Raw genomic sequence first — 115,004 nt, 5'->3', positions numbered from 1 at the left:
ACATGCCCGTCAACTCCACGGGAACCCGCCCTTCGAACTGCTGCAGATCGAGCTCCACGGCTTGAGGAACGCGCGACAGGTTTGCGACGCAAAGAATGACCTCGTCACCATGTTCGCGCAAATAGGCGAGAATCCGTCGGTTGGCCGGCGCCAGGAAGCGCATCGAACCCCGCCCGAAGGCGCTGTTGCGGCGGCGCAGCGCCAGCATTCGCCGTGTCCAGTTCAACAGTGAATGCGCGTCCGATACCTGGGCCTCGACGTTCAATGCCTCGAAGCCATAGAGCGGATCGGCAACCGGCGGCAATACGAGGCGTGCCGGATCTGCACGCGAAAAGCCGCCGTTGCGATCGGGGGACCATTGCATCGGGGTGCGCACGCCGTCCCGGTCGCCGAGATAAATATTGTCTCCCATGCCTATCTCGTCACCGTAATAGACGATGGGCGTTCCCGGCATGGACAGCAGCAGCGCATTCATGAGCTCGATACGGCGGCGGTCGCGTTCCATCAATGGCGCCAGCCGCCGTCGGATGCCAAGGTTGATGCGGGCGCGCTTATCGGAGGCATAGGTCTCCCACAGATAATCGCGTTCAGCATCGGTGACCATTTCGAGCGTCAACTCGTCGTGATTTCTGAGGAAGATCGCCCATTGGCAGATTTCGGGGATTTCCGGCGTTTGACGGATGATATCGGTGATCGGGAAGCGATCCTCCTTGGCAATCGCCATGTACATGCGCGGCATCAGGGGAAAATGAAACGCCATGTGGCATTCGTCGCCGTCGCCGAAATATTCTCGCGTGTCTTCCGGCCACTGGTTTGCCTCGGCAAGAAGAAGTACGCCGGAATGTGTCGCATCGAGCGCCGCACGGATCTGTTTGAGGATCAGATGGGTTTCCGGCAGGTTTTCGTTGTTAGTGCCTTCACGTTCGACAAGATAGGGGATCGCATCGAGCCGGAAGCCGTCGATGCCGGTCTCAAGCCAGAAGCGCATGACATCGATAATCTCCTTCATGACCAGCGGATTATCGAAATTGATATCTGGCTGGTGCGAATAGAAGCGGTGCCAGTAATAGGCGCCCGCCACGGGATCGAATGTCCAGTTCGACTTTTCCGTATCGAGAAAAATGATACGGGTCTCGGGAAATTTCAGGTCTGTATCCGACCAGACGTAGAAGTCTCGCTCGGGGCTTCCGGCAGGCGATTGTCGCGCGCGCTGGAACCAGGGATGCTGGTCCGACGTGTGATTGATGACAAGCTCGATGATGACGCGGATATTATGTTCATGCGCCGCCGCCACGAACTTCCGGAAATCCTCGAGCGTCCCGTAGTCCGGGCTGACGTTGCGATAATCGGAAATATCATAGCCGTCATCGCGCCGGGGCGAGGGAAAGAACGGCAGGAGCCAAATGGCATTGACGCCGAGTGCGGCTATATAGTCGAGCTTCTGGTACAGGCCCTCAAAGTCGCCGATGCCATCGCCATCGGCATCGTAAAACGACTTGATGTGCAGCTGGTAGATGATCGCATCCTTGTACCATAGCGGGTCGTCGGCAAGATTATCGCCCTCGGCCATGTGAACAGTGTCCATCTCAGACCTCCCCTGCCCTGACGCGCCAGATGGCAAACGGCAAATGGGCGGGATCGAGCCTAATCATCTGCCACTTGCCCGTACGGCTGAACCTTTGGCCACTGACGAGATCCTCAAAAGCGAGTGTGCCATCGTCTGCCAGGCCGAACCGCCAGAGCGGAAATTCGACATTGCTTTCCTCTATCGCGTGCGGATTGAGCGTCACGGCCACAAGCAGAACGTTGTGGCGCCCGACGCCTGCCTTCTCGAAAAACATGACGTTGGGGTTCGACGAGGGCAGGAAAGTCAGGCCGAGATGCGAATGCAATGCTGAATTATCCTTGCGAATGCGATTGAGCATCGAGATCTCCGCCTTGATGTTCCCCGGTCGGTCGTAGTCCCAGGCGCGGATCTCGTATTTTTCACTATCGGCATATTCCTTGCGTTTGGCGTCCGGCCGTCCTTCGCAAAGCTCGAAGCCATTATAGACGCCCCAAAGACCGGACAGGGTGGCAGCGAGCGCGGCCCGGATGAGATAGGCAGAGCGCGGCGCGTTCTGCAGGAAGTCCGGGTTGATGTCGTGCGTGTTGACAAAGAAATGCGGGCGAAAGAACTCCCTCACCTCACCTCGAGTAAGCTCGGTCAGATATTCCTCCAGCTCCGCTCTCGTGTCGCGCCAGGTGAAGTAGGTATAGGACTGGGAGAAGCCGACCTTCGCAAGCCGGTACATCACCTTCGGCCTTGTGAAGGCTTCCGAAAGGAACACGACCTTCGGATGACGCGCGCGGATATCGCCGATCATCCACTCCCAGAAGGGAAAAGGCTTGGTATGAGGATTGTCGACGCGGAAGATTTTTACGCCTTTCTCGATCCACATCTCGACAATGTCGCGCAGTTCGGCCCAAAGCGCCGGCACCGCCTCCGGCGCATAGAAATCGACATTGACGATGTCTTCGTATTTTTTCGGCGGATTTTCCGCATAGCGGATCGTGCCGTCGGGCCGCCAGTCGAACCAGCCCGGATGTTCCTTTAGCCACGGGTGGTCGGGGGAGGCTTGAATCGCTAGGTCGAGTGCGATCTCCAATCCGAGCCGGCTGGCTTCCGTAATCAGATGCTCGAAGTCATCGAATCCGCCAAGAAGGGGATGGATCGCCTCATGCCCGCCGTCTTCCGAACCAATCGCGTAAGGACTGCCCGGGTCGGTTGGGGCGGCGATGAGAGAATTGTTGCGGCCCTTGCGGTTGGTGTGGCCGATAGGGTGGATCGGCGGGAAATAAAGCACGTCAAAGCCCATATCCCGGATGGCCGGCAGGCGTGCGATGACGTCTTCGAAAGTTCCGTGGCGATTGGGGTCACCGCTCTGCGAACGTGGAAAGATCTGATACCAGCTCGCAAAGGCCGCCTCGCGGCGCTCCGCTTCCACACCATAAGTTCGCGAGCGCGAGGTAAAGGGGCGGCGGTCGGCGAGCGCCATAAGTTCGTTTGTTCGTGTGGCAAGCAGCAATTCAAGCTTGCCTGGCCCGTCACGCCTTTCGAGCTCGGCAAGCAGCGTCGCGAGTTCCGCCCTGTCCTCGTCCCTCATCGATATGCCGTCATCAGCTGCGGCATCCCGGATCAACTCCTCGCCTTCGATCAGTTCCAACCGCAGATCGAGCCGCGCTTCGCTCTTCTTGAGAAGCTCGTAGCGGAAGATGGCGAAGGGATTTTTCCAGGCCTCGACCTTGAAATCGAAGCGCCCGATGCGATCGAGCAGGAAGGAGCCCCGCCAGCGATCGTTTTCGGAAAGGACCATTCTCGTTCGACGCCACTCAAGCTGGTCGCGGGCGCGGTAAAGAAGGGCAGCCGACAGCAGATCGTGGCCGTCGGCAAAGATGTCCGCCTCGACGATCACGGTATCGCCGACGAGGCGCTTGACCGCAAAGCGTCCATCGTCGACCTGCGGCGTGATATGTTCGATCGCGATGCGCGGAGAGGCCGTCGCTTCAGCGAGGGACAGCTCCCCTTCGTCAGCTGAAACAAGAGGGTGGGTCTCCGTTGCGACAGCTCGCACCTCGCCCGGAGCGATTCTCCGCCTACCAGCCATCGCCTCGATGGGCAGAAAAGGCAAGGCCAAGCGATGCATGATGTCGTCAGGCAGTTCCGCCCCACGACGCAGATCTCTATTGACCGCAACGAGCCGCGTATGCGCTGCCTCCCGCAAGGTGGGCCGATCAGCCTGCGCGATCACTGTGACTTGGCTCGTCGTTTCGCTGTGAAGGGTCGTCCATCGAATAGACGAACGCTGTGCGGAATTCAGGTCGCGTATATCCGCGGAGATATCGTAAGCACCCTCGGCTTTGAGGACACGCAAACCCTCTCCATGACCATACGTCGGATCGAGCGGCAAGGTGGCGCCGAATTCGAATCCCATCGGCACAAGCAATCCGTCGCCGAGTTCGGCTGCAAGATGGAGAGCGCGGCGTGATTTTCGCTCGCGGATTTCCCTGCTTTCCGTGCCATGCGCCAGGCGCTTTCCAAACGGCACTTCCGGAAAGGCAATCTGCTGCCCGAAAGGGAGCTGCAGACGATATTCCTCAAGGAACCAGCTTTCGCGCAGATCCCACCAGGCAAGTGAGGAAAAGGCACCATCGAAGCCGCAGTTCTCTAATGCCAAGCGCAGAGCGAAATCGGTTCCCGGCGTGTAGGCAAAAAACCTCGTTCCCGGCCGTGCCATTTTCGCGCTGGTCGTCAAGCGCCGCCAGCCATCGACCGGCACGCCGGCAAGGTCAAGGACCCGATAACCAGCGATCCCAGATGACGCAAATTCCGCCAGCCGCGCTTCCCACTCGTCGATTGCCGCGGTCGGCGACAGCACTGCGGGCTTAGTAGAAGAGAGAGGCGACCGCCTTGGATCGAGCGGGGTAAGGGCGCCTGCGGTCCCCGCATCATGCGCGGTGACCACAAGGTCCAGCATAAGTTCGATCCCCGATGCCCGGGCGTCTTGCGCCAGCAAGGAGAGTCCCTGTTTTGCATCTCCTTCGATCTCGAGCGCCGGATCCAGATGTTCGTAGCTCTCCGTGGAAAAAAGACCGGCGCCTGCCATTTTGCGAAAAGGCGGGGCCGAGAGCACGATATCGAAGCCGAGCACGCTCGCGTGATCAAATACCTCGCTCCATCGGTCTCTCCCGGCCAGCAGCAACGGATTCACATAGTAGATTCGCGGATGGCTGAGTGCGGCGTCTGACTGAGCTGCGAGCGGCATCAGGTAATTCTCCACGCGTGACGCGGCAATGAACTATTGTTTGAACAATCACCGAGTCTAACCTGCAGGCAGCTTAGTTGTTCCAATCCGAACAACTTGCACTTGAGTGAATAGCTTGCTCTTCGAGACCGCAAAAAGGGTCTGCACTCCGGCGGTAATCAACGCCCGATCTGGAGGCTAGTTCACGCGGCAACAGGTATGGGAACGGCGGAAATGGTGGTCACCGCCAACATATCCGGAAGCAGCGTGTCGATGCCGGCACTTTCGAGATAGACGCGACGTTTGATGCTGATCGCGTATTTCAACGGATTGATCATCGTCGTATATTTCAGGACTTCCGACATGTTGTCGGTGGGCGACATCCGGCCAGAGAGCAGCATGAACGGCATCAGGAAAACGACGCAAAGGATCATCGCCTGCTGTAAGCTCGCGGCGAAAGACGGCAACAAGAGCCCCAAGCCGAGTTTCCTGGAAAGGTTGTCCAAGGCAAAATCAGATCCGTTGATGTGAGGGGATTCGAACGCGCGACCCTGACCTGAGAAAGTCTTCCATCTCAAGTTTTTCAATAGCGTCCATCGGCTTGATCTCGATGGAATGACCGTGGTCGAGGGACGGAATGTCAGCTTGTGAACGCGAACTGTGTGAATAGGATATTCGAACAGTCGATTTTTCAGCAATGCCCTATGGTTCGGCGACATGATCCGCAGATCAACCCCTTTGCACCGCTCCGGACTCCGTTCATATTCGATTCAATCACATCTGAACCCGCTTGGCGATGCCGAGGTCATTATCAGCTAACGCTCAAGCTCGGTAGCAATCCCGGCGCAGAAATCGACAAATGCGCGCACCTTTGCCGGCGGGTGCTTGCGCGATGGATGGAAAGCAAAGAGCGGGAAACGCTCACCGTGCCAGTCGGGGAAGAGGTCAATCAGCGATCCTGCCGCCAAGGCCTGCCCAACTCCCCAGCCGATCACCTGAGCGATGCCGGTTCCGGCGAGGCATTCGTCGAGCATCGTCTTGGGGTCGGTGAACGTCAACGGTCCGCTCGTCGGAACATCGATTGTCTCGTCTCCCCGGATAAACTCCCATTCGAACGGCTTCCCGGTGTAGGGATCGATAAACTGCAGACAGCGATGAACGGAGAGGTCGCGAGGATGCGCCGGACGGCCATGGCGCTCCAGATAGCGAGGCGACGCCACGGTCAGAATTGGTGCCTCTATTAGCTTTCGCGCAATCAGGCTGGCAAAGCGAGGCTGGCCGAACCGGATCGCGAGATCGATACCGTCTGCAACAAGATCTCCGACATGCTCTTTGGTCACGAACTCGATAGAAAGATCCGGATAGCGTTCGCAGAATCCACCAAGCCGGCCTGCGAGCACGAGGGGCAGAAAGAATGGATCGATATCTACTTTCAAGCGACCGCGCACCGCTGTTGCCGAGCCGGACACGACCACAGCAGCGTCTTCGATCGCATTCAAGTGCGGCTTCACCTCTTCATAAAACCGCAGGCCCTCGTCGGTTAGCGTCACCGAGCGCGTCGTTCGATCGAGCAGGCGTACACCGAGGCGCGTCTCAAGACGGCCAATGGCCCGGCTTACACCGGAATCGGTGATGCCGATCAGTTCAGCGCCTTTGACGAAGCTCCCGCCTTCAACGACGGCCGCAAGCACGCTCACCCCCGAGAGAATCCGTCCATCAAAAGGCATGTGCCGACTCCTGATTTTTAGTCAGGAATCATCTGACATAAGCGCACTTAATTCAAGATCATTCCAGAGCGATAACGGTCCTGCGCTTATAAACCTGAGAGGACCCAATCATGAGCAATCTCAACCATCCCCGCACACTTTTCAAAGGCGGCACCATACTGACAATGGACAAGACGGTCGGCAATTTCGCCATCGGCGACCTGCTCGTGGAACACGGCAGAATAGCGGCCATCGGACAGAACCTCGCCGTTACCGATGCAACGGTTATCGGTGCTTCTGACAGCATCGTCATGCCGGGGCTGGTCGACGCCCATCATCACATGTGGCTGGGCGCAATGCGCCGTATGATGCCCGATGTGCACGATCTCTTTGCCTATATCGATGTGGTGGCGGAAACGCTGGGCTGCCATTATCGACCGCTGGATATGTATCTCAGCACCCGGCTCACGGCGCTCGCCTGTCTCGATGCCGGCATCACGACCGTCATCGACGCTTGCCATTCCTCCCGCAGCCCGGAACATACCGACGCCGCGCTCGATGCTCTCGATGGCAGCGGCATCCGCGCCCTGCACATGGTCGGCGCCGCCATGGACAAGAGGGCGTCCTCCGCACACCTACCGGGCGATCTGAAGCGGCTGGCGGACAACTGGAATCGGGGCGACGGTCTTGTCAGGGTCGGCCTGTTCGGCCAGCTTAATCTCGATTGGTGGAAGGTCGCGCGCAGCCTTGATATGCGCATTCTGACCGAGTTTATCGGCGATCTCGCCAAGCTCGGCCCGGAATTTGCCGAAAAGGGCGTGCTCGGCCCGCACAACATCTTCAATCATTGCACCCGCATTCCGCGGGAGACGTGGCGCCTCCTTGCCAATGCCGGCGTGAACATTACCGTCAACCCGCGTTCCGATGCGCTTTTCGGTTTCGATGACGAGAGTTTCGCCTATCAGCAAGCGATCGACCATGGCCTGACGCCGGCTGTCGGCATCGATCTCGACACGGCCTTCGGCAGCGACATGTTCGGCGAGATGCACGCCCTGTTTTTGCAGCAGCGCGCGGCCATGCGTTACCGCAAATTCCGCGGCGAAGATAATGTGCCCTTGCCAATCACCGTCGAGCGCGTTCTGGAAGCGGCAACGGTGAACGGTGCACGCGCCGCGGGACTTGAGAGCGAGATCGGTTCGCTGACACCCGGCAAGCAGGCCGATATCATCATGGTGCGTGCGGACGGGGTCGCCGTCATACCGGTCAATAACGCCGTCGGCACGATCGTCCAGGCCGTCGAGCGCTCGGATGTCGATACGGTCATGGTCGCCGGCGAGATCCGCAAACGCGGCGGAAAGCTGGTCGGCACCGATCTCATCAAGCTGTCATCGGAGATCACCGAGTCGCGCGACTACCTGCTGGAAAAGAGCGGCTATCGCTCGGATCGGTTGGGCGCACCCGCCCCCGAAGAAGCGGCCTGAATTGGTGCCGCCGCTTTTCGGCGACGCTGCTACCCCACGGACTTTTCAGAATGGAGGCTGTCATGTCAGCATCTCTCATCAACGAGACGGCCGAAGCGAAAGCCGCTCCCGCATATCTTTCCCGCCCCGCCCCGGGGATCATCGCCGCGCTCTTTTGTGGCTATCTCGCGGTCGGACTTCCGCTTCCGGTTATTCCGCTCTTCATCCACGACAAGCTCGGCTTCAACAATCTGGTCGTCGGCCTGGCAATTGGCATCCAATTCCTCGCCACCGTGCTCAGTCGTGGCTATGCGGGACGCTTGACCGATCTCAAGGGCGGTCAGCGTTCCGCCCTGCAAGGCGCCGCGATCAGCATGACCGCAGGGCTGCTCTATATGGCGGCGGCCATGCCCATTCTCTCGCCCGATCTCAGCCTTGCAATTCTTGCTGTCGGAAGATTGATAGCCGGGCTAGGAGAGAGCCTCTTCGTTACCGGCTGCGTCTCCTGGTCGATCGCCTCGGTCGGACCGCAGCGCGCAGGCATGTCGATGTCGTTGACCGGCATTGCCATGTTCGCGGCACTGGCCATCGGCGCGCCGGGCGGCATGGCTCTTTATCAGTCTTACGGCCTTGAGACCGCGATGATCGCCTGTATCGTTGCTCCGCTTCTCGCAGTCGCTATCGCATTTCGGTCGACCTCTTATACGAGCCCTGCAGGCCCGCGTCTGCCCTTCCATAAGGTCATCGGCCAAATCTGGCGCGAAGGGGCTGGGCTGATGCTGCAAGGGGTGGGACTGTCGGGTCTTACCGCCTTTGCATCGCTCTACTTCGCAGCCCACCATTGGGACAATGCCGGTTTGGTCATGACGGCCTTCGGCACCGGCTTCATCTTCGTGCGCCTCATCTTCGGCTCGCTACCCGACAGAACGAGCGGCTATCGCGTCGCGTTCTGGTCTCTGGCTACAGAGGCAACCGGTCAGGCGCTGATCTGGATGGCGCCTAATGAATGGACGGCACTTGCCGGCGCCCTGGTCACAGGTCTCGGTTGCGCACTGATCTTTCCCGCTCTCGGCGTCGAAGCGCTGAAGCGGGTGCCTCCGGCCAATCGTGGCAGCGCCATGGGCGCCTTCGTGGCTTTTCTCGACATCGCCTACGGCATTTCCGGCCCGCTCACAGGCATTATCGCCGGACAGTTCGGATATGCGGCCGTCTACCTCTTTGGCGCCGCCTGCGCTCTCGCCGGTGCCGCGCTTGTCCTGACCGTCCGCTCTTCACAATCCTGACCGTTGTTCCACATTGCCTGTGAGATTTGCTCGCTGGCTCCAAAGGAGATTTTCATGTCCCGCATCTTCATTTCCGGCTCGTCCACAGGCCTCGGCATTATGGCGGCTGAACGTCTAACCGCACAAGGCCACCGGGTCGTGCTTCATGCACGCAATCCGGCTCGCGCCGCCGATGCCCGCCGCGCTCTCCCAAAGGCGGAGGCGGTCGTGATCGGCGATCTCGAGACCATCGCCGGTGCGGAAAATGTCGCCGCCGAAGTCAACAGGCTCGGGCGGTGCGACGCGGTGATCCACAATGCCGCCGTCGGCTATCGCGAAGCTCATCGCCTAACCTCTGATGGACTGCCGCATGTCTTCGCCATAAATACACTGTCGGCCTATATCCTGACCGCACTCATCGAACCACCAAAACGACTGGTCTACCTGTCGTCCGGCATGCACCATCATGCAGATGCCAATCTCGATGATATTCTCTGGAAACGTCGCCGATGGAACGGATCAGAGGCCTATGCCGAAAGCAAGCTGCACGATGCAATGCTCGCGTTCGCGATCGCACGACGTTGGAAGGACGTGTTCTCGAATTCATTGGAGCCCGGATGGGTTCCGACCAAGATGGGTGGCCCTGGCGCGCCTGACGACATGGCACAGGCCCATCTGACTCAAGCCTGGTTGGCGGCCGGCGACGAGCCAGGAGCGAATGTCACGGGAGAATACTTCTATCATCTGAAGCGTCGGACCGCGAACCCGCAGGCTCATGATCCGGCGCTTCAAGATCGCTTCATCGCAATCTGCGAGGATATCTCAGGCGTGATTTTGCCAAAATGATTCATCGCTGGTCGGTCCTTTCAGATCGCAGGCATACGGTCAATCTCCATCGACCGGGCAATCAACCCAAGCTCTGAAGCGAACAGCTAGGAGCCGTCATTTGGAGTCAGTTTGCTCTTGAAAAGGATCGAACCAAAGAGCCCTTGTGAAATTTATCTAAGTGGTTTTGTGCGTGCGACCGCCCTTGGCTGCATCCAGTGTCTGAAACAGCGGCCGGGCTCGTCGGACAGGATCGGGGACATGCCGTTGTCGGATAAATCCTCGCGGCCAACCGCGGGGATCTCCTGCGGCGGCGACTAAAGTGCGCCCAGATCGCCGTCGGCGCCGCTCTTGCAGAATAACGCGCGCGAGCCAGAGTGTATGGACACGTCGCGTCCATGTGTATATACAATAATTGTCATTACAACAAGGACGTCGAATGCTCAGCATAAGAGATGAGGAAGTTCGCACCTTGGCGGAAACCGTTATGCGCAAACGCGGTGCCCCCAACCTAACCGCAGCCATCAAGCTGGCATTGCGGCACGAGATTGAGCGTGCTGACGAAGCCGTGCCCTTGAAACAGCACGTCGCAGAGATCCGTGCGCGAGCACTCGCCAAGGCAAAATTTCCGCCTGCTCCACCTTTAACGAAAGACGAACGCGACGCACTCTGGGGCCAATGATGTTCATTGATACCTCAGCATTCGTCGCCATCCTTGCCGGCGAGCCGGAAGGCGACAGCTACTTGGGCGCAGTCGATGGCGCGGCAACGCGGCAAACAGGCGCGCATGTCCGGCTTGAGGCGACCATCAACTTGGCGCGTATTCTTGGGCTAGAAGTCCTTGATGCCCAGGAGATGTTCGATGCTTTTCTTCAAGCGGCCAAAATTACTGTGGTTCCGATCACCGATGCGATCGCCCGGCGCGCTGTGGAAGCCTTTGCCGTTTACGGCAAAGGAAGGGGCCATCCCGCCCAGCTCAACTTCGCCGACTGCCTGTCCTATGCCTGCGCAGACACTCTCAAGATGCCGATCCTGTTCAAAGGGCGCGATTTTTTAGAAACCGATCTTAAGAGCGCTCTATCCAGAGAGTGATAAGCCGCGTCAATCTATCAATAGGCGGGCCAAGGCCTGGACGGAAGATGTCAAGCAACGATAGAGCTGCGAATTTACATCGCGACATTCTCAGCTAAGGGTAGAGATCTCTCCTATCGAGCTGTCCCTTATGGAGAGGATGCAATCGCTTTTACGATGCGGAAGATACATATCAAGCTCTTGAATAAGTTGGAACTGTCGATCCCCTCTCGCTCCCTGATCTAACTGATTGATCTTCAATAGCGGCGAGTAATTGATGTGCCCGAATGGCCGGACCGGAAGCATGTCCGACCCCGGCATACTTCAGTTCGAAGGCCGCGACCTTGAGAGCAATGCTTATCTGACGCACGATCAAATGAGCTATCCCGCCAACGGCCGAACGGCGTGCCTCCACGGGCGACATCGGATTGAGCCAGCCGGGCGAAAGATTCAGGATCCCACTACACCCTGAAACCACGACCAAGCTGAAAACCTGGTCCGTCCGTAGTGCCAGAACCGCCGATCGCATCGGCAAACTTGCGTAGCAGCTCGCGCAGCCCTGGTTGCGAGACTTCGACCGGCGCGGCCGGCAGGGGAACCAAGCCTTCTTTCGCGTCGATTTTTCAGGATAGTCCACCGCGATGCTTGTCACCTCGGCAAGGTGAACCGAGACATGGTAGCGATCCGGCGTGATCCCGCACATCGCGCCCGATGGAAACGTTCGACGCATATCGTTGCGCGCTCGACAGCATGGCTGTTTTCGATTTCTTCCTATCTTTCATATAGTCGCTATACCACTGGACTATCACAGCAGGTCCGTGTTGAGTTCGTTCTTACCAAACGGAGTCCGCCTTGTCGTCAGAAACCGAAGTCAAGCTCGATCTCTCACCCGAATCCCTCGAAGCCATCCTTGGTTCCGATCTCCTGGGCGAGCCCGGAAAGATTGTCCGGCAGCGCGCAATCTACTTCGACACCTCCGATCGTAGACTGTGGAAAAAAGGCTTCACGCTTCGAGTTCGGCAGGTGGGCGCCGCGCGCACCCAGACCGTCAAGGCGGCCGGACCCGGCAGGTCGCTGTTCGCGAGATCCGAGTGGGAGACGCCGGTTGATCGAGACGAACCTGTTCTCGACCACACCTCGCCGCTTCTGGGGGAATTTGGAAGCAGCCTGAAACTGGAGCCGATCTTCGATGTTGTCGTCGAAAGGCGGCTGTGGAATGTGGAGGAGAATGGTTCCCGACTCGAGGTCGTCGTCGACCAGGGCGAAGTGGTTTCGGGCGAACGCTCTTCTCCGATCTGTGAGACCGAAATCGAGCTGAAGGATGGCAGTCCCGGCGATCTCTTCGCTTTTGCCAGGAAAATCGACGGGATTGCCCGCTTCCGGTTCGGGGTGCGTTCGAAGGCGGAGCGAGGTCACGCCCTTGCCGAGGCGCAGAAGAATGCCTTCAAGTCGGAGCCGCTTCATCTCGATCGTGACATGAATGCCGCGGCGGCGTTCAAGTCCATCGCGTCTTCGTGCTTCCGACAGTTCCGCTTGAACGAGGACATCCTTCTTTATCGACGCAATGCCGAGGCTCTCCATCAGGCGCGCGTGGCGCTGCGTCGGCTGCGTTCGGCCTTCTCCATATTCAAATCGGTGCTTCCTGACGAGGAGCCGCGGCGACTGAACAACGAATTGCGATGGCTGGCGGCGGTTCTTGGAGAGGCCCGCAATGTCGACGTCCTGCTCGGGAAAGCCGCCGAACCGGATCTTGTCTTTAAGCTGGAAGCAGCGCGCGAGAAAACTTACCGTGATGCGGTCGATGCCTTATCCTCGCCCCGCGCGCGAGCACTGATGCTCGACCTGCTGCAATGGCTTGAATGTGGAGACTACCATCACGGCAATTCCCCAATGTCGGCGGAAATTCCGGATGCTCTCGCCTTCGCCGGGCGGGCACTTGAGAAGCAGCGCAAGAAGCTCAAGAAGGACGGCGGCGCACTGGCCAAGCTGGACGACGAGCATCGTCACGAGGTTCGCAAGGATGCGAAAAAACTTCGCTACGCCGCCGAGTTCTTCGCATCGCTTTTCGACGACAAGCGCGGCAGGCGCCGGCACGCGAAATTCCTTGCCGCGATGGAGGCCCTTCAGGACGACTTGGGGGCGTTGAACGATCTGGTGTCGGTTCCCGGCGTGCTGGATAAGCACCGGCTGGCGAACCACCCGGCGAGCGACACCGTTCTTTCTCACGCCGAGAAGGATGCCTTGATCGACAGTGCCCAGGCCCATGTCGATGACGTACTCGACGCGAAGCGGTTTTGGAAATGACGGCAGCGGGGCGGTCCCTGCCAGCCTGTAGCCGGCGACTGGGAGCGCCGGCCAACCCGATTCTGGGTCCTTCTACCGTTCTGGACGCGATACCGGCCCGCCATGCCGATGGCATGTCGCCGCGCGGTCACGCGCCTGTGCCGCCTACGAAGCAGAGCGACTTCAATTCCTGCAATCCTGCAAGATATTTGTCCCGCTGCGCTTTCGGCTTTGCGGGCGGCGCAGCGAGGACGACATCCTCGACATGTCATAAATCCAGGGAAGCCAAGGATTGCTGGCAGGAATGCGATCTTCCCAGCCACTGTCGAGCTTGCTTCGCTGTACGATATCCTGCGCCGCCTTGTTCTCGGCCCGTATCAGCAGAGCGCGATTATCGTACCAGAAGGGAGCGATGTCTAGTCAGACACCTTTCGTGTCTGACGTCCGGCCTGATCCGCTGGCGGAAGCGTTTTCGGTCAGGATCGATCGAGCGGGTCCGGCATTTCGGCTCCTCCTTTCGGACCTTCTCGGTCGCCCTGGGTGTTTTTGGCTACCCCTCACTTCTTCCGTGTCTGCGCACCTCGATAGCGGGCTGTCTCCTACCAACCGGAATCCCCCCTCACCCGGAAACGTTTCGCGCTAAAATCGATCGTCCGAATGAGACGGCCGGAATCGGCCCCGACTACCCTGCCCGTATCCGCAATCAAACATGGGCATTCACTCAGTCATCGATCGCCCGTCGGACGCTTATGATGCCCGCTCTCCTGGTTCTGACCAGGGATCATCTGCCGGTCATCCTTATCCACCAACCCAGGCGTTTCACCGCGAATTTTTGCTCCGCCAAGATGCGCTTCCCGTTCCTGTTTTGAATGTTTCAACTCGGCCTCGGCGTTGAAGTCGTCGCCTGCGTTGCTCGTGTTTTCGCGCTTTTCGATGACGCGCACTTGCTGCTCATGGGTCTTTTTGCCAGTCATACCGAATTCCTACTATCGATTTGTGTGTCCCATTTGTTTGGGATTGATTCCACCCTGCGGCGTTACGTCGTTCTCGACATCCCCCTTGAACGTGTTGTCGCCATCAAGGCTTTCGTCTTCATCGAGAATTTCACCGCCCTTGATGGTGCCTTTGGAGGTGCCGACTCCGGGATTTTTCCGTAGATCCTTATCGCTCGGATTTCGCGTCTTTGGATGCTGATTTGACATCGAATTTCTCCTGGTAATACAGATGGATGGCGCGGCGACTGTCTGCGTATCCAGAGATTTGACGCTACGACCTGGCATATGTCAGGTGACGTGCCTCTCAAGAATTTTGAGGATTGCCAATCCGTGACCGCCACTGACGTGCAGCTCGGCCTCGTTTTGGAACTCATGACGAACGCGAAGGTTCCGGAACTATCTCGGTTGTCTCGGATTCAGGGAAGATTGCCGGCGTTTGGCTTACGGGTTTCCGGTTCGCCCCAGCTGTCACGTCCAGGGCGAAACGGACACGTTTGCTGGGAACGCTGAAGACAAGAAAAACATGGGCTTTTTGGTACGTCGACCTCAAGAGTGGTAAGCACGCTGTCCAATATCCTGAGGAGTTTTGGACAGTCGATTGGAGGCTTGCCGGGACAGGGACCTCTATCGGTGTTGTCATATAAGCCTGTCGTCAGTGAACGGGGCGTAGAGATGATGGGATGAAGAATTCAGCCATCAGCTACAGGCGCCACCGTTTCCCGCAACTGATTATCGCCCATGCGGTCTGGTTGTACTTTCGGTTCCCGCTGCGTCTCCGCCTGGTGGAGGAGTTGCTGCTGGAGCGCGGCATCGTCGGATCTCATTCAACCAAACGTCGACGGGACTCGGGAAGCAATCAAACATGCAAATCTGCGTCACCAGCACGCCCGATGGCCAGCCCTTCGCGGTATCAGACGATCACCAGTAACGATTTTTTGCGCGAGGACGTCCCCTTGACGTTCTTCATTAAGGGACCACCTCAAGGGAAGGGTCAGAGCGTCATATATGCGTGTGACGAATATCCTCAAAGGGTCCCGGAGCTCCGGCGAGCGGTGGGTCGCAGAAACAAAGCAACGCAAACAAGGAGATGATCATGAAATGGCACGCACCGAAGTTTATTGAAGTCAGCTGCGGCATGGAAATCAATCGTTACGCTCCGGCGGACGGCGGCGAACCCATTCTGTTCTGAGCCCGCAACGCGTGCGGCACGAGGCTGACAAGTTGCGTTTTCTCGTGCTTGGCGCGGCAGCCGGTGGTGGGTTGCCGCAATGGAATTGCGGCTGCCTTAACTGCAATATGGCGCGGGACCCCAGCGCGGCGTTGCGTCCGCAGACCCAATCGTCCCTCGCTGTCACGCTGGACGGAGAGAGCTGGACGATCATGAATGCCTCTCCCGACATCCGCCAGCAACTTATCGATAACCGTCCACTCTCCCCGAAGAGTTTGCGAGATACGCCGATCGAAAGCGTCATCATCACCAACGGGGACATCGACCATATCGCCGGTCTTCTGGTGCTGAGGGAAAGCCAGGGTTTCAAGCTGTTCACCAGTCCCTCCGTGGCAAACATCTTAGGCGACAATCCTATCTTCCGTGCGCTGAATCCGGCTTTTGTTGCCTTAAGCGCAGCAAATCTGGACCACCCCTTCCAGCCGCTTGCCGGCATGTCGGCGACGCTGTTTGCCGTACCGGGCAAGGTTCCGCTTTTCATGGAGACTGACGATTTGCAGATCGGGATCGAAGACGACCTGACCATCGGTGTCGAAATCGTCGTAGGAGATGCGAGAGCCTACTACATTCCCGGCTGTGCCCAGATCACCGATGCGCTTGCTGCGCGCCTTGATGGTGCGTCGCTGGTATTCTTCGACGGCACGGTTTTCAGCGACGATGAGATGATCGTAACGGGAACCGGTCATAAGACCGGACGGCGCATGGGTCACATTCCGATAAGCGGCGCGGAAGGCAGTCTGGAAATTCTTTCCCGACTGAGCATCCCCCGCAAGATTTACGTTCATATCAATAATACCAATCCGATCTGGCGACATAGCCCGGAACGAGACTTCGTTCTGGAACATGGCTTTGAGATAGCCCGGGATGGCATGGAGGTGACACTTGCCCTCGACCCCTGACAAAGCCGAATTCGAACGCCGCCTGAAGGCAATCGGCGCGGAGCGTTACCACGACAAGCATCCGTTTCACCGAATGCTGCACGGCGGTGAGTGTACCATGACCCAGGTGCGGGCCTGGGTGATCAATCGCTATTATTACCAGAGCCGGATACCGATGAAGGACGCAGCGTTCATGTCTCGTGTCGAAGATCCGGAGCTGCGTCGCATCTGGCGACGACGCATTGAGGATCATGATGGCGGCATCGAAGAAGGCGGCGGGATCCGCCGCTGGCTCAAACTCGCGGAGGCGGTTGGCCTTGACCCCGACTACGTGGCTTCCACCAAGGGCGTTCTCGCCGGAACGCGGTTTGCGGTGGATGCCTATGTTTCCTTCGTTCGTGAAAAGCCGATGCTTGAGGCCGTCGCCTCATCGCTTACGGAAATGTTTGCGCCGGCGATCCATGCGGATCGCATTGCCGGCCTTCTTAAACATTATGGCTTCGCGAACGATGCCGCACTCTCCTATTTCCGCCAGCGACTGAACGAGGCGCCGCAGGAGGTTGCTTTCGGCCTTTCCTATGTGCTGGACAAGGCGGACACGACAGAGAAGCAGGATGCAGCGGCGGCGGCGCTCACCTTCAAGACAGATGTCCTATGGTCGCAGTTGGACGCCCTTTATTCCGCTTATGTAGCGCCGGCGCGGATCCCCCCGGGCGCCTGGGATGGATTTGAAGCGGTGACGCCGGGAACTGTCTCCGACCGAACGGCAGCCTTGGGAGCTGCATCATGACAGGCGACGCGCCGCTTATCGGTCCCTTCTCCGTCGTCAAACTCTCCCGTGGCGTGCGACTACGGGAAGATAACGTCCGAAATCAGATGGTTCTTCTGGCTCCGGAACGCGCAATTGCGTTGGATGAAATCGCGGTAGCGATCGTCCAGGCGCTTGATGGGCATAAAACACTCGACGACATCGCCACCGATTTTGCACAACAGTTCGAGGCTCCGAAGGAGCAGGTGCTTGGCGACATCCTTTCGTTCGTCCGGGAATTTGCCAACCGGCGGATGCTGGAGGCAGTCGAATGAATGCGAATACGCGTCAGCGATTTCCTTTGCCGGAGGCCAGGCGAGCACCGCCTCCGATGGCGATGTTGGCGGAGTTGACGCATCGCTGTCCGCTCGCCTGTCCTTATTGTTCCAATCCGCTGGAGCTGACCAAAGCGAACGATGAGCTATCGACCGACGAGTGGATCGAGACATTCCGTCAGGCAGCCAATATTGGCGTTCTTCATCTGCATTTGTCCGGTGGAGAGCCAGCATCACGTCGCGATCTCGTTGAACTTGCGGCTGCCGCGACCTCGTTCGGGCTTTACACCAACCTGATCACGTCAGGCGTCGGCTTGGCGCGCGAAAGAGTGGAGGCGCTCAGCGCTGCGGGCCTCGATCATATCCAACTGTCGATCCAGGGCGCGACACCCGAGAAAGCCGATCTGCTCGGCGGTTATAAAGGTGGTTATGCGCGGAAGATCGAGGTCGCGGAATGGGTGCGCTCTACGGGCCTGCCCTTGACCGTCAATGCAGTCTGCCACCGACAGAATATGGACGAACTTGAAAGCATGATTTCGCTGGCTGTCGAACTCGGGGCACGACGACTTGAGATCGCGACTGTTCAATTCCATGGATGGGCCGAGCTTAACCGGCAGGCGCTAATGCCAAGTGCAAACCAAGCCTCCAAGGCAAAAGCGGTTGTCGAAAGGGCGCGCGAAAAACTCGAAGGCATTTTGGTGATCGATTACGTGCCTGCCGATTATCATGCGCGGTATCCAAAAGCTTGCATGGGCGGATGGGGCAGAATTGGCCTCAATGTTACGCCCGCAGGTCTTGTCCTGCCCTGCCACGCCGCAGAGACGATTCCTGGCCTGAGCTTTGAGAATATTCGCGAAAAACCTCTTGCTGAGATCTGGTATGATGGCAGCGCTTTTAACGCCTATCGCGGCGATGAATGGATGGAAGAGCCGTGCCGGAGTTGTGACCGCAAACATATCGATTTCGGGGGCTGCCGCTGTCAAGCTATGGCATTGGCAGGCGATGCCAACGCTACCGATCCCGTCTGTGTCTTTTCAACGCTACGCTGGATCATCGACGAAAGGGTAGCCGCGTCGGGGGAAATGGACCTGCAACCGTACCTCTACCGCGGACGGAAGGCTTCCTGATTTCGGAATGTGGCGCAGCGGTCTCACTTGAGCAATCCGCGACCGGCATGAGCCGATCACACCATAGGGCGAACCGTCCATAAATAAACCTTGCTATCGGATACTAAAGCACGTCGCTGCTAACCGGATTCCGGATTCCAGTTTGGCTTGAACTATGCTTCACTTTGCCGATGGCAGGAGATGCACCATGGGCAAGCCGTATCCGATCGAGTTGCGTGAGCGTGTCGTTGCGTTTGCCGGCGGCCGCCAAGGTCGCCGGCCCAGACAATTAATCCTACGTTCAGGGTGGTGCGGCTAGTTAAGCGGCAATCATTGCCCCAGTTACCGTCAACTGGGGCGATGCAACGAAGATCTCAGGCTCCGGGTTCTCGTTTCTGGAACTCTGCATTCGAGAAACGACGAGACAAAAGCGAAAGACACATGTCATCTAAAGATACTGTCAACGATTCTGCTCCAACTCCTCAGATGGCTCATCTGGATCGCGAATTCGGAATTCGCGCCACTCTCTTGTCCAACGATCAGCTGAGAGCGATGGCAGCAAAGTTTGCGGAAACTCGCACGCTTGATCTCCTAAAATTCAGTGGCTTCGATTTCTATCTCCGGCATAAGGAGAACGAAAACGAGATCCTGCGGGTCTATCGCGCCGCCGCCGCGGATGTCGATGCTGGCGAAAGCATCACGCCGGCTGCCGAATGGCTGCTCGACAACCACTACATCGTCGAAGAGGCAATCCAGGAAGTTCGCCGCGACTTTCCGAAAAAATTCTATCGCGAACTGCGCAAGATCAATCTCGACGGCACGGAGGTGCCGCGCACCCTCGCGCTCGCCTGGCTCTACATGGCGCATGCGCACAGCAATATCAGCAACGCCGGCATGACGGCGATCACCGAAGGATTCCAGGACCGCGAAACCTTGCGGATCGGCGAACTCTGGGCACTCCCCTCGCTGGTGCGCTATGTGTTGATCGACAATCTTCGCCGGGTGGCATCGCAGATCGACAAGAGCCGTGAAATGCGCGCGGCGGCCAATGCAGCGGCCACCGAGGCAATTTCGCTCGGTGACGCCAGCGCGGCGCAATACCTGGAAACGTTGGCCGCCAATCTCGACGACACGACCTTCGTCACGCAGCTCCACTATCGTCTTCGCAATGCACTCGAGCCAACAGAAGCTGCGTTGAATTGGTTGGAGGCCAAGCTTTCCGCCAAGGGAACGGATGCCGAAGCCGTCATGTCGGCCGAGCAGACCCGTCTTGGCGCGGCCAATGCGCTGATGGGCAGCATCATCAAGAGCCTGCGCGAGATCAACGACACCGACTGGTCCGAATGGGTCGAAGAGGTCAGCACCATCGACAAGCTGCTCTGGCAGCAGACGGATTATGCAGAGCTTGATGCCGGATCTCGCAACAGCTACCGCCGCCAGATCGAAAAGCTTGCGAAGCGCTCCGACAAGACGGAGATGGATATCGCCGAGGCCGCCGTGCGGCTGACCGACCGTGCAAAGAATGAGAGCAGGGACGGATCTGCAAGCAACGTCGGCTACTATTTCGTCGGCAACGGGCGTCCGGCGCTGGAGGCGGAGATCGGTTTCCGGCCGACGCTCGGCCTGCGGTTCATGCGGGTGGTCCGCAAGCTGAACTGGCTCTCGATCGCCGTTCCCGTGCTTCTCCTGACATTACTGGCGCTCGTCTTGGTCGAATGGGCATTCGTCGATGCGGGAATGCCGCTGTTTGCGACGATCGTCCTGCTGCTGATGTTCGCGCTCCCAGCATCCGAAGGTGCGACCGGCCTCTTCAATTTCTTCGCCACCTTCTTCATCACACCGGATCGTCTCGTCGGCTATGAATTCAAGAAGGGCTTGCCGGCGGACGCCCGCACGCTTGTCACCATTCCTTCCCTGATCGGCAGGCGTGAGCACGTCGATGAGCTCGTCCGCAATCTTGAGGTACATTACCTCGCCAATGCCCGCGGTGAGATCTATTACGCGCTGCTGACCGACTGGCCGGATGCCGAGGAAGAACAAACCGCCCGCGATCTCGAAGTGCTCGATTATGCGCGCGGCAAGATCGCCGAACTGGAATCACGCTACTCCGAAGAAGGCAGGCAGCGCTTCTATCTCCTGCATCGCCGCCGGCAGCATAATCCGGCCGAAGGCGTGTGGATGGGCTGGGAGCGCAAGCGCGGCAAGTTGCACGAGCTCAACATGCTGCTGCGCGGCAGCCAGGACACGAGCTTTATCGCGGGCTTCGATGTCGTGCCTGCCGACGTCAAATATGTCATGACATTGGACAGCGACACGCGGATTGTTCGTGATACCGTCACGAAGCTCGTCGGCAAGATGCACCATCCGATCAATCGCCCGGTTTTCGACGACAAGAAGCAGCGCGTCGTCGATGGCTATGGCGTGCTGCAGCCGCGCGTGACGCCGTCGCTGACGACGGGCAAGGACGCATCGACCTTCCAGCGCGTCTTCTCGGTCAATCGCGGTCTCGACCCTTACGTCTTCGCCGTCTCCGACGTTTATCAGGACATCACCGGCGAGGGTACCTTCACCGGCAAGGGCCTTTATCATGTCGACGCCTTCGAAGCCTCGCTGAAGGGGCGGATCAGCGAGAACTCGATATTGAGCCACGACCTGCTCGAAGGCTCGATGGCGCGATGCGGGCTGGTGACGGACTGCGAGCTGGTTGAGGATTTCCCCATCCGTTACGAAGTGGAGGTCTCGCGCCAGCATCGCTGGGCGCGCGGCGACTGGCAGCTTATTCCGTACATTTTCGACGAGCGCCGTGGCATTACCGCGCTGGGATGCTGGAAGATGCTCGACAATTTGCGTCGCTCGCTGACGCCGATCGCCTGGTTCTTCGCTTCCGTGCTCGGTTGGTACTGGATGGATCCTTTCGGCGCGCTCATCTGGCAGATCCTGCTGATCTTCAGCCTGTTCGTCGCCCCGACATTGTCGCTGATCAATGGCATCATCCCGCGAACCAGCGACATCATCCTGCGGGCGCATCTCCATACCGTCTGGAAAGATATTGAGAATGCCAATGCCCAGGTGGCGCTGCGCATCATCTTCATCGCCGACATCGCCTGCGTCATGGCGGACGCAATCGTGCGCTCGCTCTACCGCATGTTTATCAGCCGCAAGCTGATGTTGCAGTGGCGCACCGCCGCAAGTGCGCAGGCCATGGCGCAGACGACGATCCTCGGCCATTACAAGGTCATGTGGCGCGCGCCCCTCCTGGCCATTGTGGCGCTGGTCTTCGCCGCCTCTTCCGGCGACATCGCCTGGCTGGTCGGACTTCCTTTCGCGTTTCTCTGGGTGCTGTCGCCAGCCATCGCCTGGCTGGTCAGCCAGACGGCGGAAACCGAAGATCGGCTTGTTGTGCCCGATCACGTTCGCAACGAATTGCGCAAGATCGCGAGACGTACCTGGCGCTACTTCGACCACTTCGTCGTTCCCGATCAGCACTTCCTGCCGCCCGATAACGTTCAGCAGACGCCGCATGCCGTGGTCGCCATGCGTACCTCCCCAACCAATATCGGCGTCTATCTGCTGTCGGTCATTTCAGCGCGGCGTTTCGGCTGGATTTCGTTCGAGGACGCGGTCAAGCGCATCGAACAGACGATCGAGACGGTCGAAAAGCTGGAAAAATATCGAGGTCATCTCTTCAACTGGTATCATACCGATACGTTGAAGCCGCTGGGCCGCAAATATGTATCCTCGGTGGATAGCGGAAATTTTGCCGGCCATCTCATCGCCGTTTCATCCGCATGCCGCATCTGGGCCCAGTCTCCTCTTGCCCATATCCACACCGATCTCGACGGCATCGGCGATGTCGCGGCAATTCTGCGCGAGGTGCTTTCGGAGCTTGATGACGATACGCGGTCGAACCGGTCCCTTCATGACCGGCTGGACGGCCGTATCGCCGAGCTTGAAGCGGCGGTTGCGACCGGTAAACGCGAGAAGGAATTCTCGTCAGGCCTCATCGAACGATTTGCCGGGCAGGCTCGGGAAATCCGCGAACTTGCCGGAAGCCTTGACAGAGAAGTCAAGACCACGCGGAGCGAGGAAGTCGTCCATTGGGCGGAGAAGCTGGTCGAAACCTGCGAACTCCATCAGGTCGACAAGGCTTTCGATCCCGCCCAGGCACCTGATATCAGCGAAAGGCTGATCCGGATCGGCAATCGCGCCCGTGAAATCGCCTTCGACATGGATTTCAGCTTCCTCTATCGCCCGGAACGCCGATTGCTGTCGATCGGCTTCCGCGTCGAGACGGAGGAAGTGGATGCCGCCTGCTACGATCTGCTTGCCTCGGAGGCGCGTCTGACGAGCCTCTTCTCGGTCGCCAAGGGTGATCTCCCGACCGAGCACTGGTACAAACTCGGCCGCCATGTCGTGCCCGTCGGCACGCGCGGTGCGCTGGTCTCCTGGTCCGGCTCGATGTTCGAATATCTGATGCCGCCTCTTGTCATGCAGGAACGCAGCGGCGGGATTCTCAACCAGACCAACAATCTGATCGTTCTCGAGCAGATGAACTATGCGCGCAAGCTTGGCACGCCGTGGGGCATCTCGGAAGCGGCCTTCAACGCCCGTGATCACCAGATGAACTATCAGTACAGCAACTTCGGGGTGCCGACGCTCGGCCTGAAACGCGGTCTCGGACAGAACGCTGTCATCGCGCCCTATGCCTCGTTGCTCGCCAGCCAGTACAATCCGGTCGCGGCCCTCGAAAACCTAGAGCGGCTGCGGGCCGTCGGCGCGCTCGGCATGTATGGTTTTCATGATGCCGTCGATTTCACGGCAAGCCGCGTGCCGGAAGGTAAGCAATGCGCGGTGGTTTACAACTACTATGCACACCATCACGGCATGTCGATCGCCGCTGTCGCCAATGTGGCTTTCGACGGTCTGCTGCGCGAACTGTTCCATGCCGATCCTGTGATCGAGGCTGCCGAATTGCTGCTTCAGGAAAAGGCGCCGCGTGACATCCCCGTCATGGCCTCGAAGCACGAAACCGACGCGCCGGCGACCATCCAAGGCGACCTGATGCGTCCGGAAGTTCGGCGCCTGGAAGATCCGGCCTCACGCGAGCGCGAATTGCTGCTGTTGTCAAACGGCCGTTACTCCACAATGCTGACGGCGACCGGCTCCGGCTACAGCCGATGGAAAAATCTCTCCGTCAATCGCTGGCGTGCCGATCCGACCGAGGATCGATGGGGATCGTTCGTCTTTCTGCGCGACACCGCATCGAACGAATGGTGGTCCGCGACGGCGGAGCCGCGCTCGATCGCCAACGAGCATGTTCGCGTAAGCTTTAGCGACGACAAGGCGGAGTTCATCAAGACCGTCGGTGAGCTGACAAGCGAAATGGAAGTTTTCGTCGCAAGCAATTACGATGCCGAAGGCCGCCGTCTGACGATCAGCAACACCGGCATGGAAGATCGAGTGATCGAGGTGACCTCCTACATGGAGCCTGTCGCCACGCTCGATGTCGTCGATACTGGTCACCCCGTCTTTGCCCGCATGTTCCTGAAGACCGAAATCGCCGCGAAAGGTGACGCGATCTTCGTCGAGCGGCAGAAGCGTGGCGTGACGGATCCCGAGGTCGCCGTCGCCCATCTCATCGTCGACACGTCGGGCAAGAGCCTGCAGACACAGTATGAGACGGACCGCATGCGCTTCCTTGGGCGGGGGCGCACGCTGACAGAGGCTGCGGCCTTCGACGCCGGCGCGGAGCTCTCCAATACCAGCGGATTCACGATGGATACCTGTCTGTCGCTGCGCCGGACGCTTCGCGTGCCGGCCGGTGAGAAGGTCAGCGTAACCTTCTGGACCATCGCCGCGGCCGAACGCACCGAACTCGAGGCTGCGGTCGAGCACTATCGCCAGCCGGAAAGCTTTGCCCAGGGTCTCGTTCAGGCATGGACGAGAACGCAGAGCCAGCTGCGCCAGATCGGCGTCAATTCGAAGGAGGCGGCCGCCTACCAGCGCTTTGCCCGCTACATCATATATCCGGACATGGCGCTGCGTGCCGACAATAAGACGGTTCGCGAAGGCCTGAAGTCGCAGTCCGTTCTTTGGGGAGCGACCCTCTCCGGCGATGCACCACTGATGACCTTGCGCATCACCGACGAGCTCGGCACCGATCTCGTTAAGGAACTCCTGCGTGCGCAAGGTCTCTTGCAATCGCGCGGCGTCGAGGTCGATCTTGTCATCTTCAACGAGCGCACCGGCGAGGCGGCTGCCGAAATGCAGCGCACCATCGACCAGCTCTGTGACGCGGCACGTCACGCCAGCGAGGTCGCCGGCATCCAGCGCAATATCTATGTCCTGCGCAAGGATCTGACGACTGCGGAAGCCTATGACGCCATCATTGCCGCCTCGCGGGTCGTGTTGCGTGGTCGCGATGGCAGCCTCATCGATCAGGTGCAGAAGGCCCGTTCCGTTTCCGGTTCGCCCGCGCTGCTTGGTCAGTGGGGCGATTCCACCCTGGTGCCGCGTATGGTTCGCGACACTGTCGGGACGCTCCCGGTCGATGGCAGCGATCTTGTTTTCTGGAACGGCTATGGCGGCTTCGCGGCCGATGGCAGCGAATATGTCGTGCGCCTGTCGGGCGGCGAACAGACGCCGCATCCGTGGGTTAACATCATAGCCAATGAGAGCTTCGGTTTCCACGTCTCGGCGGAAGGCGCTGCCTTCACCTGGAGCCAGAATTCCCGCGATCATCAGCTGACGCCTTGGACCAACGACATGGTCACAAACCGTCCTGGTGAGGCCTTCTATCTGAAGGATCTCGATCGCGGCTCCGTCATCGTGCCCTACGCGTCGCTCGCGCAGCGCTCGGACACGCGCTTCGAAGCCCGGCATGGCCTTGGCTACTCGATCTTTTCGACGGTTCAGGACGAGATTTCCCTGGAGGTCACCCAGACCCTCGACATAGAAAAGCCCGTCAAGCTGACGCAACTGCGTATCCGCAACGACGCGGGAGAAGCACGCAAGCTGCGTCTCTACGGCTATGCCGAATGGATTCTCGGCAACAACCCGACGAAGAGCAAGCCTTTCATCATATCGAGCTTCGACAGCGCGAGCGGAGCTGTCTTTGCCAAAAATCCCTTCAGCGTAAGCTTCGGGACGCGTGTTGCGGCTTTTGCTGCGAGCGAAGCACCATCAAGCGTCTCCACCAGCCGCCGCGAGTTCATCGGCCGGCACGGGACGATCCAGCAACCGCGCACGGTTTCGGCCGGCTCGCGGCTCTCCAATGCCGTCGATCTCGATGGTGATCCGGCGGCCGCCATGGCATTCGACCTGACGATCGAGCCGGGCGAAGTGCGCGACATCTGCTTTTATATGGGTGACGCCGCCTCGCAGGAGGAAGCCGCCGCTCTCATCGCCGACATCCGTTCCATCGGTTTTGCGGAGGTTCTAGGGAAGACGCGTGAGTTCTGGAAGAGCTTCACCGGCAAGACGCATGTCTCGACACCGGACCAGCGGCTCGACTTCATGGTCAACAATTGGCTGCCCTATCAGACCTATGGCTGCCGCATCATGGCCCGCACCGCCTTCTACCAGTCGAGCGGTGCGTGGAACCTGCGCGACCAGCTGCAGGATTCCCTGGCCTTCCTGCTGCATTCGCCTGAGATCGCCCGCAAGCAGATCCTCAATACCGGCCGCCGTCAGTTCCCGGAAGGCGATTTCCAGCACTGGTGGCTGGAAGATAGCGGTGCCGGCGTTCGCACGAACATCTCCGACGATCCGGTCTGGCTCGCCTATGCCCTCGACCAATATTGCACGGTGACCGGCGACGCCTCGATCATGGACGAGATGCTGCCCTTTGTCGAAGGTGCGCAGCTCAGCCCCGGCCAGTACGACGCCTTCCTGCAGCCGCGTGTCTCCGACGAGACCGCATCGCTCTACGAACATGCCGCCCTCGGCCTCGATCTCGCGATCAAGCGCACGGGCGTCAACGGGTTGCCGCTGATGATGAGCGGTGACTGGTGCGACAAGATGGATCGCGTCGGCATCGCCGGCCGCGGCGAGAGCGTGTGGCTGGCATGGTTCCTCGCCGGCGCCTTGCGCCGCTTCATCGCCTATGCGGAAACGCGCGGCGATACGCAACGCGTCAGCCGTTGGTCGGATCATCTTGAAAAACTCAAAGCCGCGATCGAAACGGCCGGCTGGGATGGCGAATATTATCGCCGGGGCTACTACGACAACGGCGTGCCTCTCGGCTCCAGCCAATCGGCGGAAGACAAGATCGACTCGATCGCCCAATCCTGGAGCGTGCTCTCGGGCGAGGGAGATGCCGATCGCAGCAACATGGCCATGAACGCGGTCCTCGATAAGCTGGTCGATGAGGAAGGCAAGCTCATCCGCCTGCTGACGCCACCTTTCGTCAAGCCGGTCAATGATCCCGGTGTGATCAAGGCCTACCCGCCAGGCGTCCGCGAAAACGGCGGCCAATATACGCATGCCGCCACGTGGACGGCTCTTGCCCTTGCCCGGATGGGCCGCGGCGACGACGCCTGGCGCGCGGTCGAAATGCTGAACCCCATCAACCACGCGCTCGACAAATCGTCCGCGGAGACCTATCGCGTCGAGCCCTATGTCATCGCCGGCGACGTTTATGGAGAAGGCGACCTCAGGGGGCGCGGTGGCTGGAGCTGGTACACCGGTTCGGCCGGGTGGTTCTATCGCGTCGCGATAGAAGGCATTCTCGGTATTCGCACCGAAAGCGGGCGGTTGCACATCAAGCCTGTGCTGCCAACCGGATGGGATGGCTATTCGGCTGTGCTGGAGCTGCCCAGCGGTCGATACGAAATTTCCGTTTCGAGAGTTGATCCGACAGGAGGATATGCGGTCACGATCAATGGGGCCGCAATCGATGATCCGCGGGAGGGATATTTGCTCGCGGCATCGTAGGCGAAATTTTGCTGTAATCCAACCAGCCGCCGAATTGTCGAGTATGTATGGATTGGAAATTGGAGGCAGAGCCGATCAGGCTACCTCCAATTCACCAACTCCGCACTCTTGTTTCCTTCGGTGGGAGTTTATCGGATTGAGTCCGCGCGTGAGGCCAGCGGCTGTTTGACATTAGAATACCTCCGGTGTCGGTCGTGCCGGGACCGCGGCCTGCCAGCAGAATGAAGCGCCAGATGTACCGATGCGAAAACCTTGCTGGTCGACGAGCGCCACCACCCGGCAGGAGGCCGGTCTCGGTAGCTGGATATTCGACTAATCCGCGCGAGCCGGTTGTCGCCGCGGGTTGAAAGGCTTTCGCGGGGTGCGACCTCCGCTCGGCGCGGTGTCAGCCACGGCGCGCCAATTGAACCGCAAAGCAGGTGGCCGAGACCGGGAGCGTAGTCACAGGGCAAGACGCCGCGCCTAGCCATTCGCAAAGCCGGGGTGCGCCTCCTCTTCCCGTCCAAGTACTCGTGCGGCCTCAGCCCCATCATATAAGCTCTTTGCCAAGCACAAGCACTGGCGCAGAAAGCTGTGGGGCGCGCGATCTCTTGCGGCGTTTTTTTGCGCGCCAATCCGGCAAAGGCCTAATCACCGTGCCGCCCGCGGTGACGTTAGCGATAGATGCTCACAGGTAGCAATCACCCATCGGCGCTGCTAGTCGCAGCGCCGAATGGTTTTCGTGATCTGGTCGCCGTTTTCATCGGTGCGTGTGACAGTCCTTGTCATGCAGCCGCCGCGATCATTATATCGATCGTAACGGTCACGATCGCGAACCGATCCAATGGCAACGCCCCGATCGGTTAAGGCAACATACGGATGGTGATGGCGATGATGGCGATAGCCTTGATCATACGAAGGCCCATCAATGACGACCTCTTCCGCAACCGCAGCCGCAGGTAAACCAGCACCGATGAAGATGGCCGCACAGGCAATAATTATCTTTCGCATTTGCGTATCCTCCTTGATTTCCCTCATGATCAACTGCCAAAGTGGAATAATGTTCCACGCTGCTCGCCTACTGGCCGAGTATCGTCTAAAAGCCTCTTCACATCCTAACTAGTGCCGTCGTCTTCTCGCCGATGCGATGAAAGGAGCATTCATTGCCTCCATCTAAGCGCCACAGTGGCTATCGTGTTTTCAAAGCCTACGCTCGTTCCTCGTCCTGCCACCTGCGCAGATTCGTTTGGTCGTGATAGCCCATGCGGTCGGGCGTGGTGATGAATTCCACGGTCGTGCCCCATGGCATGCGGCAATAGCAGACCTTGTTTCCAGGACCTTTTTCGGTTGCGTAGGGAATAGCGCGTGGCGTGGTAAGAGACGTGCCGCCGGCCTTTTCGAAGCACTCGACCGATGCGTCGATATCGTCGGTGTAGACACCAAAGTGCGTAATGCCGAAGTCGCTGGCTCGAACCGGCTGGGCTTGTTCGGGGCCATGCATTTCGAAGAGCTCGATGTCCGGTCCGTTTCCGATCTTGACCATCGCCTGCCCACGCACGACCGTTCCAGGGAAAGCGCCAACGGCTCTCTCGAATTCGGGTCCCTGCCGCGGCGGATCCTGCGGCCCGAAGGACTGATAAATCACCTGGCCGCCAAACGCTTCCACCAGGAACGATTTTGCTGCTTCGATGTCAGGCACCGTGATACCGATATGATTGACGCCGCGAATTTTAGGTGCGGTCATGACGTTTTCCTTTCTTGTTTAATCGATCGAAGGCGATAGGTCCGGGCGCAACTCGCCCGCGGTGTCGCGATTCGGCCCACGATGGCTCGGTCGCAGAGTTTCAACTGGTCTTGAGGAAATCGATCAGAGCGGCCGTCACTTCACCCGGTCGCTCGTCCGCGACATAGTGGCTGCACCGCGCAATCGAACCGCCCGTCACATTGCTTGCGAACTCCCTCAGCATCGAAACCATATGCGCACCGAAGCGCTGCTCGCCGCCAAGACCTAGCACTGGTATCTCGAGCGGTTGCCTTTTGTACCCGAGCGCGGCCGCATGGTCGTCGGCGAGGGTACGATACCATTCCATACCGCCGCGCGTGCGGCCAGGAAGGGCCATTGCTTTCGCGTAGATCTCGATGTCCGCTGGATCGAAGGTGCTGTGATCGTAGAACCGCTCCGCCATGAAGGCCGAAACGTAATCATATTCACGGCCATAGATCAGACGCTCGGGTAGATCCCGGTTCATATGGAAGCCGAAGTGCCAGATCCTCGCTGTCATCGCCTCCCATTGCGTCCAACCGGGAAGCGGAACGTCGAGGACGGCCAGGTGGGTAACAGCCTCTCGATAGATGGCGGCCAGCGGCAACGCTACCATTCCGCCAATGTCATGGCCGCACACGGCGTAGCGTTCATGCCCAAGGGCAACCATGACCTCGTGCGCGTCTCGCGCCATCGTCGCCTTGTCGTAGCCGTCGAGCGGGCAATCGGAAAAACCCGCGCCGCGCAGATCCATGGCCACCACGCTGAAATGCTCGGCCAGCAGCGGCATCACATGGTGCCATTCCCACCATGTTTCCGGCCAACCGTGGAGCAGAAGGATTGGTGGACCTGAGCCGCCCGTGACAGCGTTTATCTTGATGCCATTCACCGGCACCAGCTGCTGGGCAAACCCCTTCAAAGTTGCGATCATGATCACTTTCCAGTCAATGTTGACGTTCAAATGGAGCTTGCGGCCAGCGCTTAGTACTGGTCGAAATCGGTGGCGATCGTGATGTCACGCCACGCGTCGATATCGCTGCGGAAGGAAGCCAGCTTTCGCTCAGCGATCGAATGCGCGGCCGGGCCGAGCGGCAGGTGAAGGGGGTGTCATCGGCATCTACCGCCCGCAAAATCACCGCGACCGCCTTGTCGGGATCGCCGCCTGATTGCCGTTGTTGATTTCGCGATAGTGCCTGCGCGAGCTCGCGGCATATTCCGGCATTTCGTTGGCCACCATAGTGGTCGAACGGCCAAGGAAATCGGTGCGAAACGGCCCAGGCTCGACGATCAGCACGCGGATGCCGAACGGCTTCAGTTCGCCGGCGAGCGCTTCGGAAATCCCTTCCACGCCGAACTTGGCCGCATTGTAATATCCGCCACCGGCTTCGCCCGCGATGCCCGCGCCGGACGACATGTTGACGATCGTTCCACCCGAGCGTCGCAGGACGGGCAGCGCTGCTCTGGTGGTTTCGATCAGACCGAACACGTTCACCTCGAACATCGACCGATATTCCTCGGGCGTGCCTTCCTCGATCGCGCCGAACAGTCCGTAGCCGGCATTGTTCACGAGCACGTCAAAACCGCCGCATGTCTCGACCGCCTTTACGACCGCGGCCTTGGCCGCCGCCGCATCCGTCACGTCAAGCGGCAAGGTGATCATGCGGCCGGCGAAAGGCTCAGCCATTTCTCCAATCGTTTTGACATTGCGGGCCGTCGCGATGACCCGATCGCCGCGCTGTGCCGTAGCAAGCGCGAGCCGCTGGCCGAAGCCGCTTGAGCAGCCTGTGATGAGCCAAGTCTTCATTGGTTTGTCTCCGCGTTGGTTTCAGATAGCGCCAAGCTGTCGTCACCTCGAACCGTCATATCCGCCACGATCGACCAATCCTTCTCGCCCAAGCCCGCCAGAACGGCTTTGCTGAGCCCCTCGCGGACAGCTTCGAGCATCGGGAGCGTGCGTGCGATCTCGTTGCTGGCCTCGGTCGCCAGGCGCATGTCCTTGAGGGCGAGCTTGGCCTTGAAACCGGGCTCGAATGATCGTTCCGTGATCTGCGCGCTGTAGCTCTCATAGGCGCGGCCCGAGAACAGGGTGCCCAGGATGAGTTCAAAGAAATCCGCGCGGTCGAGGCCGACGCTCTCGGTCAGCACGACACCCTCCGCCATCGCCTCGATAGCCATGGCGATCATCATGTTGCAGGCGAGCTTCGCCGCATTCGCCCGAGCGGGGTTCTCCCCCAACTTCCAGACCTTTTTGCCGAGGGGAGCGAGCAGCGGCTCGATCGCGGCAATTGCATCGACCTTCCCGGCCGCCAGGATGTTAAGCTGGCCACTCGCCGCTACGTTCGGCCGTCCGAGAACCGGTGCGGACACATAGCCAAGGCCCGCCTCTTCGTGCAGCAGCTCCAGTTCTCGTGCGAAAGCGACCGAGATCGTCGATGTGACAACATGGATCAGCCCTGGTCGCGCGCTTTCGAGCAGGCCGGCATCGAGGATCACCTCGCGAATGGCAGCGTCGTCGGATAGCATCGTAAAGACTGCGTCGGCCTGGAATGCATCCGCCGCGAATTCGACAAGCGTCACCCCGGGGACACTATCCCGGGCGACCTTGCTGCGGTTCCAGGCCCAAACGTCATGGCCTGCCTTTACCAGGTTCAGGGCCATTGCCGAGCCCATGCTGCCGAGACCGATAAATCCGATCTGCATGTTCTATCTCCTGTTGTTCGGATGAGAGCGGGGCGCAGGGTCGGACCCGGCCGACGGCGATCGTCAGACCGAGACCCGCGCCAATGAGTTGGCCGGTCGCAATGCCGAAGCCACGGGAGTGGCTTCGGCGCATGGGTCACGAAACATCCGCAGCCCTGAGCCTGAACGTCAGGGCATCGGCATCATTTGCTCGCCGCTTCCGCGATGACGTCGGCGACTTCGCGCGGGTGCGAGATATAAACCGCATGGCTGGCACCGGGCACCTCGGTGATCTTCGCGCTTGCCCGCTTGTACATGGATCGCTCCGCCTCGGCGGCGACAGCCATGTCCAGCCCGGCCACGATGCCGTAGCTCGGCTTGGTCTTCCAGGCTGCGTGTTGCGTCTTGGTTCCGAGGATCTTCGCTGAAACCGGCACCTGCGAGTTAGTCATGAAATCCGTCTCGGCCTTGGACAGGTCAGCGGCGAATCCCGCCCGGAACTTCGCGGGATCGAACAGCAGAAAGCCATCAGAAGTCGGCTTGAACGCGTCCGCGGTCGGACTCGGCCACTTCTCAAACAGATCGCCTACGCTCTCGCCAACATCCGGGACGATGGCCGCGACATAGACAAGTGCCGAAACGTTTGGGTCGACGCCGGCTTCGGTGATGATCTGACCACCATAGCTGTGGCCAACGAGGACGATCGGCCCATTTTGCTGCTCGATAGCGCGGTGAACCGCCTGAACATCATCGGCCAGCGACGTATTCGGTTCCTGGACGACCGTGACTTTCAAGCCTTTGGCCACCAGGCGCTCATAAACGCCCCTCCAGCCGCTGCCATCGACCAACGCACCATGGACCAAAATCACATTTTGGGCCGGCTGCGCGAAAGCGCACGGCGCGCCGAACACCACTGCAAGAGCCGCGGCACCGAAATAAAGGGACTTGAGAGACATTTGCCGATCCTTCCGAAGGACATGAGGTGATACACGAGAGATGGTCCGATGGCGGGAATCTAGGTTCTTAGATTTGTTCTTTAAGTGACAAAAATGTATTCTCGGCGTTCAGTTTTGTAAGGGTGTCGCGATGGAATGGAGTGACGTCAGAATTTTTCTCGCTGTTGCGCGATCCGGCACGCTCGGCGGCGCCGCGCGTTCTCTTCAGACAAGCCATCCGACCGTCGGCAGGCGCCTGCGCGCACTTGAGCAGGCGATCGGCCACACGCTCTTCCAACGGACTGCGGACGGTCTCGTCCTGACCGAAGAGGGCCACGGGATCATCGCGCTGGCGGAGCAGATGGAAGAAGGCGCGCTGGCGATGGAGCGCCGGCTTGCCGGGCAGGAGCAGAATCTCAAAGGCAGTCTGCGCGTTTCATCAGCGGACTGGTTCGGGGCCTACGTACTGCCTCCCATCCTGGCGGATTTCTCGAACGCCTATCCGAATGTCGATGTCGAGATCCTGACCGGCACGCGCCTGTTCAACCTCGCCCAGCGCGAGGCCGACGTCGCTTTTCGTATCGTCCCGTTCAACACCGCCGATGTCGTTCAGCGGCGCCTCTTCAGGCTCGAATACGGCGTCTACATCGCCGAGGAGTCACCTGATCCTAAACATGGCGACGGGACGGGTTTCCGGCTGATCACCCACGATACGTCCACCGGGCAGTTCCCCGATATCGCTTGGCTCACCGAGAGCTTCCCCAACGCGAGACCGGTCCTGCGATCGAACAACCGTAACGTCCAGGGGCGCATGTGTAGGCAAGGCGTCGGGATCGCCGTGCTGCCTCGCGTCGTCGGCGATCAGATCGCGGGTATCCGCAGACTGGAGCTGCCGACGCCGCCGCCGGCGCGAGATATCTGGATGGGATATCACCGGGACCTACGACGTCTTCAGCGTCTTCGTGCGTTCATCTCGACCGTATCGAGCCATCTCGTAAGCGCGGCCGTATGATGAGCGGTCCGTAGCCCAGCGTCGCGGGCGTAGGCGTTACGAAAATAATCCCAGAACGTATAGATGCGTTCGTCCGGATGCAGATGGTGCAGAGCATCCGTCCATCCTTGCTTGATGAGCTCCTTGTAGGCCTCCCGGACTTCCACGCGAAACAATGCGTCGTCCGTCCAGCGTTCCGGCTTGTAGACGTCGATCTCCGTCGGCATGACATTGTAGTCACCCGCGAGCACAACCGGAACTTCCAGTTCGAGCAGCTCCGCCGCATAGCCATGGAGCCTCTTGAACCAGCGGAGCTTGTAATCGAATTTCGGCCCAGGATACGGATTGCCGTTCGGGAGATAGAGCCCGCCGATGAGATACGTCGACAATGGCCTCGATCTAGCGGCTGTGCGCGTCTTCCTGTTCGCCTGGAAGTCCTTTTCTCGTAAGAAGGGGCTCCCGCCCCTTCGCGAGGATCGCGGCGGCGTTCCAGGACTTCTGTCCCTGCCACACGCCACCATAACCGGCAGCCTCGATAGCTTTGATTGGAAACTTCTCCTGCCCATGGATGAACCCAAAACGTTTTGACTTGACTCCCAAAACGTTTTGGAGAATCTTTCTCGCCGTTCTGGAGGACGATCTTGGCAAATCTCAAGCAGCTCGCGCAGTCGCTCGGACTGTCGATCACCACGGTTTCCCGTGCGCTCGACGGTTACGACGATGTCTCTGCAGCGACCCGCAAGCGGGTGAGAGAGGCCGCGGACATAGCTGGCTATCGCCCCAACGCATCGGCGCGCAGGCTAAGAAAACAACGCGCGGAACTGGTTGCCGTCACGCTGCCGAGCGACCCCGGCCATATTGGTCCGCCGCATTTCCTCGACATGCTCTCCAACTGTGCTGAGCATCTTGCGAGTGCTGGTCTCAATCTCGTCATCGCGCCTGTGCCGCGCGGTGAAAGCGAACTCGACATCTGCCGTCGTTTCGTTGATGGCCGCCGCGTCGACGCCATGCTTCTCGTCCGCACCAGGCGACAGGATGAACGCGTCGAATTTCTCCAGTCGCGCGGCATTCCCTTCGTCACCAACGGCCGCACCGAGAGCCTCGTGCCGCATCCCTATATCGACGGCGACGGCTTTGCCGGGTTCCACGCGGCGACGGTCCGTTTTCAGGCCGCCGGCCACCGCCGCATCGGCCATGTCGCCGGGCCGCAGGAATATTACTTCGCGCATGCACGCCGCACGGGCTGGAAAGCCGCGATGGACGAGGCAGGTCTGAATGCCGATCTCTGCGCCGAAGGCGCGCCCACGGAACAGGGCGGCTATCTCGCCGCACTGGAATTGCTGCGGCAGCCTTCGCGTCCTACCGCGCTCGTTTGCTCCACGGACGAAATGGCAATCGGAGCGCTCAGGGCGCTACGCGAGATCGATGGCGGCGAGGCGATCAGCATTGTCGGCCATGACGATCTGCCGACGGGCGCCTTCACAAGCCCTTCCCTCTCGACCATGCGCATGACCGGCGAAAACCTCGGCGCGAGCTTCGCCTCGCTGCTGTTGCGGGCGATCGCTGGCGAGCCCGCGGAGGAACTGCAGGAGCTTCACGCGATCGAATTCATCGATCGCGACAGCCATCGCCGTCCGATGAAGGCGGCATGAGCAGGCGGTGCATCACAGGCAAGAACAATGAAGGAGGAGAGAATATGAAATCTATCACGTCATTGGGAATTTTGGCTTCCACCGTGCTGGCCTTTGCTTCGCCGGTGCTTGCTCAGACGGTTTTCGTATCCACGCAGCTTCGCCCGATCGAGGAGGCGACCGTGGTGCGGCAGGACCTGCTGAAGGATGCCGGCGAGGTGGATTATGTGGTCGAGGAACCACCGCAGTTCGCCGTACGCATGGAAGCGGAGGCCAAGGCAGGCAAGCATACTGTCAGCCTGGTCGGCGCGCTGCACGGTGAGCTTTCACCGCTCGCCGACAAGGATCAGCTCGAACCGCTTGATAATCTCGCTAAGACGCTCGCCGCCGGCGGCATGCCGCAATCGCTCCTCGATCTCGGCAAGCTCGGCAAATCCAGCCAGCAATACATTCCGTGGATGCAGGCCACCTATGTCATGGCCGCCAGGAAGGAAGCCCTGCAATACTTGCCGAAGGGGGCCGATATCAACGCCATCACCTACGATCAGCTGATCGAGTGGGGCAAGAACATGCAGCAGGCGACGGGCCAGCCGCAGATCGGCTTCCCGGCCGGTCCCAAGGGCCTGATGGCACGTTACTTCCAGGGATATTTCTACCCGTCCTTCACCGGCGGCGTGGTGCGCACCTTCAAGAACGCCGATGCCGTGGCGGGCTGGGAGAAACTCAAGGCGCTCTGGGCCTATGTAAATCCCAACTCGACCAATTACGACTTCATGCAGGAGCCGCTGGCCGCCGGTGAAGTCATGGTCGCCTGGGACCATGTCGCTCGACTGAAGAATGCCATTTCCGCCTCGCCGGACGACTATATCGTATTCCCTCCTCCGGCCGGTCCGAAGGGGCGCGGATACATGCCCGTTCTCGCCGGCCTTTCGATCCCAAAGGGTGCCCCGGATGCGGCGGGTGCGATGAAGATCATCGAAACACTGACGACTGAAAAGATCCAGCTGCTTACCGCGTCCAAGGTCGGCTTCTTCCCGACGCTGAACGTCCAGCTGCCGCCGGATCTCGACGAGGGTGTCGCGCTTCTCGCCGGTGCAGTCACCAGGACCCAGACTGCCAAGGACGCGGTGATCTCGCTTCTCCCAGTCGGCCTCGGCGACAAGGGCGGCGAGTTCAACAAGGTCTATATGGACAGCTTCCAGCTGATCGTGCTGCAAAACCAGCCCATCGGCGACGTGCTCGCCAAGCAGGGTGCCGTCATGGCCAAGCTGATGACGGATACCAAGGCTCCCTGCTGGGCACCGGATGCCAAGAGTGACGGCGCCTGCCCGGTTCAATAACCCTTCCCTGGGGTGCCTGGACGCGAATGTCCGGTCATTCTTTCCGTAACCCTGCTTTTCGAGGCGGGAGCCCATGAGCCAAAACCGACCCTGGATCCCCTATCTGCTGATCCTGCCATCCGTCGTTTTCCTCGGCCTGCTTTTCATCGTGCCGCTGGTGCAGACGATCTGGCTGGCGGTCTCGGATGACGGCAGGCCGTCGCTTGCAAACATGCAGCGCATGGTGACGGACATCAATTTCATCCAATCGGTACGCAACACGTTCCTGCTGACGATCGTGGTCGTACCGGTCCAGATCGCCATTGCGCTCACCATGGGCACGATGGTCGGCAAGATCGGCCGCGGGCGGGAGACGATCCTTTGGATTTGGACGATCCCGCTCGGCATTTCGGATCTCGCTGCCGGCCTCGTCTGGCTGTCGATCCTGCAGAATACCGGTTATTTTAACTCGCTGCTCTTCAGCCTCGGCGTGATCAGCCGCCAGGCAAGTTGGCTCTCCTATCAGACGCCGGTTGCGCTTTTCATCGCCATCGCGGTGGCGGAGATCTGGCGCGGCACCGCGATCGTCATGGTCATCATCGTCGCCGGCCTCAACCAGGTGCCGAAGGAGTTCAGGGAAGCCGCCGAAATATTTGGGGCAGGCCCCTGGACGCGCTTCCGGAAAATAACCCTGCCATTGATCCGCCCGGCGCTGCAATCGGCCCTCATCCTGCGCACCGTGCTCGCCTTCGAGGTCTTCGCGGTCGTATACGCACTGGGCGGCCGAAATTTCCCGGTCCTCGTGGGCGAAGCCTACAACTGGCAGAACCAGAACCAGAATTACAGTGTCGCTGCCGCCTATGCGGTTCTAATCATGGTCATCTCGCTCGCCGCAACCCTCGTCTATCTCAAGGCCTTCAAAGTCGATCCGGAGCGCCTGCCATGAGCACACAAGCCATCAGCTCCGAAGCAACCGCTACCGCTGATCCCGCAAGCTTCGTTTCATCGCGCCGCTGGTTGCTCTGGAGCGGTATCGCCGCGCTTTGCGCCTGGGTTCTGGTGCCGATCTATCTCGTGGCGCTATGCGCGCTCGGCGGACGACAGGGCGTCTACATTTGGCCGAAGACCGGCCTGCCGACCGGCATCTCGCTCGAACCCTTCATGCTCTTCCTGCAGACGGAAGGGGTCGTCCGCTCCTTCCTCAATTCGCTGGGCGCCGCCGGCATCACGGTAGCGCTCTCCATCCTGCTCGGGGCGCCTGCCGGTTATGCGCTTGCCCGCTACAATTTTCCAGGCAAGGACAGCTATCGGCTGCTGGTTCTGCTGACGCGCGCCTTCCCGCTGGCGATCCTGGCGCTGCCGCTCACCGTTTCCTTCATCCGGCTCGGCCTTTACGATACGATTGTCGGGGTCGGCCTGATCCATACGGTCCTGGCGCTCCCCTTCGCGGCTCTAGTGACCCAGGGCATTTTCCTCGGCGTCCCGAAGGAGCTGGAAGAAGCCGCATGGGTCTTCGGCTGCACCCGCATCCAGGCCTTTTTCAAGGTCGTGGCTCCGCTCGCCTTGCCGGGCATCATCGCAACGGCCGTCTTCGCGTTCGTCATTTCGTGGAACGAAGTCTTCGCCGCCTCGGTGCTGACGGTGCGCAATCGCACACTGACGGCCTATCTGCTGACGGTGCTTTCCGAAAGCCCGATGCATTACCGCTTCGCCGGCGGTCTGATGCTCATCCTTCCCTCGGTTGTCTTCATCTTCGCGGTCAGGCGCTACCTTTTCGCGATCTGGGGCATTTCCTCCAAATAACGGGACCAATTCCATGGCCAATATTGTCATCGACCGTGTGCGCAAGAATTTCGGGGCATTCCAGGCCCTGAAAGAGGTCTCGCTGACGATCAACGACGGTGAATTCGTCTCGCTTCTCGGCCCGTCCGGCTGCGGCAAGACAACGCTCCTGCGCATCATCGCCGGTCTCGAAACCGCATCCGGCGGCGATGTCCGTATCGGCGACAAGTCGGTCCTCGGGCTCGCTCCCAAGGACCGCGGGCTCGCGATGGTCTTCCAAAACTACGCTGTCTTCCCGCATATGACGGTCTATGAAAACGTCGCCTTCGGGTTGCGCATGCAGAAGGCGGACGAGGCGCGCGTCAAGGCGCGGGTCGAAAAGGCCGCCGGCCTGCTGCATATCGAGCAATATCTCGACCGTTATCCGAACAAGCTTTCGGGCGGCCAGCGCCAGCGCGTCGCCGTTGCCCGCGCGCTTGCCGTCGAGCCCAAGGTACTCCTCATGGACGAACCGCTCTCCAACCTCGATGCGTTGCTTCGCCTCGAAATGCGCACCGAACTCAAGACGGTGCTGCAGTCGGCCGGCACGACGACGATCTACGTCACGCACGACCAGACGGAGGCGATGGGCCTTTCCGATCGAATCGCCGTCATGCACGGAGGGATCGTGGAGCAGGTCGGCTCGCCGGTCGATGTCTACAATCATCCCGCAACACGCTTCGTCGGCGGGTTCATCGGCAACCCGCCGATGAACTTCATCAAGGTCCCCATCCTGAACGGCCAGGTCGCTGCCGGGATCGAGCAACTGAATGCACCGCGGGAAGCCGGCAAGGAGATCATCCTCGGTCTGCGCGGCGAGGCGGTCGAGCTCGCGGGCTTGCCCGAGGGCCTTGAAATGAAAGTGCGGGTCGCCGAACCGATGGGCTCGCACCTGCTCCTGACCGGCTCAATCCACGATCAGCCCGTTCGCGTCATCCTGCCTGCCTCCGAAACAGTCAGGAGCGGCGATACGATCGGCCTGAAGCTTGATCGCAAGCGCATCACCTGGCTTTCCGCCGAAAGCGGCCAATCCTTTCCGCCCGTGACGGCCTAGGGGCGTCCCTCCCCAATACCGGAGTACCGACATGAACCTCCATATCGATCAAGCCAAGCGCATTCTCGCCGCCAACGACCGCGGCGGCTATACGGTGCCGACGGACCGGCTCTATCCCTTCCAATGGAACTGGGATTCCGCCTTCGTCGCCATGGGCTTCGCGCTCTATGATACGGACCGCGCCTATCGCGAACTGGAGCGGCTGGTCGAGGGCCAGTGGGCGGACGGCATGATCCCGCATATCGTCTTCCACCAGGCGAGCGATACCTATTTTCCAGGCCCGAACGTCTGGCGCACCCGCCACACGATCCCCACCTCCGGCATCACCCAGCCGCCGGTCTTCGCCATCGCGCTGCGCAAGCTGCACCAAGCCACCGGTGACAAGACCCGCACCCTGCCGCTCTACGAAGCGGCCCTGAAATGGCACCGCTGGTGGTATGCGGCCCGCGACCCGCAAGGAACAGGCCTCGTTGCCCTGCTTCATCCCTGGGAAAGCGGCAGTGACAATTCTCCCGCATGGGACGTCGCGCTCGCCCGCGTTCCCACCACCACCGACACGCCGGTCGTGCGCAAGGACACCAGCCACGTGAACGCTTTGATGCGTCCGCGCAACGAGGACTATCAGCGCTTCATCCACCTGGTTGACACCTATGCCGCCTGCGGCTGGGAGCCGGCCAGGCAGTGGGCGAAGGCACCCTTCAAGGTCGCCGAGATCCAGACCACCGCGATCCTGCTCAAGGCCGGCGAGGACCTCGAAGCACTCGCCCACGAATTCGGCCGCATGGAAGACGCGTCCGAGATCGCCGCGCTCAATGAAAAAACTCGTAACGCGATCCTCGCCCAGTGGCGACCCGATCTGTCGCGTTTCGTATCCCGCGATCTCGTTTCGGGCCAGGATATCGTGGCACCGACACAGGCGGGCTTCATCCCGCTTCTGTCGCTCGATCTCGACAAGGCGGTCGTCGGCGCTCTCGTTGATGAGATGAAGGCATGGTCCAAGGGGATGAAAGTCGCCTTCCCCACAGTAAAGCCCGGGATCGACAGCTGGGAGCCGAAACGGTACTGGCGCGGCCCGGCCTGGGCGATCATCAACTGGCTGCTGATCGACGGCCTGAAGCGCAATGGCCGCGTAGATGATGCCGAGAAGCTGCGCAGGTCGATCATCTCGGCGATCGAGGCGGAGGGTTTTGCGGAATATTTCGACCCGGTCACTGGTGAAGGCTGCGGCGGCCTTGGCTTCTCCTGGACGGCGGCAGCGTATATGTGGCTTGTGGCGTCATAAATTTAGGTACCAGTCGCGCCCGCGCATAAATCTCAGGTCATGCATCAGCTTAATAGATTTCGGCCAGAAGCAATCGCAATCTCGGTACTGTTTGCAGCTGAACGGATTCGACCCAGCGACCTATAAATATTTGGTTTCTTCACGCGCCCGGGAACAACGGATCGGTGCCTGCCGGCGCCGCGTTAGCTGTGGGTACGAATAGGCCTGGCGTTGCAACACAGCGCCGTTGGCCAACCTCCGAACCGTAGCGATAGGTTGCTCGCCGGAGGTTACAAAAGCAGTACCATCGTGGCCGCGCATGAGCAAATTCAACCTCTGTTGCTTGGAGTTATTTCGTGCGCCGTCGCCAGTTAAGCAATCGGGTCTCGACAAGTCCAATCGCAACCGGGGTTAGATATCCCAGCACACCGAGCAGGATCCAGTTACCGAGTCCATCCCGACCTGCAACCATCTCACATACGATTGACAGGATGAGGGCCACCGTGAGCCCGAGGCGCATACCAGCGAGAATATCCGGGCTCACCGATGGCAATGCAATCTTGCGGAATGAAGCGGCGGAAGCAGGTTTAAGCTAATTTTTGCCGCTTTTTCGGCTGCTTGACGGGTTCCACGACAGGCTGGGCCAGGCGAAGCGCACGGAGTTTTTCCGTCTTTTTCTCGCGGCTGGCGGTTTCCGCGGCGGTAATTTCCCTCGCCGCTAAATCGGTCGCGGATATCTTATCCTGAGGCGAAACCCTTGCCTGCTTGAAAAGCTTCTCTTTTGTCACGGTCATAACATCTCCTAGCGAGAGGCGGCGAAAAGAATCGGTTAGCGTGAACTTGCGACCGCTTTCTTTTTGCGGACGGAAAGCAGCCCCTCACGCTGGGCTTGCTTGCGGGCGAGCTTGCGGCTCCGGCGGATCGCCTCGGATTTCTCGCGGGCGCGTTTTTCTGACGGCTTTTCATAGGCGCGGCGCGCCCTCATTTCCCGAAACAGGCCTTCGCGCTGCATCTTCTTCTTCAAAACGCGAAGCGCCTGATCGACATTGTTGTCCCTTACATCTACTAGCAAGATTGCTCCTTCGATTAGCTTTTCTTGATACGAATTGCGTGTGAATTGAGCCAGTTGGACGGCTTTCCTTCTCGCGGGGAACTCTTCTCCAGCAGTGAGGGTGGCGATGCGGCGACATCAATGTCGATTTGGAGGATCCGCCGTTCGAAATTCTCGGATTCAAACTGCACGCGATATTGCACACTGCCCTGGGAGTCGGGCAAACCGCAGACAATTCGACCGCGCCCCGATGGGCCGGAAGGTCCAAGAACACCGTGTTTCAATAGGATGGTGTCGCCGATCCGGTATTGCCGGTTTTGCATGTCCCGCTCCGTGAAAAAATAAAAGGCCGGGCGTTACCCCGACCTCTCGGCACCATTCACCCCCAGCTGCCAGTACATCCGTGGTCAGCAAGAGAGAATGACAATATCAAGCAGCCTGAAGATTGTCGGCCGAGCTCTTGCCCGACCTTCGGTCTTGCACGATGTCGTAGCGGATCTTCTGACCATCATTCAGGGAGTTCATTCCAGCCCGTTCAACGGCGGAAATATGCACGAAAACATCCGTGCTGCCATTATCGGGTTGAATAAAACCGAAGCCTTTTGCGGAATTGAACCACTTAACGGTGCCAGTGTTCATAACGATTTCCTTTCGAAGCAATCGTTGTTGTTCCCGCGATACCTTGCGGGATGAGATCGATTAGTTGAGAGGGAATCCGAGGAAGAGCACGAGGCTCTTGAGCGACGTCACAAGCAATGGTCGATAGGGCTAACATAGGCTCTATTTCCGATATAACAAGTCATGGCGGAAAATAATAATCAGGAAGCAGGCAAATGACTTCCGCAGATGGAGGCGTCTGTACAGACTATTCCGACAGTTTCACCATGATGACAAGTCAGGACCAAGCGCGGCTTCTAGCCACCATCAAGGAAGTACCCGGGGAGCAACCGCTTCAATGCGGTTTATTTGGCTCAATCTCAGGGCCGCGGACTCTTCCACTTCGACATGGCATCGTCGCCGTGACCGATGAACGCGAAGACCAATTCGGCCGTTGCCATCCTTCACGAAAATGCGATGGCGCCGCCCGATGCGAATACGGTCGCGCGGGCGTCAAGCTGAGGCCAGGCCGGAGGCATGGGAATTTGATTGCGCATCACCTTTTCTCCTCAGGTTAAGCCGGCAGGCAGGCGATGTCTCGGTTCGTTCTTAGGCTGGCTAAGCGTCGACATCGCCGGAGGTCGGCGACAAGAAGGCTATGGCTGATGCCGTATCAGACAGGCGGGCGCCTCGGCGGGCACGCCGTTGCGAAGGGCGACGGCATACTCTATGGTGTTAAGGAGATCGGAAGCAAAGACAGGCTTCACAAGCACCCCGATGGCGTGAGGATCGGCGGCGACGATTTCCGGATTGGCTGTTGCGAATATAACGGTGACACCGTGCACCTGAGCAAGATCTGCTGCCAGTAACGGACCTGTCTTACCATCGCTGAGATGAACATCGACAAGGGCGATATCGACGTTGGCTCCCACCCGGGACGCATCCTCACGATTGCCGACCGGCCCCGCAACGTCATAGCCGGACGAGCGCAGGATGTATTCCATATCAATGGCGATCAGGGCTTCATCTTCAACCACTAGAATTCGCATGGAGGTCTCAGCGAGGCTCGTTGTGCGGCTTGCCGGATATCATTGGTCCGGCAGGTGACGGCGCTTGTGAGCGTTACAACATCTCATCAATAGAAAGGTTCCGGATGCTAGGCTATGGGGTTGCCCATTCTAAATGGACAATCGCCATGCCCAGCGGGAGACATCATCAATGTTGAAACTTCTGGGCCTGATATTCATTATACAGTGGAAATAATCATGCGGTTCCTCCGATCGATCCAAGGAGTTGAAACGCGGTCAATCGGAGAGACGGAAAGGTGAATTGATTCTCGCAATCTGCGACAGCGCAAGAGAAGGAGAAGCAATTGTCACAGGAACGCAAAGATGCTCATTCGGCAGCCCTGTCCCTATCGGCTGACGCTTGGCTTGCCGCCATCGTCGAAAGCTCCGAGGACGCCATCATCAGCAAATCCGTCGACGGCGTCATCACGAGTTGGAATAAGAGCGCCGAGCGGTTGTTCGGTTTCCTCGCCGCCGACGCAATCGGACAGCCTATCACCATTATCGTGCCATCCGATCGACTGGACGAGGAAGCGGCCATCATCGCCTCAATTCGGGCTGGCAAGCGGATTGAGCATTATGAGACGGTGAGGCGCCGCAAAGATGGAACGCTTGTTGAGATTTCGCTGACGATTTCACCCGTCAGGGACAAGGATGGCGTAATTGTCGGCGCTTCCAAGATTGTCCGGGACATCTCGGAGCGAAAGCGGTTGATTGAGAGGCAAGATCTTCTGTTGCGCGAGATGAGCCACCGGGTGAAGAACCTCTTCGCCATCATGCATTCGCTCGTGTCCCTGAGCGAACGAACAACCACGAACGCTGGCGACCTTGCCAGTGACCTACGCGCGCGTATCAGAGCACTGTCCGCCGCCCACGACCTCGTTTTGGGCAAGGGCGGCGGCGTGGCACACTCCAGCGGTTCGGCCAGCCTCTTTGCGCTCGTTCAAGCCATTTTCGCAGCCCACCGGGACTCGGAGAGCGTACGCATCACTGTCAAAGGCAACGACATTGAGGTCGGTGCGGTTGCACTGACGTCGATCGCCTTGGTTCTTCACGAATTAGTCACGAACTCGATAAAGTACGGCGCGCTGTCGTCACCGGAAGGCCAAGTCAATGTCGAGGTCCGGGACGAAGATGGCCTCGACTTGAATTGGGTGGAAACCGGCGGCCCCCCTGTTCGGGCGCCGAGCGGCACAACTGGTTTCGGCTCGCAATTGGAAAGTGTCGCAGTGGAGGCCCTCAAGGGCTCGATTACACGAGATTGGGTGTCGGAGGGCTTGCGCATCCACTTGAGGATTCCGCAAGAGTCGCTTGGTTGAGGACGGCGTGGCGGAATATGATCTCGCCGCTTTTGACGAGGCCCCTAGCTCAATCGGGCCAGGTTGTCGTTGCCGAGTTCCGGCCAGTCAACATTCAAGCTAGGCATGCGAATGGCGATTAGGAATTTCGACGATGATGCGCAGCCCATCGGAACGCCATTCTCGGTGGATCGATCCCTTCAATGACGCGATTGTCATGCGTTCAAGCTCCGATCCGAAGCCCGCCGAGCCTTCGGGAACCCGCGCCGGCGGTCCATCGACCTCTGTCCACGTCAGCACGACACTATCGTTGCATGTAACCTCAATTTCGACGCGCCCCCGGTTTACCGAAAGTGAACCATATTTTATCGCGTTCGTAGCGAATTCGTGCAGAAGCAGGGCAAACGACGTCAGCATGGCGTTGTTCACGCGAGCATCCTGTCCTTTAACCACTATACGAGCGCCATCTTTGTCCTGATGAGCCGACAAGATCGCGTCGATGAGACCAAAAAGACTTGTTGAAGCATCCTCACCAGAGCCGCCTTCGGATTCTTTCAACACAAAGTTCTGAGCGGCGGCCAATGCCGCGACCCGCGCGCGCAAATCGTCGGCGAGAGATGAACCTGCCATTTCGGCGGACCGTTCGCTGACGGAAATCAACGCACTGACGATGGCGAATAGATTTTTGATGCGATGATGCATTTCCCGCAGCATCAGCCGCTGTCGTTCCGCCATGCGCTTTCGCTCCGAAATATCGCGAGCGATTTTCGAAGCGCCGACAATTACGCCCTCCTTGTCACGGACGGGCGAAATTGTGAGCGAAATATCCAGCAACGTTCCGTTCTTATGCTGTCTCACCGTCTCGAAATGTTCGATCCGTCTGCCGTTGCGAATGTGATCTATGATAGTGTCTTCTTCATGCAGGCGGTCATCTGGAATGATGATACTGATGTGCCGTCCCACCGCCTCCGCGGCGGAAAATCCGAAAAGGCGTTCGGCGCTTCTGTTCCAACTCGTGATAACTCCATTGATCGTCTTGCTTACGATTGCATCGTCGGAATTTTCAACAATTGCTGCGAGCCAAGCTTCGGCGGAAAGGGCCGAAATCCCGGGGTGTTCAGCGAACGTGCTGTTGATCGCCAAAACCGACGACACCTTCTTCCGTTCGTCGGCGGTGAAGGGCGAACCCGCAGGTGCATTTGTCTCTTGTTCCATATTCACGCTCCTCCGTCGGCAGTGGCCTTACTTGAAAGCCGCGCGCGCCGACCGGCTCGGAATGGAAGCAGGTTGGACTTGGGAAACAAGACAGTGCCGTAACCACCGCGCTGTACGATGAATCGAAAATAAATGCCGTCGGTTTATTGCCTCGACGGTGTTCGGTTGTCTTTTGAAGATATGTCCCGGCGTGATCTTTTCAACCGTAAGCCAGGATTCGGGCCTGAATGACTTCTGAAGGACCTAGACGAACGCTCACGAGTTTTCTGGTTCAGCTCACATTCGAACGCTACGCGTTTATCCATCCTAGCCGATGCCACTCTGGTGCCAGCGGAGCGGGAGCCTTCGATCCCAAGCACTGAGCTTGTCGGTGACAAGGGCGTTTTCGTCGACAGGTCTTGCTTGTTCGCCAACCGATGCCTGCCACTCGCTACTTTGGGGTCGTTTCGCGCTTCCACGGGTCGCTGATCCGCTGCGATCAAGAGGAACCACCCGGCGCACCGAAGGGAATCATCTCGGCTGATTTCGCCACATACCGGGCGTTCCTGAAATCGCGGATGAAACTGATCTGATCTCCGACCCATTCGAGCAAAACAAAATAAGTTGGCTTCGGAATGGCGTTGTTCGGGTCGAACACCAGCAGCCCAGGCCGTCCGTCAACAAGTCCTGGCACAAAATGCCAGTCGTGGAGCCCGCTATAGTTATGGAAATACCGAGAGACCTGACCGCGGCCATCCAATCTCGTCTTGGCAACGAAATCGAGCCGAACGTCCTCCGCTAGCATCTCACGCAGCACATCGAAATTGCGATCATTGAAGTGGTCGACATATTTGGCGAGACGGCTCAACTCGACATGGCTCAGTTGTGGGGACACATCCCCATCAGAGGCATCAGCCAGGTCCCGTATCCGGGCCCTTCCCCGATGCAACGCGGCCTTGACCGCCGGAATGGTCATGCCTGTAATATCGACGATCTCTTGCTGAGAATAGCCGAGCACATCCATCAAGATGGTACATGCCCGTTGAGCTACCGGCAGATGCATAAAGGACTTCAAGGCAGCGGCCGCCACGATGCGATCGGCCGCCGACGAAGAGCGGTCGGCGATCATGTCCAGTTCTTCCTCGGAGTGCATGGCCATCTCACGTTGGCGATGGCGGAGAAAATCGATGGAAGCGTTGTGTGCGACGCGAAACAGCCAGTTTTCAACATTACGAATCTCACTGCCTGGGGGGCTCTCCAGTGTTTTGAGAAGTACATCCTGGACGACGTCCTCGCCGTCGATGGCGGAGCCGACCATACGCGCGCAATATCGGTGAAGCTTTGGGCGTAGAGCCTCGATCGCCCTCGCCATGCCATTGCGTTCGTCATCATTGCCGGAAATCTGTTGCGTCATCGGCAGGTCCAGACCTCAATCTACAGCCGAGACATCGCCATACGAGCCGACGACGGCGACCTCCGCGGCTACCGGTCGATCGCGACACCGCTCGCTGATGTTCTTCTGAAAGGTGCGGAACGCCTCGGATTCGGAAAGGGCCGGCGCTCCGTTTTCTTGGCGGAAGAGGTGCAGGAAGGTTCCATCGTCGCGGCGAAGGACCAGGTAAGCAAGTCCCCCGGGCGCGCGTTCATGAAGTTCGGAAAAGACGTCGCTGACCAGACGCGCGTTCTCCTCGGCCCATTCAGGTTTGGTCGTATAGGTCACTAGTATTTGTTTCATCGCGCATTCTCCTTCCGGCGCTGCGCTGCCATCTCATTTGCAAAATCCACGTGACGATTAATGGGGCAGGTATGAGAGAATTACGCCGCCATTCGCGAACCGACGAACATCGGTGAGCTCCAAATCGGGCTGCGCCGCCATGTCTATATCCTCAAAGGCGCGTTTGCCCGAGCCTCCCCGCGTCGGCAGCAGCCAAAGCTTGTATTCGTCGACCAGCCTGCTTTCGAGAAGTGTACGGTCGAGTTGGGTGACGCCATATTTCACGATCGCCCCTCCGCCCTCCTCCTTGAGCTTGCGCAACGTCTCGGCGACATCGCCTTTGATCAACGCCTCGTCGCCTCCAGCCTGGAGGAAGATGGGCGGAAATCCCTTGAGGTCGGCGTAGAGTGGACTTGCAAGAGCATCGTGGGGGTCGCCGTCTCCAAGAAAGTTCGACGCCAGCCACCCCACCACATCTCTGGTGAAGAAGGCGTCTTTCTCACGATTGGTCTCGAAACTCGGCGCGGAGAGGGCCAGCTCGAGCCATCCGGACAAGATCATCACCGCCGCGGGTAGCGGCATGCGATTATTCCGGGCTTGCTGCAGCAGGCCGAACGTCAGGATTGCACCGGCGGAATCACCCGCGACGGCAATGTGCTCAGGAGCGACGCCTTCGGCCAAGAGCCAGCTATACGCGGCAACCGTGGCGTTTAACTGAGCAGGATATTTCTGCGCATATGCGTAAGGGTATTCGAACAGGAGAGCCCGGCTACCCGCTGCCTTCGCCAGGTGTCCCACTATCTTGCGATGGGTATAGATCGAGCCCGAGACAAAGCCGCCGCCGTGCGCATAGAAGATGACGCGATCATCGGCGGCGCCCTTAGGCCGAACCCACATAGCCCGGATACCGCCGGCATCGACTTCGAGATAATCGACACCCCCCGGTTCTGCCGAGAGCGGCGTCCAGCGAATATCGACACGCTCGATCATTGCCTCCGGCGTAAGCGGACCTAGCTCGGCCGCCGCCTCCCAATATGTCTTGTTCGCCAGACTCTGCGCGCTTGCCATCAGTCTCCATCTCCAAATGGGTCGGTCCCGGCGGAAATTCACCCTGTGCGGAAGAGACGTGGGAGACCGGCGAAAGGATTCTCCTGGCGCGAATAATTCGTGGTCGGGCGCATCACCGCTTGTGCAAACGGGCTCAAGTCGATTCGGTCCGCAACTCTGCCTTCTTGCGTTCGATGAGCTCACTTCCTCCGGCTTTCAACTGCCTCGCGAACCGCGCGAGGTCGTCGTCGGCATGGCGGTGCTTGCCACCCCAGGCGCCAAGTTCGATCAGGACTGGCAGCAGATCCATGCCCGCTTCGGTGAGGCGGTAGACCATTTTGAGCTTGTGCGCCGGATCGTCATGGCGGGTGACGATCCCCTCTTCCTGCAGCGTCCGCAGGCGCTCGGAGAGCGTGCGGGACGAAATCCCTTCGTCTGATTGAAGAAGCTGTCTGAAGTGCTTTTTGCCGCCGAATGCAATGTCGCGCACGATCAGGAGCGTCCAGCGGTCGCCAAACAGTTCGAGGGACAGGTTGATCGGGCATCCAGATCGTTCCTTGGTGGACATTGAATGTTTCCATTTGTAAATCGCTTTACTATTGCAATCATAAGGGCGCGGCGTCAATGTATTCACCGCAAGGCTTTACCGTCGGCAGAAAACTGCCCGAGCACGCGAGCCAAATGAGTTCATGTGAACGAGCGCAGGCAGCGGCCGGAACCCGCGAAGAAAGCGGCGGTGAGCGTCGGCGCGAAAAAGACGGTTCGAGTGGAGAGTTCGGCGAAAGGGCAGCGTTCCCCAATGAACCTGCACGGCATCAGGAGACACGCAATGAGAAAACTCGTTCTTCAAATGCAGATGTCAGTCGACGGATTCGTCGGCGGCGATGGCCAACAGGCTTGGCAAATCTGGGATTGGGTGAGCGATTGCCCATGGGATGCAGATTTGAAGAAGGATTTTAACACCTTCTTCGAGGCAGTCGGAACGATTCTACTGAGCCGCAAGATGGCCGAAGAGGGCTATATCAACCATTGGGCAAAGGCTGCCGAGCGCTATCCCCAAGATCCGTTCTACGCGTTCGCAAAGAAGATCACGGACGTCCCAAAGGTGGTTTTGAGCGGCAAGCTTGACTATTCTCGCTGGGAAAGAACGACATTGGTCCATGGCGATCTATCGCGCGAGGCAGGCGCCTTAAAGCGTAGTGGTGATGGCAATATAGCCGTGTTCGGAGGCCATGGATTTGCCTCCGCGCTAATCGCCCATGGCTTGGTTGATGAGTACCAGCTCTTCATCAACCCTGCGGCTCTCGGGACCGGGCAAAATATCTTTCAGCAGTCAGGCTTTCGCGACTTGAGGTTGGCAGGGTCGAAAGCATACGCGTGCGGCATCGTTGTCAACCGCTATGTCCCAACTTCTTCTCGGCCGGCTCCCTCAGAAAATTGAACCTCCTATCGGTCACATCCTCGCGGGCCGTTACGAAAAATCGGCAGGACGTGAATCTTTTGTGAGGTTCGGATCGTCTTCCTAGCTCAATGGCGCGCCGACGCAGGTCGCCAGCAACCGAACGAGTGCCCGTGATCTCCAGGGGGGACACAGAACATGATCGAACACAGTGCACGCCACATTGGAAGAGCTTGCCGGACGAACCCTGTTACGTTCCGAGCAGACGCTCGGCCGGAATATATGACAAATTGTCGACACGGCACGAGGAAAGCTCTGTCGATCGCAGCGCGCACGACGATCGAAAGTCTATGGCACGCTAGATCAGCACCGAGGCGATAACAATGAAACGACTATACACGGGCAGATGCCATTGCGGTGACGTGCACTTCGAGGTGATGGCCGATATCTCGGCTGGAACGCACAAATGCAATTGCTCCATATGCGCCAAAAGCCGATTCTGGTCGGTCGATGCATTACCCTCTGAACTTCGTTTAATCTCTTCGCCCGCAACGATGACGGTATTCAGAGGGCCCAATCCGGCGGCGCAGCATCCATTCTGCAAACGGTGTGCGGATTCCGACGTGAAGCCGGCCGGCATTCCGATCAAAGACCGGCCACCATTCCGATTTGAAGCCGGCCACCGTTCCAATCAAAGACCGGCCAGTTTTCGGCACTGAAGATTACCTCCTGGGTCAGCAACTTTTGGCATCGATACCTCGTGATGAACGAGGGGATTTTGATGCCGGCAAAGAGAAGGCTGACCATGAGACATTTGCGACAAATGCTGCGGCTTGCGGCAAGCGGAACCAGCTCGCGTGAGATTGCCGTCGTATTGGGAATTGCGCGTAGCACGGTGCAGGATAATCTGCAGCGCGCGGCAGCGGTTGGGTTAAACTGGCCCTTGCCTTTGGATCTCACCGACGATGCGCTCGAGAGCAAACTGTTCACTCGTAATGGCATCAAACACGGCACGAGACGACGGGTCGAGCCCAATTGGGCCGATCTTGCCATCGAGCTCAAGAAGCCGGGCGTTACCATGCTCATCCTGTGGGAGGAGTATCGTGGGTCGCACCCCGACGGTTACGGCTATAGCCGCTTTTGTGAACTCCTGCGTGGGTTTCAACAGCGGCTTTCACCGACGATGCGCCAGGAGCATGCTGCTGGCGACAAGGTGTTCGTCGACTATTCCGGCAAGAAGATCCCGATCGTTGATCGCAAGACCGGAGAGATCCGCGAGGCAGAGATCTTTGTGGCGGTGCTCGGTGCATCGAGCTTCACCTATGCTGAGGCGACCTGGACGCAAACGCTCCCTGACTGGATCGGCTCGCATGTCCGGATGTTTCATTTTTTTGGAGGCGTTCCCCGGCTGATCGTTCCCGACAATCTGAAGTCGGGCGTCAACCACGCCAGCTTCTACGATCCCGAGATCAACCGCAGTTACGGCATGATGGCCTCCCACTATGGCGTCGGAGTTCTCCCGGCACGGCCGAAGAAACCGCGGGACAAATCGAAAGTTGAGAACGGAGTCCGTTTTGCTCAGACCTGCATCCTGGGGCGGTTGCGCAAGCTGACTTTCTTCTCGCTGGCTGAGGCCAATGCCGCTATTGGCCAGGCACTCGATCGCATCAACGATCACCTCATGCGTCGATTGGGTGTTACCCGGCGGCAAGTATTTGAAAGTGTCGAACGTGCTGCGCTCGCCAGTCTTCCGGGTGAAGACTACGAATTCGCCGAATGGCGTCTGGTCCGTGTCTCGACCGATTATCACGTCGAGTTCAAAAGCTTCTTTTATTCCGTCCCCCATGCCCTCATTCGCCAGCAGGTCGACCTGAGGGCAACGGCACGCACCATCGAGATCTTCCACCGCGGCAAGCGCATCGCCGTGCATCAGCGTCGGTATGGTGGTCCTCGCCATGGAACCGACCCAGATCACATGCCCAGTTCCCACCGGCGATACGCTGAGTGGACACCAGATCGCTTTCGGCGCTGGGCCGCATCCATCGGGCCACAGACAGAGGGCCTGGTGATCGCAATTCTTGCTAGCCGTCCGCACCCCGAACAGGGCTTTCGAACATGCCTGGGTGTGCTTCGCCTGTTTCGCGACATCGAACGCAATCGGGCCGAAGCCGTATCAGCACGCGCCGTCGAGATCGGTGGCCTGAACTGCAAGAGCATCGCCTCGCTGCTGGCCAACCACAAGGCGGCGCGCCATTCCACCGAACCAACCGCCATTGTCGACCATGCCAATCTGCGTGGCCCTGATTACTTTCATTGAGGAGACATACCAATGCTGACCAATCCCACCATCAACATGCTGCGTGAACTCGGCCTCAATGGCATGGCCACAGCCTTCCAGGAGCTCGACGCACAATCCGAAGCGCGCGGCCTCGAGCATGGAGAATGGCTTGCCATCCTACTCGAACGAGAGGCCACCATGCGCCGCCAGAAGCGCTTCGAAGCCCGCGCCAGGGCTGCCAAACTTCGCCACGATGCGCAGATCGAGAATGCCGACTTTCGTGCCGCACGCGGTCTCGACCGCAATCTGTTCATGACGCTTGCTGGCTGCGATTGGATCCGCAGGCACCACAGCCTTCTCGTCACAGGGCCGGCCGGCGTCGGCAAGAGCTGGCTTGCCTGTGCACTCGGCCATAAAGCATGCCGCGAAGATTTCTCCGTCGCCTACCACCGGGTTCCTCGGCTATTCGCAACACTTGCCCTTGCACGAGGCGATGGGCGATATGGCCGGATCCTCAAATCGCTGGCCAAGACCGATCTGCTTATCCTTGATGATTGGGGACCGGAAAAGCTCAACGATGATCAGCGGCGCGATCTCCTCGAGATCATCGAAGACCGCTACGAGCGCCGATCGACGATCGTCACCAGTCAGGTGCCCCTGGATCGCTGGTGGGAAATAATAGCAAACCCCACGCTCGCCGATGCCATCCTGGATCGCCTCGTTCACAATGCCTATCGCATCGATCTCACCGGTGAAAGCATGCGAAAACAGCGCTCGTCGATAGCGCCTGAAAAACCGCACGCTTGACCTGAAACAAAACCCGATCCAAACATCCAACAGACCCAGGATCAGTCCGACAAATGGCCGCCTTCAAATCGGAACCCCGGCCGGAATGAAATCGGAATGACTGGCCGGCTTCAAATCGGAATCGATGGCCGGCTTCATCGGAATACGCAAACGGTGCGGGATACGCCCGTTCCAGCGCATAGGAATGCCTAACATGACAGGTCATGACTATCTCAATGTGAATATCGCCTGCCTCGAGGCTGTCGACGTTGACGAACTTATGGCAGCACCCATCACTTTCTATGATGGCCTTCATGATAAATGGGGAGATCGGCCGCGGGAAGTACGGCATCTTTGATCAGTTCTCACCGGAGGTGCTTCAGCAACAGCGTGGAGTGCGGCGAACGTATACCGAGGCCAGCCGATCGGACGTTAAGCTGAACCGACTGCGGATGAGGAAACGCGGCCATCTTGCGCCCTACGCACCAGGTTACGCGTCTGGCAAAGGCAAGTGCCGCGGGTTCACGTCAGCTACCAACGCTATGATGAACCATGAAAAGCCCGATAGATTGTAGCGCCTCTTGATAGGAGGGAGGCGTGGGCAGTTGCCCCCAAGAATGCTTCCTGCCAGGGCTGATGAAAATAGCTGTCTCTGACACATAGGATGCCGGCGGCCCGCTGATCGCCTCTATTGGCCCGAAGGCCTTCCGCATTAAATTGGGATGGCATCGATTGGAAGCGTCATCGGGCTTCCAATCGCCAGGAATTTGGTACCGCGGAGATATCCACCGGCACCCGTTTTCGGGGCAGAGACGGTCGTCGCTTGCGAGCTTGCCTCGAAAAGTCCACGCGACGCGAATCCTTTCTACGCCTCGTATCGTCTTCTTGGGGCGAGTGACGTGCTGGTAGAGCGCGCGCCAACAACCTATTGAAAGGATGATCGATGCTGCTGATAACAGGCGCGACGGGAATGAGCGGGCAGCTTGCGGTTCGTGAATTTGTTCGCATGGGGACACCGGTACGGGCGCTCGTCCGAAATTCTGCAAAAGCCGATGCGGCAGGCCTCGGCAAGCTCCGAGGTATTGACCTTGTCGTCGGTGACATGCGTCAGCCTGACACCCTCGGCACTGCGCTCGATGGCATCGAACGCGTGCTCATGATCTCGGGGGCAGCGCCTGACATGAGCGAGACACAGTGCAACTTCATTGACGCATGCAAAGCCGCCGGCGTGCGACACGTCGTAAAGTTCTCCGGGAGTGAGCCCGGATTCGACCCAACCAAATTCCGCTTTACGCGGATGCATGAGGAAATCGAGGACTACCTTGAAGGGTCGGGTCTCGCATGGACTCATTTGCGCCCCAGCCAGTTCATGCAGGTTTATCTACGCGAGGCGCCCGACATCATTGCAACCGGTACGCTCCGCCTTCCATTCGGGAACATATCGCTGTCGCCAGTAGACGCCGAGGATATTGCCAAGATCGCCCACCATCTGCTTCGAGACGGTGGTCACGAGGGGGAAAGTCTCGATATGACCGGTCCTGAAGCCCTGACGATGGACGAAATTGCTGCTCGCATTTCCGCGTCACTCGGGAAGCCGGTAAAATATGTCAGCATTACCCCTGAAGAGCGACGTCGGGATTTGCTTGCCAGGGGGCTGCCCGAAGACTTCGTCGACGCGCTCGACGAACAAACCGAGGAGCGGCTGAAGCACCCCATCGCCAAGGTGCTGATGGCCACGCATCAGATGTTTGGCGTCCAGCCGACACGGTTTGCGGATTTTACACAGAAACACGCGGACAAATTGGGCGGGCGGCGGCCTAAGGAGGCAGATCGAGCGCACCAATCCCCCCTCGCGCCGAGCGGCGGGATCCGGTGAGAACGGTGCAAGTGGCGCCACGAGGCTTCTCGCGAGCCGGATGGTCAGGGAATTGAAGACACGTGTGCTGCCAGCTGGATTAGTTTAAAGCCAACCGGCTCCCCAAATCGAGTTCCGTCAACAGTTGCCGGATGAATGACCTTGCAACGAATGTCTACTCTTCTACACGCTCCATCCGTCCGACCAGGAAAATGTAGCAGCAAGCGGCCACCACAGCCAGGCCCGAGCATAGAGCCAGCGCAGGCGCGAAGCTCCCGCCATTGACGAGATAGCCAATGGCGATTGGTATCACGATGCTCGAGAGGCCTCCAAACAGGTTGAAGACGCCACCGGTCAAGCCAATCAATCGTTCCGGCGCCAACGCTGATACATAGGACCAGGTAATCGAGGCCATTCCCGTTCCAAAGAAAGCGATTGCCAAAAACATGATGATGAGTCCAGGGCTCTGAACGAATTGCGCACCCACTATCAGGACGGAGAGAGCGATACCCGTAAGGACCGGGATTTTGCGTGAGGCGCTCAGACCATAGCCGGCACGAAGAAGCGCATCCGAGATGAAGCCGGAGACGAGCACGCCTCCAAAGCCGGCGAGAAACGGCACCGAGGCATAGAATCCGGCTTTGATGAAGTCGAGATGTCGGTATTGAACCAGATACGTCGGGAACCAGGTGAGAAAGAAGTTTGCGGAGGCCAAGTAGCTGAACTGACCAATATAGAGCCCCCATAGCTTCTTCTTGCTGAGCACGACCGCGAGATCGGACCAGGTAAAGGATTTGCGGCCTGCCTGTTCCCTCACCAAGCGTGAACTCAGCTCGGGAACGCCACCGCCTTCCCGGATAAGATCGAGCTCCGCGTCGTTTGTCCCTCTGAACTTGCTTGGATCACGATAGATCGCCGCCCACGAAATGGCAGCGATCACACCGAGGATACCCGTCAGGACAAACACTGAACGCCACCCATGGGCAGCTTCAATCCAGACGAGAACCGGCGTCAGGAATCCGAGACCCACATATTGCGCGGAGATATAGATGCCGATCGTGGTGGCTCGCTCTCGCTCGGGAAACCAGGTTGTCACGATCCTGTTGTTGACGATATAGCTCGGCGCCTCGAAAACGCCTACGGCAAGTCGAAGAATAAAGAGGCTGACGATCCCGGCGACGAAGCCGAGACTGAAAGTCGCCACCGACCAGACGAGGATTGTCAGGGGATAGACAATTCGCGGGTGAACACGATCAGCGAGCCATCCGCCGGGGATCTGCATGGCCGTGTAGGTCCATCCAAATGCCGAAAACAACCATCCCATGGTCACCGGGTCGATTTTCAGTTCCGCCGACAAAGACGGTGCCGTGATCGACAGATTGGTGCGATCAAGGTAATTGATCACACCGGTTATAAATAAGAGTGCGGTAATGACATATCGCGTCCGGCTCGCCGACGCATAGTATGTTGAAATTGCCATGGTCTATTCCTCCCGGTCCTCCAATCACCAATTGGTGAAACTTCCATCGCCACGGCGCAGGTGCGGCGGCTCGAAATATTGAAAGTCGAGCTTGTTCAGCGCATCTTCGTTCACCTCGATCCCCAGACCCGGAAGCTGCGGTACGTCATAGGAACTGCCATTCAACTCGGCCTGGGACGGAAAGAGTTCACGCGAATCAAAACCAAGCTGTTCGACGGGTGACGCCCGGCACTCCAGCCAAGCGAAGTTGGGCACCGCCGCCGCCAAATGCACGGTCGCCGCCGTGCAGACAGGTCCTAGCGGATTGTGCGGCATCAGGTCGACGTAATGCGCCTCGCTCCAGCCGGCGACCTTCATGGCTTCGGTAAAACCACCGACGTTGCAAATATCCAACCGGTTGAATTGATGAATATCGCGCTCGATATAGGGCAAGAATTGCCACTTCGAGGAAAACTCCTCGCCGATCGCAAAGGGTAGATCAGTCATTTTTCGAAGGGCCTCATAGGCCTCCGGCGTTTCGTCGCGGATCGGCTCTTCGATGTAATCGAGGGTTCCGGAAGGCATCTTCTGGCAGAACGAGGCGGCTTCGGCGACGCTGAGCCGGTGATGGTAGTCGATGCCCAAAACGACTTCCGCGCCCACCTCCTCTCTCGCCTTAACCATCCATGGAGCGGTGCGCGCGATCGACTCTCGCGGCTCGAAAAGATCAAGGGAGTGTTGGCCCCACGGAACGAAGCGGATGGAATTCCAGCCTGCATCCTTCAGGATTATCGCTTGCTCGATCATCTCAGGACCTGGATTGGCCGGCGCGGTCGCAAACGCTGGAACGCGCTCGCGATGCTTGCCACCGAGAAGGTCGTAAACGGGCACGCCGAGCGCCTTTGCGCGAATATCGTGGAAGGCGATGTCCAGCGCGCCAATTGCCGCCGTCAGTACACGACCACCTTCGAAATATTGGCTGCGGTACATTTCCTGCCACAAAGCCCCGGCCCGCCGAACATCGCGGCCGATCAGGAACTGTTCGTAATGACGAATCGCCCCGATGACGGCATGTTCCCTGCCTGTTAAACCGGATTCGCCCCAACCATGAATTCCATCTGAAGTCGTAACCTTGACCAACAGCTGATTGCGATGACCAACCCGTGGTGTGAAGCACTCTACTCTTTCGATTTTCATGGGATATTCGTCCGTTGGGAGAATGAATTAATGTGAGTTTCGTCAAACCGTGACGCCCAGGAAGGCAGGCCGCGCTGACGACGTCGCTCTTCAACGCAAGCCTCTGGTGTGAGGTTTGTCATCCGGCCCAGCATCGCTGCGACAGATTTCCTATAAACATTCGCACAGGATCAGCTCCTCCCTGGATTGCGGGTTAGACCTGACTTGATCTATCAAACCATCATCTGCGACATTTGCCGATGATTGCTTGCCCTCCCCAAGCGTCAAACGAGTTATAGATAGGATCTAGAATGTTTGCAAGCAGGAGAAGACCATGCTTCCGAAGGGCGTAATCATGGACACCGTCGAAAGGTTCGGCAGATCCATCGTGGAAGGCGATTGGCAACCCGGAGAGCAGTTGCCGCTGGAATCTGAACTCGCCTCTCGCTTCGGTGTCGGAAGAAACGCCTTGCGGGAAGCCGTCAAAGTCTTGGCAGGCAAAGGATTGATCAGGACCGCGCGCCGCTATGGGTCCCGCGTCGCCATGAAGGAAGAATGGAACGGGCTGGATGCTGACATCATCCGCTGGAAACTTAAAGATCGCAAATCGCACGCCATGTTTCGACGTGAAGTCGCGCAATTGCGGGAGCTTATTGAGCCCGGCGCCGCATCCATGGCTGCTCGAAATGCGACGGCCGAAGAGAAGCAGCACATTCATGCACTTGCAATGGCCATGCAAAATCTTCCGACGGCCGCGGCAATTGAGCAAGACATCGCCTTTCACCTCGCGGTCCTGCGAGCAAGCCACAATAGTTTGTTACTCGGCATAGGCAGATCGCTGGAGATCATGCTTCGTACCCTGTTCACGGCGGATCTGACTTTGCACGATCGCGATCTCGTTTATGATCCGAACCCGATCATTCATCTGGCGCTCGCCAATGCCATCATGGGAGGCTTCGCGGACGAGGCCCGTCATATCGCCATGGCGATGATAGCTCGCGGCGCCGAGGGCGCGGACCGTCTCGATCATCGGTCGATTGCTGCACCAGAGCCACCCGCGGGAGACCAGCCCAATTCGATCTGACTGCCAGGTGATAGAATCTTCGGATGCACCCACCCGCCTAGAATACGTTATAGATGGGATTTATAAAGTTCGAGCACTCGTGAAGATATGCGGGGCCGTCCCGTCGCTTAGCCGATCTGCGTCGAGAATCCGCGCTTGTCTGCAATCTTATCTCCAAGTGCACAAAAGGTCTTCATCTGCTTGTCGGCATCGGCAAGATGATTGGGCGGCCGATAGCGTCGGCATTCAGACGAAGGCCACGCCGAGGCTGAAGACGTGATCGACGGCACGGGGTTGATACCGCCGGAGGCACGCTGCTGGAGCGCCATCATTCTTTCACGGCACCGGTCATCGACGAGACGTAGTAATCGACGAAGAAAGAGTAGAGGATAACGACCGGCAATGAACCAAATAAAGCGCCGGCCATGAGCGAACCCCACTCAAAGACATCGCCGCGAACCAATTCCGTCAGTACACCAACCGGAATTGTTTTATTTTCCGACGATTGAATGAAGGTAAGCGCGTAGATGAATTCGTTCCAGGAGAGCGTAAACGCGAAGATGCCGGCCGAAATCAGCCCAGGCACCGCCAGCGGGAGGATAATTTTGACAAGGATCTGCCAGCGGCTGGCGCCATCGACCAGCGCGCTTTCTTCCAGCTCGAAGGGTATCGACCTGAAGTAGCCCATCAACAGCCATGTGCAGAAGGGAATGAGGAAGGTGGGATAGGTGAAGATGAGCGCAAGTCTGGAATCGTAAATTCCAAGCTTGAAGACGATGAACGCCAGGGGAATGAACAGGATCGAAGGCGGAACGAGGTAGGCTAGAAAAATCAGCAACCCGATCGAACGAGAGCCGGTAAAACGCACGCGTTCGATCGCGTAGGCGCCAAAAATCGATGCCAGCAGCGACAGCGCCGTCGATCCCACCGCCACCAATATCGTGTTCCAAAGCCAGCCCGGATAGGAGGTCTCGAAGAATAGGTACTTGATGTGATCGAGCGTCGGCCCCACGACCCAAAAGGGGCTGTAGTTATTGTAGTCGGTCAACTGTGCGTTTGGCTTGATGGCCGTTATGGCCATCCAGTAGAAGGGAAATAGAAGCACGAAGACGAAGACCGCCATCGGCAGGTAGAGCATGACGATACGGCGAGGCAGGCGGTTCAGATAGCCCATGCCTTGGATGTCGTCGGTCAGAACGGGATTGGCCGTCTCGGTTTTGATGGTCATGGCGTCCTCCCGGTCTCAGTCTTGTCCGCCCTGCTGCCATTTGCGGCGCTGCAGCCCGAAAAAGCTGAACATGATGGCGGCGAGCAGGAACGGGATCATGGCCACCGCGATTGCCGCGCCCTCGCCGAGCTGCCCGCCCGGGATGCCACGCTGAAAAGACAGTGTCGCCATCAGATGCGTCGCGTTGACCGGCCCGCCCTTGGTCAGCACATAGATCAACTGGAAATCCGTGAATGTGAACAGCACGGAGAACGTCATCACGACGGCGATGATCGGGGTCAACATCGGTAGCGTTACATAACGGAAACGCTGCCAGCTTGTGGCGCCATCAAGCGATGCCGCCTCCTGCAGCGAAGCAGGGATAGTCTGCAGGCCGGCAAGCAGCGAGATCGCCACGAAGGGAATACCGCGCCAGACATTGGCGATGATCACCGAGATCCGCGCATTGGTCGGATCGCCGAGGAAATTGATCGGGCCATGGATCAGGCCGATCTTCATCAGGGACCAGGAGATAATCGAGAACTGGGAGTCGTAGATCCACCAGAATGCCAATCCCGAAAGCACCGTCGGCACCACCCAGGGCAGAAGCACGATCGCCCGGAAGAAGGATTTGAATGGCAGGTGCTGATTGAGAAGCAGTGCCAACCAGAGGCCCAGGACGAATTTCAGGATCGAGGCGATGAAGGTGTAGAGCAATGTATTGAAGACCGACAGCCAGAACACGGAATCATTGGCCAGGAATTGATAATTCTCCAATCCGATAAAGCTGCCGCTGCGCCCGATCCGCGTGTCCGTGAAGCCGAGCCAGACTCCAAGTCCCAGCGGATAGGTGAGAAAACAAACCAGAAAGATGGCCGCCGGCAACATGAAGAGGAAGCCGAGCATATTGTTGTTCTGCATGAGCGATCTGATCGGGCCGCGGGTCGTATCACTGGATGTCACGGTCGACATGGCTTTATCTCCTGATGGACAGTCGCAGCATGCCGTCGCGCCGGCATGCTGCAGGTCTTCGCGGGCGATCAAACCTTGTAGTAGCGGTTTGCGCGGCGCTCAGCCTCTTTCATCGCATCCTCCGGCGTCATCTGGCCGGTCACCGCGGCCGCGAACATATCGACGAGCACGTAATCGGCCATCACGCCCGCCGAAGCATAGCCCAGCGGACCAGCATAGCCGTTCGGGCGCAGCGTTTCCGATGCGCGTGCATAGGGTGCGTGGACGGGATCGGCGGTCCAGACGGGATTGTTGGCAAAGGCCTTCAAGGGTTGGCAGCAATAGGCGCTCGATCCTTGGATCCAGGCGTTCATCTGATCGCCTTCCATCATGAACTTGATATAGGCCTTGGCTGCTTCTGGATATTTGGTATGGCTGAAGAGAACCAGCGAGCTCGTCTGGTGCAGCTCGACACTCTTGCCGACCGGACCGATCGGGAAGTTCGTGGTTCTGATATCGGCCGCGATTTCGGCGAGCTTCGGATCTTTTTTGGCTGCGTAATAGACCGAAACGCCGTTTGCGATCAGCGATACCTGCCCGGCAAGGAAGGCCCGGTTGTTGTTGATGTCCTGCCAGCTTTCCGTGCCGGGGATGAAGGTCGCATAAAGATCCTTCGCATAATGGATCGCGGCGAGGGCTTCAGGGCTGTTGATGGTTACCTTGCCGCTTTCGTCCACCATCTTGCCGCCATGGCTCCAAAGTAGCCAATGGGCGTAGTTGTTGCCGTCACCGACCGCCTTGCCATGCGGAAAGCCGGCGGGCGTGCCTTTGGCCTTCATGGCCTTGCAAAGTTCGAGGAACCCGGCGGTGTCCTTGGGGAATTCGCTGAAGCCGGCCGCCTTTACATGGCTGTCGCGATAAACGACGGCATTGCCGATCGCTGTCAGCGGCATGGCGATGAACCTGTCGCCGCGGGTTGCATAACCGCGCACGCCGTCATACCAGCCGCCATATTTGTTGCCGAGGTAGTTGCCGAGTTCCGTCAGGTCGACGAGTTTGTCAGGATACTGATGAGCATCGTCGAACCAGCACATGACCATGTCGGGGCCGGAACCGACATTGGCGGCGACGGCGGCCTTCGGTCGGATATCTTCCCAGCTTTCCTTGTCGATACGAACCTCAACGCCCGTCGTCTCGGTGAATTTCTTGGTATTTGCAAGCCAGGCATCCTCGTCTCCCTTGACGAAGGGGGTCCAGCGAAGCAGCCGGAGGCTCGCGCCCTTCTCGGGCGTGTAGCTGGGTTCGGCTTGAGCGAAAGATGGGCGTATTCCGAGCGGTGCGAGGCCGGCGATCCCGGCCGCTGCCGCCGATGCGGCAAGAAAGTCACGTCTCTTGAATGGCATGATACTCCTCCTTTGAAAACGGGAGCAAATTCCCCCGGCGCCCACCTTCCCGTTTGGTGGACGACGACTATCGCATTCGAACCGGTCGAATGCTTCCGCATCGATAAGGTGAGCAGGAAGACTCCTCTTCTTCCGGCTCCCCACCGAAGCGGCATCAAATCGTCAATCTCTGACCGCTTTCCGCGTCGAAGAGATGGACATGCGGCACATCGATGGAAATGCGCAGCGTATCTCCGGGTTTGGCATTGATCCTTTCCCGGAAGATGCAATTGACATCGCTGCCGCCGAACCGAACCGTCATCTGCGTCTCATAGCCTGTCGGTTCGATCACGATGATTTCCGCAGGCAGCCCATCAGCATCGAGCATGATGTATTCCGGACGCAACCCATAGACGAGATCCCGACCCTTTGCGCCGGCAGGCGGATTTGCAATGGGCAGGACGGTTCCATCCGACGCGATGAACCGGCCATTGCTCTCCGAATCGAGGCGGCCTTTGATCATGTTCATCGCCGGCGAACCGATGAAGCCCGCGACGAAAAGATTGGCAGGCGTGTCGTAGAGATCCAGCGGCTTACCTACTTGCTCGACGACGCCATCATGCATGACGACGATCTTGTCGGCCATCGTCATGGCCTCGATCTGATCATGCGTGACGTAAACGGTCGTGGTGCCAAGACGTTGGTGAAGCTCCTTGATTTCCGCGCGCATGGCGACGCGGAGCTTGGCATCAAGATTGGAAAGCGGTTCGTCGAAGAGGAAAACCTGGGGATCGCGCACGATCGCCCGGCCCATGGCGACACGCTGACGCTGACCGCCGGACAGCTGGCGGGGATAGCGGTCGAGAAACTTGGTCAGACCCAGGATTTCCGCCGCTTTCTTGACACGCTGATCCATGTCCGCTTTCGGCGCGCGTTTGAGCATCAGCGAGAAAGCCATGTTCTGTGCCACAGACATATGCGGATAAAGCGCATAATTCTGAAAGACCATGGCTATGTCGCGGTCGCCCGGTGCCACTCCATTGACGACGCGGTTGCCGATACGGATCTCGCCGGCGGAAATATTCTCGAGCCCGGCAAGCATTCTCAGGAGCGTGGATTTTCCGCACCCGGACGGTCCGACCAAGATCACGAATTCACCGTCCGCTATCTCGATGTTCACGCCCTTGATAACGGGGAACGCCCCGAATGATTTCCTGACATCGACAAACTCGACACCTGCCATAAAAGTCCCTCCCAGAACCTTTCACTTTGCTGACCTGCGGTCATCCCCCCTCCGAGACATTACCGCCGGAACGCATTAATATCCCCCACAGCCGACCGGCATCTTTGTCTCCCTCGCATTCATGTCAGTCAAATCCCCTCATGCTGGTCGGATCAGACCGGATTGTCGCTCGCCAGTTGGACCTTGGTTGTATCGTAAATACGTGTCAGATGATGCTCGAACGCCGCGACGACGGCGTCGCGATCATGGCGAGCGAGCGCCTCGAAGATCGCCAGATGATCGAGGTAGCTCGCCTCAATGGCGCCCGGCTTGGCCATGGCGTGGCGGCGGTAATTCATCATGTAGGTGTATAAATCGGTGACGAAAGCCGCCAGCAGCGGGTTTCCGCAGGCGCGATAGATGGCGACGTGGAATTCGCGGTCGCAGATCAGGAAACGCATCGCATCGTCGCCTCCGAGACGCTGAGCCTCCAGCAGGGCCTGCAGCTTTGCCAGAGTGACGTCATCGATGCGCTCGGCGGCATCGCCGACAACCTTGAGTTCGATATGAAGACGCGCGGCGTGGACGGAGTCCAGATCGTAGCCGTCAATTGCATTGGAAGAGGCAATCGTCACGGTAATGTGACTGAGATCGACCTCGCAGACACGACTGCGGCTGCCATGTGAAACCTCGATGATGCCCTGGGCGGCGAGCGCCTGAATCGCGCCACGCACCGTTTCGCGGCTGACATGAAGAACATTGGCCAATTCACGCTCGCCAGGTAGCTCGTCTCCCGGTCGCAACATATTGGTAGCGATCAGGACCATCAGCTTCTCGGCGATGACACCACGCGCCGTTCGGCGGGCAAGGCTCCGCGCGATATTCGGTACCTCGGTCAAGATCGGACTTTCGTCCATCGCGCCCCCCGGTCCACTGGTTGGTCCAGCAGATCAGTTAATTAAAGATCGTTGAGGAAATCAGTCAAGACAAATTCGTTTGCCACCGCCGACACGGAGTCTAACTGTTGGTTCCACGATCTGTCCGGAAGTGAAGTGCTCCCCGAATTTGGGCCAGCGGGCGCTGGAATTTTCCGGGGTTAGGGCTCAAGTCGGCGGGGGTGCCGATGAGCCATTCATGAGCGAAATCGGAACCTTGTTGCCGATGGCGCTGTGTGGCCGGAACTCGTTATTTACGCCAATCCTCCATCTTCGAACGCGCGTCGTCAAGGGACATGAACCAATGAGCGTTCAGGCACTCGGCGCGAAACTTGCCGTTAAATGACTCGATGTAGCTGTTGTCCCCGCCGCCTTGCCCCGGCAAGGGGCAAGGGCATGGTCGTAAGATAGCAGATATCTTATCCACCGATCAGGCAAGTTCCTCTGACAGCCTTTCAAAGATCGGTTTCAGCCTCCGATGGCGTCCGAGCGGCGGATGCTCAATTTCGACGAGGCGCCCCGATTTCTTCTGCCGTTTCAGCCACTCACGCAAGGTTTCGGCGCTCGTATGGTCAAGGTAGTGCAGACGCGTGCCCGCAATCCTGATCTTGCGACCCTCGGGAAGCGTTTCCAGCATATTGAGCAGGGTGGGAACGTCCTTGCATGTCGCCACGCCCACGAGGTCGAGATGGATGGTTTCATCCTCCTCCAATCTGTCGATGGCGAGCTTGCGGCGCAGATATGGAAGGATTTCCAATATGGACAGCGCAAGGCCGAGTGCCACGCCCACGAGCAGGTCCTGAAGCACCACCATAGCCACTGTCGCGCTCCAGATCCCGACAGGGACCCAGCCGTGATGATCGAAGAGGTGCCGGACATGATGAAGACTGATCAGCCGCCATCCTGTCACCAACAGTACCGCCGCAAGCGCCGTCAGCGGCACCATTGCGAGCAGCTGCGGCAGAAACGCCACGAGCCCGAGGATCCAAACACCATGCAGCACGGCCGACGCCCGCGAGCGTGCGCCCGCCTGAATATTGGCGGACGACCTGACGATGACACCGGTGATGGGCAGCGCACCCAGCAGACCGCAAAGCCCGTTGCCGATACCCTGCGCAAACAGCTCCTTATTGAAGCGGGTCCGCACGCCATCATGCATGCGATCGACGGCGGCGGATGAGAGCAGCGTTTCCGCACTGGCGATCACCGCGATGACCAGCGTCGTCATGATGATGCCGGGCTCGACCATCCTGGCAAAGCCATCCAGCGTCGGCGGTGCAATGCTTTCGATAAGGGAGGACGGCACCTCCACTCTTGCGATTGGCAGCTGCATGCCAACCGTCAATATCGTACCGGTCGCAACCCCCACCAGGGCACCGGGTATCAGCATCAGTGGCTTCGGCCTGAATTTCTCCCAGGCGATCATGGCCAGCAAGGAAATCAGCCCCACGAGGAGAGCGACTGCTTCACGCGTCAGCCCCGCGCCCCATACGCGAGCAAAGGTCTGCTCCATGGCAGTGACGTTCTCGATGCCTCCGGCAGCCGGCCTTGCCCCCATCAGCACATGGATCTGGCCAAGAATGATGAGAATGCCGATCCCGGCGAGCATGCCGTGGACGACGGCGGGTGAAATCGCCCGGAACCACGAGCCGATCTTCAGGAATCCGGCAAGGACCTGCAGTAAACCCGCAACGATGAGAACCGGCCCGAGCATGGCGGTGCCATATTGCTCGACGAAGCCGAAGACGATCACGGCAAGGCCAGCAGCCGGCCCTGATACCTGAAGCGGAGATCCCGCCAAAAGGCCGACGACGAGGCCGCCGACAATGCCTGAAATGAGGCCCATCGCCACCGGAACTCCTGACGCCACCGCAATCCCGAGGCAAAGCGGTATGGCGACCAGGAATACGACAAGCGAGGACGCGAAGTCGCGTGAAAGAGCAGAGCTTGACATCATAGGCCTACTCCGCAGCTTGCGGGATCACATGCGGGCGACCACGACCCTTAACCGCGACAGGCATGGGCCTGTCCTCAAGGATTTCCGTGAAGCGAGCGGCCGTACCGTCATAGACGAGCACCTCCCCCGTCTCGATATCGAAGAACCATCCATGCAGGGTGATGTCGTTGGTCGCAAGCTTGGCGGCGACGGAAGGATGCGTGCGCAAGTGGTCGAGCTGAACGACGACGTTTTCCATCGCGATGGCGCGAACCCTTTGACGCTCGGACAGGTCGACGGGGTAGGCCTCGCAAACGATCGAATGGGCGGCATGACTGTGCTTCAGCCAGGCGGCGACATTCGGCATCGGTTTCAAAAGATCAGGATGGCAAAGCCCTTTCATCGCACCGCAATCGGAATGCCCGCAAACGATGATATCACGAACGCCGAGTGCTACGACCGCATATTCTATTGCCGAAGACACACCGCCATTCGCCGTGGAAAAGGGAGGAACGATATTTCCGGCATTGCGGCAAACGAAGAGTTCGCCGGGGCCGGATTGCGTGATCGTTTCAGGCATGACCCGGCTGTCGGCGCAGGAAATCATCAGCGCTTGCGGCTGCTGCCCCTCCTCCGCCAGCTTGCGATAAAGTGCCTGATGGTCGGGAAAGACGGCACCGCGAAAGCTGGAGATCCCTTTAAGCAAATCACCCATTGTCGAGTCCTTGTGATGGGCCGGACGGCAGGCAGGGGGCGTACCCATGCCCGGCGGGTTGGAATGCGCGATCATTTCGCAAGTGCGAGATAGGAACGGGAAATGGGAAGAAAATAGCGAATGCAGAATTAGCGTAGCCTAATTTATAAAAATCTTGTGAGTGGATTGTGAGATCCTTTCAGTTGACCCCCGGCGCATGTGTCGTGGCGGCAGGAGCCTCGCAGAATCTGAGGGATCATCAAAAGGAAAGCGGATAGCGACACCCATTGAGAGCTCTCCTGCTGGAGAGCAGGCTTCGCGGCCTCGGCGGACACTATGAATGCGCGGCCGATTTCCAATTATACGCGATCAGAGACGGAAAACTCGTTAGCGGGCAGATCGTCGCCGCCTACGTATTCGGTTGGCGACGATTTCTCCTCTTACGCTTTGAGGACAAGGCGTCTCCATTCCTATGAGCACGGGCGAACAGACCTTTCACGAGTTCTAGGGCCTAAGTCCTTACTTGGTTGGGACTTTGGTCCGTGTTCACGACCAACGCTTATAGCATACAAAATTCAAGGCGCAGGTTAGTGTGCCCCTGCTGTGTGTAAATCGGAATTGAAAGACATGAAAAGAATCGTAATCGCGGCGCTGGCGCTCGCAACGACCTTGGCCGCCTCGCCGGCGTTCTCACAGGTCTACTTTGAATACGGAGTTGGGCCTCGCTACGACTATGATCCGCCGCCGCCACGCTATTATCGCGATCCGCCAGCCTACGCATATGATGGATACTATGACGGCCCGCGCTACAGGTACCATCGCCGGTGCTGGACGGAGAGGCGCTATGGTTACCGCCATCATCATCGGGTCGTCGTGCGCGAAACCGTCTGCGAGTAGCCGGCGCGGAAGAAACCAGCTCTTGTTCCGCCCATGTTCGGCGCTCCACGCAAGTGGTAGCATTCACAGCACTGCCATTCAATGATAGATTGAGCTGCGCAAGTCACTGAACTCCAGTTCACCCCTACTCGCGCTTTCAATAGTGCTCCTGTTACCGCCCTGCCTGGCCCCACCTGGCAGGGCAATTTCTTCAAGGTAATCGGAACCTTGGTTAGGCAACACAGTTTATTTGCGGGTGATCTTTCACTCGCGTCACTTAGCCTTCCCACAAAGCTAGGCCCGACCTTCCATCGGGCTATTTTGTGTCCCGCCATTGGTCGCCGGAGTGTTACTGAGCTTGTCCACCCTAGACCTAAGTATGATTCAGCTCGGCTGCGTGCAGGTCTAGTTTCCTGCATCGGCAAGCCAAGCGCACGGGTCGATCCGGGCAGGATGCGAGGGTTCATCATGTACGAGGATACCATTGTCAACTTCGCCGAGTCCGGCGAACACAAAGCACTTCTCGTGCGCAGGCAGTTCCTTGCCTTCCTCGTCGGGGCGGCGATGGCCGGCGCCTATATCGGGTTCGGTGACATCCTCATGTTCACAGCCGGCGCGCATGCGGATGCGGCCTGGGCGCATTTAATCATGGGCGCGGTCTTCTCATCTGCCCTGACGATCGTGGTGTTCGCCGGTTCCGAGCTCTTTACCGGAACGGCCATGTACATGCCGCTCGCCGTGCTGACGCGGCGTGCAGGTCTTTCGGACATGCTCCTCGTCTGGTGCGCCGCCTGGATCGGCAACCTGATCGGCGCGGCGATCCTTGCAGGGCTATTCCACATGGCGGGTGGCGGCGTGCTGCTGGGCGATGGAAGTCAGGAATTCTTTTCGGTCGTCTCGGCGAAGATGTCGGCAAGCGGGCTTGAGCTGCTTGCTCGCGGTATCCTGTGCAACTGGCTGGTCTGCCTGGCGATCTGGATGGCGGGGCGCACCGACAATGCGGCCGCGAAAATCATGCTGATCTTCTGGCCGATCACGATTTTCGTTGCGGCTGGATATGAGCACTCCGTCGCGAACATGTTCACCTTCGCTATGGCTTTGATGGGTGATCATCCCGCGAACATCACTCTTGGCGGCGCGGTTCACAATCTGGTCTGGGTCACGCTCGGCAATCTGATCGGCGGTTCGATCTTCATGGGCTTGGGTTACTGGGTCCAGTTCCAAAGCAGCGGCCATGTTTCATTCGCGCCGGCTCCCGCGGCTATCCGGGCGGAGGTTTCGGCCAAGCGGAACCAAAAGTGAGCACCGCCAAGCCAATCAACTCGACAGCACAAGCCACAGCCGACTGATTGAAAGCTTTCCGGCTAGACGATAACTTGCCATCAACGTTATCGTCGCTTCCACTCAGCCGGACCACACCTATGTACGAGTTAAGTGGTGTCAGTAGTAGGATATGCTTGCGGCCAACCAGGCTGAGGGAACTATGTCCATAGCGCCGTTATTGCTTCGTGCCCGCGATCCAGGCCAGGGCCACAACCTCGCCTTCGGCATCGTTGCGATCACCCTTGCTGCCATTATCTTTTACATCGATACCTATACCGACATCGAGGGCGCGATTGCGGTCCTCTATGTCGTCAGCATGTTGCTTGCCGCTCAATCGATGACGCGCATTGGCCTACTTATCATCGCAGCAGGATGCGCCGCTCTCACGCTTCTCTCCTATGCCATGACGCATGGCGAGGAAGCAGATTTTCAGGAGACGCTTCGTCTGTTCGGGGCGCTCGCTGCATTGTCCGTGACGACGTTGTTGCTCCTGAAAACTGAGACAGCGCGTCTCAATCTGCTTTCAACTCATTCTGCACTCTCGGAAAGCGAGGCAAGATATCGCTCGATTTTCGATCGCACGCGCGTTGCGCTCTGGGAGCGCGATTTTTCGAAGCTGCGAAGCTATCTGATGGACGTCAGGGCACAGGGCGTTGTCGACATCAAGGCTTACGCGCGAGTCAACCCGACCCTGATCGATCATTGTGGCAGTCTCATCAAGGCGGTGGCGGCAAACCAGGCCGCGGGCGAATTGCTGGGTGCAAAATCCTCCGGCACAGGGATTCCACAGCGGGCCCTTATTACCGGCCAGGAGAAGTTCCTTGATATGCTTCAGGCGATCATGGATGGCGACGGAACTTTCGAAGACAAGGTCGAGGTGCAAACCGACGAGGGGGAGAACAAGCTCGTGCTGCTGAGCATTAGCCTCCCGGAGGACCCTGCCGCCTTCGGCCGTGTCGTCGTCAGCATGGTCGATATCACACAGCGCGAATTGGCCCTGAGGGCCCGGGCCGAGGCCCAGGCGGAATTAACCAAAGCATCGAAAGCCGCGATCGCTGGCGCGATGTCGGCCTCGCTTGCTCACGAGCTCAACCAGCCGCTCGGCGCGATCGTGATCAATGCGCAGACGCTATTGAGATGGCTCGACCGCGAACCGCCGGATCTCCCCGCCGTGCGACGCTCGGCCGAAAGAATGATCCGCGACGGCCAGCGGGCAAGCGAGTTGATCCACAATGCGCGCCGTGTGCTTTCTTCGTCAAACAACGATCTGGAGAGCATCGATTTGAGCAGTCTGATTGACGAAACTCTAGCTTTGATGGAGCATGAGCTTCAGCAGAGCAAGACGGCCGTGCTTGTCGACTGCAGCCCTCATATCCCCGCCGTAGTGACAGTGAAAATCGAATTGCAGCAGGTATTGATCAATCTCATCACGAATGCCATTCAGGCAATGGATGAAGCCGGATGCCACGAACGGAGCGTCAAGATAACTGTGGCTCGGCCGGACACCGAGCATGTCTGCATTATCGTGCGCGACACCGGGCCTGGGATCGGCGACGATGTGAAGAGCAAACTCTTCGCGCCATTCTTCACCACCAAGGCGACCGGCATGGGTATGGGCCTTTCGATTTGCCGCAGCACGCTGGAGGCTCGCGGCGGAAGCCTCGATGGAGCCAATCACCCTGAAGGCGGTGCCGTTTTCGAAATGCGCCTGCCGATGAGGCCGGAGACCGAGCATGCCTGACCAGCGCAAGTTACAAAGGGAACCGTCCGAACCCGTGGTCTTTATCGTCGATGACGATCTATCGATGCGAGAAGCCCTTGTGGATCTTTTCCGATCGATGAAGTTCGATGCGCAGGCGTTTGAGAGCGCGGCAGCGCTCATGGAAGTGGCCAGCTTCAATCGCCCCGGCTGCATTGTCCTTGATGTCCGGCTGCCTGGCCTCAGCGGACTGGATTTTCAAACGCAGCTGGAGCGCCTTGGCTGCAAGATGCCCATCGTGTTCATGACCGGATTCGGAGACATACCGATGAGTGTGCGGGCGATGAAGGCCGGCGCCGTCGATTTTCTGACCAAGCCTTTCAAGGATCAGGACATCTTGGATGCGGTGGCGGCGGCGATGGAACGCGACGCCGCACGCCGGCGCCAACATGCGCAGAGCGAAGCCATCGCCTTGCTTGCGGAACATCTGACGCCACGCGAACGCGAGGTCATGAAGGCTGTGGTCACGGGGTTGATGAACAAACAGATCGCCCACGAGCTTGGCATCAGCGAGGTCACGGTTAAACTGCACCGCGGCAATGTCATGCGGAAGATGGAAGTCCGCTCGGTTGCCGAGCTCGTCAGGAAAGCCGAAATCCTGGGCGAAAGCATACGGCCACCTGTCTCTTAGTATGATATCATTCAGGCAAGCTTGGGCCCATAAAGCTCACCATGATCGCCGGAATGCAGTCAGAAAGGGTCGCTTCGTTGCCGCCGACACCTACCATAGCCATCGTCGACGACGACGACACCATCCGAGAAGCGATGGATGACCTGGTCAAATCCTGTGGTTACGAAAGCCGCTTATTCGCGTCGGCCGAGGAGTTTCTCGCCTTCGAACCGCGTTCGGCAATCGACTGCATGCTCGTCGATGTGAAGATGTCTGGCCTTAGCGGAATCGAGCTGCAGGCTGAATTGAACAGGCGCTCAGACCGGCCGCCCATGATCTTCGTCACCTCCTACAAGGATGAGCGGACACGAAAAAGAGCCATGAACGGCGGCGCCGTTGCAGTCCTCGGCAAACCGGTCGATGTCGAAAGACTCATCGGATGCCTCGAGTCCGCACTCGGCCATTGACGGCCGGAAGGCAATCGAAAGGCGACCTGCCCTCTTCGGACTGATCCGGCCCCTTGCAATCATCCATCTGCTGATCGTGTCGACGCGTCACCGTGCTAGCGCGGAGGCTGACCAGCGCGCGTCGATATCTTGTATTCGCTGATAGGCATATACCTTTTGCGAGACCTGGCTAGACCTAGGTATAGATGTGCGGTTGCCCCTGCGGTTGTAGCCTCTTGTCATCATATTCGTCGACAGGAGGAGACGATGTCCGGACTTGAAGCGAAGCATGCCGTCTTGGCCCTTCTTGGGAACGGTGTCACCGGCTCGACTTCGATCAATCTCGAAAACGCCATTGCTCCGATGCGCCGTTCGCCCCGGGTCGCAGTGGCGATCCCTCGTATTCGTATTGGCGTCTACGCCGTCGGCAAGTGACGCCCTAGCAGCCGTCAGGCACTCGCTCTTCGAAGCAATAGCTCAAGCCTCGGCGGACTATCACCATCCATTCACGTCAAGGGAGTAATAGCAATGGAATCTCTATCGAGACGCTCGGTCCTTGCCCTCGGAGCCATGGGAAGCGCGGCGCTTGCGGCCGGTGCCGCCCAGGCGGCCACCTTCGGCAATCCCGATCAGCCAGCCGAGGGCGCGATCAATGCAAATCCGGCTAGCCTTTCGGATCCCGGTCCGAGGAACCCGGCACTCGGCGAACAGTTCCCCTCGTTCCAGAGCCCTCCGGCAACCGATATCGGCGACATGCAGCTCTTCTGGGGATCCTTCAACAACGCCGCCAAGCGTATCCAGAACGGCGGATGGGCTCGTCAGCTCACCAAGGCCGATTTCGCCATCTCGGAAGCCGTGTCGGGCGTCAACATGCGTCTTGGCCCAGGCGGCGTTCGCGAACTGCACTGGCACCGCGCGGCCGAATGGGCGATCATGACCAACGGAAGCTGCCGCATCACCGTTCTCGACGCACAAGGCCGCGCCTATGTGCAGGATGTGGGAGTGGGCGACCTCTGGTATTTCCCTGCCGGCTTTCCGCACTCATTGCAGGGGCTCGGTCCTGACGGCTGCGAATTCGTGATCGTCTTCGACCAGGGTGATCAGTCCGAATACAACACGCTGCTTGTGACGGACTGGTTTGCGCATACGCCGCCGGAATTGCTTGCCAAGAACTTCGGCGTCCCGCAAGATACCTTCAAGAACATCCCGCTGCAGGATCTATGGATCTTCCAGGGCAAGGAACCCGGCCCGCTTTCCGCCGATCAGGATGCCGTTGCCTCGGGCGGCCTGCCGCCCTACCCCTTCACCTACAGGCTGACCGCTTCAGCACCGGTGAAGCAGAACGCTTCCGGCATTCTCCAACTTGCCGACAGCAGTGTCTTCAAAGTCTCCAAGACGATCGCCGCTGCCATCGAGACGATCAAGCCCGGCGGCGTGCGCGAAATGCATTGGCATCCGAATGCCGACGAATGGCAATATTGGATCAAGGGCGAAGGCCGCATGACGGTTTTCGATGCTGGTCCGCGCAGCCAGACCGCCGATTTCCGGCCGGGTGATGTCGGCTACGTCAAGAAGAGCCAGGGGCACGTGATCGAGAATACCGGCAAGACGGATCTGCAATTTGTCGCCGTCTTCAAGGTGCCGGAATATCAGGAAATCGGCCTGTCGTCCTGGCTGGCCCATACGCCGCCGGCGCTCGTCGCACAACATCTGAATGTCAGCCTCGCCGACATTGCAAAGTTCCCCGCCGATCAACCGGGCATCATGCCGCGCTAACACCCGAGTGGTCGCGGCGCAATCAGGCGCCGCGACAGCTTTTCCATTATGCCTTCCCGACGGGAGCGGGAAAAAAGATTCTGTCGCAAATCGGTATTGCGCGTGCGGATGGGAGCCATGCACCGGGGCTCAAGCAGCGCGCACGCTTGCCGAATATTCATTACAGGCCCGCGCCAGATCGCAGGCTTCGCCGGTGTCGCCGAAATAAACGCCCGGCGCTGATAGCGAAAGGACCGCGGACTGGTGTCGTTGTCGTCCATTACAGTTAAGGACCGGTCCGAATCCATTTGGGAAGTGGAGCACCGCGACTTTGGAAATGCCGCGACGTTCCATCGCGGCAGCGAAGGCCGGCGGCACCAAATGTTGATGAATGTCGATGCGTCCGTGTTTTCGATCAGGGTCAGTGCAGCCTGAAGGGTGACTTCCTGGTGGCGCTCTGGTTCCAAGAGGTCATCAAGCTCACCCGAAATCCGTCGCTGGGATAGCCGTTTCGATTTCGGCGTGCTTAGACGAAAAGGAATGAGGTCTCATCTTGGAAATCGGCTGAGGTGCTCATGGATAATTTTCCAGTTGCCGTCCTCGTTCCGCAAGGCCGCTGTAGCACGACCTTACCCTCAAGGCGCTTACCGGCGACATCCGCCTTTCAGCGAAATCCATGGATGCCGCTGAAAGGCGGATGATCTGCTCGACAGCAATCCAGCGCATGTGCCATGCACATTTGGTTCCAAAGTATCGATGGGATATCTAGCGGCGACGGTCACTGGATGGAGGATATATGTTCAAAGCGGTCTCTGACAGCGCTGCTGCCGCCGATGGAGGATCACTGGCATTGTTTGTGGAACGACTTGATGGAGAATTGGAACAATTCGTCATCAATCGTTCCTTCGCTTCGCGTGGGACACCCGCCTATAACAAGGTTTCATCGAACCTTCGGTCTCTCTCCGCAGACAATTGCCGGGCAGTCGCTGCCGCTCTTGAACCTCTCTTGGCAATAACCCCATCGATTCATCCATTGGCGGATTTCATCGAAACGCTTAAGAGACAGTCCAAAGAAACAATCCAAGACTGAGAACGAAGTGATTGAGGTGACTGCAGGCCGGCGCGGAGGCTGAGGCAGTGTCCACGAACCTGAACTATAGAAATTGTTCAGGTAGGCTGCGGGCGAGAACATTCCGAAGTCTGTGTGATCAGATGTCGGCCAGGACCTGTGGTCCTGAAGATTTTGATTTTCAACGTTTATTTTCGCTGAGGCCTAAAGTTGATGAGCAGAGATTTGAGCTCAATTTCACGTACTCGTCTAGCCGCCTCGTCGAGGCTGACCCAATCGATCCGCCGCTGGCCTCGCTCCTTGAACTCATTCCGGATCTCTTTCACTTCCACTTGAAACAGGTCAACGACGCATGGCACGACTTTTCCGTCGTCAAGTTCCTTCAGATAGGTATATCGCCCGATCGGCGCTCTTCTCACCTTGCCGCGAACACCAGCTTCCTCCCAGGCTTCGATGGCGGCTGCCTCGTGAGGCTCCTTGCCTTTCATGGGCCAACCTTTCGGCACGATCCAGCGCCCGCTTTCACGCGAGGTAATCACCAGAACTTCGATCTCGTCACCGCCCTCCTTGTAGCGAAAACAAAGCGCGCCATATTGGTTTCGAAACGCACTGGAAAACAGCTGTTCCGGCGTGCGTGCCAGCTGTTGCAGCAGGTGCTTTGATTTGGGGAATGTTGGCTTGCCGCTGTCTTTTTTTGATGTCATGTCATTCAACTTATCAGCCTATCCAGCGCCCTATACTCCTCTAACCGAGCTTCCCCACGCCAATTCGGCGTGCAATGTTACGGAATGGCCTTCGAGCCTGTCCGATGACGGGCTCTCGCCCAGCCATGTCACAGCCTGCCGTGCGATTGCCACCACGGGCTGAGCAAAGGTCGTCAAGTCATAGAACGAGCATGAGGCCTGTTCAATATCGTCAAAGCCGACGACGCAGAGCTGATCCGGGATCGAAAGCAAAAACTGGTGCCGCGCCGCGTCCATGAGGCCGCAAGTCAGCAGATCGGCTGCACAAAACACCGCGTCCGGTCGTTCGCTTCGGATCAGCAGCGACCTTCATAGGCTCGCCTTCGATGAATCTTCTGAAACCTGCCGAAACAGCACAATTGCGCTTTCGCCTGACAGCCGCCTTGGCGGCGCCGACATGACGGTCGGCGTCCGGCCCAAGGATCTTCACCTGGCCGGCGGCGCGATCGATGCGGCTTTCAGCGCGAAAATGCGCATCCAGGCGATGGAGCTCGTCGGGGCGGAGAGCTACGTCTACGCACTCTGGCGGACAAACCATCCTCTTTCGAATTTCGGGGCGGTCTCGGATCGCAATGCACACCGAATGCGTGGTTACCGCTTCCAGGGGAGCCTGTATTTCTTCGACGGTCAACGGGAACAGATTAGACCGCGCAGTTCAAATCTTGTGATGAGGCTGTCAGAGAGCGTCGTTTTGCGGATGTCTCGGCTTTCCATGTCGGGCCTCGTCATTTATGACGGATTTATGACAACGCCGTTTGGAGTGCGGAAAGTGAACTGGTTTCGTAGACTGATGCCGAGAGAAGACCGTTTTTTTGATCTTTTCTCTCGACATTCGCGCGCGATCGTCAGCGCGGCGGAAGCTCTGAACGAATTGCTGGCTGGCAAAAACACGGAGCAGCACTGCCAGCGCATCGTAGAGCTCGAGAACGAGGCTGATGACATCACGCGCGAAGTTCTGCTTGCCACTCGGCGCAGTTTCATCACGCCCTTTGACCGTGGCGACATCAAGGATCTCATCATGTCAATGGACGATGCAATCGACATGATGCACAAGACGGTCAAGACGATCCGGCTATTCGAACAGGACAGCTTTGATCCCGGTATGCAGGAAATGGGCAAGGCGATCGTCGAGGCTGCAAAACTGGTAGCCGAGGCAATCCCTCTCCTCGATCGCATGAGTGCCAATTCTTCTCGCCTCAGCGCGCTCACCGAAGAGGTCGTAAAGGTCGAGGGCCGCTCCGATGAGCTACATGATCAAGGTCTAAAAGATCTCTTTCGCCGGTATGGCGGCACCAATCCAATGGCGTACATCATCGGCAGCGAGATCTTTGGTGAATTGGAGAAGGTCGTCGACCGTTTCGAGGATGTCGCCAATGAAATCAGCGGCATCGTAATCGAGAACGTCTGATGGAGGCCACTCTCGCTTTCCCATTGCTGGTGGGGCTCATCGCGGTGGCATTGTTCTTCGATTTTTTGAATGGGCTGCACGATGCCGCCAATTCAATTGCCACCATCGTCTCGACCCGGGTCCTGCGACCGCAATATGCCGTGTTATGGGCCGCATTCTTCAATTTCATCGCTTTCCTGTTCTTCGGGCTCCACGTCGCCGAAACCCTCGGCACCGGCATTATCGATCCCAACATCGTCACGCCACAGGTCATCTTCGCCGCCCTGATGGGGGCGATCATATGGAATATCGTGACCTGGGTACTGGGCATCCCATCAAGCTCATCGCATGCTCTGGTCGGTGGCCTCGTCGGTGCCGGCGTGGCGAAGATCGGCATGGATGCCATTGTTTGGTCCGGCCTGCTGAAGACGGCCGGTGCCATCGTCATGTCGCCACTGCTTGGCTTTGTGCTCGCGCTCTTCCTCGTGCTATGCGTGACATGGATATTCGTTCGCCAGACGCCTTTCGCCGTCGACAGCACCTTCCGCGTCCTGCAATTCGTCTCCGCTTCTCTCTACTCCCTCGGCCATGGCGGAAATGACGCCCAGAAGACCATGGGCATCATCGCCGTACTGCTCTACTCCCAAGGTCATACCGGAGCGGAGTTCCACGTACCCCTGTGGGTGGTGTTATCCTGTCAGTCCGCGATGGCGCTCGGGACACTGTTTGGCGGTTGGCGGATCGTGCACACGATGGGCTCGAAGATCACCAGGCTCAATCCAATGCAGGGATTTTGCGCTGAGACCGGTGGCGCGTTGACCTTGTTCGCCGCGACATGGCTTGGCATCCCGGTCTCGACGACCCATACGATCACGGGCGCAATCGTCGGTGTCGGTGCCGCACGGCGGATCTCGGCCGTTCGATGGGGATTGGCGAGCAATATCGTCGTCGCATGGATAATAACCCTGCCCGCGGCAGCTGCTATCTCGGCAATAGCCTACTGGATCACGCGCTGGGTGGGATAGACCCGCCAAGCCCTATTGCGCAACCGCGAGGCTCAGTCCCCTTGCCCGCCAGTATCGTCCTTCTGCTTGCTTTTCTTGGAAGACGGCTTCTCTCCCTCTTTCATGGCCGGTGGGATTGCCGGCCTTTCCACCGCACCGGTCGCGCCCTCGGTCTCCTCATATTTCCCCGGTCGCGAGCGAGGGGGATCCGCCGTCTCTTCATGCTTCCGCTTCGTCATGACAGCCTTTCCCACGTGATCATCCGCCGGACGGAACTATTTCCGCTCGAGATGGTTCCCAAGCATCGTCTGGATGATCGGAAGATTGGCATTCCGGATCTCGAATGCGACGTTGCAGTTATCGATGCCGGGAGCATGGGTCTGTAGGCAGAAGAAGCGCGCGACGCGCTGGTGCAAAAAAAACGCGCTCATCGACGACTGCCTTGCAGGCATGACGTGCCCCACCGTCACGAGTTGTGCTCGAATATCGACCCGTTGAATGATCGACCCGCAATCTACCTCGGTTCGGCGTCAATAGACTCAGGGGTGAGGAGCCGGCGCTATCGTCCGACGCCTCACGGGCTTGCCCTGAACCTTGCATGGCAGGTCGTGCAGGTCTGCAACATGAGGTGAAAGACGTGCTCCGCAGACATAGCCGACAGCTCCTGCTCGCTTGCGGCATGAGTGCCGAACGGGCCGCCGCCCATGGCTTCTCCGGGCTTCATACGCATGCTGGCCGACATCGGTCCGGGGTTATTCTGCGCGGCGGCGTCGAGCGCGACGGCATAGTCGCGCAGGTCTTTCGCGACGCGGTCGAACCGCTCGCGCTCCTCAAGAATGTTCGGCATGGCCTTTGATTGTGGGCTGACCGTCTCCGATGCAAAGTGGCCGGAGAGAATGGTACCCGATCTGTCGCGGATAGTGTCTGCCGCCCATTGGAACTCGGCGGCCCTATAGCTTACCGGATCCTTGAACATGCCGGAGATCGTCTTTGCCGCCGCGGCCATGGCCTTCATATCAGCTTGCCGGAGCGCCACGGCATCCTCGGTTGCTGACGCCGAAGCCACTGTCACGAGGACCGCTACCACGGCGGAGAGCAGTCCGAATATGTTTACGAAAAGCGTCCGTCTCAAGGCTGCATTCCGAATCCCTCATGCTGCTTGCTATGGATATCCCCTCTCTTTTGGGCAGCAAGAGGGCGCCCCCTCCCCTGATCACGCCGGCATTTTACGGCGGCTCTCGGCACAGCGGCGGCAGGCACCGACATAGCCGCGCATCTCGCCTATCCGCTCGCAATCCTCCGCGCATTGGGCACAGATTTGGGCACATTTCCGGCAGACATGTTTGTAGCGCTCCGAGCCGGTCAGCATGAAATGTGCAGACGTCGGGCAGCTTTCCACGCAAGCCATCATCAACTTGAAGCGCGGCCTGGTGTGCTCTGTGCGAGCCGCCGGCCCCAAACACCTCCACCGGAGCAATAACCCGGCCTGGCTCAAGCCGTCCTTGAGGCGACATCAGAGCAACATCGACGCGCCCCGGTCGAGATAGGTATCGAGGAATTGCTCTAGGCGAGGATTTCTCGGCTTCTTGAAGACCTCCTGAGGTGGCCCGCTGAACAGCACCTTGCCGTGATCGAGAAAGATGATCTGCTGGCCGACGGTCGCGGCGAAACCGATTTCGTGCGAAACGACGACCATGGTCATGCCCTCGGCCGCCAGGTCGCGCATGACGTTCAGGACTTCGCCCGTCAGTTCCGGATCGAGGGATGAGGTCGGTTCATCGAACAGCATGATCTTCGGCTTCAAAGCGAGGGCGCGGGCGATCGCCACGCGTTGCTGTTGTCCGCCGGAAAGCTGCGAGGGATAATGCCCTGCTCTCGCCTCGAGCCCGACCTTGACGAGTTGCGCCATGGCCGCATCCTCGGCCTGCTTACGGCTCATCTTGTGAACCGTCTTCAAGGCCTCGCTGACATTGCCGAGCGCCGTCATATGCGGCCAGAGATTGAATTGCTGGAACACCATGCCGATCTGGGCGCGGATCGAACGATTGGTAGTCGCCGAGACACGTTCACGCCGTCCTTGAGCATCCTCGGTGAAGCCGAGGACCTCGCCGTTGATGGAGATCGTCCCGCGCGTCGCCTCTTCAAGAAAAGCCATGCATCGTAAAAGCGTGCTTTTGCCCGAGCCGGATGGACCGATGAGGCAGGAGACCTGTCCCGGCTCGATGGCAAGATCGATACCGTGAAGGACCGTGGTCTCTCCGAATGTCTTGATGAGATTCCTGACTTCTATAGCGGGGACGCTCATGCGTTGAAAAACCTGAATCTGGAAAGTTTCGTTTCGGCAAGGTTGCCAAGCCAGCCGGTGACTTCGACGAGCACCCAGTAGAAGAGCGCCAGCGCGGACAGCGCCTCGACGAAGGCATATTGCTGCGATCCGATCGCACTGAGCGTCGCCGTCAATTCCGGCACGGTGATGATGGAGAGGACCGCCGTCTCCTTCATCAGGATGACGGTCATGTTCACGCAGGGCGGCAGCACCAGCATCGTCATCTCCGGCAGGAGAATGCGCCTTATGATCTGCCCGCGCGTCAAGCCGACGCATTCGCCAGCCTCGATATGGCCTTTCGGCACGGCGCGAAATCCGGAACGGAAGATTTCGCTGAAATAGGCCGCGCCATAGATCGAAATGCCGATCAGTCCCGCCGGCACGGGATCAAGCTCGAGGCCGACGAAAGGGCCGCCATAATAGACGAGGAAGATCTGGATGAGAAACGGCGTGCCGCGCAGCACCGCCACGACGGCACCAAGCACCTTGTCGACGACCACGCCGCCATATTGCCGGGCGACCGCCATCAGGAAGCCGATAATGGCAGCGGCGATGGTGCCCACGATCCAGATCATGATCGTGACGCCGGCACCGCTGAGGATGGCAGGCCATTGGCCGATGAGGACGTTGATATCGAAGGTCATCGCGCTACCCCCGGCAATCTGCTTTCGATCAGGCCGCCGGCAAGCGCCACCACCCAGTTGATCACGAGATAGATGAGGCCAGCGGCCGCGAAGATCTGCAGCGGCAGGAAGGTGCTGCCGGCAAGATCCTGGGCCATGCGGGTGAGTTCGACGATGCCGACAACGGAGACCAGCGACGACGCCTTCAGGATAAGGATCGCCTCATTGACGAGAGCTGGGAATGTGAGACGCAGCGCGATCGGAACCTTGATGCGGCGGAAGATCTGGCGTGGTGTCAGCCCGACCATTTCCGCCGACTCCACCAGGCCCAGCGGCACGCTGGCAAAGCCGCCACGCAGGTTCTCTGCCTGGTATGCGGCCGTGCAGAGCGACAGGCCGATGATGGCGGCAACGATGCTCGGCACGTTGAGGCCGATAGCCGGAAGCAGATTATAGATCAGCAGCAATTGCACCAGCAGCGGCACGCCGCGGAAAAAGCTGATGAAAAACTGGGCAGGTCGCACGAAAAGGCTACGCCCCGTCAGCAACATTCCCGAAATCAGGATCGCAATTGCAAAACCGATAAGGATCGACACAAAGCTGATCGTCACCGTGTAGATGGATGCCTGCAGAAGCAATCCAAAGAGCTCGATGGACATTGTTAAGTGTTCGCCCGCGTGGTGACCAGGAAGCTGGGATCTCGCTCATCGGCCGTGCCCGGCAGCAAAGCGGGCACGGCCGATTTCCGAGGGCTGATCAGAATGCCGGGTCCTTGACGGCGTCAGGCGTGTCGAAGCTTGCGCCGAACCACTTCTTCTGCAGCGTCGCCATGCGGCCGTCAGCCTTGATCTTCAACATGGCTGCATCGATGGCGTCCATCAACGGTGCGTGATCGGCGTCCTTCAAGCCGATGAAGCCGAAATAGGACTTCTTGCCGAAGGGCGGCAGCACGACTTCGAACGTGCCTTCACGCTGTTTGGCGACGAATGCAATATTCGGCAGCGAGTTGGCAACGCCGGCGATACGGCCGGCTGCGAGATCGGCATAGGATTCGGTAAAGGCTGGGTATTCGCGGATATCGGCTTTCGTCGGCAGTGTGTCGGAAAACTCCTTCAGCTGATCGAGCTGCGCCGTCGCCTTGCCGACGCCGATCTTCTTGCCGGCGATGTCTTCGGGCTTGTTGATCGTCTTGTCACCGGCCTTTTTCAGGATCGCAATGGTTGCTTCGGCCAAAGGCGGCGTGAAGCGATAGCGCTCCATGCGCTTCTTGGTGATCGTCGCTGGGCCGGCAACGACGTCGAACTTTCCAGCTTCAAGCGCCGGGAAAACGCCGTCCCATGGCAGGGTGACCCATTCGATCTTCACGCCAAGTTCCTTGCCGATCTCGTCGAAGAGGTCGACGTTCAAGCCGACATGCTTGCCTGCATCGATGAAATCGAATGGGGCAAAGGCCGTCTCGGTGCCGACCTTCAGGGTACCGGCGGCCTTGACGGCGGCAAGCGTGTCAGCCGCATGGGCCGAAATCGTTGCGCCAAACAAAAGTGCGGCGCCAACCAACCCCTTCAGAAGCGAATTCTTCCTCATGTCTTTCTCTCCAGTTTTGTGCCCTTCCTTGGAAGGTTCAGGTTCCCCAAGCGTTGTCCCGTCCGGCCGATTTTTATGACCTTTTGTCTATACAAATAGATACAGCCTCGCCTACACTGTCAAATACAAAACATAACGAACGCAAGAATTATGCCGCATGATGCCCGATGGATTTGGCAGACGCGGTTTCCACGGACACTGAATTCATTGCCGGAGCAAGGCGAGCGTTGGTCCCAATTCATCAGAGAATTCTGAAGGATATAGAAAGCAAGATCATGAGCGGCATTTGGCCGCCGGGGCACCGAATACCCGTCGAGCATGAGCTGCTGAAAGAGTATCGATGCTCCCGGATGACCGTGAACAAGGCGCTTTCGACCCTGGCGGAGCGTGGCATGATCATACGCCGCCGCAAGCTCGGTTCCTTCGTCGCCTCGCGGCAGATCGACCGCACCGTGATGGACATTCAAGATATTTCCACGGAAGCGGAGTTGGCGGGACACGAGCATAGTCACACGATGCTGATGCGGAAGATCGAGAGGCTCGATGCCGCCACCGCGATGCGGCTCGGCGAAACCATGGGGGCGGAAATCCTGCGGCTCCACTGCCTGCACGCGGTCGACGGCAAGGCCAATACGTTGGAGCGGCGCATCGTCATGCTGGACGTAGTGCCATCTGCAAGAACAGAGAGTTTCGCTTCGGTCCCACCCGGTAAATGGTTGCTGGACATGGTGCCCTGGTCGAAGGCCCGGCATGTCATTCGCGCCGTCTCGGCCGATGCCGCGACGGCGCGTCTGCTTGAAACCGAACGCGGCGAAGCCTGTCTGACACTCATCCGTCAGACATGGCAGAGCAGTCGCACGGTCACCTATGTCGAGTTCATCCATCCCGGCGATCGCTTCCAGTTTGCCGGCGACTTTTATCCGAATGAGAGAACCGTCACCGACCAACCGTCGCGGGGAGATGCCTCTTGAACGAGAAACACATCGGCAGGACTGCTCCGCTCAAAGGCTTGCAGGCCTTCGAAGCCGTCGGCCGTTGCGGCAGCGTGAACGCGGCAGCTTTGGAGCTGAAGGTTTCGCCCGGAGCGATCAGTCAGCAAATCCGCAAGATCGAGAGCTTTCTCGGCGTCACCTTGCTCGAGCGCAATGGTCGCACGGTGGAACTCACCCAATGGGGAAGGCTCTACCATCAGGAAATATCGAAGGGATTCGAGCAATTCGCGGTTGCTGAACAGGTCCTGGAACGGGCACGCAACGAAAATGCGCTTGTGCTGAGCGCGCTATCTTCGGTCGTCAACAAATGGATTGGGCGGCGAATCTTCGACTGGCAGGCCCTGCATCCAAACGCGCATGTCAGGATCGTCGGCCGCGACAAGGAACCGCGCATGGGATTCGACGACATCGATTTCCGCATCAGTTACGGATCGGACGTACTGCAGCATGAACATTATGCGGAGCTGTTCCGCGATTGGGTGGTTCCCGCCTGCTCACCGGCATTGATCAAGGGCAAGGCGCCTTCCGCGGCGCAACTTCTTCAATATCCACTCCTGCATGTCGAATGGGAGAGGCATTTCACGCCCTATCCAAGCTGGCTTGAATTCGCCGCGAAGACCGGGGCGGCGCTCGAGGAAACCGCCGCGGGCCTTTCCTTTACCCTCTCCAGCAGCGCGATTGATGCCGCCGTCAACAAGCGCGGCGTGGTTCTCGCGCAGATGTCGATGATCGCGGATGAACTCGAGGCGCAGACGCTGGTCATTCCTATCGACATACGCATTCCCTTGCGCGAAAGCTATTTCCTCGCCTGGGATAGGGCGGCCTTGGAAAAACCCCACGGACGCCAGTTCCGCGATTGGCTTCTCACCATTTCTCGCCAGCAAGCCCTCATGTCGGCACCGACATCGACATTTTAGAAAAACTAAAACGGAACTCAGCTCCGCGATATTGATGAAATTTTGCGCCTGGCGATAATTTGTACATTCGCCGTCAACGGACGGCGTGGCCGATACAAAGGGAAAATTCGATGGCGCGGACCGATAAGATGAAACTCGGAACTTTCGTCTATACGTTCGGCTTTCATCCGGCATCGTGGCTGCATCCGGCAAGCGACGTCAATGGTGCCAACGACTTTACGCATCTGCTCGATGTCGCCAAACGATCCGAGGCGGCCAAATTCGATTTCATGTTCATGGCCGATTCTCCGGCAGCGGCCGTCGGCGATCCCAATGCACTCGCCCGCATTCCCACAAAGATGAACCGCTTCGAGCCCCTCTCGCTGCTTTCGGCGCTGGCAGTGACGACCAACGATCTCGGGCTCGTGGCAACAGTCTCGACAAGCTACTATGAACCGTACAATGTCGCGCGTCTGTTTTCCTCGATCGACCATCTGAGCAAGGGCCGCGCCTGCTGGAACGTCGTCACCTCAGACCATGACGAAACCGGCTATAACTTCAATCGCGAGGGCCTCGATCCGCATGCGTTGCGCTACGAGCGCGGCAACGAGTTCGTCGACGTCGTCTTCGGCCTTTGGGACAGCTTCGAGGAAGGCGCGCTCCTTCTCGATCGCGAAAACGGCGTCTACTACGACAAGGACAAGCACCACACCCTTAATCACAAGGGTAAGCATTTTCAGGTTCGCGGACCCCTCAATATCGCGCGAACGCCGCAGGGCCGTCCTGTCATCGCCCAGGCGGGCGGTTCCGAACCCGGTATGGACATGGCGGCACGCACGGCCGAGATCGTCTTCAGCCTGGCCTCGAACATCGAGCGGAACCGGGCCTTCTATGAGAATGTCAAAGGCCGGATGGCCGCCTATGGGCGTGATAAGGATGACCTGAAAATCATGCCGGGCATCGTCATCAACGTCGGCGAAACCGAGGCCGAGGCAAAGGCGAAGGTGGACTATCTGATCGACAAGATGCATCCCGATGTCGGGCGGCTGATGCTCTCCGAGTTCCTGGAGGCGGACCTGCGCGGCGTGGCCCTCGATGAGCCCTTCCCGATGGACCGTCTGCCGGCGGCGCCAAAGGGATCGCGTGCCCTGTTCGACGAGCTGGTCGATTTCGTCAAGAGCGGCCATACGGTTGGCGAGCTGATCCGGCACTATGCGGAGAAGCACACCGGGAATGGCATAACGGGCACGCCGGCCCAGATCGCCGACTACATGGAGGAATGGTTCGAAACGCGTGCGGCCGACGGCTTTATCCTGATGTTTCCGACCCTGCCGTCCAGCCTCGACGATTTCGTGCGGCTCGTGCTGCCGGAGCTTCGCCGCCGCGGGCTGTTCCGCGAGGAATATGAGGGCAAAACCCTGCGCGAAAACCTAGGCATTTCGATGCCGGCAAACCGCTTTGCCAAGACGTGAGGGCCAGGCCGATGGGTGACGACGCTCTGATCAGCGACACGGAGTTCAGGCTATCGATGCGTCATTTGGCCGGCGCGGTCAGCGTGATCACGGTCGGTGACGGCCAGGATCGTACCGGCTTCACCGCGACGTCGGTTTCCTCATTTTCGGCGGATCGGCCTTCCGTCATCGTCAGCGTCAACAGGACTTCTTCCTCCTGGCCAGCACTGCAGCGATACGGCTGTTTCTGCGTCAACGTGCTTGCGGCCGACCAGCAGCACGTCGCGCAATCCTTTTCCGGCGTTGGCGGACGCAAGGGCGCCGACCGCTACGAGGGTGCCGAGTGGTATCGCCTCAGGACAGGCGCAGCCGCTCTTGAAAATGCCCTGACGGTCCTCGACTGCAAGCTCGAAACCGCCTTCCAGCATCACTCCCATGCCATTCTGATCGGGCATATCCGTGCGATGGATATCCGGCGGGACATCGGGCCGCTGCTCTATTGGCAAGGCGGCTATCATGACCTGCCGGCGGCTGCTGATCGCCGCCTAGCGGAGCCGATCCGGCAGTAGTCCGATCGAGGCGACATCGGCATTGGCAAAGGCAAGCCTAAGGAAGCGCTCCTGGCCCTCGCCGAAATATGCGCCTGGTATGCAGACGACACCGCGTTCCCTCGCGAGTTCCTCGGCAACCTCGGACGACGATCGGCCCTCGAAGGGATGGCGAACAAAGGCGAAATAGGCGCCGATCGCCGCAATCTCCCAACCCACCAGCCCGGAAAACGCCGATCTCAAGGCATCGGCCCGGCGAGCGATTTCCAGCCGATTGCCGGCCCGCCAGTCGGCAAGGACAGGCAAAGCCGATGCAACCGCGATCTGAGCCGAACGCGGGGCGCAGATTTGCATATTGTCCATCACTTTCGCGATCTCAGCGATGAGCCCGGGGCCTGCCGTGACGGCGCCTAGCCGATGGCCGGGAATGCAGAAGGATTTCGAGAAGCTGTAGAGAAGGACAAGCGTATCCTCCCAGCCCGGCTCCGACAGCAGGGCGTGCGGCCTTCCGTAATCTTCGGCCAGGAAGTCGCGATAGGTTTCGTCGACGACCAGCCAGGCGCCGTATTTTCGGCACAGCGAGAAAAGCTCGTGAAGCAGCTGAGGCGGATAGACTGCTCCGGTCGGATTGTTGGGTGTAACGACGGCAAGCATCTTCGCGCCGGCCGCAAGCGCGGCTTCGGCAGAACCAAGATCGGGAAGGAAGCCGGTTGCAGGATCGCACTCGACCAGCCGCCGCCCGATCCCCAGCATCGACAGCGTCGTGTCGTGATTGAAATAGAAGGGATTGGTGAGCGCGACGGTATCGCCCGCACCCGCAAGTGCAATCGCCGTGCACATGAAGGCCTGATTGCAGCCGGCCGTGATATGGATATTGCCGGCAGAGATGTCGGCGCCGTAGAGTTCCGCGACATGGGCGGCATAGGCCTGGCGCAGCAAAGGCTCGCCCTCGATCGGCCCGTATCCTGTCATCGCCTGTTGTGCCGCCGTCTCGCCGAGAAGCCGCAGCATCTCCGGGTGTGCGGGATAGCCGGGCACAGCCTGCGACAGATCGATGAGTGGCCCCTTCGATCCCTTGTATTCGCGTCCCCAGGCGACGACGGAAGGAATGGGCGGAGGCGAGAGGCGGGCAACGAGCGAATTGGATTTTGCAGCGGTCATATCGATTTCTCTTTGATACCGATTGCTACAACGATACCAATTGTTTTCTCAACCTCTTTGTTGGGTGGGACGAACCTCAAGCGGAGACGCATGCGCATGGTGTGGGACAAGATGCGGCTCGAACAGCTGCGCGCGGAATTTGCAGACGCCAATGGCGGCGAGATATTCGACGAGAAGTTTCGCAAAGTGGCGGAGAAAATCATCTCCAAGAGCGGTACGAGACTGGCGCCATATGCCGGTGTCCCGACTTTCCTCAGCGCGCCCTACATGCAGGTCGCGGCCGACGAGCCTGACTTCGGCAATCTCCAGGTCGCGATAACGGGGATACCGATGGATCTCGGCGTCACCAATCGCCCCGGCTCCCGCTTCGGACCGCGTGCCCTTCGCGCCATCGAAAGGATCGGTCCTTACAACCACGTTCTGGGAACGGCGCCGGTCTTCGATCTTCGCGTCGCTGACATCGGCGACGTGCCGTTCCAGAGCCGTTACCGGCTGGAACTCAGCCACGACGACATCGAGAAGCGTATCGGCCAGATCGTCGATGCCGGCGTCGCACCGCTGTCGGTGGGTGGCGATCATTCCATCAGCCACCCGATCTTGAAGGCTGTTGGCCGGAATCGGCCAGTCGGTCTCATTCATATCGATGCGCATTGCGACACCAGCGGTGCCTTCGATCAAACGAAATTTCATCACGGAGGACCGTTTCGCAATGCCGTGCTGGACGGCGTGCTCGATCCGACACGGACAATCCAGATCGGTATACGCGGTTCAGCGGAATACCTATGGGAATTCTCCTATAAATCGGGAATGACCGTGATCCACGCCGAGGACCTCAGCGGAATGGGGATGGAAGCCGTCATCACCAAGGCCAAATCCATCGTCGGCGACGGCCCGACCTATCTCTCCTTCGACATCGACAGCCTCGATCCGAGCTTCGCGCCGGGCACGGGCACGCCCGAGATCGGCGGATTGACGACGCGCGAAGTTCTAGAGCTGATCCGCGGGCTGAAGGGCGTGAACCTCGTGGGCGGCGACGTCGTCGAGGTCGCACCGCAATATGACGCAACGACCAACACAGCACATGCCGGAGCCCAGGTGCTCTTCGAGATTCTGAGCCTCATGGTGTTCAGCCCGTCGATCGGCGGACACTGAATGTTGCGGACAATCCACGCGATGTCCGCGAATAATCTCCGGCAACGTCGCCGCAGGTCGACGAGAGGACCGCATAACGGAATCCAGGACGACAATCAGCTTTCCCTGTGAAACAGGCGTTGGTGGAGAAGTCGCCCTGGCGCCCATGTCACTGGCGTTCGTGATAGCTAGACAGATGCGGAGGGCTGGCGTTAAGCTTTGGCTTTGTAACGGCGACACCAGAAACATGAACATGATTGGATCCCCCGGGAAATCGGGAGAAGACAACGAGGAAAAGATACTGACCAATCCGGCGCGGCTTGGAGGCCGTCTAAGGCTCGCCAGGCAAACCCGGGGCTTGACCCTTAAGGCTCTTGCCCTGGCCGCGGATTGCTCTGAAAGCCTTTTGTCGAAAATTGAAAACGGCAAGGCTTCGCCCTCGTTACCGATGTTGCATAGACTTGTCGGTGTTCTGGGTACGAATATTGGCTGGATGTTCGAGGAGGCCGACGGTGAAGAGGGCATCGTCTTCCGTTCCGGGACAAGGCCTTTGATTGGACTCGACCCATTGCGCAGAGGGGAAGGCATCTCTCTCGAACGGATAATCCCCTATTCGCAAGGCCATCTGCTTCAATGCAACATCCACCACATTGAGGCTGGCGGCCAAAGCGCCGGGCCGATCCAGCATGTCGGCGAGGAGGTTGGATACGTTCTTGCCGGCGAGATCGAACTGATGGTCGGCGAACGGACATTCCGGCTTTCCGTCGGCGACAGCTTCGTCTTCAACTCCGAGCTGCCCCATTGGTATCGCAATGTGGGAGCGGAGCGCGCAAGCATCTTCTGGGTCAATACACCGGCGACCTTCTAGCGCCGCCACCGTCCTGAAAGCGAACCTGCGATCATCTTCAACGTCATGAATTCAAGTCACTTGACAATCATTCAAGTTACTTGAATACTCCCCGTGCAATCCAAAAACATGGGGAACGATCATGCATCTCAAGAAATACCTGTTCGGTTGCGCGATTGGCGCGACCGTGGCCCTTGCCTGCGGTGCCGGCGCCGCGATGGCGAATACGCTGGCTCTCGTGACGATCAACCAGCAGGCTCTCTTCTTCAACCAGATCAATGACGGCGCCAAGGAGGCGGCAAAGAAAGCCGGCGCCGATCTCGTCATATTCAACGCCAACAACGTGCCCAGCGCGCAAAATGACGCCATCGAGAACTACATCACCCAGAAGGTCGACGGCATCATATTGGTCGCCATCGACGTCAACGGAGTGAAGCCGGCAATCACCGCCGCCAAGAAGGCCGGCATTCCGGTCATCGCTATCGACGCCCAGATTCCGAACGGCGACAACATCGCCTTCGTGGGTGTCGACAATACCAAGGCGGGTGAGCAGATCGGCAAATTCTATTCCGATTACGTCAAGGACAAGATGGGCGGCAGCGCCAAAATCGGCGTCGTTGGCGCGCTCAATTCCTTCATCCAGAACCAGCGTCTTGATGGATTCAAGGCGGCAGTAAAGGCTGGTGGCCAGAAGGTCGATTTCCTCGATACCGTGGACGGTCAGAACGTCCAGGATGTCGCCCTCAGCGCGGCGGAAAATCTCATCACCGCCAATCCCGACATGACGACGCTCTATGCGACCGGCGAGCCGGCACTCCTCGGCGCCGTTGCGGCCGTCACCAGCCAGGGCAAAACAGGTAATGTCAAGGTCTTCGGCTGGGATCTGACCAAGCAAGCGATCGAGGGCATCGATCAGGGTTGGGTGACGGCCGTTATCCAGCAAGATCCGGCCGGCGAAGGCAAGGCGGCCGTCGAGGCGCTCGTCAAGGTGAAAAAGGGCGAGAAGATCGATCCGATCATCAATGTGCCTGTCACCATCGTCACCAAGGAAAATGTCGACAAGTTCCGGGGCATGTTCAATTAGCTCCCGCATCTCGTCACGTCATGGCCGATCGCATCGGCCATAACGTTGTGGCATCATGGCTAAGGCCATTTCCGCAAGGCAGCATTGATATGACAAACGCTGATACCTACCGCGTCAGGATGACCGGTATCTCCAAACGCTATGGCACGATGCAGTCGTTGGACAATGTGTCGTTGACCTTGAAACCGGGCGAGGTCCTCGGACTCGTCGGTGACAACGGCGCCGGCAAATCGACCTTGAGCAAAGTGCTTTCGGGCGCGGTGATCCCGGATTCAGGAACGATCGAGATCGACGGGAAACCAGTTTCCTTTGCCTCGCCGGCTGATGCGCGCACCGCGCATGTCGAGATGGTCTACCAGGACCTGTCCCTTTGCGACACCGTCGACGTGGCGGGAAATCTCTTTCTGGGGCGTGAACCGAAATGGAAGCTTGCGGGCATTCCAATCCTCGACAAGAAGACCATGCATGAACGGGCGCGCCATATGCTGGAAGGGCTCGGCATCGTCATTCCGGACACGCATCTGAAGGTCGAGAATCTCTCAGGCGGGCAACGCCAGTCGATCGCGATCGGACGTGCGGCGTCATTCAATCCTTCGGTCCTGATTATGGACGAGCCGACGGCGGCCCTGGCTGTTGCCGAGGTCGAGGCGGTGCTGGAGCTCATCCGCACGGTCAGCGCCCGCGGCGTCAGCGTCATTCTGATCACGCATCGGCTGCAGGATCTCTTCCTCGTCTGCGATCGCATCCAGGTGATGTATGAAGGACAAAACGTCGCCGAGCGACTTATCGCCGAAACAAATATCGAAGAAGTCGTCAACCTGATCGTCGGTCGCAAGTTCTCCGCGCGCTCGGCCGGCCAACATACCGAGCGAGGCGCTTCCGTATGACCATGACATCCTCTCACGCCCAAACCGGCACGTCGTCTCGGCTGCGGAAGGCTCGCCTCTACGACAAGGCGATAGCCAATGGCGGCATTGTTTCAATCGCCCTGTTTTTCATCGCGGTCTGCATTTTCTTCTCCCTCTTTACAAATGTCTTTCTGACCGCTCCCAATCTCTTGAACGTGGTCAGACAATCCGCCCCCTTGCTGATCGTGGCGGCGGCCATGACCTTCGTCATCACGACAGGCGGTATCGATCTTTCGGTTGGATCCGTATTGGCCCTTGCAGCAACACTTTCGGCCGCCTGCCTGCAGGCAGAAATCGCGTGGCCGATTGTCGTTGTTTTGATGATGCTTCTTGGCGCGGCGACCGGATTAATCCAAGGATATTTCATCGCCTATGAGCGGATCCCCGCCTTCATCGTCACGCTGGCCGGACTATCGGTCATCAGGGGGCTGGCGCTGCTTATCACCGGTGGCTACTCGATTCCGGTCGATCCGCAGAGCCCGTTCACGGCGATTGGCCAAGCCTGGTTCTTTGGCATCCCTGCCCCCGCGATGATCGCGATCGTCGCCCTCATCGCGGCCTATATCGCCTTCAACGAAACGCCGTTCGGGCGATACGTCACCGGCATCGGCGCCAATGCCGAGGCGGTGCGCCGCGCCGGCGTCAACACGCGGCGAGTCACCCTATTCGTCTATGTGATATCGGGCGTGGCAGCCTCCGTCGCCGGCATCATTCTCGCCGCGCGCCTGGGGTCCGGCTCCTCAAATGCCGGGCAAGGCTTCGAGCTCGATGTTATCGCCGCGGTTGTACTGGGCGGTACGAGCCTGTTCGGCGGGCGCGGTTCAGTGGTCGGAACGGTGCTCGGCGCACTGACGGTTGCCGTCATCGCCAACGGCCTGATCCTCTCGCACATGTCGCCCTTCCTCACGCCGATCGTCACCGGGGTCATTATCCTCGTGGCAATCTGGTTGAACTTCCGCCTTTTCAAAGGCGCGGTAAGGGGCCGCTGAGCATGATGGATCATCTCTTTGCCGAGGGGGCCAGAACGCGGCACGCCATTGGCGTTCATACCGGATGCGCAATGACCGTGCTCGGCCCAATTCCGGTCGCGGACATGGGCGTGACGCTCATGCATGAGCACATCTTCCTTGACGGAGCGACCTCATGGAAGTGCCCTTGCCATCCAGACGAAAAGGCGATCGCCGAACAGCCGGTTGGAATAGAGATCATCGGCGAATTGCGGATGAACCCCTATATGAACCGCGACAACGTCTCGCTGGATGATCGGGATCTGGCGCTAGCCGAACTTTCCCGCTTCCAGAAGCTTGGCGGCCATACCGTGGTGGAAACCACAAACTTTGGCATAGGGCGCGATGCCGAACAATTGGCCCGCATCGCCCGCATGTCCGGCCTAAAGATCATCATGGGAACCGGTTTCTACCTGGAGCATACGCATCCGGAGTGGCTGAAGGGCATGGATCTGGACGAAGTCACCGCCTTCATCGTCAACGACGTCGGCGGTGGCGAAACCCAGCCAGATATCATGGCAGGCATCATCGGTGAGGTCGGCGTCAGCAAGGACTTTACAGCCGAGGAGCAAAAATCCTTGAGGGCATCGGCACGAGCCTCGCGGTTGACTGGCCTGCCCCTATCCATCCATTTGCCGGGATGGGAACGCCTTGCCCATCGCGTACTTGATGTGGTCGAGAGCGAAGGCGCGGACCTGCGTCACACTGTGCTCTGCCACATGAATCCCAGCCACAATGATCTTCAATATCAAAAGAGCCTCGCAGAACGCGGTGCCTTCCTGGAATATGACATGATCGGCATGGATTATTATTACGCCGATCAGGATGCCCAATCGCCATCGGACGAGGAGAACGCTAGGGCGATCAGGGCGCTCATAGACCTGGGCTTCGCCGATCGGCTGCTTCTGTCCCAGGACGTCTTTCTCAAGATCATGCTGACCCGCTATGGCGGCTTCGGCTATGGCTACATTCTCAAGCATTTCCTGCCGCGACTGAAGCGTCACGGTGTCGACCAGCAGGCGATCGACCAAATGCTGATCACCAATCCCCAATCGGTATTTTCCGCCTCGGCCTGAAGGTCGGGTGCATCCAAGGAGCAGACATGAGCAAAAAAAAGGTTCTTCTGGCGGGTGAATCATGGGTTTCGACCGCCACCCATATCAAAGGTTTCGATCAGTTTCCGACGGTGACCTATCACACCGGTGCCGACGAATTGCTGAAGGCATTGAAGGACAGCGCCTTTGACGTCACCTTCATGCCGGCCCATGAGGCGCAGCGTGATTTCCCGCTGACAGCCGAAGCACTCGCGCAATATGACGCGATCATTCTCTCTGATATCGGCGCAAACACGCTGCTATTGCATCCTGATACCTGGATTCATTCCAAGAGAACACCGAACCGGCTGAAGCTGCTGCGCGATTACGTTACAAATGGCGGCGCGTTGCTGATGTTCGGCGGCTATTACAGCTTCCAAGGCATCAATGGCGGCGCGCGCTATCATAAAACACCGGTGGAGGAGGTGCTGCCGGTAACCTGCCTTGCCATCGATGACCGCGTTGAAGTTCCCGAGGGGTTTTCGCCCGTCGTGACGGGCAATGACACCCATCCGGTTCTCAAGGGCCTCGGAAAGGATTGGCCCTACCTTCTCGGTTTCAATGAGGTGAAGGTGAAGCCAGGAGCTGACGTGCTTGCGACGGTTTCAGGCGAATATGGTTCACAGCCACTTCTGGTAACCGGCACCTATGGCGCCGGCAGAACACTCGTCTGGACTTCGGATGTCGGTCCACACTGGCTGCCGCCGGAGTTCATTGCCTGGAACGGCTACAAGACGCTCTTCGAGCAGATGCTGGCCTGGGCAACGCTCAAGGACTGACGCCCATGCGCCTCCATGTCGTCGGCAATGTCTGCGTCGATACGAGCTTCCGCCTGCCGCGCCTGCCGCGTCCGGGGGAAACGCTCAACGCGACCTCGATCGTTGAAGGCATGGGAGGCAAGGGTGCCAATCAAGCGGTGGCGGCGGCGCGAAGCGGGGCAACGGTGTGCTTCTGGAGCGCGCTTGGCGACGACGACATGGCGGATGGCGTGAGCGAGACGTTGAAGAGCGACCTCGAGGTCGATCGACTGATCCGCCTGCCTCTTGCCACCGACCGTTCGACGATCCTGCTGGAAGAAGGCGGCGAAAACGCAATCGTCAGCGCCGTCGCCTGCGCGCGAGCCTTCGATCCGATCCGGCAATCGGCCCTGACGCGGACCTGGAGCAAGGGCGACATCCTTCTGATGCAGGGCAACCTGTCAAGCGAGGTCACCGCCAGCTGTCTGAAGCTTGCCGGAAGGTCAGGTCTAAGGACGGTGCTCAATGCCAGTCCTCTATCGGACATGACGGTCGAGGATCTTGCCGACGTGGATCTTGTCATCGTCAATCAAGGCGAAGCCACGGCACTGACGGGCATGGAAAGCCCAAGGGCAGCGGCAAACCTGCTTTTGGAGAACCGAGCGAGAAGCGTCGTGGTGACGCTTGGAAGCCAAGGCAGCCTCATATGGGATCGGGCGGATCAAACACCAGTTTTCCTCGCGGCGCCCAGGAGCGCGGTCGTTGACACCAGTGGTGCCGGTGACTGCTTTGCGGGCGTCCTCGTCGGCCTGCTCGCACAAGGAAAATCCCTGGCCGCAGCCGCGAACGTGGCAACCAAGGCCGCCGGCATCTCCGTCGGTCGTCTTGGAACGCTCGCCTCCTATCCCTCGCGGGTGGAAATTTTGGACATCATCAAGAGATCAGAACTGGAAAACACATGAGTGGGACAATGAAACCCATCGGGCAGGTAGCTAGCAACGCGCTCATCGATCTTTTCGGGCGCGAAAAGGCGATCATAGGCGTCGTTCACCTGGCGCCGCTTCCCGGTGCGCCGCGCTACTCCGGCGAGGAGATCGAGACCGTTTACCAGCGCGGGCTTGACGATGCCCGCGCCTATCTTGGCGGCGGCAGCGACGCCGTGATCATCGAGAACCACGGCGATATTCCTTTTTCCAAGCCCGATGACATCGGCCCCGAAACCTCGGCCTACATGGCCGTCATCTCCGATCGCATCCGTCGCGAACTCGGCGGTCCGATCGGCATCAATGTTCTTGCCAATGCCGCCATTCCGGCGCTTGCAATCGCCAGTGCGGCAGGCGCGGGCTTCGTGCGCGTCAATCAATGGGCGAACGCCTATGTCGCCAATGAAGGCTTCATCGAGGGAGAAGCTGCCCGCGCAATGCGCTATCGCGCACGGCTCAATGCCCATGGCATCCGCATCTTCGCCGATGCCCATGTCAAACATGGAGCGCATGCCATCGTTGCGGACCGGCCAGTCGAGGAACAGGTCAAGGATCTCGTCTTCTTTGACGCGGATGCCATTATCGCCACAGGGCAAAGGACAGGACATGCGGCCGATCTCGATTACATCAGAATGATCAAGCAGGCGGCGGGCCTGCCGACCCTCGTCGGCAGCGGTGTGACGCCGGAAAATGGTAACGACATTCTGTCGGTAGCCGATGGTGTGATCATTGCAAGCTCACTGAAGTATGATGGCGTCTGGTGGAACGCGGTCGATCCGCAACGGGTAAAAGACTTCGTGACAGGCATCCATCGATGACGTCATACCTACAAATCAATGCGCAGCGTCTGCTGCGGCGCATTGCCCATTTTGCAACGATAGGAGCAACGCCAGCGGGAGGGGTGAACCGTCAAGCGTTGAGCATCGGAGACAGGACGGCCCGGCGCCGGCTTGCTGAACTGGCCGTTGCCCGCGGTTTCAAAGTCCACCAGGATGCGATTGCCAATCTGTTCATCCGGCGTGAGGGACATGATCCTTCATTGCCACCCGTTTTGATTGGCAGCCATCTTGACAGCCAACCCACGGGAGGCAGGTTTGATGGTGCGCTTGGCACGCTATCCGCCTTCGAGGTACTGGAAGCCCTTGAGGATGCCGGAGTCGTTACGGAACGATCCGTCGAAGTTGTGTCTTGGACCAACGAGGAAGGTAGCCGCTTCTCTCCCGGTTGTATGGGATCCATGGCCTTTGTTGGCGCGGGCGACATGGCTGGGTGGCAGGATATGCGCGGCACCGACGGGGCAAGGCTTGGCGATGAATTGGCGGCGACATTGAAGGCGCTGCCGGAAGCCAAGATGCAGTCGGTCGGCCATGCGGTGTCCGCCTTCGTTGAGATGCATATCGAGCAGGGACCCGTTCTCGAACGCGCGGGCGTCCCGATCGGCCTCGTCACCGGCGTACAAGGAACCAGATGGCTCGAAGTTTCCTTCAGCGGCGAGGCCGCCCATGCCGGCACCACTCCGCTGGAATTCCGCAAAGATCCGATGGCGGCGGCCGTCACGGCGATTGCACAACTGCAGCTCCTCGTCATGCCGACCGATCCGATGGCGCGGCTGACCGTTGGTCGAATGAGCGTCGAACCCAGCTCCGTCAACGTCATTCCGAGCAGGGTCACATTCACCATCGACATCCGCCATCCGCGGGAAGACGCGCTCTCTTCCATAGAAGCTCAAATCGAGGCGGAATGCCGCGCGTCGGCTATGCGCCATATGGTCGATGTGCTCATCAAAAAACGCTTCGACTTGGCACCTGGACAATTCGACACGACAATCGTCGATGTGATCGACAAGGCTTGCGAAAGGCTGGGCGTTTCCAACATGAAATTGGTTTCCGGTGCCTTCCACGATGCACTTTTCATCAGCCGTGTTGCACCGACAGCGATGATATTTGTTCCGTGCCGAGATGGCATCAGTCATAACGAGGCTGAATTTGTCACCTCGGAAAATATCGAGACAGGCGCAAAGGTACTGTTCGAGACTGTCCTTTCTTTGGCCCGATGATCAATAGTCAACGCCCCGTGGTTCAGCATCGGTGATAGACGAACACCCGGCAGCGCCGGGGGCGTTGGGGTGGTTTTCGCCGCCGAACGATTGTGAACTCGAAAAGCTGGCGAGTTGCGAAAGCCCTGTCTTGCGACGAGAGCTTTCGGCAACCGAAGCGCAATCAGGTGGTCCGTTCCGCCGCGCGCGGACGCCACTTGATCAGACGAGCCTCGACGAAATCCAGGACGAGATCGATCAACAGGACGAACACGGCCAGAATGAAGATCCCCGCGAAGACGCCGACGGCGTCGAAGTTACCTTCCGCCTGCGCGATGAGGTATCCCAGACCGGCCGACGCACCCAGATATTCACCGATGATGGCGCCGACGACCGCAAAACCCACGGATGTTCGAAGCGAAGACAGAATCCAGCTCGCCGCAGCCGGGAAATAGACGTGACGCAGCAGCTCGGACTTCTTCGCGCCGAGGATGCGGGCATTCGACAGCACGACGGGGTTGACTTCACGCACGCCCTGCATCGCGTTGAAAAAGGTCACGAAGAAAACGAGCGTGACTGCGAGAGCCACCTTGGACCAGAGCCCCAGACCGAGCCAAAGGACAAAGATCGGAGCAAGGACCACGCGCGGAATGGCGTTCAGGCCTTTGATGAACGGATCGAGGATTCGGGCCGCCGAGCGTGACAGGCCGAGCCATACCCCCGCAGCAACGCCGAGAGCCGTGCCAATGATGTAGCCGAGCACCGTTTCGGTCAAGGTAATGGTCACATGCTTGAAGAAGCCTGGATCGGTAACCCATGCGAACACCTGCTTTATGATATCGACAGGCGAGGGAAAGAAGAAAACATCGATCACGCCAAGGTTCACGCCGATCTCCCACCCGCCGACAATGACGAGCAGCAATGCCAGTTGGGTAAGTCTCTCAGTCATGGCGTTCATAGCTTTTCTCCACTTCGCCGCGCAGGGAAGCCCAAATATTGCGATAGAGGTCAGTAAAACGGGGATCGAGCTTGATCTCCGCGACATCGCGAGGCCGCTCCAGATCGACAGGGAAACTGTCGATGACGCGCGACCGGGGACCTGACGCCAGAACCACGACACGATCCCCCAGAGCAATCGCTTCCTCAAGATCATGCGTAATCAGAACCACAGCCCGCCGCTCTTCCTGCCATAGCCGAAGCAGCTCATTCTGCATCAAATGCCGAGTGTGGATGTCGAGCGCGGAGAAAGGCTCATCCATCAGGATCACTTTCGGCCCGGTTATCAGCGCCTGCGCCATTTGCACACGCTTACGCTGGCCGCCGGAAAGCTGGTGCGGATAGCGGTCTTCGAAGCCTTTGAGGCCGACCTTCGCCAGCCATTTGAGAGCCCGCTCCCGGCGCTCTCCGGCGCTGACACCTTGGAACATGGGTCCCAGCTCCACATTTTCGATCGCGGTTTTCCACGGGAGCAGGGCATCCTGCTGAAACAGATAGCCGATGTTATTCTGGACGCCCGAGACCACGCTGCCATCAATCGAGACCGAGCCCTTTGCCGGCTTCAGAAGTCCGGCGATCGCATTCAGGATCGTGCTTTTGCCACAGCCTGTCGGCCCCACGATGGCGACGAATTCGCCATCGGCCACCGTCAGATTTACATCCTGGACCGCGACGAAGGAACCAAAGGACATAGTGACATTTTCGATTGCCACCATTGCCTTGGACGCCGCTGCATGAGGTGTCTGTGTTGCCGGCTTTAAGGCTGTCACGGACATCTTAACCTCCCTTAGTTCGATGCCGTCGCCGGCACCTTAGCTACAAATTCGTTGGTATAGGTCTTGGAAAGGTCGATCTTGGCAGCCTTGACCTTGTCGTTGAACGAAGTCAGGACATCGAGAGGCGTCTTGATATCCTTTTCGTCGAGCAGCCCGTCCGTGGAAAAGATCTGCCGCGCGTTTTCAACTGCCTTGATATATGTCTCCTTGTCGCCCGAAATGAATTCCGGCGGAAGCTTTTCGACGATCTCCGCGGCACTGTGCGTCTTCATCCATTGAAGCGCCTTTACCGTTGCGTTGGTGACCTTCTGAATGGTCTCCGGATTTTTGGCGATGTAGTCCTGCGTGGCGTAAAGGACCGATGTCGGATAGATGCCGCCATAGATTTCCTTGGCGCCATCGTCGTTGCGGGCGTCGATCAGGATCTTTCCGACGCCCTTCTCGACAACGAACGTCGCCGCGGGATCATAATTGACGAGCAGGTCGATCTTGCCCTGCTGAAGAGCTGCAACGGCGGCAGCGCCCGATCCGACGCCGATGATCGAAACGTCGTTCGCCGAGAGCTTATGCCGCTGAAGATAGTAGCGAATAAAGAAATCCGAGGACGATCCCGGAGCGGTGATTCCGATCTTGGCGCCCTTGATCGTTTCCGGATTTTTCGGATCGAATTTCGCGTCCTTGCCGCCGGCCAGAACGAGCCCGGAATTGCGCCCGAGCTCCACGAAGGCAACAACGTGCTTGTTCTGCGACTGCATCTGAATCGTATGGTCGTAAAAGCCGACAGCGACATCCGTCGAGCCCGCAACCAGGGCCTGCAAGGTCTTCGATCCGCCCGACGCGAAGTTTTCGACGATAACCTCCAGCCCCTCTTTCTCATAAAGACCCAAGCCCTGCGCGACCGGGAAAGGCAGGTTATTGAGGTTGTAGGAACCCACGCTTATGCGAACAGGTTCCGCCAAGGCCGTTCCGGACAGCGCTACCGCTGCCGCGAGTGCGAGAATAAGCTTTTTCATCTGATCTCCTCCATTTTGGCACCCTCCCGGCACCATGGGTTGATTGATTATGCTGCACAAACCAGCGTTTTGGCAGGCTTTGCAAAGACATGGCCCTCAAAAAGCCTGCGCGCCGTGCGAAGAATCCCGGCGACGAGCTTCCCATCCCGCAACTGCAACTTCACGTCCAGATGGCCGCTGGGGTGTTCGATGGAAAGCACGACGGGCGGTGTTTGAACGCCGATAAGCCGGGATGCCACGGTGTTTTCGCTTACACAAGCCGTTGCGATCCCGACAGCGCCTGTCGTCGCCAGTGACGGATGGCATTCATTCGGCATGAAATATCGGACGTTCAATGCACCACCTTGTCTGGCGGGAGAGATGAGGACCGGTTTCGGGGTGACTTGACTGCGGACATCACCCATTCCCATTTTCTCGCCGGCAAGGATGCGAAGATCCTCCAACCGCTCGACCAACGAATGATTGCCGTTCAGCTCGGCAGCACTCTCGTATCCGGTCACACCAAGCGAGGCCGCCTCGATCAGGAGCATCGGCATTGCGCAATCGATACAGGTCACATCGATGCCGGCGATCGTCTCTATCGATTTGCCGCTTGGAAAAAGCTGACCCGTTCGCGCACCCGCCGCATCCTTGAACGTGAGCGCGATCGGAGCGGCCTGGCCGGGCACGCCGTCAATTCTTGCGTCGCCGAGATAGGCGACCGCACCATTCGGTGTCGGAACCTCGGCTTCAATCATTTTGCCGGTGTTGACGTTGAAGATCTTGACGAGGGTGGTGTCTCCGGCGACCGGCACAAGCCCCGCCTCTATCGCGAACGGCCCGACAGCCGCCAGCATGTTCCCGCAATTGGGTGAGGTATCGACAATCTGTCTGTCGACGCGAACCTGCGCGAACAGATAGTCCACATCCGCGCCGGGCACTGTTCCGGGTCCGCAGATGGCAACTTTGCTGGTGACCGGATTTCCCCCTCCGATGCCATCGATCTGAAGCGGATGCCCCGAACCCATCACAGACAAAAGCACTTGATCTCGCTCGGCCGGGTCCTGCGGCAGGTCCGACGCCAGAAAGAACGGGCCTTTCGAGGTGCCGCCCCGCATCAGGACACACGGTATGGAGAGTAAATCATTCATGCGTTTTTCTCGCCAGATGATGTGATTATCGTATTAATCCGCTCTGTTATTGCTATTATGGAATTAATGATTGATATGTGAAATGCTAAAATCGAGGACATTGATACGAAATGAACATCAATTGTGAGATCCTTGACCTTAGAGCCTTCCTCGCCGTGGTCGAGCTGCAGGGCTTTCATCGCGCGGCCGATCAGCTGAACATGTCGCAACCGGCGCTCAGCCGGCGCATCCAAAAGCTGGAGCAGGCGATCGGCGCGCCGCTGCTGGAAAGGACGACGCGCCATGTCGCGGCCACGGCTCTTGGAACCGAGCTCGTGCCCCTGGTGCAGCGTATGCTCGAAGAGTTCGACGGTTCGCTGTTTTCGATGCGGGAACTGGGAGCCAAGCGCGGGGGCCTGGTGACGATTGCATGCCTGCCGACGGCAGCCTTTTATTTCCTGCCTTCCGTCATCCGCCAGTTCAACCGTGAATATCCAAATATTCGGCTTCGGATCCTCGATCTGACTGCGACCGACGCACTTCAGGCTGTGGCGCGCGGCGAAGTCGAATTCGGAATCAACATCATGGGAAGCTCGGACAGCGATCTGGTCTTCGAGAGGCTGGCGGAAGATCCGTTTGTCCTGGCGGCCAAGCGGGACCATCCGCTAGCTGAAAAGAAAGAGGTCCGATGGCAGGATCTCGAGCCTTATCCCCTCATTACGGTTCATCGCTCGAGCGCGAACAGGACATTACTCGATGCCGCTCTGGCCAGATCCAACATCAAGCTCAACTGGTTTTACGAAGTGACCCATCTTTCCACATCGCTCGGCCTTGTGGAGGCAGGGCTCGGGATTTCCGTGCTGCCGAAAATGGCGACCCCCCAGGGAGAACATCCCTTCCTGATCACGCGCCCGATCAGAAACCCCGAAATCTCTCGCACCATCGGCATTGTGCGCCGTCGCGGGGGCACCTTGTCCCCCGCCGCAGAGCATTTCATGCGCATGCTGATCGGGGCGTGGCGACAGATTTAAACCCTTCCGGGCGGCGGATCGCGCCCACGCAAGAGGCGAGGAGACAAGACGCAGACGAAGGCGAGCAATAGACAGACTGCCGACTATGGGCTAGCCCGCCCTTCGAGCACATAAGGGATGATTGTCCATCGCTGGAGGAAGGCGAGCCGTTTCGCGATAACCTCTCAGCTGTGATTACCTCGACGTGAAGGCCAACGCTCACCCGATCGACGGCTTTCAGGATATCGCCGAGATGACTGGAATGGCTGAAGGGAAGGCACGATGCCGCCCCAACGGAGGTCCGCCTGAAGGCGACATCCCACGCCTATTCGCCTCTTGAGCATCGATCACGCCGTTTGCCAGGCGCTGCTTGACACCTGCTTCACTTCGTCGGCGGAGTCCGCGCGGTCAATTTATTTCCGTCCGGGTCGCGAAGATATGCGACGAATGACCCGTTTGGACGCTCCGTGGGCGGGCTCTCGATCGCCATGCCCCCATGTGCCGTACCGGCGGCATGCCACGCAAGAACATGGTCGGGGGTCGCGGCGGCTATACCAATAGTCCCGCCATTGGCCGCGGTCGCCGGCTTGCCATCGATGGGTCTCGTGATCATGAGCCGGCCGCCCTCATGGGTATAGATCAGCCTGCCTCTCGCGTCCATCTCGCCGGGATTGCCTCCCAGTGCAGCAAATGTGGCGTCGTAGAAGCTTCTCGCTCGCTCCAAATCGTTGCTTCCTATCATGACGTGAGTGAACATGGTTTCATCTCCAGTAAAGTGCCCAATGGCCCCTGCCTACGGTAGCCTAGCCACGATGAAGGCGCAAAGTCCCCATTGGGCTCCCTCACCCGTCCCTATTCAGCGGCCACCACATGCCTGCTCTTCAGCACTGCGATCGAAAGGAGGAGCACGATGGCCGAGCAGATGGCAACGACGGCTACCATCGGTCTCGCCGTGCCATCCATAAACATGCCGCTGACGCCAACCACCAGCGCCGACGTCATGAACTGGACCGTCCCCATCATCGCCGAAGCCGTGCCGGCGATGCGACCATGATGTTCAAGCGCCAGTACCGCCGCATTCGGCACGATCATTCCAAGAAAGGCATAGCCCGCAAACAGAAAGGCCGCCATGATGTCGAGGCTATCGATGCCACCGGCCATCAGGACAGCCAGCGCCACCATCGTCAGCGCATAACCGGATACCGCACCGCGAATCACCTTGCGCAAACCAATCCGGCGGGCAAGCCAACCGTTCATCTGCGACATGCCGATGAAGCCAATCGCATTGACCGAAAAGACCACGCTGTAAAAGCTCGGAGAGAGCCCGTAATGGCCGATGAGCACGAAGGAGGAGTTGGCGACATAAATCATGTAACTTGACATGCCGAAGGAGGCCATCAAGACCAGACCGAGATAATACGGGTCCTTAAGGAGTGTTCCATAGGCTCTCAATGCTCCGCCGAGGCTGCTTTCACTGCGCGCATCAACCGCACGGGTCTCCTCAAGGAAAAAGCGGCCCGCGACGAAGCCGACAGCGCCGGCGAAGACCATGACCCAAAAGATCAGCCGCCAGTTCCCGAACACCGTCACGATGCTGCCCGCGAGCGGCGCCAGAATAGGTGAGATACTAAAGACCAGCATAAGCCGCGACATCAGTTGCGCGGCGGCCGCGCCCGTATGCAGGTCGCGCACGATGGCGCGGGCAATCACGACGCCGGCACAGGCGCCTGTGCCCTGAATGAAACGGAAGGCGACCAGCCAGCCAATATCGGTGGAGAGCGCGCAGCCGATCGCGCCGAGGATGTAGAGCGCCAGACCGACATAGAGAGGCCGTTTCCGGCCAAACATGTCCGACAGCGGACCGTAGATAATCTGCGACACAGCCATGGCGGCGAAGAAGGAGATCAGGCTTGCCTGGACTGCATGGCTGTCCGCGTGAAGATCCAGACTGATCGTCGGCAACGCGGGTAGATACATGTCGAGGGCAAAGAGACCCACGGCTGAAAGGAGGCCAAGGGCGATGGCATGGTGGGAGCCGCCGGCTCGGGGCGATGAAACGGAATCCTTGCTCTGCACGGAAAAAACCTTTCCCGCACACCATTCCCCGGACGAAGCAAAGCCTCATACAAAAAAGCATGTGACGGGGATTGAGTGGGCGATTATAGATGGGGCAGCGGAAAGACGGAAATGGTTCCAACGCGTAATCCGTCATTCCTGTAAAATATTTTGGACAGTATTGTCCAACTAGTCAAGTCCTATATGATGGTGTCATGAAAACTTCGCCCGCAGCGGTTTCTTCCGAGACAGAGAGTCCGCCCGCCACCAGCAAACGTCAGGCAATCCTGAACGCGGCCGCAGACATTTTTGCCGAGGAGGGGTTTGCGGCGGCGAGCATCGATGCCATCGCGGCAAGAGCCGGCGTGTCGCGTCAGACGGTGTACAATCAACTCGGCGACAAGGATAATCTGTTCAAGGTCGTGGTTGCGGAGATCACCGAGAAGTCGAGCGCCGACTTCTTTCGGGTGTTGGACACATTTCCCGTGGCGCCTGTCGATCTCGAAAAGGAACTCACCGAATTTTCATCGCTTCTCCTGCGCAAGGCGGTCTGCGATTCGAATGGTCGCTGGCTACGCAAGCTCCTCGAGACCGAAGGCAGCAGATTTCCCGAACTGTTCGAGACCTGGAAGGAATACGGACCGGGCAAGAAATACCCCGCCATCGCAGCTCGCCTGGCGCAGCTTGCGCTGGCTGGCCATCTCGACATAGAGGATCCGGCACTTGCCGCGCGGCAGTATATGGCGCTGCTCGCAACAGATCTGCGGATCAACCAACAGATCGGCCGTCCAACTCCAGAGGAAGAAGTCCATCGTATGGCAAGAGAGGCAACGAAGACCTTTCTGCGTGCATTCGGCAAGCGCTAATGGCATCGCGGCTGCAATTGCAATACGAAACATGAGGCTCTCGCGGGCAAACGCCTCGCCCCTGCTGCGCCCTGGATATGGCGCTGGTCGCGCAGCCCCCGCATCGACCATGTTGGCACGTGCGATACCACCCTAATTCGGGGAGGCGTCATTCCCGCCCTCGGCTCTTCGAACCAGGCGAGCGACCACCTCAGTCCGGTTCTGGGCCTGCAACTTACGCATTATGTGTTGCAGATGCATCTTCACCGTATGCCCCGATAAATTGAGTTTTCCTGCAATAACCTTGTTTGAGCAGCCACATTGCAACTCTGCGAGGACTTCTGCCTCCCTGGGAGTGAAATCGGCAATCGTCCAATACTGCGTCCTTTCATCCAGGTTTTTCTCCGCCTCGTTTCTGGCCGGAGCATGCTCGTTTGATTCATCTGCAACAACGCCTAACAGCTGCGGGCAGAATGTTCCTCCCGCCAGAACGAGACGAAGGCCTGCAAGGGCGATATCAATGGGAAGCGACGTCGAAAAGAAGCCGCGGATGCCCATTTTGAGCGCCTGACGGACTATGTCGGCATCATCCGTACTTAAGAGCAAGGTGATGGGAGCCTCGGGAAAGCGCGCGGCAATCGCGGCGAGATCATCACGCAGGCTTGTACTCTCGACACCTCTGCCGGCCAGATCCAGCGCAATCAAACGTACCTCGGCACCGAGGGCTCTATCGAGACTTTCCGTCGAGATCATGTCGACAAAGTTCCACCCGGCGAATTCATGTTCAAGAAGCTTCACCACAGTCGTACGCGCCAATGTGGAATGCTGAATAACGACAATAGTTGGTAAATTGCGCCCGATATGGCGCTTGGCTTTGGCACTGTTGGACACTTGACCGCTCCCCGGAATATTTGCAGCCCAACCGCAACCCAGATTATTTCCGTTCCCGTTTCATGTCATGGCACAAAAAAGAGGTACTATCGATATCAATAGTCTTATCTCTCACGATATCTGTCATTAACTGCAATGAGCAAATTTAGTCAACCATCGCATGTATAAACAACACAAATCTTCATTCCAGAGGATATATTAAATCAGTTCCATTCATTGGAATCATGTACAGAAATCATATCAACAAAACCGTCGATGATATTAAAATGCATATGATCTTCTATACATGCACCCACGGAAAATCGACTAGACATAATCATCGGTTGATCAGATTCGTTTTCGGAGAATCCCTCAACTTAAAGCAGCCGCAATACTGGATTAGTACCTGCAGATGCCGATCAGATACAGCGACCTCGAAAACCGGAGATCTATAGCAACATAAATGGGGTTACGACGGAATATTCAGCATCTCGGCGACCGGACATTCCGCGCCCTGTCTCTCCGAGAGGCAAGGGCCCGAGAGTGGAGCGATCCGGCATATGGTTCTTAATGGCGCGGAAGACGGCTTCATGAAATTGAGCCTTCACAATGCCGCAAGGAGACTATCTGTCAGGTATGTACGAAGCCCAGAATGTCGTCTACGAGAGCCGAATGGGCGTCCGTAAGATTGCCGCCGCCACCGTGGCCGCCGACGCCGGCCAATTGAAGTGCATGCTGATCGTAGAGAACATGGTCGATCTGCTGGGCGTCCGCCGTCCCACCGGCAGGAACTGCGATATTGATGGGATGGAAATAGGCGAGATTGACGTCGACCATGCTGCCGGTCGATGATCCGATTCCACCGCCGCCAGCTTCATGGTTGCCGGTAAAAATCGTCCCCGATGACATGTTGAAGCCGCCACCGTTGCCACCGATGCCGGCAATCTGCATCGTGCCCTGATCAAAAATCGCATTGTTTGTCTGATGGGCTTCGGCCGAACCGCCTGCGGCGCCTACCGCGATGTTGATCGGGGAGAAGATGGCCACGTTCACATCGACCATGCTGCCGACGAAAACTCCGTTGCCGCCATGCCCCGCATAATTGTCACCGGTAAACGTAACTGCGGTTCCCGGGTTCATCGTCGAGTCGTGGATCGCGATGTTATGGTCCCCGCCGGAGCCACCGATGCCGCCCATCTGGGTTGCCCCCTGCAGGAACACGGCGTTGTTCGATTGATCGGCGTGAGCCGCAGCGCCATGGCCAGCCGCCACAGCCGCGTTCACGGGAGCAAACACCGCAACATCGGTACTCACGAGGCCGCCAAAAAAGAGGCCGTTGCCACCGGTGCCGGCATGACTGACGCCGCCGCCGATCGCAATATTGCCGCTTCCGCCATTCCCGCCGATCCCAGCCACTTCAGTGGGATGCTGATTGACCAAAGCATCGTTCCCCTGGAAGGCGTCCGCGCTCGAATGAGGTCCCGCAATGGCAGCGTTGGAAGGCACGAAGACGGCCAGTGCGTTACTGTCGATCACGCCTTCGCTTATCCCGTCGCCGCCGCTACCGGCTGAGTTGTAGTTCGGAGCCGAAGCGACATCCAACGGAAGCCAAGTCGGCACCAGAGCCAAATGCCCCGCAGCCGAATTGGCGATGAGGTTTTGATCGGTGCCTGTTTTGGCCAAGTCTTCCAATAAGGGACGGGTTTCCGTCATAACCATCTCCGTTGCACAATCGACCGCACATCCACAAGGTGGGTAACTCATGCGGCCAAAATTTTTCGGATATTGTGCACCTGAACATGAGAAAAGCAGAGCCTGCAATTCGTCTACATCCTATCGGCTAGCATCATAGCCATTTGGTTATCATGGATTTAGCGCCCGATGCGAATCCGGGCGTCAAAGCCGCCCTTGAAGCAGAGACCCGAATGCAGCCTGTTTGCTTGAACCGCCTTTGCCTCGAAAGACCATGCGCGTTGATCAGGCAGCAAGCCCGATGACGGCCATCTCATCTGGTACCCGCCATTACGCACCTAGCTCAAGTTACGCTCCCTATCTCCAGGCATACGCCTGAAGGAGCGTCCCCGAATATCTAGATAGTTCGCAGATTTGACCGCGGATAATATTCGCCCGCGGTTGTATTGCGGGCGGTGAGACGCTGGAGATCCATGCCGTAGAACCACACGGACGAAACGAAATCGAAGGAGGAACATCAATGCCTATCCCACAAATATCCGACACGATCCATTTCAGTGACCCGGTTGCCGGCGATGCGAGCGCCGGCAACGGCGGCGATGGCAACAGTCATGGCAATATTGACTACAATCCGGTTGCGTATGTCGCCAACACGCAAACGGTCGACGGGGCATCCATCGATCTGCACAACGGCGATCACGTAGGGCAGATGGCAGATTGGACTGCCGGCGGCGGCGGACCTGGCGGCTTTACGCAAGCCCAGAATGGCTTCCTGGCGGCAGTCACGAATAGCGGCGCGGGAGGCGCCGGCGGAGATTCTCACTCCAACGGAAGCCAGGGAAGCGTGAGCGGTGGCGACACGGCAGCGGTCAGCGCGGATACCACGGCGACACAATATACTCAGCTCCTTGCAGATCAGCATGCCACCATTCTGGCGGGCGTCGGCGGCAACGGCGGCAACGGCAACTTGGCTCGCGGCGGCGACATCTCGGCGGCTTTAGTTCACACTGACCCCTCAACGACGACAGTGAACAATGCTCTCGATCATTTCTCGAACGACTTCGGCCATATCGACCTCAGCCATCTTGGCTCATAAACACCAAGCCTAGAGGGTCGCCGGCTTCAGCTGGCGACCCCATAGGTTGCGGAACCCGTCAGCAGCCTCGTCTTGTCAATATCACGCAGAGCGAGATCGGATAATGGCAACGCTTTCTGTAACGCCATCGCGCCAACAGACACAGCTCGTCATCGCGCTCCGGGCTTGCGCCGGAGCACTTGGGCTGGTTTTCCTCTATAGCTGCGGCTACAATCTTTTCCTTCTGGCGCCTTCCGTTTATCTCCTGCAGATCTATGACAGGGTCCTGTCGAGCCGCAGCGCTGACACGCTTCTGATGTTGACAATAATCATCGCGGTTGCCGTGGTGGTTGGCGCAACGCTGGACATCGTGCGCCGGGCAGCCCTCTCGCGCATTGGCAGCTGGCTGGATCACAGGCTACGGCCCATGGTGCTTACCGCATCATTCGAATATGCCGCACGTGCCGATGCAGGAGCCGCCACGGAGTGCTTCAGAGACCTGACCACCTTACGCCAGTTCCTCGATTCCCCGGCAAGTTCCCTGTTTTTTGACCTCCCATGGGCACCGATCTTCCTGCTCCTGCTCTTTCTTGTTCATCCGCTGCTTGGGGCGATCGGTCTTCTGAGCGCACTAGCGCTTCTGCTGTTTGCATGCCTCACGGAGCTAGCGACGCAAGAACCGCTTGCCAGCGCCAATCTTGCCCTCTCCAGAAGCTATCTGCGGTTCGCGAACGCCCTCAAAAACATCGAGGTGATCCGGGCAATGGGCATGGAATATGGTGCCGCGTTGGTGGTCTATCGCGATGCGGAAATGGCAAGACGAGCACAGGACATCGCGATGCATCGGACGGAGATCATTCTTGGTTTCTCCAAATCGATCCGAACACTGGCGCAGATCCTGTTGATGGGATCCGCCACCTGGCTGGTGCTCTCGAGCAACAGTAGCCCCGGTATCATCTTCGTCGCGAGCCTGCTGCTCGGGCGCGGACTCGCGCCGATCGAGGGCGCAATAGGCGCATGGCGCTCCCTAATGTTTGCTCGCAACGCCTTCAATCGCCTGAACCGGATGCTGATCGCCGTTGCGTCGGAACGCGATGCCCGAACGGTGCCCCAGCCGGAACCCAATGGTCTGGTTCTCGATAACGTCGGCTATATTCAACCATTCGCCAACAAGCAGATACTAACTGGAATCACGTTGCGCCTGGCGCCTGGCGATTGCGTTGCCCTCATCGGCCCTTCCGGATCGGGAAAATCGACGTTAGGTCGTGTTATTGCGGGCGTCGTGCAAGCAACAAGCGGTTGCGCCCTTCTTGGTGGGGTAGATGTTTCGGCTCTGCGTCTTTGCGGAGGGGCCTACCACGTCGGATATCTGCCGCAGGACATCGAGCTCTTCGGCGGAGCAATCAAGGATGTGATCGGCCGGCTGGATGGAGGAGATCCCGCCAAAGCGATCGATGCCGCGAAGCTGGTTGGATTGCACGAGGCGATCATGCGGCTGCCAAAGGGTTACGAGACCGATATTGGAGAAGGTGGTAGCCTGCTCCTTCGCGCTCAACGCCAACAGCTGGGGCTGGCACGGGCCGCTTATGGAAATCCATCCCTCATCGTTCTCGATGATCCAAACTCCAGCCTGGACTATGATGGCGAGCGCATGCTGCACAAGGCGATTGAACGCATGAAATCCAGGGGCATGACCGTTGTTATCATAACTCACCGCATGGGTATCCTGCCAATTACCAACAAGATCGCCATTATGCGCAACGGGACGGTGGCCGCCTTCGGCGACAGCGAGCGGATTTATGAGACCTATCTTCAACCGCCATCGCGAACAGGAGCGTAGGGAGGGATGCGGTCATGACCCTTGTTCAACTGGACGCAACGCTTGCGAGATTTTTAAATTCGTCAAGAGCGAGTCAGCGCTTTGCCGAACGATCGATGGCGACGGCCAGGCAACAGCTGGTCTACGCGCCTGTGCTTGGTGCGAAACAACGCGGACCCGCGTCCCCTTCGCCCATCCCGCGGCTCAGGGGCGTTATATGGACGGGGAACCTATTGATTGGCCTCTTCATAGTCGGATTGGGAATCTGGTCGGTGCTGGCTCCGCTGAAAAGCGCGGCTGTTGCATCCGGCGTCATCGAACCGGAGTCGAGCCGCAAGACCATTCAGCACCTGGAAGGCGGCATCGTGCGGCGGATACTCGTCAAAAACGGCGATGCCGTCGCGGCAGGACAAGTCGTGATAGAACTCGACGACACGAAGTCCCGCTCGGAGCGCGACAATATTCAAGGGCAACTTTGGGACGCCGAAGCGAGCCGCGCCCGCCTGCTTGCCGAGCAGACGGGCGCCGATCACATCGCCTTTCCGCAGGACCTCAGGTCGGCAATGGACAGAGATCCCTCGGTCGGCGCGATTCTGACTGGACAGCGGAAAATCTTCGAAGCGCGTCGTCAGGTCATGCAGGCGGAAGTTGGCATCACCAGCGAGAAGATCGCGCAGGTGCGGCAGGAAATCGTAGGGCTTGGCGCGCAGAAGGCGGCACTGACCGACAGGGCGGCAATCTCGCAGCAGGAACTGGATCAGGTTACGGCCCTCAACGCCAAGGGATTGGAACGAAAAAATACTGTTCTCAACCTCCAGCGGGAAAAAGCGGACCTCGCCGGCCAGCGGGGTCAGGTGGAGGCGCAGATTTCGCGCGCCTACCAAGTGATCAGTGAGGCACAGGCCGATCTCGCTAAGCTCGAGAGCGACAGGCTGAGCGAAGTCGCGCAGGGTATGCGCGACACGGAAAGTCAGATCATGCAATTGCGTGAGCGCTTGTGGGCGATCGACGACCAGCTTTCAAGGACCGATATCCGTGCACCCGAAGACGGAACAATCATGAACCTGCGCATCCACACCGCCGGCGGAGTGATCGGCGCGGGCGAGCCGCTCGTCGATCTTGTGCCGCGCAGCGATCGCCTCATCGTGTCCGCCCACGTCAGACCGGAAGACATCAATCTCGTCCGTGCGGGGCTTGAGGCGCAGGTTCACCTCCTTCCATACAATCAGCGGCGTGTTCCATTGCTGAAAGGCCGGGTCGAGTATGTATCGGCGGACCGTCTCACCGACGCGCAGAGCGGCCAGCCATACTTTGCCGCGACGATCCGAGTGACGGACGAGCGGTTGGCGAAAATGAACGATGTCGAATTGGTCGCAGGCATGCCCGTGCAGACACTGATCGAAACGGGCAAAAGCAGCGTGGCGTTCTATGCCATCAGGCCACTTATCGACAGTTTCCATAGAGCATTTCGTGAGGACTGAAGCGGTGATGGGCAAGAGAAAGTTCGACGACGACCAGATTACCGGCATACTGAAAGAGCACCAGGCTGGGGTGACGGTTGCTGATGTTTGCCACAAGCACGGCATCAGCGAGCCGACCTTCTATCGGTGGCAATCCCTTCATTTCGGAAATGCCGGTCTCGATTCCAAAAGAATGAGAGCACTGATGGAAGAAAACCAGAAGCTCAAGAAACTTTTGGCCGAAGCCATGCTCTCGGCGGCAACGCTGAGCGAGATGCTGGCCAAGACATCGAATGGGCGAAACTAACCTCCAATAGTCAGTCATACACCTTTAAGGTTAGCGATATTCGATTGCTAAAGCTCGCAGATCAGTTCACCTTTCCGTCATGGTCGATGTCGCACGACCTTTCGTCAATCGTATAGCCGGCGGGCACCGGCATTCCACACGACGCGCACTAGGATATTTGCTCGAACGTATCGGCGTTGGTTTGCACGGAATGAGCCCAGCCGAGCTTTCGCGCGCGACCGGGCTGCTCGGGCTTTCTGCTGGTCACAACATGCCAGATCGTCTGGAGCTTTTTCTCGCGCAACATTCCGGTGAATGAGCAGATGGAAGTCGAACCTTCGCCCGCCATTCCAAAAGCGAAATTTATGCAATCGTCGAACCAAACGCCAGCCACCGGCAACTCGGAGCCAAAAAAGACACTGTCTTGCAGCGCGGTCTTGAATGTACCTCTGATTAAACCATCCTGCTCGTCGGTGATCTCGACCGTCGAGCCATATTGATTGCGCCAAATTCCAGTCCAGCTCATGATGGATGTCTCCTTGACGTTTTCGTGGGTGGCAAGTCGATCAGGCGTTGCGGGCCTGTTCCGGACGTCTGGTCAACCGAATTCCTCGACAATCCCCACACAGACGCCCGCGGATTCACGGAGCGTTATTCACGAATAGGACGTGCGTAGGCTGCTTTTTTCCCTTTGTCTTTAGCGACCGGAGATGTTTCAGCTTCGCTTTCCGTCTCTTGGTGCTGCTCTTCGGCCCGTTGCCAATGATCGAGATCGCGCCCGTCGGGCCGCCCTTCTTCCTCCCATATCCTATAAGCTCGCTCGTGGCGCTTGGCTTTATCATCATCCATTGACTTGCTCCTTGATGTTGAATGCGGATTTCTAAAGCTTGGACGGCATCGGCGATCTAATCGACCAGGAAATCGAAAGTTCCCTCTGGATAATTTATTGCGGAGGAGCGCGTGCAGATTGAGTGAGCGGGGCTGCCTCGCCGAAGATGGCGCACATGGCGCAAGCTCAGGAGGCACAGCTGAAAGTTCCGCTTTGGCAGGCGGCGATGCATTTTTCAGCTGCTTTTGCTCCGATGAAGGAACTCTGGACGCCTACGCGAGTTGGGGTCTTTCTTTCAAGGAGGACAGAGACATGCAAGTGAACGCAGCAATGACGCGCGACGTGCGCGTCGCAAATCCTAATCATTCCATTCGCGACGCCGCGGTCATGATGGCCGATCTGGATGCCGGCGTTCTTCCTGTCGGCGAGAACGACAAGCTCGTAGGCATGATCACGGATCGCGACATTACAGTACGCGCGGTCGCGCGCGGGAAGGGACCCGACACCAGGATCGGTGACGTGATGTCGGCAGAAGTTAAATACTGCTTCGAGGACGACGATGTCGACGACGTGATGACAAACCTGGGCAACATCCAGGTGCGGCGGCTGCCCGTGCTCAACCGGGACAAGCGGCTGGTCGGCATACTGTCGCTCGGAGATCTCGCCGTTTCCATGGCTGATGGGTCCGCCGGTCCCGCACTCGCCGAAATTTCCAGACCCGGTGGAGCGCATTCGCAGACCTGAACCAGCAATCATCGAAGGAATGACGCCATGTCGGCATCGAAAACAACGACAGATCATGAAACAATCCGTCAATGGGTGGAAGCAAGAGACGGACGTCCATCACGTGTGAAAAGCACCGGCGGAAATGGCGGCCTTTTGCGGATCGATTTTGGTGAGCCCGAGCAAAACTTCGAAGAAATCGGCTGGGACGAATTCTTCCGGATCTTCGACGATAACAAGTTGGCGTTCCTCCATCAGGAAGAGACGGAGGACGGTCGCGAAAGTCGCTTCAATAAATTCATCAATCGGTCGTGATGTCGGCGGCGGGCTTACGCCGGTGGCAGCCATAATTCCTGGAAAGGCGGTTTAACATGCCCAAGATGATGGCCATCAGAATGCATGAGTTCGGCGATGCCGATGTCTTGCGGCTTGACCAGATCGAACGTCCCTCCCCCGGTGAAAACGAGGTTTTGGTTCGAGTCGCGGCAGCAAGTGTCAATCCTGTCGACTGGAAGATCCGCAAGGGTGGCTATCCCGCGGTCAAGCAAGATGACCTGCCGATCGTTCCCGGACGCGATCTTGCGGGCACTGTCGAGGCTCTTGGTCGCAAAGTAACCGGCTTTGCCAGCGGCGATCGCGTAATCGCGTTCCTCGACATGAAGCGGGGCGGCTACGAGGAATATGTCGCCGTTCCGGCTGCGTTGCTCAC

Annotated in this window: 110 protein-coding genes and 6 pseudogenes (2 of these 116 only partly in view); 60 read left to right on the top strand and 56 right to left on the bottom strand. The window is 58.7% G+C overall.

The genetic code is table 11. From position 1 onward, the window contains the following. The 4 genes from treS to I8E17_RS27255 all read right to left on the bottom strand — a co-directional run. Positions 1-1,585 carry the start of a maltose alpha-D-glucosyltransferase gene (treS, locus tag I8E17_RS27270; protein WP_219511730.1) on the bottom strand. The gene continues 1,709 nt to the left of window position 1, outside the view, so only the first 1,585 of its 3,294 coding nucleotides appear in the window; it begins with the start codon at positions 1,583-1,585; its stop codon lies beyond the left edge, outside the window. A gap of 1 nt (position 1,586) precedes the next feature. Beyond that, on the bottom strand, positions 1,587-4,805 hold the full coding sequence (locus tag I8E17_RS27265) for an alpha-1,4-glucan--maltose-1-phosphate maltosyltransferase (protein ID WP_069614220.1): 3,219 nt from the start codon (positions 4,803-4,805) through the stop codon (positions 1,587-1,589). A gap of 182 nt (positions 4,806-4,987) precedes the next feature. Then, positions 4,988-5,263, bottom strand: a complete 276-nt coding sequence (locus I8E17_RS27260; RefSeq protein WP_069614219.1) for an ABC transporter permease — start codon at positions 5,261-5,263, stop codon at positions 4,988-4,990. A gap of 336 nt (positions 5,264-5,599) precedes the next feature. Continuing rightward, the gene (locus I8E17_RS27255) at positions 5,600-6,511 is read right to left on the bottom strand and encodes a LysR family transcriptional regulator (protein WP_069614218.1); all 912 of its coding nucleotides are present in this window, start codon (positions 6,509-6,511) and stop codon (positions 5,600-5,602) included. Between the two features lie 110 nt (positions 6,512-6,621). On the opposite strand from I8E17_RS27255, the gene I8E17_RS27250 reads away from it, so the two are divergent. The 6 genes from I8E17_RS27250 to I8E17_RS27225 all read left to right on the top strand — a co-directional run bounded on the left by I8E17_RS27250 (position 6,622) and on the right by I8E17_RS27225 (position 13,412). After that, a complete protein-coding gene (locus tag I8E17_RS27250; RefSeq protein WP_069614217.1) occupies positions 6,622-7,971 on the top strand; it encodes an amidohydrolase family protein in 1,350 nt (449 codons plus the stop codon). Between the two features lie 62 nt (positions 7,972-8,033). Next, the gene (locus tag I8E17_RS27245; RefSeq protein ID WP_113366154.1) at positions 8,034-9,233 is read left to right on the top strand and encodes an arabinose transporter; all 1,200 of its coding nucleotides are present in this window, start codon (positions 8,034-8,036) and stop codon (positions 9,231-9,233) included. Between the two features lie 54 nt (positions 9,234-9,287). Next, complete coding sequence (locus I8E17_RS27240; protein ID WP_069614215.1) at positions 9,288-10,058, top strand: SDR family NAD(P)-dependent oxidoreductase; 771 nt, start codon at positions 9,288-9,290, stop codon at positions 10,056-10,058. Positions 10,059-10,524: 466 nt separating this feature from the next. Continuing rightward, positions 10,525-10,719, top strand: coding sequence for a type II toxin-antitoxin system VapB family antitoxin (locus I8E17_RS27235; protein WP_229002248.1), 195 nt, complete (start codon positions 10,525-10,527; stop codon positions 10,717-10,719). Then, entirely contained in the window at positions 10,716-11,129 is a 414-nt protein-coding gene (locus I8E17_RS27230; protein WP_083258249.1) for a type II toxin-antitoxin system VapC family toxin, read from the top strand. Before I8E17_RS27235 ends, I8E17_RS27230 begins: the two co-directional genes overlap by 4 nt. Positions 11,130-11,960: 831 nt before the next feature. Further along, on the top strand, positions 11,961-13,412 hold the full coding sequence (locus I8E17_RS27225; protein WP_069614211.1) for a CHAD domain-containing protein: 1,452 nt from the start codon (positions 11,961-11,963) through the stop codon (positions 13,410-13,412). A 704-nt stretch (positions 13,413-14,116) separates the two neighbouring features. On the opposite strand, the gene I8E17_RS27220 is transcribed toward I8E17_RS27225, so the two are convergent. Both I8E17_RS27220 and I8E17_RS27215 read right to left on the bottom strand, forming a co-directional pair. Continuing rightward, entirely contained in the window at positions 14,117-14,365 is a 249-nt protein-coding gene (locus I8E17_RS27220) for a hypothetical protein (protein WP_113366155.1), read from the bottom strand. A gap of 12 nt (positions 14,366-14,377) precedes the next feature. Further along, complete coding sequence (locus I8E17_RS27215; protein WP_069614209.1) at positions 14,378-14,593, bottom strand: hypothetical protein; 216 nt, start codon at positions 14,591-14,593, stop codon at positions 14,378-14,380. A gap of 473 nt (positions 14,594-15,066) precedes the next feature. Here I8E17_RS27215 and I8E17_RS27210 point away from each other — a divergent pair. The 7 genes and pseudogenes from I8E17_RS27210 to I8E17_RS27180 form a co-directional block, all read left to right on the top strand. Beyond that, positions 15,067-15,222 (top strand): annotated as a pseudogene (locus I8E17_RS27210) (IS6 family transposase); the annotation flags it as partial. Between the two features lie 257 nt (positions 15,223-15,479). Continuing rightward, positions 15,480-15,575, top strand: coding sequence for a pyrroloquinoline quinone precursor peptide PqqA (pqqA, locus tag I8E17_RS27205; RefSeq protein WP_069614208.1), 96 nt, complete (start codon positions 15,480-15,482; stop codon positions 15,573-15,575). Positions 15,576-15,607: 32 nt separating this feature from the next. After that, positions 15,608-16,513 (top strand): pyrroloquinoline quinone biosynthesis protein PqqB, encoded by a 906-nt coding sequence (gene pqqB / locus I8E17_RS27200; protein WP_083258264.1) that lies wholly within the window; start codon positions 15,608-15,610, stop codon positions 16,511-16,513. Further along, entirely contained in the window at positions 16,497-17,282 is a 786-nt protein-coding gene (gene pqqC / locus I8E17_RS27195; protein ID WP_069614206.1) for a pyrroloquinoline-quinone synthase PqqC, read from the top strand. The genes pqqB and pqqC overlap by 17 nt, the downstream gene beginning before the upstream one ends. Continuing rightward, positions 17,279-17,575 carry a pyrroloquinoline quinone biosynthesis peptide chaperone PqqD gene (pqqD, locus tag I8E17_RS27190; protein ID WP_069614205.1) on the top strand — a complete coding sequence of 99 codons (297 nt, stop codon included), beginning with the start codon at positions 17,279-17,281 and terminating at the stop codon, positions 17,573-17,575. The genes pqqC and pqqD overlap by 4 nt, the downstream gene beginning before the upstream one ends. Beyond that, a complete protein-coding gene (gene pqqE / locus I8E17_RS27185) occupies positions 17,572-18,702 on the top strand; it encodes a pyrroloquinoline quinone biosynthesis protein PqqE (protein ID WP_069614204.1) in 1,131 nt (376 codons plus the stop codon). The genes pqqD and pqqE overlap by 4 nt, the downstream gene beginning before the upstream one ends. Positions 18,703-19,167: 465 nt before the next feature. Then, complete coding sequence (locus I8E17_RS27180; protein ID WP_113366157.1) at positions 19,168-27,615, top strand: glucoamylase family protein; 8,448 nt, start codon at positions 19,168-19,170, stop codon at positions 27,613-27,615. 696 nt (positions 27,616-28,311) lie between these two features. On the opposite strand, the gene I8E17_RS27175 is transcribed toward I8E17_RS27180, so the two are convergent. From I8E17_RS27175 to I8E17_RS27150, 6 genes and pseudogenes are all read right to left on the bottom strand, one after another. Beyond that, on the bottom strand, positions 28,312-28,632 hold the full coding sequence (locus tag I8E17_RS27175; RefSeq protein ID WP_083258248.1) for a hypothetical protein: 321 nt from the start codon (positions 28,630-28,632) through the stop codon (positions 28,312-28,314). A gap of 169 nt (positions 28,633-28,801) precedes the next feature. Beyond that, positions 28,802-29,338, bottom strand: coding sequence for a VOC family protein (locus tag I8E17_RS27170; RefSeq protein WP_069614202.1), 537 nt, complete (start codon positions 29,336-29,338; stop codon positions 28,802-28,804). A 100-nt stretch (positions 29,339-29,438) separates the two neighbouring features. Beyond that, positions 29,439-30,287 carry an alpha/beta hydrolase gene (locus tag I8E17_RS27165; protein WP_069614201.1) on the bottom strand — a complete coding sequence of 283 codons (849 nt, stop codon included), beginning with the start codon at positions 30,285-30,287 and terminating at the stop codon, positions 29,439-29,441. A 50-nt stretch (positions 30,288-30,337) separates the two neighbouring features. After that, positions 30,338-31,160: pseudogene (locus I8E17_RS27160) on the bottom strand (oxidoreductase). Next, a complete protein-coding gene (locus tag I8E17_RS27155) occupies positions 31,157-32,056 on the bottom strand; it encodes an NAD(P)-dependent oxidoreductase (protein ID WP_069614200.1) in 900 nt (299 codons plus the stop codon). The pseudogene I8E17_RS27160 and the gene I8E17_RS27155 overlap by 4 nt, the downstream one beginning before the upstream one ends. Positions 32,057-32,238: 182 nt before the next feature. After that, complete coding sequence (locus I8E17_RS27150; RefSeq protein WP_069614199.1) at positions 32,239-32,991, bottom strand: alpha/beta hydrolase; 753 nt, start codon at positions 32,989-32,991, stop codon at positions 32,239-32,241. Between the two features lie 130 nt (positions 32,992-33,121). Between I8E17_RS27150 and I8E17_RS27145 the strand changes: the two genes are divergently transcribed. After that, entirely contained in the window at positions 33,122-33,982 is an 861-nt protein-coding gene (locus I8E17_RS27145; protein ID WP_069614198.1) for a LysR family transcriptional regulator, read from the top strand. Between the two features lie 8 nt (positions 33,983-33,990). Here I8E17_RS27145 and I8E17_RS27140 read toward each other — a convergent pair. Continuing rightward, positions 33,991-34,516: pseudogene (locus tag I8E17_RS27140) on the bottom strand (exodeoxyribonuclease III); the annotation flags it as partial. An 86-nt stretch (positions 34,517-34,602) separates the two neighbouring features. Between I8E17_RS27140 and I8E17_RS27135 the strand changes: the two are divergent. From I8E17_RS27135 to I8E17_RS27110, 6 genes are all read left to right on the top strand, one after another. After that, complete coding sequence (locus I8E17_RS27135; protein WP_069614197.1) at positions 34,603-35,613, top strand: substrate-binding domain-containing protein; 1,011 nt, start codon at positions 34,603-34,605, stop codon at positions 35,611-35,613. A gap of 44 nt (positions 35,614-35,657) precedes the next feature. Next, the gene (locus tag I8E17_RS27130) at positions 35,658-36,932 is read left to right on the top strand and encodes an extracellular solute-binding protein (protein ID WP_069614196.1); all 1,275 of its coding nucleotides are present in this window, start codon (positions 35,658-35,660) and stop codon (positions 36,930-36,932) included. A gap of 73 nt (positions 36,933-37,005) precedes the next feature. After that, positions 37,006-37,857 carry a sugar ABC transporter permease gene (locus I8E17_RS27125; RefSeq protein WP_069614195.1) on the top strand — a complete coding sequence of 284 codons (852 nt, stop codon included), beginning with the start codon at positions 37,006-37,008 and terminating at the stop codon, positions 37,855-37,857. After that, on the top strand, positions 37,854-38,714 hold the full coding sequence (locus I8E17_RS27120) for a carbohydrate ABC transporter permease (RefSeq protein ID WP_219511729.1): 861 nt from the start codon (positions 37,854-37,856) through the stop codon (positions 38,712-38,714). The genes I8E17_RS27125 and I8E17_RS27120 overlap by 4 nt, the downstream gene beginning before the upstream one ends. Positions 38,715-38,727: 13 nt before the next feature. Beyond that, on the top strand, positions 38,728-39,786 hold the full coding sequence (locus I8E17_RS27115) for an ABC transporter ATP-binding protein (RefSeq protein ID WP_069614193.1): 1,059 nt from the start codon (positions 38,728-38,730) through the stop codon (positions 39,784-39,786). A 31-nt stretch (positions 39,787-39,817) separates the two neighbouring features. Continuing rightward, on the top strand, positions 39,818-41,068 hold the full coding sequence (locus I8E17_RS27110; protein ID WP_069614192.1) for a trehalase family glycosidase: 1,251 nt from the start codon (positions 39,818-39,820) through the stop codon (positions 41,066-41,068). Between the two features lie 328 nt (positions 41,069-41,396). Here I8E17_RS27110 and I8E17_RS27105 read toward each other — a convergent pair whose 3' ends face one another. From I8E17_RS27105 to I8E17_RS27080, 6 genes are all read right to left on the bottom strand, one after another. Further along, positions 41,397-41,567: a hypothetical protein gene (locus tag I8E17_RS27105; RefSeq protein ID WP_229002274.1), complete on the bottom strand. Its 171-nt coding sequence runs from the start codon at positions 41,565-41,567 to the stop codon at positions 41,397-41,399. A gap of 67 nt (positions 41,568-41,634) precedes the next feature. Then, on the bottom strand, positions 41,635-41,841 hold the full coding sequence (locus I8E17_RS27100; protein ID WP_069614191.1) for a hypothetical protein: 207 nt from the start codon (positions 41,839-41,841) through the stop codon (positions 41,635-41,637). A 35-nt stretch (positions 41,842-41,876) separates the two neighbouring features. Beyond that, positions 41,877-42,119 carry a 30S ribosomal protein S21 gene (gene rpsU, locus I8E17_RS27095; protein ID WP_069614190.1) on the bottom strand — a complete coding sequence of 81 codons (243 nt, stop codon included), beginning with the start codon at positions 42,117-42,119 and terminating at the stop codon, positions 41,877-41,879. Positions 42,120-42,133: 14 nt separating this feature from the next. Continuing rightward, on the bottom strand, positions 42,134-42,421 hold the full coding sequence (locus I8E17_RS27090; protein WP_083258246.1) for a cold-shock protein: 288 nt from the start codon (positions 42,419-42,421) through the stop codon (positions 42,134-42,136). Positions 42,422-42,527: 106 nt separating this feature from the next. Further along, complete coding sequence (locus tag I8E17_RS27085; protein WP_069614189.1) at positions 42,528-42,737, bottom strand: cold-shock protein; 210 nt, start codon at positions 42,735-42,737, stop codon at positions 42,528-42,530. Positions 42,738-43,351: 614 nt separating this feature from the next. Next, positions 43,352-43,744 (bottom strand): response regulator, encoded by a 393-nt coding sequence (locus tag I8E17_RS27080; RefSeq protein ID WP_069614188.1) that lies wholly within the window; start codon positions 43,742-43,744, stop codon positions 43,352-43,354. Between the two features lie 323 nt (positions 43,745-44,067). On the opposite strand from I8E17_RS27080, the gene I8E17_RS27075 reads away from it, so the two are divergent. After that, complete coding sequence (locus I8E17_RS27075) at positions 44,068-45,081, top strand: PAS domain S-box protein (RefSeq protein WP_069614187.1); 1,014 nt, start codon at positions 44,068-44,070, stop codon at positions 45,079-45,081. Positions 45,082-45,180: 99 nt separating this feature from the next. Here I8E17_RS27075 and I8E17_RS27070 read toward each other — a convergent pair whose 3' ends face one another. The 5 genes from I8E17_RS27070 to I8E17_RS27050 all read right to left on the bottom strand — a co-directional run bounded on the left by I8E17_RS27070 (position 45,181) and on the right by I8E17_RS27050 (position 49,583). Then, positions 45,181-46,275, bottom strand: coding sequence for a PAS domain S-box protein (locus I8E17_RS27070; protein ID WP_083258245.1), 1,095 nt, complete (start codon positions 46,273-46,275; stop codon positions 45,181-45,183). Between the two features lie 478 nt (positions 46,276-46,753). Then, positions 46,754-47,668, bottom strand: coding sequence for a sigma-70 family RNA polymerase sigma factor (locus I8E17_RS27065; protein WP_069614186.1), 915 nt, complete (start codon positions 47,666-47,668; stop codon positions 46,754-46,756). 15 nt (positions 47,669-47,683) lie between these two features. Further along, entirely contained in the window at positions 47,684-47,989 is a 306-nt protein-coding gene (locus I8E17_RS27060) for a hypothetical protein (RefSeq protein ID WP_069614185.1), read from the bottom strand. 57 nt (positions 47,990-48,046) lie between these two features. After that, the gene (locus I8E17_RS27055) at positions 48,047-48,958 is read right to left on the bottom strand and encodes an alpha/beta hydrolase fold domain-containing protein (protein WP_219511728.1); all 912 of its coding nucleotides are present in this window, start codon (positions 48,956-48,958) and stop codon (positions 48,047-48,049) included. Between the two features lie 211 nt (positions 48,959-49,169). Beyond that, a complete protein-coding gene (locus I8E17_RS27050; protein ID WP_069614183.1) occupies positions 49,170-49,583 on the bottom strand; it encodes a helix-turn-helix domain-containing protein in 414 nt (137 codons plus the stop codon). 261 nt (positions 49,584-49,844) lie between these two features. On the opposite strand from I8E17_RS27050, the gene I8E17_RS27045 reads away from it, so the two are divergent. From I8E17_RS27045 to I8E17_RS27025, 5 genes are all read left to right on the top strand, one after another. Further along, positions 49,845-50,456, top strand: coding sequence for a dihydrofolate reductase family protein (locus tag I8E17_RS27045; protein ID WP_069614423.1), 612 nt, complete (start codon positions 49,845-49,847; stop codon positions 50,454-50,456). Positions 50,457-51,195: 739 nt separating this feature from the next. After that, on the top strand, positions 51,196-52,731 hold the full coding sequence (gene istA / locus I8E17_RS27040) for an IS21 family transposase (RefSeq protein WP_112722466.1): 1,536 nt from the start codon (positions 51,196-51,198) through the stop codon (positions 52,729-52,731). A gap of 12 nt (positions 52,732-52,743) precedes the next feature. Further along, entirely contained in the window at positions 52,744-53,499 is a 756-nt protein-coding gene (gene istB / locus I8E17_RS27035) for an IS21-like element helper ATPase IstB (RefSeq protein ID WP_112722455.1), read from the top strand. Between the two features lie 193 nt (positions 53,500-53,692). Further along, positions 53,693-53,836: a hypothetical protein gene (locus I8E17_RS27030; protein WP_219511725.1), complete on the top strand. Its 144-nt coding sequence runs from the start codon at positions 53,693-53,695 to the stop codon at positions 53,834-53,836. Positions 53,837-54,421: 585 nt separating this feature from the next. Next, positions 54,422-55,354, top strand: coding sequence for an SDR family oxidoreductase (locus I8E17_RS27025; protein WP_069614181.1), 933 nt, complete (start codon positions 54,422-54,424; stop codon positions 55,352-55,354). A 154-nt stretch (positions 55,355-55,508) separates the two neighbouring features. On the opposite strand, the gene I8E17_RS27020 is transcribed toward I8E17_RS27025, so the two are convergent. Then, on the bottom strand, positions 55,509-56,813 hold the full coding sequence (locus I8E17_RS27020; protein WP_069614180.1) for an MFS transporter: 1,305 nt from the start codon (positions 56,811-56,813) through the stop codon (positions 55,509-55,511). Between the two features lie 24 nt (positions 56,814-56,837). Beyond that, a complete protein-coding gene (locus tag I8E17_RS27015; protein ID WP_069614179.1) occupies positions 56,838-57,989 on the bottom strand; it encodes a mandelate racemase/muconate lactonizing enzyme family protein in 1,152 nt (383 codons plus the stop codon). Between the two features lie 313 nt (positions 57,990-58,302). Between I8E17_RS27015 and I8E17_RS27010 the strand changes: the two genes are divergently transcribed. Further along, positions 58,303-59,052 carry a GntR family transcriptional regulator gene (locus I8E17_RS27010; protein ID WP_069614178.1) on the top strand — a complete coding sequence of 250 codons (750 nt, stop codon included), beginning with the start codon at positions 58,303-58,305 and terminating at the stop codon, positions 59,050-59,052. Between the two features lie 107 nt (positions 59,053-59,159). On the opposite strand, the gene I8E17_RS27005 is transcribed toward I8E17_RS27010, so the two are convergent. The 9 genes and pseudogenes from I8E17_RS27005 to I8E17_RS26965 all read right to left on the bottom strand — a co-directional run bounded on the left by I8E17_RS27005 (position 59,160) and on the right by I8E17_RS26965 (position 67,379). Beyond that, complete coding sequence (locus I8E17_RS27005; RefSeq protein ID WP_162751088.1) at positions 59,160-59,363, bottom strand: hypothetical protein; 204 nt, start codon at positions 59,361-59,363, stop codon at positions 59,160-59,162. Continuing rightward, the gene (locus I8E17_RS27000; protein WP_069614176.1) at positions 59,360-60,259 is read right to left on the bottom strand and encodes a carbohydrate ABC transporter permease; all 900 of its coding nucleotides are present in this window, start codon (positions 60,257-60,259) and stop codon (positions 59,360-59,362) included. Before I8E17_RS27000 ends, I8E17_RS27005 begins: the two co-directional genes overlap by 4 nt. Before the next feature lie 15 nt (positions 60,260-60,274). Continuing rightward, on the bottom strand, positions 60,275-61,210 hold the full coding sequence (locus I8E17_RS26995) for a sugar ABC transporter permease (protein WP_069614175.1): 936 nt from the start codon (positions 61,208-61,210) through the stop codon (positions 60,275-60,277). 68 nt (positions 61,211-61,278) lie between these two features. Then, a complete protein-coding gene (locus I8E17_RS26990) occupies positions 61,279-62,592 on the bottom strand; it encodes an ABC transporter substrate-binding protein (protein ID WP_069614174.1) in 1,314 nt (437 codons plus the stop codon). A 154-nt stretch (positions 62,593-62,746) separates the two neighbouring features. Beyond that, positions 62,747-63,814, bottom strand: a complete 1,068-nt coding sequence (gene ugpC / locus I8E17_RS26985) for a sn-glycerol-3-phosphate ABC transporter ATP-binding protein UgpC (protein WP_069614173.1) — start codon at positions 63,812-63,814, stop codon at positions 62,747-62,749. Between the two features lie 152 nt (positions 63,815-63,966). Next, a complete protein-coding gene (locus I8E17_RS26980) occupies positions 63,967-64,710 on the bottom strand; it encodes a FadR/GntR family transcriptional regulator (protein WP_069614172.1) in 744 nt (247 codons plus the stop codon). A gap of 186 nt (positions 64,711-64,896) precedes the next feature. Continuing rightward, a pseudogene (locus tag I8E17_RS26975) lies at positions 64,897-65,092 on the bottom strand (transposase); the annotation flags it as partial. 66 nt (positions 65,093-65,158) lie between these two features. Further along, positions 65,159-66,685 carry a SulP family inorganic anion transporter gene (locus tag I8E17_RS26970; RefSeq protein ID WP_069614171.1) on the bottom strand — a complete coding sequence of 509 codons (1,527 nt, stop codon included), beginning with the start codon at positions 66,683-66,685 and terminating at the stop codon, positions 65,159-65,161. Between the two features lie 4 nt (positions 66,686-66,689). Next, positions 66,690-67,379 (bottom strand): carbonic anhydrase, encoded by a 690-nt coding sequence (locus tag I8E17_RS26965; protein WP_069614422.1) that lies wholly within the window; start codon positions 67,377-67,379, stop codon positions 66,690-66,692. A gap of 606 nt (positions 67,380-67,985) precedes the next feature. Here I8E17_RS26965 and I8E17_RS26960 point away from each other — a divergent pair. The 8 genes from I8E17_RS26960 to I8E17_RS26925 all read left to right on the top strand — a co-directional run bounded on the left by I8E17_RS26960 (position 67,986) and on the right by I8E17_RS26925 (position 75,217). Further along, the gene (locus tag I8E17_RS26960) at positions 67,986-68,255 is read left to right on the top strand and encodes a hypothetical protein (protein WP_069614169.1); all 270 of its coding nucleotides are present in this window, start codon (positions 67,986-67,988) and stop codon (positions 68,253-68,255) included. Between the two features lie 447 nt (positions 68,256-68,702). After that, positions 68,703-69,536: a formate/nitrite transporter family protein gene (locus tag I8E17_RS26955; RefSeq protein ID WP_069614168.1), complete on the top strand. Its 834-nt coding sequence runs from the start codon at positions 68,703-68,705 to the stop codon at positions 69,534-69,536. 181 nt (positions 69,537-69,717) lie between these two features. Continuing rightward, positions 69,718-71,298 carry an ATP-binding protein gene (locus I8E17_RS26950; RefSeq protein ID WP_069614167.1) on the top strand — a complete coding sequence of 527 codons (1,581 nt, stop codon included), beginning with the start codon at positions 69,718-69,720 and terminating at the stop codon, positions 71,296-71,298. Continuing rightward, on the top strand, positions 71,291-71,947 hold the full coding sequence (locus I8E17_RS26945) for a response regulator transcription factor (protein ID WP_069614166.1): 657 nt from the start codon (positions 71,291-71,293) through the stop codon (positions 71,945-71,947). Before I8E17_RS26950 ends, I8E17_RS26945 begins: the two co-directional genes overlap by 8 nt. Positions 71,948-72,024: 77 nt before the next feature. Beyond that, positions 72,025-72,393, top strand: coding sequence for a response regulator (locus tag I8E17_RS26940; RefSeq protein WP_113366191.1), 369 nt, complete (start codon positions 72,025-72,027; stop codon positions 72,391-72,393). Between the two features lie 246 nt (positions 72,394-72,639). Continuing rightward, positions 72,640-72,807 (top strand): hypothetical protein, encoded by a 168-nt coding sequence (locus I8E17_RS26935; RefSeq protein ID WP_162750874.1) that lies wholly within the window; start codon positions 72,640-72,642, stop codon positions 72,805-72,807. A gap of 93 nt (positions 72,808-72,900) precedes the next feature. Beyond that, positions 72,901-74,148, top strand: coding sequence for an oxalate decarboxylase family bicupin (locus I8E17_RS26930; RefSeq protein ID WP_069614165.1), 1,248 nt, complete (start codon positions 72,901-72,903; stop codon positions 74,146-74,148). Positions 74,149-74,923: 775 nt separating this feature from the next. Further along, positions 74,924-75,217 carry a hypothetical protein gene (locus I8E17_RS26925; RefSeq protein ID WP_083258243.1) on the top strand — a complete coding sequence of 98 codons (294 nt, stop codon included), beginning with the start codon at positions 74,924-74,926 and terminating at the stop codon, positions 75,215-75,217. A 167-nt stretch (positions 75,218-75,384) separates the two neighbouring features. On the opposite strand, the gene I8E17_RS26920 is transcribed toward I8E17_RS26925, so the two are convergent. Further along, positions 75,385-75,900: an NUDIX hydrolase gene (locus I8E17_RS26920; RefSeq protein ID WP_069614164.1), complete on the bottom strand. Its 516-nt coding sequence runs from the start codon at positions 75,898-75,900 to the stop codon at positions 75,385-75,387. Between the two features lie 30 nt (positions 75,901-75,930). Then, positions 75,931-76,254 (bottom strand): annotated as a pseudogene (locus tag I8E17_RS26915) (substrate-binding domain-containing protein); the annotation flags it as partial. Between the two features lie 427 nt (positions 76,255-76,681). On the opposite strand from I8E17_RS26915, the gene I8E17_RS26910 reads away from it, so the two are divergent. Further along, entirely contained in the window at positions 76,682-77,347 is a 666-nt protein-coding gene (locus tag I8E17_RS26910) for a DUF47 family protein (protein WP_069614420.1), read from the top strand. Beyond that, on the top strand, positions 77,347-78,351 hold the full coding sequence (locus I8E17_RS26905) for an inorganic phosphate transporter (RefSeq protein WP_069614162.1): 1,005 nt from the start codon (positions 77,347-77,349) through the stop codon (positions 78,349-78,351). Before I8E17_RS26910 ends, I8E17_RS26905 begins: the two co-directional genes overlap by 1 nt. Positions 78,352-78,383: 32 nt before the next feature. Here I8E17_RS26905 and I8E17_RS26900 read toward each other — a convergent pair whose 3' ends face one another. The 8 genes and pseudogenes from I8E17_RS26900 to I8E17_RS26865 all read right to left on the bottom strand — a co-directional run bounded on the left by I8E17_RS26900 (position 78,384) and on the right by I8E17_RS26865 (position 82,863). Continuing rightward, on the bottom strand, positions 78,384-78,569 hold the full coding sequence (locus I8E17_RS26900; protein ID WP_069614161.1) for a hypothetical protein: 186 nt from the start codon (positions 78,567-78,569) through the stop codon (positions 78,384-78,386). 36 nt (positions 78,570-78,605) lie between these two features. Next, positions 78,606-78,761 (bottom strand): hypothetical protein, encoded by a 156-nt coding sequence (locus I8E17_RS26895; RefSeq protein ID WP_162711858.1) that lies wholly within the window; start codon positions 78,759-78,761, stop codon positions 78,606-78,608. Between the two features lie 143 nt (positions 78,762-78,904). Beyond that, positions 78,905-79,462, bottom strand: a complete 558-nt coding sequence (locus tag I8E17_RS26890) for a cytochrome c (RefSeq protein WP_069614160.1) — start codon at positions 79,460-79,462, stop codon at positions 78,905-78,907. 81 nt (positions 79,463-79,543) lie between these two features. Further along, positions 79,544-79,768, bottom strand: a pseudogene (locus I8E17_RS26885) (four-helix bundle copper-binding protein); the annotation flags it as partial. 75 nt (positions 79,769-79,843) lie between these two features. Next, positions 79,844-80,635, bottom strand: a complete 792-nt coding sequence (locus I8E17_RS26880; protein ID WP_069614159.1) for an amino acid ABC transporter ATP-binding protein — start codon at positions 80,633-80,635, stop codon at positions 79,844-79,846. Continuing rightward, positions 80,632-81,300: an amino acid ABC transporter permease gene (locus tag I8E17_RS26875; protein WP_069614158.1), complete on the bottom strand. Its 669-nt coding sequence runs from the start codon at positions 81,298-81,300 to the stop codon at positions 80,632-80,634. The genes I8E17_RS26880 and I8E17_RS26875 overlap by 4 nt, the downstream gene beginning before the upstream one ends. Beyond that, on the bottom strand, positions 81,297-81,938 hold the full coding sequence (locus I8E17_RS26870) for an amino acid ABC transporter permease (protein ID WP_069614157.1): 642 nt from the start codon (positions 81,936-81,938) through the stop codon (positions 81,297-81,299). Before I8E17_RS26870 ends, I8E17_RS26875 begins: the two co-directional genes overlap by 4 nt. A 97-nt stretch (positions 81,939-82,035) precedes the next feature. Further along, entirely contained in the window at positions 82,036-82,863 is an 828-nt protein-coding gene (locus I8E17_RS26865) for a transporter substrate-binding domain-containing protein (protein WP_069614156.1), read from the bottom strand. A gap of 227 nt (positions 82,864-83,090) precedes the next feature. On the opposite strand from I8E17_RS26865, the gene I8E17_RS26860 reads away from it, so the two are divergent. The 4 genes from I8E17_RS26860 (at position 83,091) to I8E17_RS26845 (ending at position 86,771) form a co-directional block, all read left to right on the top strand. Continuing rightward, entirely contained in the window at positions 83,091-83,834 is a 744-nt protein-coding gene (locus tag I8E17_RS26860; protein WP_069614155.1) for a UTRA domain-containing protein, read from the top strand. Next, on the top strand, positions 83,831-84,772 hold the full coding sequence (locus I8E17_RS26855; protein WP_069614154.1) for a LysR family transcriptional regulator: 942 nt from the start codon (positions 83,831-83,833) through the stop codon (positions 84,770-84,772). Before I8E17_RS26860 ends, I8E17_RS26855 begins: the two co-directional genes overlap by 4 nt. 110 nt (positions 84,773-84,882) lie before the next feature. Continuing rightward, a complete protein-coding gene (locus I8E17_RS26850; protein ID WP_069614153.1) occupies positions 84,883-86,223 on the top strand; it encodes an LLM class flavin-dependent oxidoreductase in 1,341 nt (446 codons plus the stop codon). Positions 86,224-86,234: 11 nt separating this feature from the next. Continuing rightward, positions 86,235-86,771, top strand: a complete 537-nt coding sequence (locus tag I8E17_RS26845; protein WP_069614152.1) for a flavin reductase family protein — start codon at positions 86,235-86,237, stop codon at positions 86,769-86,771. Here I8E17_RS26845 and I8E17_RS26840 read toward each other — a convergent pair. After that, complete coding sequence (locus I8E17_RS26840) at positions 86,748-87,911, bottom strand: aminotransferase (RefSeq protein WP_069614151.1); 1,164 nt, start codon at positions 87,909-87,911, stop codon at positions 86,748-86,750. The genes I8E17_RS26845 and I8E17_RS26840 overlap by 24 nt on opposite strands. Before the next feature lie 96 nt (positions 87,912-88,007). On the opposite strand from I8E17_RS26840, the gene speB reads away from it, so the two are divergent. The 10 genes from speB (at position 88,008) to I8E17_RS26790 (ending at position 97,758) form a co-directional block, all read left to right on the top strand. Further along, a complete protein-coding gene (gene speB, locus I8E17_RS26835; RefSeq protein ID WP_069614419.1) occupies positions 88,008-89,063 on the top strand; it encodes an agmatinase in 1,056 nt (351 codons plus the stop codon). 232 nt (positions 89,064-89,295) lie between these two features. Then, the gene (locus I8E17_RS26830; RefSeq protein ID WP_095439014.1) at positions 89,296-89,910 is read left to right on the top strand and encodes a cupin domain-containing protein; all 615 of its coding nucleotides are present in this window, start codon (positions 89,296-89,298) and stop codon (positions 89,908-89,910) included. 121 nt (positions 89,911-90,031) lie between these two features. After that, on the top strand, positions 90,032-90,973 hold the full coding sequence (locus tag I8E17_RS26825; RefSeq protein WP_069614149.1) for a substrate-binding domain-containing protein: 942 nt from the start codon (positions 90,032-90,034) through the stop codon (positions 90,971-90,973). Positions 90,974-91,062: 89 nt separating this feature from the next. Continuing rightward, positions 91,063-91,860, top strand: coding sequence for an ATP-binding cassette domain-containing protein (locus tag I8E17_RS26820; RefSeq protein WP_113366192.1), 798 nt, complete (start codon positions 91,063-91,065; stop codon positions 91,858-91,860). Between the two features lie 2 nt (positions 91,861-91,862). After that, a complete protein-coding gene (locus I8E17_RS26815) occupies positions 91,863-92,870 on the top strand; it encodes an ABC transporter permease (RefSeq protein ID WP_229002273.1) in 1,008 nt (335 codons plus the stop codon). A 5-nt stretch (positions 92,871-92,875) separates the two neighbouring features. Next, a complete protein-coding gene (locus I8E17_RS26810; protein ID WP_069614417.1) occupies positions 92,876-93,964 on the top strand; it encodes a phosphotriesterase in 1,089 nt (362 codons plus the stop codon). Between the two features lie 26 nt (positions 93,965-93,990). Next, complete coding sequence (locus I8E17_RS26805) at positions 93,991-94,761, top strand: glutamine amidotransferase (protein ID WP_069614147.1); 771 nt, start codon at positions 93,991-93,993, stop codon at positions 94,759-94,761. A 5-nt stretch (positions 94,762-94,766) separates the two neighbouring features. Next, a complete protein-coding gene (locus tag I8E17_RS26800) occupies positions 94,767-95,681 on the top strand; it encodes a ribokinase (RefSeq protein WP_069614146.1) in 915 nt (304 codons plus the stop codon). Further along, entirely contained in the window at positions 95,678-96,520 is an 843-nt protein-coding gene (locus I8E17_RS26795; RefSeq protein ID WP_069614145.1) for a BtpA/SgcQ family protein, read from the top strand. Before I8E17_RS26800 ends, I8E17_RS26795 begins: the two co-directional genes overlap by 4 nt. After that, positions 96,517-97,758 (top strand): Zn-dependent hydrolase, encoded by a 1,242-nt coding sequence (locus I8E17_RS26790; RefSeq protein ID WP_113366160.1) that lies wholly within the window; start codon positions 96,517-96,519, stop codon positions 97,756-97,758. Before I8E17_RS26795 ends, I8E17_RS26790 begins: the two co-directional genes overlap by 4 nt. Positions 97,759-97,921: 163 nt before the next feature. Here the strand turns inward: I8E17_RS26790 and I8E17_RS26785 are convergent, their stop codons facing one another. The 4 genes from I8E17_RS26785 to I8E17_RS26770 are packed head-to-tail and all read right to left on the bottom strand — an operon-like array spanning position 97,922 to position 101,652. After that, positions 97,922-98,695 carry an ABC transporter permease gene (locus tag I8E17_RS26785; protein WP_069614143.1) on the bottom strand — a complete coding sequence of 258 codons (774 nt, stop codon included), beginning with the start codon at positions 98,693-98,695 and terminating at the stop codon, positions 97,922-97,924. Next, positions 98,679-99,509 carry an ABC transporter ATP-binding protein gene (locus I8E17_RS26780; RefSeq protein ID WP_069614142.1) on the bottom strand — a complete coding sequence of 277 codons (831 nt, stop codon included), beginning with the start codon at positions 99,507-99,509 and terminating at the stop codon, positions 98,679-98,681. Before I8E17_RS26780 ends, I8E17_RS26785 begins: the two co-directional genes overlap by 17 nt. 11 nt (positions 99,510-99,520) lie before the next feature. Beyond that, positions 99,521-100,522, bottom strand: coding sequence for an ABC transporter substrate-binding protein (locus tag I8E17_RS26775; RefSeq protein ID WP_069614141.1), 1,002 nt, complete (start codon positions 100,520-100,522; stop codon positions 99,521-99,523). A gap of 47 nt (positions 100,523-100,569) precedes the next feature. Next, complete coding sequence (locus I8E17_RS26770) at positions 100,570-101,652, bottom strand: 4-oxalomesaconate tautomerase (RefSeq protein WP_069614140.1); 1,083 nt, start codon at positions 101,650-101,652, stop codon at positions 100,570-100,572. Positions 101,653-101,762: 110 nt separating this feature from the next. Here I8E17_RS26770 and I8E17_RS26765 point away from each other — a divergent pair, with 110 nt between their 5' ends. Then, positions 101,763-102,662 (top strand): LysR family transcriptional regulator, encoded by a 900-nt coding sequence (locus I8E17_RS26765; RefSeq protein ID WP_069614139.1) that lies wholly within the window; start codon positions 101,763-101,765, stop codon positions 102,660-102,662. Positions 102,663-103,023: 361 nt separating this feature from the next. Here the strand turns inward: I8E17_RS26765 and I8E17_RS26760 are convergent, their stop codons facing one another. After that, positions 103,024-103,398 (bottom strand): VOC family protein, encoded by a 375-nt coding sequence (locus I8E17_RS26760; RefSeq protein ID WP_069614138.1) that lies wholly within the window; start codon positions 103,396-103,398, stop codon positions 103,024-103,026. 95 nt (positions 103,399-103,493) lie between these two features. Further along, positions 103,494-104,717, bottom strand: coding sequence for a multidrug effflux MFS transporter (locus tag I8E17_RS26755; RefSeq protein ID WP_113366161.1), 1,224 nt, complete (start codon positions 104,715-104,717; stop codon positions 103,494-103,496). Between the two features lie 194 nt (positions 104,718-104,911). Here I8E17_RS26755 and I8E17_RS26750 point away from each other — a divergent pair, with 194 nt between their 5' ends. After that, positions 104,912-105,562: a TetR/AcrR family transcriptional regulator gene (locus I8E17_RS26750; protein ID WP_069614136.1), complete on the top strand. Its 651-nt coding sequence runs from the start codon at positions 104,912-104,914 to the stop codon at positions 105,560-105,562. Positions 105,563-105,694: 132 nt separating this feature from the next. Here the strand turns inward: I8E17_RS26750 and I8E17_RS26745 are convergent, their stop codons facing one another. Together I8E17_RS26745 and I8E17_RS26740 are read right to left on the bottom strand one after the other, a co-directional pair. Beyond that, the gene (locus I8E17_RS26745; protein WP_069614135.1) at positions 105,695-106,432 is read right to left on the bottom strand and encodes a response regulator transcription factor; all 738 of its coding nucleotides are present in this window, start codon (positions 106,430-106,432) and stop codon (positions 105,695-105,697) included. Positions 106,433-107,041: 609 nt separating this feature from the next. Then, positions 107,042-108,124, bottom strand: a complete 1,083-nt coding sequence (locus tag I8E17_RS26740; protein WP_069614134.1) for a hypothetical protein — start codon at positions 108,122-108,124, stop codon at positions 107,042-107,044. A gap of 499 nt (positions 108,125-108,623) precedes the next feature. Here I8E17_RS26740 and I8E17_RS26735 point away from each other — a divergent pair, with 499 nt between their 5' ends. The 4 genes from I8E17_RS26735 to I8E17_RS26720 all read left to right on the top strand — a co-directional run bounded on the left by I8E17_RS26735 (position 108,624) and on the right by I8E17_RS26720 (position 112,764). Beyond that, entirely contained in the window at positions 108,624-109,199 is a 576-nt protein-coding gene (locus I8E17_RS26735; RefSeq protein ID WP_069614133.1) for a PE-PGRS family protein, read from the top strand. A gap of 103 nt (positions 109,200-109,302) precedes the next feature. Beyond that, the gene (locus tag I8E17_RS26730; protein WP_069614132.1) at positions 109,303-111,018 is read left to right on the top strand and encodes a type I secretion system permease/ATPase; all 1,716 of its coding nucleotides are present in this window, start codon (positions 109,303-109,305) and stop codon (positions 111,016-111,018) included. Positions 111,019-111,032: 14 nt separating this feature from the next. Next, positions 111,033-112,478: an HlyD family type I secretion periplasmic adaptor subunit gene (locus I8E17_RS26725; RefSeq protein WP_219511722.1), complete on the top strand. Its 1,446-nt coding sequence runs from the start codon at positions 111,033-111,035 to the stop codon at positions 112,476-112,478. Positions 112,479-112,485: 7 nt separating this feature from the next. After that, the gene (locus I8E17_RS26720) at positions 112,486-112,764 is read left to right on the top strand and encodes a transposase (protein WP_069614130.1); all 279 of its coding nucleotides are present in this window, start codon (positions 112,486-112,488) and stop codon (positions 112,762-112,764) included. Between the two features lie 148 nt (positions 112,765-112,912). On the opposite strand, the gene I8E17_RS26715 is transcribed toward I8E17_RS26720, so the two are convergent. Both I8E17_RS26715 and I8E17_RS26710 read right to left on the bottom strand, forming a co-directional pair. Next, the gene (locus I8E17_RS26715; RefSeq protein ID WP_069614129.1) at positions 112,913-113,269 is read right to left on the bottom strand and encodes an avidin/streptavidin family protein; all 357 of its coding nucleotides are present in this window, start codon (positions 113,267-113,269) and stop codon (positions 112,913-112,915) included. Between the two features lie 125 nt (positions 113,270-113,394). Beyond that, on the bottom strand, positions 113,395-113,592 hold the full coding sequence (locus I8E17_RS26710) for a DUF2934 domain-containing protein (protein ID WP_083258240.1): 198 nt from the start codon (positions 113,590-113,592) through the stop codon (positions 113,395-113,397). A gap of 292 nt (positions 113,593-113,884) precedes the next feature. Between I8E17_RS26710 and I8E17_RS26705 the strand changes: the two genes are divergently transcribed. The 3 genes in view from I8E17_RS26705 to I8E17_RS26695 are tightly spaced (at most 56 nt apart) and all read left to right on the top strand, a layout consistent with a single transcriptional unit that may run on beyond the window. Continuing rightward, positions 113,885-114,316 carry a CBS domain-containing protein gene (locus tag I8E17_RS26705; RefSeq protein WP_069614416.1) on the top strand — a complete coding sequence of 144 codons (432 nt, stop codon included), beginning with the start codon at positions 113,885-113,887 and terminating at the stop codon, positions 114,314-114,316. A 27-nt stretch (positions 114,317-114,343) separates the two neighbouring features. Beyond that, positions 114,344-114,610, top strand: coding sequence for a hypothetical protein (locus I8E17_RS26700; protein ID WP_083258239.1), 267 nt, complete (start codon positions 114,344-114,346; stop codon positions 114,608-114,610). A 56-nt stretch (positions 114,611-114,666) separates the two neighbouring features. Then, positions 114,667-115,004 carry the start of an NADP-dependent oxidoreductase gene (locus I8E17_RS26695; protein ID WP_229002247.1) on the top strand. The gene runs 598 nt beyond the window's last position, so the window shows 338 of its 936 coding nt (coding positions 1-338); it begins with the start codon at positions 114,667-114,669; the stop codon falls past the right edge of the window.

It is taken from the genome of Rhizobium sp. AB2/73 (genome assembly GCF_020871915.1).
GTDB lineage: Bacteria > Pseudomonadota > Alphaproteobacteria > Rhizobiales > Rhizobiaceae > Rhizobium > Rhizobium dioscoreae.
Note: the sequence above shows the minus strand (reverse complement) of the source record. Positions and strands in the feature narration are given on the sequence as shown.

Coding starts and splice junctions, on each gene's coding strand:
- I8E17_RS27265 (WP_069614220.1), bottom strand. CDS start 4,805: ATGCCGCTCGCAGCTCAGTCAGACGCCGCACTCAGCCATCCGCGAATC.
- I8E17_RS27255 (WP_069614218.1), bottom strand. CDS start 6,511: ATGCCTTTTGATGGACGGATTCTCTCGGGGGTGAGCGTGCTTGCGGCC.
- I8E17_RS27250 (WP_069614217.1), top strand. CDS start 6,622: ATGAGCAATCTCAACCATCCCCGCACACTTTTCAAAGGCGGCACCATA.
- I8E17_RS27245 (WP_113366154.1), top strand. CDS start 8,034: ATGTCAGCATCTCTCATCAACGAGACGGCCGAAGCGAAAGCCGCTCCC.
- I8E17_RS27240 (WP_069614215.1), top strand. CDS start 9,288: ATGTCCCGCATCTTCATTTCCGGCTCGTCCACAGGCCTCGGCATTATG.
- I8E17_RS27235 (WP_229002248.1), top strand. CDS start 10,525: ATGCGCAAACGCGGTGCCCCCAACCTAACCGCAGCCATCAAGCTGGCA.
- I8E17_RS27230 (WP_083258249.1), top strand. CDS start 10,716: ATGATGTTCATTGATACCTCAGCATTCGTCGCCATCCTTGCCGGCGAG.
- I8E17_RS27220 (WP_113366155.1), bottom strand. CDS start 14,365: ATGACTGGCAAAAAGACCCATGAGCAGCAAGTGCGCGTCATCGAAAAG.
- I8E17_RS27215 (WP_069614209.1), bottom strand. CDS start 14,593: ATGTCAAATCAGCATCCAAAGACGCGAAATCCGAGCGATAAGGATCTA.
- pqqA (WP_069614208.1), top strand. CDS start 15,480: ATGAAATGGCACGCACCGAAGTTTATTGAAGTCAGCTGCGGCATGGAA.
- pqqD (WP_069614205.1), top strand. CDS start 17,279: ATGACAGGCGACGCGCCGCTTATCGGTCCCTTCTCCGTCGTCAAACTC.
- pqqE (WP_069614204.1), top strand. CDS start 17,572: ATGAATGCGAATACGCGTCAGCGATTTCCTTTGCCGGAGGCCAGGCGA.
- I8E17_RS27180 (WP_113366157.1), top strand. CDS start 19,168: ATGGCTCATCTGGATCGCGAATTCGGAATTCGCGCCACTCTCTTGTCC.
- I8E17_RS27175 (WP_083258248.1), bottom strand. CDS start 28,632: ATGAGGGAAATCAAGGAGGATACGCAAATGCGAAAGATAATTATTGCC.
- I8E17_RS27170 (WP_069614202.1), bottom strand. CDS start 29,338: ATGACCGCACCTAAAATTCGCGGCGTCAATCATATCGGTATCACGGTG.
- I8E17_RS27165 (WP_069614201.1), bottom strand. CDS start 30,287: ATGATCGCAACTTTGAAGGGGTTTGCCCAGCAGCTGGTGCCGGTGAAT.
- I8E17_RS27155 (WP_069614200.1), bottom strand. CDS start 32,056: ATGCAGATCGGATTTATCGGTCTCGGCAGCATGGGCTCGGCAATGGCC.
- I8E17_RS27150 (WP_069614199.1), bottom strand. CDS start 32,991: ATGTCTCTCAAGTCCCTTTATTTCGGTGCCGCGGCTCTTGCAGTGGTG.
- I8E17_RS27145 (WP_069614198.1), top strand. CDS start 33,122: ATGGAATGGAGTGACGTCAGAATTTTTCTCGCTGTTGCGCGATCCGGC.
- I8E17_RS27130 (WP_069614196.1), top strand. CDS start 35,658: ATGAAATCTATCACGTCATTGGGAATTTTGGCTTCCACCGTGCTGGCC.
- I8E17_RS27125 (WP_069614195.1), top strand. CDS start 37,006: ATGAGCCAAAACCGACCCTGGATCCCCTATCTGCTGATCCTGCCATCC.
- I8E17_RS27120 (WP_219511729.1), top strand. CDS start 37,854: ATGAGCACACAAGCCATCAGCTCCGAAGCAACCGCTACCGCTGATCCC.
- I8E17_RS27115 (WP_069614193.1), top strand. CDS start 38,728: ATGGCCAATATTGTCATCGACCGTGTGCGCAAGAATTTCGGGGCATTC.
- I8E17_RS27110 (WP_069614192.1), top strand. CDS start 39,818: ATGAACCTCCATATCGATCAAGCCAAGCGCATTCTCGCCGCCAACGAC.
- I8E17_RS27105 (WP_229002274.1), bottom strand. CDS start 41,567: ATGCGCCTCGGGCTCACGGTGGCCCTCATCCTGTCAATCGTATGTGAG.
- I8E17_RS27100 (WP_069614191.1), bottom strand. CDS start 41,841: ATGACCGTGACAAAAGAGAAGCTTTTCAAGCAGGCAAGGGTTTCGCCT.
- I8E17_RS27090 (WP_083258246.1), bottom strand. CDS start 42,421: ATGCAAAACCGGCAATACCGGATCGGCGACACCATCCTATTGAAACAC.
- I8E17_RS27085 (WP_069614189.1), bottom strand. CDS start 42,737: ATGAACACTGGCACCGTTAAGTGGTTCAATTCCGCAAAAGGCTTCGGT.
- I8E17_RS27080 (WP_069614188.1), bottom strand. CDS start 43,744: ATGCGAATTCTAGTGGTTGAAGATGAAGCCCTGATCGCCATTGATATG.
- I8E17_RS27070 (WP_083258245.1), bottom strand. CDS start 46,275: ATGGAACAAGAGACAAATGCACCTGCGGGTTCGCCCTTCACCGCCGAC.
- I8E17_RS27065 (WP_069614186.1), bottom strand. CDS start 47,668: ATGACGCAACAGATTTCCGGCAATGATGACGAACGCAATGGCATGGCG.
- I8E17_RS27060 (WP_069614185.1), bottom strand. CDS start 47,989: ATGAAACAAATACTAGTGACCTATACGACCAAACCTGAATGGGCCGAG.
- I8E17_RS27055 (WP_219511728.1), bottom strand. CDS start 48,958: ATGATCGAGCGTGTCGATATTCGCTGGACGCCGCTCTCGGCAGAACCG.
- I8E17_RS27050 (WP_069614183.1), bottom strand. CDS start 49,583: ATGTCCACCAAGGAACGATCTGGATGCCCGATCAACCTGTCCCTCGAA.
- I8E17_RS27045 (WP_069614423.1), top strand. CDS start 49,845: ATGAGAAAACTCGTTCTTCAAATGCAGATGTCAGTCGACGGATTCGTC.
- istA (WP_112722466.1), top strand. CDS start 51,196: ATGCCGGCAAAGAGAAGGCTGACCATGAGACATTTGCGACAAATGCTG.
- istB (WP_112722455.1), top strand. CDS start 52,744: ATGCTGACCAATCCCACCATCAACATGCTGCGTGAACTCGGCCTCAAT.
- I8E17_RS27030 (WP_219511725.1), top strand. CDS start 53,693: ATGACAGGTCATGACTATCTCAATGTGAATATCGCCTGCCTCGAGGCT.
- I8E17_RS27025 (WP_069614181.1), top strand. CDS start 54,422: ATGCTGCTGATAACAGGCGCGACGGGAATGAGCGGGCAGCTTGCGGTT.
- I8E17_RS27020 (WP_069614180.1), bottom strand. CDS start 56,813: ATGGCAATTTCAACATACTATGCGTCGGCGAGCCGGACGCGATATGTC.
- I8E17_RS27015 (WP_069614179.1), bottom strand. CDS start 57,989: ATGAAAATCGAAAGAGTAGAGTGCTTCACACCACGGGTTGGTCATCGC.
- I8E17_RS27010 (WP_069614178.1), top strand. CDS start 58,303: ATGCTTCCGAAGGGCGTAATCATGGACACCGTCGAAAGGTTCGGCAGA.
- I8E17_RS27005 (WP_162751088.1), bottom strand. CDS start 59,363: ATGATGGCGCTCCAGCAGCGTGCCTCCGGCGGTATCAACCCCGTGCCG.
- I8E17_RS27000 (WP_069614176.1), bottom strand. CDS start 60,259: ATGACCATCAAAACCGAGACGGCCAATCCCGTTCTGACCGACGACATC.
- I8E17_RS26995 (WP_069614175.1), bottom strand. CDS start 61,210: ATGTCGACCGTGACATCCAGTGATACGACCCGCGGCCCGATCAGATCG.
- I8E17_RS26990 (WP_069614174.1), bottom strand. CDS start 62,592: ATGCCATTCAAGAGACGTGACTTTCTTGCCGCATCGGCGGCAGCGGCC.
- ugpC (WP_069614173.1), bottom strand. CDS start 63,814: ATGGCAGGTGTCGAGTTTGTCGATGTCAGGAAATCATTCGGGGCGTTC.
- I8E17_RS26980 (WP_069614172.1), bottom strand. CDS start 64,710: ATGGACGAAAGTCCGATCTTGACCGAGGTACCGAATATCGCGCGGAGC.
- I8E17_RS26970 (WP_069614171.1), bottom strand. CDS start 66,685: ATGATGTCAAGCTCTGCTCTTTCACGCGACTTCGCGTCCTCGCTTGTC.
- I8E17_RS26965 (WP_069614422.1), bottom strand. CDS start 67,379: ATGGGTGATTTGCTTAAAGGGATCTCCAGCTTTCGCGGTGCCGTCTTT.
- I8E17_RS26960 (WP_069614169.1), top strand. CDS start 67,986: ATGAAAAGAATCGTAATCGCGGCGCTGGCGCTCGCAACGACCTTGGCC.
- I8E17_RS26955 (WP_069614168.1), top strand. CDS start 68,703: ATGTACGAGGATACCATTGTCAACTTCGCCGAGTCCGGCGAACACAAA.
- I8E17_RS26950 (WP_069614167.1), top strand. CDS start 69,718: ATGTCCATAGCGCCGTTATTGCTTCGTGCCCGCGATCCAGGCCAGGGC.
- I8E17_RS26945 (WP_069614166.1), top strand. CDS start 71,291: ATGCCTGACCAGCGCAAGTTACAAAGGGAACCGTCCGAACCCGTGGTC.
- I8E17_RS26935 (WP_162750874.1), top strand. CDS start 72,640: ATGTCCGGACTTGAAGCGAAGCATGCCGTCTTGGCCCTTCTTGGGAAC.
- I8E17_RS26930 (WP_069614165.1), top strand. CDS start 72,901: ATGGAATCTCTATCGAGACGCTCGGTCCTTGCCCTCGGAGCCATGGGA.
- I8E17_RS26925 (WP_083258243.1), top strand. CDS start 74,924: ATGTTCAAAGCGGTCTCTGACAGCGCTGCTGCCGCCGATGGAGGATCA.
- I8E17_RS26920 (WP_069614164.1), bottom strand. CDS start 75,900: ATGACATCAAAAAAAGACAGCGGCAAGCCAACATTCCCCAAATCAAAG.
- I8E17_RS26910 (WP_069614420.1), top strand. CDS start 76,682: ATGACAACGCCGTTTGGAGTGCGGAAAGTGAACTGGTTTCGTAGACTG.
- I8E17_RS26905 (WP_069614162.1), top strand. CDS start 77,347: ATGGAGGCCACTCTCGCTTTCCCATTGCTGGTGGGGCTCATCGCGGTG.
- I8E17_RS26900 (WP_069614161.1), bottom strand. CDS start 78,569: ATGACGAAGCGGAAGCATGAAGAGACGGCGGATCCCCCTCGCTCGCGA.
- I8E17_RS26895 (WP_162711858.1), bottom strand. CDS start 78,761: ATGAGCGCGTTTTTTTTGCACCAGCGCGTCGCGCGCTTCTTCTGCCTA.
- I8E17_RS26880 (WP_069614159.1), bottom strand. CDS start 80,635: ATGAGCGTCCCCGCTATAGAAGTCAGGAATCTCATCAAGACATTCGGA.
- I8E17_RS26875 (WP_069614158.1), bottom strand. CDS start 81,300: ATGACCTTCGATATCAACGTCCTCATCGGCCAATGGCCTGCCATCCTC.
- I8E17_RS26870 (WP_069614157.1), bottom strand. CDS start 81,938: ATGTCCATCGAGCTCTTTGGATTGCTTCTGCAGGCATCCATCTACACG.
- I8E17_RS26865 (WP_069614156.1), bottom strand. CDS start 82,863: ATGAGGAAGAATTCGCTTCTGAAGGGGTTGGTTGGCGCCGCACTTTTG.
- I8E17_RS26850 (WP_069614153.1), top strand. CDS start 84,883: ATGGCGCGGACCGATAAGATGAAACTCGGAACTTTCGTCTATACGTTC.
- I8E17_RS26845 (WP_069614152.1), top strand. CDS start 86,235: ATGGGTGACGACGCTCTGATCAGCGACACGGAGTTCAGGCTATCGATG.
- I8E17_RS26840 (WP_069614151.1), bottom strand. CDS start 87,911: ATGACCGCTGCAAAATCCAATTCGCTCGTTGCCCGCCTCTCGCCTCCG.
- speB (WP_069614419.1), top strand. CDS start 88,008: ATGGTGTGGGACAAGATGCGGCTCGAACAGCTGCGCGCGGAATTTGCA.
- I8E17_RS26830 (WP_095439014.1), top strand. CDS start 89,296: ATGATTGGATCCCCCGGGAAATCGGGAGAAGACAACGAGGAAAAGATA.
- I8E17_RS26825 (WP_069614149.1), top strand. CDS start 90,032: ATGCATCTCAAGAAATACCTGTTCGGTTGCGCGATTGGCGCGACCGTG.
- I8E17_RS26820 (WP_113366192.1), top strand. CDS start 91,063: ATGACAAACGCTGATACCTACCGCGTCAGGATGACCGGTATCTCCAAA.
- I8E17_RS26815 (WP_229002273.1), top strand. CDS start 91,863: ATGACATCCTCTCACGCCCAAACCGGCACGTCGTCTCGGCTGCGGAAG.
- I8E17_RS26810 (WP_069614417.1), top strand. CDS start 92,876: ATGGATCATCTCTTTGCCGAGGGGGCCAGAACGCGGCACGCCATTGGC.
- I8E17_RS26805 (WP_069614147.1), top strand. CDS start 93,991: ATGAGCAAAAAAAAGGTTCTTCTGGCGGGTGAATCATGGGTTTCGACC.
- I8E17_RS26800 (WP_069614146.1), top strand. CDS start 94,767: ATGCGCCTCCATGTCGTCGGCAATGTCTGCGTCGATACGAGCTTCCGC.
- I8E17_RS26795 (WP_069614145.1), top strand. CDS start 95,678: ATGAGTGGGACAATGAAACCCATCGGGCAGGTAGCTAGCAACGCGCTC.
- I8E17_RS26790 (WP_113366160.1), top strand. CDS start 96,517: ATGACGTCATACCTACAAATCAATGCGCAGCGTCTGCTGCGGCGCATT.
- I8E17_RS26785 (WP_069614143.1), bottom strand. CDS start 98,695: ATGAACGCCATGACTGAGAGACTTACCCAACTGGCATTGCTGCTCGTC.
- I8E17_RS26780 (WP_069614142.1), bottom strand. CDS start 99,509: ATGTCCGTGACAGCCTTAAAGCCGGCAACACAGACACCTCATGCAGCG.
- I8E17_RS26775 (WP_069614141.1), bottom strand. CDS start 100,522: ATGAAAAAGCTTATTCTCGCACTCGCGGCAGCGGTAGCGCTGTCCGGA.
- I8E17_RS26770 (WP_069614140.1), bottom strand. CDS start 101,652: ATGAATGATTTACTCTCCATACCGTGTGTCCTGATGCGGGGCGGCACC.
- I8E17_RS26765 (WP_069614139.1), top strand. CDS start 101,763: ATGAACATCAATTGTGAGATCCTTGACCTTAGAGCCTTCCTCGCCGTG.
- I8E17_RS26760 (WP_069614138.1), bottom strand. CDS start 103,398: ATGTTCACTCACGTCATGATAGGAAGCAACGATTTGGAGCGAGCGAGA.
- I8E17_RS26750 (WP_069614136.1), top strand. CDS start 104,912: ATGAAAACTTCGCCCGCAGCGGTTTCTTCCGAGACAGAGAGTCCGCCC.
- I8E17_RS26740 (WP_069614134.1), bottom strand. CDS start 108,124: ATGACGGAAACCCGTCCCTTATTGGAAGACTTGGCCAAAACAGGCACC.
- I8E17_RS26735 (WP_069614133.1), top strand. CDS start 108,624: ATGCCTATCCCACAAATATCCGACACGATCCATTTCAGTGACCCGGTT.
- I8E17_RS26730 (WP_069614132.1), top strand. CDS start 109,303: ATGGCAACGCTTTCTGTAACGCCATCGCGCCAACAGACACAGCTCGTC.
- I8E17_RS26725 (WP_219511722.1), top strand. CDS start 111,033: ATGACCCTTGTTCAACTGGACGCAACGCTTGCGAGATTTTTAAATTCG.
- I8E17_RS26720 (WP_069614130.1), top strand. CDS start 112,486: ATGGGCAAGAGAAAGTTCGACGACGACCAGATTACCGGCATACTGAAA.
- I8E17_RS26715 (WP_069614129.1), bottom strand. CDS start 113,269: ATGAGCTGGACTGGAATTTGGCGCAATCAATATGGCTCGACGGTCGAG.
- I8E17_RS26710 (WP_083258240.1), bottom strand. CDS start 113,592: ATGGATGATGATAAAGCCAAGCGCCACGAGCGAGCTTATAGGATATGG.
- I8E17_RS26705 (WP_069614416.1), top strand. CDS start 113,885: ATGCAAGTGAACGCAGCAATGACGCGCGACGTGCGCGTCGCAAATCCT.
- I8E17_RS26700 (WP_083258239.1), top strand. CDS start 114,344: ATGTCGGCATCGAAAACAACGACAGATCATGAAACAATCCGTCAATGG.